This is a genomic window from Proteiniborus ethanoligenes (genome assembly GCF_900107485.1).
GTDB classification, from domain to species: domain Bacteria; phylum Bacillota; class Clostridia; order Tissierellales; family Proteiniboraceae; genus Proteiniborus; species Proteiniborus ethanoligenes.
In genome coordinates, this window is record NZ_FNQE01000013.1 from 1 (window position 1) to 87,661 (window position 87,661).

The 87,661-nt window shown below is 31.7% G+C and carries 80 protein-coding genes, 1 riboswitch and 2 other annotated features; of the genes, 65 read left to right on the top strand and 15 right to left on the bottom strand.

Annotation, left to right across the window (positions count from 1 at the left end):
* The 8 genes from BLV37_RS06560 to BLV37_RS06595 form a co-directional block, all read left to right on the top strand.
* On the top strand, positions 1–297 hold a 297-nt coding region (locus tag BLV37_RS06560; protein ID WP_143031487.1), incomplete at its 5' end, for an IS3 family transposase.
* 454 nt (positions 298–751) lie between these two features.
* A complete protein-coding gene (locus BLV37_RS06565) occupies positions 752–1,729 on the top strand; it encodes an AAA family ATPase (RefSeq protein ID WP_091728971.1) in 978 nt (325 codons plus the stop codon).
* A gap of 217 nt (positions 1,730–1,946) precedes the next feature.
* A complete protein-coding gene (locus BLV37_RS06570) occupies positions 1,947–2,816 on the top strand; it encodes a DUF58 domain-containing protein (protein WP_091728974.1) in 870 nt (289 codons plus the stop codon).
* Positions 2,817–2,820: 4 nt separating this feature from the next.
* The gene (locus tag BLV37_RS06575; RefSeq protein WP_091728976.1) at positions 2,821–4,611 is read left to right on the top strand and encodes a vWA domain-containing protein; all 1,791 of its coding nucleotides are present in this window, start codon (positions 2,821–2,823) and stop codon (positions 4,609–4,611) included.
* Positions 4,601–7,399 (top strand): VWA domain-containing protein, encoded by a 2,799-nt coding sequence (locus tag BLV37_RS06580; RefSeq protein ID WP_091728979.1) that lies wholly within the window; start codon positions 4,601–4,603, stop codon positions 7,397–7,399. The genes BLV37_RS06575 and BLV37_RS06580 overlap by 11 nt, the downstream gene beginning before the upstream one ends.
* Positions 7,400–7,533: 134 nt before the next feature.
* Positions 7,534–8,460 (top strand): DUF2935 domain-containing protein, encoded by a 927-nt coding sequence (locus BLV37_RS06585; protein WP_091728981.1) that lies wholly within the window; start codon positions 7,534–7,536, stop codon positions 8,458–8,460.
* A gap of 133 nt (positions 8,461–8,593) precedes the next feature.
* The gene (locus BLV37_RS06590; RefSeq protein ID WP_091728984.1) at positions 8,594–9,763 is read left to right on the top strand and encodes an iron-containing alcohol dehydrogenase; all 1,170 of its coding nucleotides are present in this window, start codon (positions 8,594–8,596) and stop codon (positions 9,761–9,763) included.
* Between the two features lie 216 nt (positions 9,764–9,979).
* On the top strand, positions 9,980–11,326 hold the full coding sequence (locus BLV37_RS06595) for a metallophosphoesterase (protein ID WP_091728986.1): 1,347 nt from the start codon (positions 9,980–9,982) through the stop codon (positions 11,324–11,326).
* Positions 11,327–11,393: 67 nt separating this feature from the next.
* Here the strand turns inward: BLV37_RS06595 and BLV37_RS06600 are convergent, their stop codons facing one another.
* Both BLV37_RS06600 and BLV37_RS06605 read right to left on the bottom strand, forming a co-directional pair.
* A complete protein-coding gene (locus BLV37_RS06600; RefSeq protein WP_280140120.1) occupies positions 11,394–11,585 on the bottom strand; it encodes a thioredoxin family protein in 192 nt (63 codons plus the stop codon).
* A 202-nt stretch (positions 11,586–11,787) separates the two neighbouring features.
* Complete coding sequence (locus BLV37_RS06605; RefSeq protein WP_091728991.1) at positions 11,788–12,762, bottom strand: MBL fold metallo-hydrolase; 975 nt, start codon at positions 12,760–12,762, stop codon at positions 11,788–11,790.
* A 203-nt stretch (positions 12,763–12,965) separates the two neighbouring features.
* On the opposite strand from BLV37_RS06605, the gene BLV37_RS06610 reads away from it, so the two are divergent.
* From BLV37_RS06610 to ptsP, 9 genes are all read left to right on the top strand, one after another.
* Positions 12,966–13,415, top strand: coding sequence for a GNAT family N-acetyltransferase (locus tag BLV37_RS06610; RefSeq protein WP_091728994.1), 450 nt, complete (start codon positions 12,966–12,968; stop codon positions 13,413–13,415).
* 134 nt (positions 13,416–13,549) lie between these two features.
* Entirely contained in the window at positions 13,550–13,924 is a 375-nt protein-coding gene (locus BLV37_RS06615) for a GntR family transcriptional regulator (RefSeq protein ID WP_091728997.1), read from the top strand.
* Positions 13,924–14,799 (top strand): ABC transporter ATP-binding protein, encoded by an 876-nt coding sequence (locus tag BLV37_RS06620; RefSeq protein WP_091729000.1) that lies wholly within the window; start codon positions 13,924–13,926, stop codon positions 14,797–14,799. The genes BLV37_RS06615 and BLV37_RS06620 overlap by 1 nt, the downstream gene beginning before the upstream one ends.
* The gene (locus BLV37_RS06625) at positions 14,799–15,473 is read left to right on the top strand and encodes an ABC-2 transporter permease (protein WP_091729003.1); all 675 of its coding nucleotides are present in this window, start codon (positions 14,799–14,801) and stop codon (positions 15,471–15,473) included. Before BLV37_RS06620 ends, BLV37_RS06625 begins: the two co-directional genes overlap by 1 nt.
* 166 nt (positions 15,474–15,639) lie before the next feature.
* Complete coding sequence (locus tag BLV37_RS06630) at positions 15,640–16,743, top strand: metallophosphoesterase family protein (RefSeq protein ID WP_091729006.1); 1,104 nt, start codon at positions 15,640–15,642, stop codon at positions 16,741–16,743.
* Positions 16,740–18,917 carry an ATP-binding protein gene (locus tag BLV37_RS06635; protein WP_091729009.1) on the top strand — a complete coding sequence of 726 codons (2,178 nt, stop codon included), beginning with the start codon at positions 16,740–16,742 and terminating at the stop codon, positions 18,915–18,917. Before BLV37_RS06630 ends, BLV37_RS06635 begins: the two co-directional genes overlap by 4 nt.
* Before the next feature lie 150 nt (positions 18,918–19,067).
* Positions 19,068–19,769 carry a metallophosphoesterase gene (locus BLV37_RS06640; RefSeq protein ID WP_091729012.1) on the top strand — a complete coding sequence of 234 codons (702 nt, stop codon included), beginning with the start codon at positions 19,068–19,070 and terminating at the stop codon, positions 19,767–19,769.
* 62 nt (positions 19,770–19,831) lie between these two features.
* Positions 19,832–20,095 (top strand): HPr family phosphocarrier protein, encoded by a 264-nt coding sequence (locus tag BLV37_RS06645; protein WP_091729015.1) that lies wholly within the window; start codon positions 19,832–19,834, stop codon positions 20,093–20,095.
* Positions 20,096–20,105: 10 nt separating this feature from the next.
* Positions 20,106–21,812 (top strand): phosphoenolpyruvate--protein phosphotransferase, encoded by a 1,707-nt coding sequence (ptsP, locus tag BLV37_RS06650; protein ID WP_091729018.1) that lies wholly within the window; start codon positions 20,106–20,108, stop codon positions 21,810–21,812.
* 38 nt (positions 21,813–21,850) lie between these two features.
* Here the strand turns inward: ptsP and BLV37_RS15025 are convergent, their stop codons facing one another.
* The gene (locus BLV37_RS15025; protein ID WP_176967901.1) at positions 21,851–22,012 is read right to left on the bottom strand and encodes a hypothetical protein; all 162 of its coding nucleotides are present in this window, start codon (positions 22,010–22,012) and stop codon (positions 21,851–21,853) included.
* A 68-nt stretch (positions 22,013–22,080) separates the two neighbouring features.
* On the opposite strand from BLV37_RS15025, the gene BLV37_RS06655 reads away from it, so the two are divergent.
* The 4 genes from BLV37_RS06655 (at position 22,081) to BLV37_RS06670 (ending at position 25,350) form a co-directional block, all read left to right on the top strand.
* Positions 22,081–22,632, top strand: a complete 552-nt coding sequence (locus tag BLV37_RS06655; protein ID WP_091729020.1) for a class IV adenylate cyclase — start codon at positions 22,081–22,083, stop codon at positions 22,630–22,632.
* A 107-nt stretch (positions 22,633–22,739) separates the two neighbouring features.
* Positions 22,740–23,417 (top strand): HesA/MoeB/ThiF family protein, encoded by a 678-nt coding sequence (locus BLV37_RS06660; protein ID WP_091729023.1) that lies wholly within the window; start codon positions 22,740–22,742, stop codon positions 23,415–23,417.
* Positions 23,418–23,505: 88 nt separating this feature from the next.
* On the top strand, positions 23,506–24,093 hold the full coding sequence (locus tag BLV37_RS06665; RefSeq protein ID WP_091729026.1) for a hypothetical protein: 588 nt from the start codon (positions 23,506–23,508) through the stop codon (positions 24,091–24,093).
* A 132-nt stretch (positions 24,094–24,225) separates the two neighbouring features.
* A complete protein-coding gene (locus tag BLV37_RS06670; protein ID WP_091729029.1) occupies positions 24,226–25,350 on the top strand; it encodes an aminopeptidase in 1,125 nt (374 codons plus the stop codon).
* 40 nt (positions 25,351–25,390) lie between these two features.
* Here BLV37_RS06670 and BLV37_RS06675 read toward each other — a convergent pair whose 3' ends face one another.
* Positions 25,391–25,591, bottom strand: a complete 201-nt coding sequence (locus tag BLV37_RS06675; protein ID WP_091729032.1) for a DUF378 domain-containing protein — start codon at positions 25,589–25,591, stop codon at positions 25,391–25,393.
* 200 nt (positions 25,592–25,791) lie between these two features.
* Between BLV37_RS06675 and BLV37_RS06680 the strand changes: the two genes are divergently transcribed.
* The 4 genes from BLV37_RS06680 to ppsA all read left to right on the top strand — a co-directional run bounded on the left by BLV37_RS06680 (position 25,792) and on the right by ppsA (position 31,262).
* On the top strand, positions 25,792–25,989 hold the full coding sequence (locus BLV37_RS06680) for a hypothetical protein (RefSeq protein WP_091729034.1): 198 nt from the start codon (positions 25,792–25,794) through the stop codon (positions 25,987–25,989).
* A gap of 165 nt (positions 25,990–26,154) precedes the next feature.
* On the top strand, positions 26,155–27,036 hold the full coding sequence (locus BLV37_RS06685; protein WP_091729037.1) for a YitT family protein: 882 nt from the start codon (positions 26,155–26,157) through the stop codon (positions 27,034–27,036).
* Positions 27,037–27,250: 214 nt separating this feature from the next.
* Positions 27,251–28,654: a L,D-transpeptidase gene (locus tag BLV37_RS06690; protein WP_244270493.1), complete on the top strand. Its 1,404-nt coding sequence runs from the start codon at positions 27,251–27,253 to the stop codon at positions 28,652–28,654.
* A 253-nt stretch (positions 28,655–28,907) separates the two neighbouring features.
* Positions 28,908–31,262, top strand: a complete 2,355-nt coding sequence (gene ppsA / locus BLV37_RS06695) for a phosphoenolpyruvate synthase (protein ID WP_091729042.1) — start codon at positions 28,908–28,910, stop codon at positions 31,260–31,262.
* A 109-nt stretch (positions 31,263–31,371) separates the two neighbouring features.
* On the opposite strand, the gene BLV37_RS06700 is transcribed toward ppsA, so the two are convergent.
* The 3 genes from BLV37_RS06700 to BLV37_RS06710 are packed head-to-tail and all read right to left on the bottom strand — an operon-like array spanning position 31,372 to position 33,848.
* Positions 31,372–32,175: a MetQ/NlpA family ABC transporter substrate-binding protein gene (locus tag BLV37_RS06700; protein ID WP_091729045.1), complete on the bottom strand. Its 804-nt coding sequence runs from the start codon at positions 32,173–32,175 to the stop codon at positions 31,372–31,374.
* 13 nt (positions 32,176–32,188) lie between these two features.
* Positions 32,189–32,842 carry a methionine ABC transporter permease gene (locus tag BLV37_RS06705; protein ID WP_091729049.1) on the bottom strand — a complete coding sequence of 218 codons (654 nt, stop codon included), beginning with the start codon at positions 32,840–32,842 and terminating at the stop codon, positions 32,189–32,191.
* Positions 32,835–33,848, bottom strand: a complete 1,014-nt coding sequence (locus tag BLV37_RS06710; RefSeq protein ID WP_091729052.1) for a methionine ABC transporter ATP-binding protein — start codon at positions 33,846–33,848, stop codon at positions 32,835–32,837. The genes BLV37_RS06705 and BLV37_RS06710 overlap by 8 nt, the downstream gene beginning before the upstream one ends.
* Before the next feature lie 153 nt (positions 33,849–34,001).
* Positions 34,002–34,106, bottom strand: a riboswitch (SAM riboswitch).
* A gap of 158 nt (positions 34,107–34,264) precedes the next feature.
* On the opposite strand from BLV37_RS06710, the gene BLV37_RS06715 reads away from it, so the two are divergent.
* The 9 genes from BLV37_RS06715 to pyrE all read left to right on the top strand — a co-directional run bounded on the left by BLV37_RS06715 (position 34,265) and on the right by pyrE (position 40,538).
* Positions 34,265–34,471, top strand: a complete 207-nt coding sequence (locus BLV37_RS06715) for a hypothetical protein (RefSeq protein WP_091729054.1) — start codon at positions 34,265–34,267, stop codon at positions 34,469–34,471.
* 15 nt (positions 34,472–34,486) lie between these two features.
* Positions 34,487–34,735 carry a spore coat protein gene (locus BLV37_RS06720; protein WP_091729057.1) on the top strand — a complete coding sequence of 83 codons (249 nt, stop codon included), beginning with the start codon at positions 34,487–34,489 and terminating at the stop codon, positions 34,733–34,735.
* A 194-nt stretch (positions 34,736–34,929) separates the two neighbouring features.
* Complete coding sequence (pyrB, locus tag BLV37_RS06725) at positions 34,930–35,871, top strand: aspartate carbamoyltransferase (RefSeq protein WP_091729059.1); 942 nt, start codon at positions 34,930–34,932, stop codon at positions 35,869–35,871.
* Positions 35,855–36,286, top strand: coding sequence for an aspartate carbamoyltransferase regulatory subunit (locus tag BLV37_RS06730; RefSeq protein WP_091729062.1), 432 nt, complete (start codon positions 35,855–35,857; stop codon positions 36,284–36,286). The genes pyrB and BLV37_RS06730 overlap by 17 nt, the downstream gene beginning before the upstream one ends.
* Before the next feature lie 3 nt (positions 36,287–36,289).
* Positions 36,290–37,492, top strand: a complete 1,203-nt coding sequence (locus BLV37_RS06735; RefSeq protein WP_091729065.1) for a dihydroorotase — start codon at positions 36,290–36,292, stop codon at positions 37,490–37,492.
* A complete protein-coding gene (gene pyrF, locus BLV37_RS06740) occupies positions 37,482–38,354 on the top strand; it encodes an orotidine-5'-phosphate decarboxylase (protein ID WP_091729068.1) in 873 nt (290 codons plus the stop codon). Before BLV37_RS06735 ends, pyrF begins: the two co-directional genes overlap by 11 nt.
* Positions 38,329–39,069 (top strand): dihydroorotate dehydrogenase electron transfer subunit, encoded by a 741-nt coding sequence (locus BLV37_RS06745; protein WP_091729071.1) that lies wholly within the window; start codon positions 38,329–38,331, stop codon positions 39,067–39,069. The genes pyrF and BLV37_RS06745 overlap by 26 nt, the downstream gene beginning before the upstream one ends.
* Entirely contained in the window at positions 39,062–39,964 is a 903-nt protein-coding gene (locus tag BLV37_RS06750; RefSeq protein WP_091729073.1) for a dihydroorotate dehydrogenase, read from the top strand. The genes BLV37_RS06745 and BLV37_RS06750 overlap by 8 nt, the downstream gene beginning before the upstream one ends.
* A gap of 4 nt (positions 39,965–39,968) precedes the next feature.
* Positions 39,969–40,538, top strand: coding sequence for an orotate phosphoribosyltransferase (gene pyrE / locus BLV37_RS06755; RefSeq protein WP_091729076.1), 570 nt, complete (start codon positions 39,969–39,971; stop codon positions 40,536–40,538).
* A 109-nt stretch (positions 40,539–40,647) separates the two neighbouring features.
* On the opposite strand, the gene BLV37_RS06760 is transcribed toward pyrE, so the two are convergent.
* Positions 40,648–41,505, bottom strand: coding sequence for a DegV family protein (locus tag BLV37_RS06760; RefSeq protein WP_091729079.1), 858 nt, complete (start codon positions 41,503–41,505; stop codon positions 40,648–40,650).
* 184 nt (positions 41,506–41,689) lie between these two features.
* Positions 41,690–41,898 (top strand) — a binding site (T-box leader).
* Positions 41,899–41,974: 76 nt separating this feature from the next.
* Between BLV37_RS06760 and trpS the strand changes: the two genes are divergently transcribed.
* From trpS to BLV37_RS06800, 8 genes are all read left to right on the top strand, one after another.
* On the top strand, positions 41,975–42,970 hold the full coding sequence (trpS, locus tag BLV37_RS06765) for a tryptophan--tRNA ligase (RefSeq protein WP_091729081.1): 996 nt from the start codon (positions 41,975–41,977) through the stop codon (positions 42,968–42,970).
* A 162-nt stretch (positions 42,971–43,132) separates the two neighbouring features.
* The gene (locus tag BLV37_RS06770) at positions 43,133–43,744 is read left to right on the top strand and encodes a superoxide dismutase (RefSeq protein WP_091729084.1); all 612 of its coding nucleotides are present in this window, start codon (positions 43,133–43,135) and stop codon (positions 43,742–43,744) included.
* 259 nt (positions 43,745–44,003) lie between these two features.
* Positions 44,004–44,387: a metallopeptidase family protein gene (locus tag BLV37_RS06775; RefSeq protein ID WP_091729087.1), complete on the top strand. Its 384-nt coding sequence runs from the start codon at positions 44,004–44,006 to the stop codon at positions 44,385–44,387.
* A gap of 42 nt (positions 44,388–44,429) precedes the next feature.
* Entirely contained in the window at positions 44,430–45,446 is a 1,017-nt protein-coding gene (locus BLV37_RS06780; protein ID WP_091729089.1) for an ABC transporter permease subunit, read from the top strand.
* On the top strand, positions 45,443–47,884 hold the full coding sequence (locus BLV37_RS06785; protein ID WP_091729092.1) for an ABC transporter permease subunit: 2,442 nt from the start codon (positions 45,443–45,445) through the stop codon (positions 47,882–47,884). The genes BLV37_RS06780 and BLV37_RS06785 overlap by 4 nt, the downstream gene beginning before the upstream one ends.
* A gap of 24 nt (positions 47,885–47,908) precedes the next feature.
* Positions 47,909–48,889: an ABC transporter ATP-binding protein gene (locus BLV37_RS06790; protein WP_176967902.1), complete on the top strand. Its 981-nt coding sequence runs from the start codon at positions 47,909–47,911 to the stop codon at positions 48,887–48,889.
* Positions 48,890–49,870 carry an ABC transporter ATP-binding protein gene (locus BLV37_RS06795; RefSeq protein WP_091729098.1) on the top strand — a complete coding sequence of 327 codons (981 nt, stop codon included), beginning with the start codon at positions 48,890–48,892 and terminating at the stop codon, positions 49,868–49,870.
* A 362-nt stretch (positions 49,871–50,232) separates the two neighbouring features.
* A complete protein-coding gene (locus BLV37_RS06800) occupies positions 50,233–51,492 on the top strand; it encodes a uracil-xanthine permease family protein (protein ID WP_091729100.1) in 1,260 nt (419 codons plus the stop codon).
* Positions 51,493–51,711: 219 nt separating this feature from the next.
* Here BLV37_RS06800 and BLV37_RS06805 read toward each other — a convergent pair whose 3' ends face one another.
* Entirely contained in the window at positions 51,712–52,767 is a 1,056-nt protein-coding gene (locus BLV37_RS06805) for a DmpA family aminopeptidase (protein ID WP_091729103.1), read from the bottom strand.
* A 175-nt stretch (positions 52,768–52,942) separates the two neighbouring features.
* Between BLV37_RS06805 and BLV37_RS06810 the strand changes: the two genes are divergently transcribed.
* Positions 52,943–54,403 (top strand): NAD(P)/FAD-dependent oxidoreductase, encoded by a 1,461-nt coding sequence (locus BLV37_RS06810; protein WP_091729105.1) that lies wholly within the window; start codon positions 52,943–52,945, stop codon positions 54,401–54,403.
* A gap of 156 nt (positions 54,404–54,559) precedes the next feature.
* Positions 54,560–55,621: a Glu/Leu/Phe/Val family dehydrogenase gene (locus BLV37_RS06815; protein ID WP_091729124.1), complete on the top strand. Its 1,062-nt coding sequence runs from the start codon at positions 54,560–54,562 to the stop codon at positions 55,619–55,621.
* A gap of 68 nt (positions 55,622–55,689) precedes the next feature.
* On the opposite strand, the gene BLV37_RS15030 is transcribed toward BLV37_RS06815, so the two are convergent.
* Entirely contained in the window at positions 55,690–55,842 is a 153-nt protein-coding gene (locus BLV37_RS15030) for a hypothetical protein (RefSeq protein ID WP_176967903.1), read from the bottom strand.
* Positions 55,843–55,976: 134 nt separating this feature from the next.
* Here BLV37_RS15030 and BLV37_RS06820 point away from each other — a divergent pair, with 134 nt between their 5' ends.
* From BLV37_RS06820 to BLV37_RS06865, 10 genes are all read left to right on the top strand, one after another.
* Positions 55,977–57,191, top strand: a complete 1,215-nt coding sequence (locus tag BLV37_RS06820) for a hypothetical protein (protein ID WP_091729127.1) — start codon at positions 55,977–55,979, stop codon at positions 57,189–57,191.
* Positions 57,192–57,210: 19 nt separating this feature from the next.
* Complete coding sequence (locus tag BLV37_RS06825) at positions 57,211–57,879, top strand: response regulator transcription factor (RefSeq protein ID WP_091729129.1); 669 nt, start codon at positions 57,211–57,213, stop codon at positions 57,877–57,879.
* Positions 57,880–57,883: 4 nt separating this feature from the next.
* On the top strand, positions 57,884–59,317 hold the full coding sequence (locus BLV37_RS06830; RefSeq protein WP_091729132.1) for a HAMP domain-containing sensor histidine kinase: 1,434 nt from the start codon (positions 57,884–57,886) through the stop codon (positions 59,315–59,317).
* A gap of 312 nt (positions 59,318–59,629) precedes the next feature.
* Positions 59,630–61,858: an ABC transporter substrate-binding protein gene (locus BLV37_RS06835; protein WP_091729135.1), complete on the top strand. Its 2,229-nt coding sequence runs from the start codon at positions 59,630–59,632 to the stop codon at positions 61,856–61,858.
* Between the two features lie 210 nt (positions 61,859–62,068).
* Positions 62,069–62,941 (top strand): carbohydrate ABC transporter permease, encoded by an 873-nt coding sequence (locus tag BLV37_RS06840; protein ID WP_091729138.1) that lies wholly within the window; start codon positions 62,069–62,071, stop codon positions 62,939–62,941.
* 10 nt (positions 62,942–62,951) lie between these two features.
* The gene (locus tag BLV37_RS06845; protein ID WP_091729140.1) at positions 62,952–63,815 is read left to right on the top strand and encodes a carbohydrate ABC transporter permease; all 864 of its coding nucleotides are present in this window, start codon (positions 62,952–62,954) and stop codon (positions 63,813–63,815) included.
* Between the two features lie 15 nt (positions 63,816–63,830).
* Positions 63,831–65,111 carry an efflux RND transporter periplasmic adaptor subunit gene (locus BLV37_RS06850; protein ID WP_091729143.1) on the top strand — a complete coding sequence of 427 codons (1,281 nt, stop codon included), beginning with the start codon at positions 63,831–63,833 and terminating at the stop codon, positions 65,109–65,111.
* 18 nt (positions 65,112–65,129) lie between these two features.
* Entirely contained in the window at positions 65,130–66,509 is a 1,380-nt protein-coding gene (locus BLV37_RS06855; protein WP_091729146.1) for an ABC transporter permease, read from the top strand.
* 20 nt (positions 66,510–66,529) lie between these two features.
* Positions 66,530–67,630, top strand: coding sequence for an ABC transporter ATP-binding protein (locus tag BLV37_RS06860; RefSeq protein WP_091729149.1), 1,101 nt, complete (start codon positions 66,530–66,532; stop codon positions 67,628–67,630).
* A gap of 59 nt (positions 67,631–67,689) precedes the next feature.
* A complete protein-coding gene (locus tag BLV37_RS06865; protein WP_091729151.1) occupies positions 67,690–69,915 on the top strand; it encodes an ABC transporter substrate-binding protein in 2,226 nt (741 codons plus the stop codon).
* Positions 69,916–70,161: 246 nt separating this feature from the next.
* Here BLV37_RS06865 and BLV37_RS06870 read toward each other — a convergent pair whose 3' ends face one another.
* Positions 70,162–71,166 (bottom strand): ABC transporter substrate-binding protein, encoded by a 1,005-nt coding sequence (locus tag BLV37_RS06870; RefSeq protein ID WP_091729154.1) that lies wholly within the window; start codon positions 71,164–71,166, stop codon positions 70,162–70,164.
* Positions 71,167–71,457: 291 nt separating this feature from the next.
* Between BLV37_RS06870 and pgsA the strand changes: the two genes are divergently transcribed.
* The 6 genes from pgsA to BLV37_RS06895 all read left to right on the top strand — a co-directional run bounded on the left by pgsA (position 71,458) and on the right by BLV37_RS06895 (position 80,216).
* Entirely contained in the window at positions 71,458–72,003 is a 546-nt protein-coding gene (pgsA, locus tag BLV37_RS06875; protein ID WP_091729157.1) for a CDP-diacylglycerol--glycerol-3-phosphate 3-phosphatidyltransferase, read from the top strand.
* A gap of 47 nt (positions 72,004–72,050) precedes the next feature.
* Positions 72,051–72,271: a binding site (T-box leader), on the top strand.
* A 43-nt stretch (positions 72,272–72,314) separates the two neighbouring features.
* Positions 72,315–72,488, top strand: a complete 174-nt coding sequence (locus BLV37_RS15035; RefSeq protein WP_176967904.1) for a hypothetical protein — start codon at positions 72,315–72,317, stop codon at positions 72,486–72,488.
* A gap of 46 nt (positions 72,489–72,534) precedes the next feature.
* The gene (locus BLV37_RS06880; protein ID WP_091729160.1) at positions 72,535–75,183 is read left to right on the top strand and encodes a valine--tRNA ligase; all 2,649 of its coding nucleotides are present in this window, start codon (positions 72,535–72,537) and stop codon (positions 75,181–75,183) included.
* Between the two features lie 54 nt (positions 75,184–75,237).
* Positions 75,238–76,536 carry a bifunctional folylpolyglutamate synthase/dihydrofolate synthase gene (locus tag BLV37_RS06885; RefSeq protein ID WP_091729163.1) on the top strand — a complete coding sequence of 433 codons (1,299 nt, stop codon included), beginning with the start codon at positions 75,238–75,240 and terminating at the stop codon, positions 76,534–76,536.
* An 87-nt stretch (positions 76,537–76,623) separates the two neighbouring features.
* A complete protein-coding gene (locus BLV37_RS06890; RefSeq protein WP_091729166.1) occupies positions 76,624–77,550 on the top strand; it encodes a YncE family protein in 927 nt (308 codons plus the stop codon).
* Between the two features lie 14 nt (positions 77,551–77,564).
* Positions 77,565–80,216, top strand: coding sequence for a calcium-translocating P-type ATPase, PMCA-type (locus BLV37_RS06895; RefSeq protein WP_091729168.1), 2,652 nt, complete (start codon positions 77,565–77,567; stop codon positions 80,214–80,216).
* Between the two features lie 17 nt (positions 80,217–80,233).
* Here the strand turns inward: BLV37_RS06895 and BLV37_RS06900 are convergent, their stop codons facing one another.
* Both BLV37_RS06900 and BLV37_RS06905 read right to left on the bottom strand, forming a co-directional pair.
* Complete coding sequence (locus BLV37_RS06900) at positions 80,234–80,764, bottom strand: DUF4364 family protein (protein ID WP_091729171.1); 531 nt, start codon at positions 80,762–80,764, stop codon at positions 80,234–80,236.
* 108 nt (positions 80,765–80,872) lie between these two features.
* Positions 80,873–81,076, bottom strand: a complete 204-nt coding sequence (locus BLV37_RS06905; RefSeq protein WP_091729175.1) for an alpha/beta-type small acid-soluble spore protein — start codon at positions 81,074–81,076, stop codon at positions 80,873–80,875.
* A 299-nt stretch (positions 81,077–81,375) separates the two neighbouring features.
* Between BLV37_RS06905 and BLV37_RS06910 the strand changes: the two genes are divergently transcribed.
* Positions 81,376–82,494, top strand: coding sequence for a polysaccharide deacetylase family protein (locus BLV37_RS06910; protein ID WP_176967905.1), 1,119 nt, complete (start codon positions 81,376–81,378; stop codon positions 82,492–82,494).
* A gap of 6 nt (positions 82,495–82,500) precedes the next feature.
* Here BLV37_RS06910 and BLV37_RS06915 read toward each other — a convergent pair whose 3' ends face one another.
* A complete protein-coding gene (locus BLV37_RS06915) occupies positions 82,501–83,454 on the bottom strand; it encodes a Na/Pi cotransporter family protein (protein WP_208975221.1) in 954 nt (317 codons plus the stop codon).
* Between the two features lie 177 nt (positions 83,455–83,631).
* On the opposite strand from BLV37_RS06915, the gene BLV37_RS06920 reads away from it, so the two are divergent.
* A complete protein-coding gene (locus BLV37_RS06920; RefSeq protein ID WP_091729181.1) occupies positions 83,632–84,120 on the top strand; it encodes a pyridoxamine 5'-phosphate oxidase family protein in 489 nt (162 codons plus the stop codon).
* A 91-nt stretch (positions 84,121–84,211) separates the two neighbouring features.
* Positions 84,212–84,982 (top strand): polysaccharide deacetylase family protein, encoded by a 771-nt coding sequence (locus BLV37_RS06925; RefSeq protein ID WP_091729184.1) that lies wholly within the window; start codon positions 84,212–84,214, stop codon positions 84,980–84,982.
* Between the two features lie 70 nt (positions 84,983–85,052).
* Here the strand turns inward: BLV37_RS06925 and BLV37_RS14820 are convergent, their stop codons facing one another.
* The gene (locus tag BLV37_RS14820; RefSeq protein ID WP_143031489.1) at positions 85,053–85,217 is read right to left on the bottom strand and encodes a small, acid-soluble spore protein, alpha/beta type; all 165 of its coding nucleotides are present in this window, start codon (positions 85,215–85,217) and stop codon (positions 85,053–85,055) included.
* A 176-nt stretch (positions 85,218–85,393) separates the two neighbouring features.
* On the opposite strand from BLV37_RS14820, the gene BLV37_RS06930 reads away from it, so the two are divergent.
* Positions 85,394–86,566: a Mur ligase family protein gene (locus tag BLV37_RS06930; protein ID WP_091729186.1), complete on the top strand. Its 1,173-nt coding sequence runs from the start codon at positions 85,394–85,396 to the stop codon at positions 86,564–86,566.
* 306 nt (positions 86,567–86,872) lie between these two features.
* Complete coding sequence (locus tag BLV37_RS06935; RefSeq protein WP_091729189.1) at positions 86,873–87,547, top strand: single-stranded DNA-binding protein; 675 nt, start codon at positions 86,873–86,875, stop codon at positions 87,545–87,547.
* Positions 87,548–87,661 lie beyond the last annotated feature (114 nt).

Genomic DNA, 87,661 nt, shown 5'->3' on the forward strand with positions numbered 1-87,661 from the left:
TTTCATAGCGATAGAGGTTTTCAATATACTAATAATTCCTTTAAAAGTAAGATTAATAAAGCAGGGATGACACAAAGTATGTCTAGAGTTGGTAAATGTATTGATAATGGTCCTATGGAAGGATTTTTTGGGATTTTAAAAGCTGAGATGTTTTATGGAAAAACCTTTAAATCTCTTGAAGATTTAAAAGAAGAAATAATCAAATATATTAAATTCTACAATGAAGAAAGATTTCAAAAAAGATTAGGGTGTATGGCTCCTTTAGAATATAGAAACCACACACCCAAAAGTGCATAAAACTTAATTAAATTAGTTGTCTACTTGACAAGGGTCAGTTCAAGGAGATTATTAGGAAGTATTTTAGCGAGTTAGAATAGTGTAGAATAGTATGGAATTTAGGATAAAATACACGCTCACGGTTAGCAGTCGGGCTAAACAAATTTATTTGTTCGCTACGCTCACATAAATTTGAAGCCCTTTGCATTTGGCCTACCATCGATTCACTTCATGAATCGGGTTAGGTCATAATCGGTCACGAATAATTCTATAGCTCATTTCGGTAAAAAATCCTACAACTTGCAAACTCACTACGCTTAAACAGTACAAGTTGCTTAACGGATTTTTCACCTGCATTCGCTAAGAATTATAGTCGTGACCTGCAAATGTTCGCTTAGTATTTTATCCTAAATTCCTAAAATAGGTATCATGATTTTATTCAAATTTGTATTTTTAAAGAATAGAGGTGTATTAAATGGAAATAGCTGAAAAGGATATAATGGATTTTAGAGAGAAGACGGAAAAAATCAAAGCAGAAATAGGAAAAGCGATAATAGGACAAAAGGATGTTATAGAACAGGTATTGATTGCAATCCTATGTGAAGGCAATGTACTATTAGAAGGTGTACCTGGCCTAGGGAAAACTCAGCTTGTAAAGACAATAGGCAAGGTCCTTGATTTAGAATTTTCAAGAATACAATTTACTCCAGACTTAATGCCTGCAGACGTAGTAGGGACTAATATTATTTCTCAAGATGAAAAGGGTGTCGGCAGATTTACATTTCAAAAAGGACCTATATTTAGCAATATAGTCCTTGCAGATGAGATAAACAGAGCAACACCAAAAACTCAAAGTGCAATGCTAGAGGCAATGCAGGAAAAGACCGTTACAGTAGGTAATCATACTTATACCATGAGTAAGCCTTTTTTCGTATTAGCCACTCAAAACCCTATAGAGATGGAAGGAACATATCCATTGCCTGAAGCTCAAATGGACAGGTTTTTATTTAAGTTAGATGTTAAGTTTCCTAAGCTAGAGGAGCTTAGTCAAATAGTTAGTATTACCACCTCAGTTAATGAAAATGAATTAGAAAAAGTAAGCAATGGAGAAGAGCTTATTAAAATGGCCAATATTGCTAAGGATGTTCCTGTGGCGAAGCCTGTTATGGATTATGCTATGAAGCTTATACTAGGGACACATCCAGAAGAAAGCTTAAGTCCAGAAATAACTAAAAAATATGTAAGATATGGCTCAAGCCCTAGAGGAGCACAGGCAATCATTAAAGCAGCTAGAGTAAAAGCTTTAATGGAAGGAAGATACAATGTAGCCTTTGATGACATTAACTATGCAGCTTATCCAGTACTGAGGCACAGAGTACTACTAAACTTTGAAGCAGTATCAGATAATATTAGCAGTGAAAAAATAATCCAAGAAATAATACTTAGTTCTTAACTTAGTTGTTAGTTGCTAGCTCTTAGTTCTTAGCTAACTACTAATAAAGGATTGAGAAATAATTAAGAATTAAAAATTGATTAGAGATATTTGTTCTGTCATACTGAGCGTAAGCGAAGTATCTCTAAGGGTTTAACAACTGTTCAACTATTGTTCAACAACTGTTTAACCATTGTTCAACTACCGTTCAACTATTGTTCAAAAAAGGATTGATTATATGGAACAAAGACTTATAGATAGTGGTTTATTAAAAAAACTAGAGTCCTTAAAGCTTAATTCTAGTATAATCCTGAATAAAGGCTATGGTGGAGGCAGAAAATCTAAAAGCAAAGGTTCCTCTGTAGAGTTTTCTGATTTTAGAGAATATGCTCCTGGGGATGACTTTAGAAAAATTGACTGGAACGCATATGGAAGATTTCATAAGCTTTTTATTAAACTGTTTATGGAAGAAAGAGAAGCAAATATTAATATTTTTATAGATAACTCTAAGTCAATGGATTTTGGGAATCCTAAAAAATCTACTATAGGAAAGCAATTAGCATTGGCAATAGGATATTTAAGCCTAGTAAATATGGATAGAGTCAATATTTATACTTCTAAAGAAGGCAAGCTAGAAGGCTTAGAGGGACTAAGCGGTAAAAATAACGCTTACAGATTAGCTGGATACCTAGACAGTATAGACTTCCATGAATCAGAGGATGTTTTTTCACTTACGAAAACAAGAGGATATAAAAGAGGAATATCAATAATAATATCTGACTTGTTTTCAGATGGCTTTGAAGAAATAGTTAAGTATTTAGCCTTTATGAATCAAAGCATAGCAGTACTAAATGTGCTTTCAGCTGAGGAAATAAATCCTTTATACTCAGGTGATATAAGGCTAATTGACAGTGAAACAGAGGAAGGAAAGGATATTAGCATAACCCAATCCGTTATCAGTTCATATGAAAAAACATTACAGAAATTTATAAATAGAAACAAGGAAATATGTAGAAAATTTAGCTGTCAATACAGCTTGATTTCAAATCAGCTTTCAATTGAAGCAATTATTTTTGATAATTTAACTAGTGCAGGAATATTGAGGTGAAATAATGAGCTTTTATTCTCCGATTTTCTTTTTGCTTTTTATAGGTTTGGTACCTATTATAATTATGTATTTACTAAAAAAACAGCATACAGAGCTTACCATATCTAGTAATTATTTATGGGAGAAGGCTCTCCGAGATGTGGAAGCAAACAGACCTTGGCAGAAGCTAAAGAAAAATCTTCTGCTTATTTTGCAATTATTAATTTTTTCATTAGCAGTCTTTGCATTAGCACGTCCATTTATTTTTTCAAATGCTATAAGTGGGGGTCATACTATTATAGTCCTAGATACATCCTTGAGTATGCAAGGGAAATCGAAGGACAGTACTAGATTTGACATTGGAAAAAAAGAAGGCGAAAAGCTAATAGAAAATCTTAGACCAGATAGTAGAGTTACTATTATTGCAATGGATGCTACACCTAATATTATATTAAACAGTACAAAAGACCAGAAGCTAGCGAGGAAAAAGCTAGAGGAGCTAAAGCCTTCCAACACTGTAGATAATGTGGAGGAAACCATATCTCTTTTGAAGGCAATGGTCAAGGATGAAGAGGACTATTCCATACTTGTGTTTACAGATAAAGGGATTGAAGCGGATATAGATAATTTATTTGTAAATTACATTGATGGAGAAGAAAAAAATATAGCTATAGATAATATTTCCCACTCTATTGATAAAAATGGTATTACTGCTCTTACAAGAGTTACAAACTATTCAGACGAGGATGTAAAATTTGATTTATCACTGTATGTAGATAATAAACTTAGTGATGTTAAAGAAATTAGCCTTCCTCCAAGAGAAAGCAATAATATTTATTGGCAGGGAATTCATCCTAATGTAGGAATAATAACAGTAGAAGCAGATATAGATGACAGCTTAAAAGAGGATAATATAAGATATCATGTAGTAAATCCTAATCCTATAAAAAAAGCATTATTAATGACTAAGGGAAATGTATTTCTAGAGAAGGCCATTAGCTTAAATAATAATGTAGAATTATATAAGATAAATGAAGCTTCAGAGAATATAGAAGGATATGATTTATATATTTTTGATGGTATGGCTCCAGAAAAGCTTCCTACAGATGGCAATATTATTATGATAAATCTTGAAAACAATGAATTGTTTAAAGCTCCTGTTGTAAAATTTGGTGAGCTAAAGGCATTAAATGATGAATTGTTTAAATATGTGAATCTTGACTTTTCTCTAAGTGAGGCCAGATATATTAAAGACGCTGATTGGATTGAACCAGTGCTTTTAATAGATGATAATACTGTAATTGGAAAGGGACAAAAAGATAATCAAAAGATGATAGTCTTAGGCTTTGACTTTCACCATACAGATTTTCCGCTTAAAATAGACTTTCCTATTTTTGTTCAAAGCATGCTAGATTATACTTTAAACATTGGAATTCAAGAAAAGACTAACATATTAGTAGGGGAAGGCCTGAATCTAAACATTTTACCTAAAACTGAGGAAATAAGTATAATAAAACCAGATGGAAAAAAAGAAATGCTGTCCTTATCTTTAGCATTGTCACCATATACTGCACAGGAGCTAGGTGTATATAAGATAGAACAAAGGATAGGAGAAGAATTGCCTATTAGCTACTTTGCTTCAAATGTAAATACACAGCATGAGTCAATGTACCAATCCATGACAAATGAAGAGAGAGAAGAAATGGCTCAGGAAGGAAAAAAGGTAAAAGGTGAGAGAAGCATTAGCAATATATTGCTGCTTTTAGCAATTCTAATATTAGCAGCTGAATGGGTGGTGTATAGTCGTGGTAATTAAATTTAGCAATCCATTAGCTTTAGTATTAATGCCTTTAATCTTGATTTCCTTTTATTATTTTAGTAGAAGCTTAAAGTCTATGAATAAGGATAAATATAGAATGATATTAGCTATAAGGAGTACAGTAGCGATTTTGTTAATACTAGCTTTAGCAGGGATGAATATTAGAACATATGTAGATAATATAGCTACTGTATTTGCTGTAGATTTATCAGATAGTACAAGAAACCAGCATGAAGAGTATAAAAAGTTTATAGAGGAAGCACTGGAGCATACTACAAAAAAAGACAAGGTAGGGATAATTACCTTTGGACAAAATGGGGAAATAGAATATCCATTAAGAGATGATTTAGAGTCTATAGAATTTCAGACAAAGCCTAATGGAGGCCTTTCTAACATAGAAAAAGGACTTAAAATAGCTCAGACACTACTTCCTGATGATAGTATGAGAAGAATAGTTCTTCTCACTGATGGAGAAGAAAATACGGGAAATAGTAGTCTCGAAGCCTCCTTAATTAAAAATAAAGATATTAGCTTTAAAATATATAGTCCCGAAAAAATTCAGAGAGAAGATGTTCAGTTAAAAGGAATAGATGTTCCTAGCAAGCTTTATGAGAATCAGGAATTTGACATAGTTATAGAGATATTTAGCAATGTAAAAACCAAGGGAAGACTTTCCTTGTATAGAGATAATGAATTGTCAGGTGAAAGAGAAATAAATATTGAAAAAGGTAAAAATAGATTTGTATTTAGTGATGTGGCACAGGGATCGGGTTTTAAAACATATAAAGCAGTCATAACTTCACCTGTAGACAGCCTAACACAGAACAATGAATACTCTACATTTACAGAAATACAAGGTACACCTAGAATATTGTTAATTGAGGGAGAAAGCGGACAGGGAAGAGAAATATATAAGCTACTAGAAGCCTCTAGTATAGAGGTGGATTATATAAAGGATAAGGAGGCACCTATAAGTCTTTCTGAGTTGGTTAAATATAAAACTATAGTTATGAGCGATGTGTCTCTTGAACACATAGAAGGTGGTTTTTTAAATTCATTGAAAAGCTATGTACGAGACTATGGAGGAGGACTACTAGTATCCGGAGGAGAAAATAGCTTTGCACTAGGTGGATACTATAAAACACCTTTAGAGGAAATACTACCTGTAGACATGGAGATGAAGGTAAAGGGAGAGGTGCCTAGTCTAGGCCTTATGCTGGTCATAGATAAGTCAGGCAGTATGGAAGGCGGACAATTTGGTATAAACAAAATGGAAATAGCAAAGGAAGCAGCAATTAAGGCTGTAAACTCTCTTAAGCCAAAGGATAAAATAGGTGTTATAGCCTTTGACGGAACAGCCCAATGGGTAGTGAGGATATCTACAACAGATGATGAGGAAAGCATTAAATCAGCCATTGGAGCTATTAGAGCAGGTGGTGGCACTAGTATTCTCCCTGCATTAGACGAAGCATATTTAGCTTTAAAGGATGCAGATACTAAGCTAAAGCATATAATTCTTCTTACAGATGGACAGGCAGAATCAACAGGCTATGAAGTTTTAATGGATAATATAAAAGAAGAAGGTATCACAGTATCTACAGTAGCTGTTGGTGGTGATTCAGATACTAGACTATTAGAATGGATTGCTGGTACTGGTAACGGCAGATATTATTTTGCAGATGAATTTTCATCAATACCTGAAATATTTACTAAGGAAACATTCTTAGCTTCAAAAGCCTATATAAACAATAGGAGCTTTACACCGGTGATTTCAAATATCCATGATATAATAAGTCCATTTCATGAAGGAATACCTAACTTAGATGGATATATTGGAGCATCTAGCAAGGAAAGAGCAACTACAATACTTATTAGTGATGTAGGAGATCCAATATTAGTTTCATGGCAATATGGCTTAGGTAGGACTGTAGCATGGACATCAGATTTAAATGGAAGCTGGAGTGGGGAATATTTATCTACCCAGGAAGGGATAGATTTTATTAAAAACATGATTGAATGGACCTTCCCAAGAGCATCTAGCGATACAATTGCCTTTGAAACGGTTAATAATGGAGATGAACAAGAAATAATTGTAACAAATATTGATGAATTTCATCAGGATATAAGTACTGTAGCTACTATAATAGCACCAGATTTAAATACTTTTGATATAGAATTAGTACCTTCTAAGCCAGGAGAATATAGAGGAAATTTCCCAGTTTCTAATAAAGGTGTATATATAGTTAAGGTAAACCAATATAAAGATGGAGATATAGTAAATTCTTCAAACAATGTAGTGTTATCAAATTATTCTAAGGAATATGATAATACTTCTAATATGAATATATTAGAAGTATTAAAAAACAGGTCTGGTGGAGAATTTATTACAAACCCAAATGAAGTATTTATAGATGATTTAGATAGAGTATATGGAAGCAGAGAATTGTATCCCTTACTTATTTCAATGGCATTAGTGCTATTCATTTTTGATATTGGAATAAGAAGACTAAATTTAGGATTGATTAGATTTAAACGAAAAAAGGAAAGCATTCAAGAGAATGTTACTAATAATATTAAGAATGCAACTAAAGCAAAAAAAGAAGCTCATATAAGAAGTACTATGTCCCAAAGCTTTAATGACCTAGGAGCTGATGCCCTTAGCTATAAGACAGAAAAAGAAGAAGCAGGTAAAACTAAAGAAGAAAAAAGAGAAAGTGAGAAATCATCAGACCAAAGCCTAGATACTTCTAGACTGTTAAAAGCAAAGGATAAGAAAAGGAGATAAAGAGAATTTACTAACAATATATAAAGAATCAGTATATAAGTTAATAAATTAAACATTAATTGTAACTAGTGTCGTAATGAATCAATATTATATAGCATAAAGAAGCTTCGTAATGAGATAAAAGGAGGAATATTATGCTATCTAGTGTTGAATTTATTAGGCAGTCTTTAGAAACACATCTTTTTTTTGCTAGGATTATGAAGGAACATTCATTCTTTCTAGAAGTAGGCTTTACACCGAGAGACGTGAGTTTTTCTCAACAGGCAGACATGTTTAGAGTAGAATTCGATAGACTTTTGGGAGAGGTTATTTTTCTTTCAAATGGTGTAATTAGCCCTGGTGTAATTCAATCAGGAGAAGTAGTTACTCCATATACCCTAAAAGCTGAAATGGCATCAGCATATCTTACAGGTGTACAGATACAAACACATCTTACACAAGCAGAAGAAGGATTGATGGGTAGAGAACATTTAATGTTTGCTCCTATGCATGAGCAAGCGGTATGTATGATTAACCAAAAAGCGATAGCTTTGTTGACAGCTTTGATTGACTTTAAACAAAATATATTATCTAATGTTTTGTCCTGCAATATGTTTACTGTTAATTATCCACTATTAATTGACCACATAATGAGAGAAGCTAAGTTGTATCTAAGAATAGTTAATAGGCTTCAGATGAGAGAGAAAATCGATATAGACAAAGAGATATATGAACAAGAACTATTCTGGAATAGAATCATGGCAGAGCATTCTAAGTTTATTCGAGGTTTACTTGATCCTACAGAAGAAGATTTGTTCAATTTAGCTAACAATTTTGGTAGAGAATTTGATAAATTAACAGAAGACGTAAAAAAAGCTATTAATAGAACTCTACCGATTTCGAAAGTAACGGAGGAAAGCCTTGAAGCTACAAAAAGAGTTAGAGATTTTAATGCTCAAGGGACACAAGGATTAATTGAATGTAAAATTAAATCAACAATAATTCCACTGTTAGGAGACCATGTTCTCCGAGAGTCTAATCATTTTATACGTTTATTAAAAAAATTCCAGCAATTAGTTTAGTAAAATGTTGAGAGTGTGTAAAAGGAAGTTTTTTTACTTCCTTTTTATTTTTTTTGCCTGTTATAAGCTCAAACCTGGGTATATTAGATTTAAGAGTAAAAAATAATAATATATAAATTAGGGAGATGAAAATATGCTAAACTTTAATTATTCTATACCTACTCAAATTTTCTTTGGTAAAGATCAAATTCAAGTATTAGGTAAGGAAATAAAAAAATATGGAACAAAGGTATTACTTGCTTATGGTGGAGGAAGCATTAAAAAATACGGAGTTTATGATAAGGTAGTCGGCATACTAAAGGAAGAAAATATACCTTTCTGGGAATTGTCAAATATCGAACCTAATCCAAGAATAGAAAGCGTAAGAGAAGGAGTTAGAATCTGTAGAGAAAACCAAATAGATTTTATACTTCCAGTAGGTGGAGGAAGCTCTATAGATTGTGCTAAGGTAATAGCTGCAGGCTTTTATTATGAAGGAGATCCTTGGGATTTAGTTATTAGAAAGGCAAAAATTGAAAAGATTCTTCCAATAGGCTCAGTCCTTACATTATCAGCGACAGGTTCAGAAATGGATGCAGGTGCAGTAATTACAAATCCAGAAACAAAACAAAAGCTAGGCATAGGTCATCCTAACATGGCACCTAAGTTTTCTATATTAGATCCAGTATACACTTATACAGTGCCTGCAAGTCAAACAGCAGCAGGAACTGCGGATATAATGAGCCATGTCTTAGAATCATATTTTAGTAACAATACAGGAGCATATGTGCAAGATAAAATAGCAGAAGGCTTACTAAAAACCTGTATTAAATATGGACCTGTTGCAATAAAAGAGCCTGAAAACTATGAAGCAAGGGCAAATTTAATGTGGGCATCAAGTCTTGCTATAAATGGCCTTATTAGATATGGAAAAGAAGCTATATGGAGTGTTCATCCAATTCAGCATGAGCTAGGTGCATATTATGATATTACCCATGGAGTAGGTCTAGCAATATTAACACCTGTATGGATGAGACATGTACTAGACGATGATACTCTAGATAAGTTTGTAGAGTATGGAATAAATGTTTGGGATATTGATAGCACCAAGGACAAATACCATATAGCAAATGAGGCTATAGATAAAACACAGGAATTCTTTACCTCCTTAGGCATACCAGGAACTCTTGGAGAATTAGGTATAGGAGAAGAAAGTCTAGAAAAAATGGCTAAGGCAGTGACAGAATTTAACGGAGGAAAGGTAGGCTCCTATAAACCTCTCAGCTATGAGGATGTATTAGATATATATATAAAAGCTTTATAAAATAATCGTGAAGAAACCAAGTACAAGTTAAAATTGTATTTGGTTTTTTTCTTTATTAAAGAAAAAATTTCTAAATTATTACACAAATAGATAAATATATGGTATAATAAAAACACATAAACAATATGAACAAAATAGACAATATGAACAAAATTGATATTTTTTTAACACTCTTGTATTTTCTTTTAAGCTTTTATTAGAAAGCGTGGTGTGTTTATGAGTGAGAAGAGGATATTATTAACAGTTCTAATAGCTTTATGCTTAATAAGCTTGACAGGTTGTGTCAAGAAGCCAACCTTCTCTTCACCCTGCTGCAAAATTCCTTCAGGACATGAAGCCACCTTTATGATAGTATCAGATCCACATTATTTGTCACGAAGCACCTATGATGAAAACGAAGCCTTTAATGATTTTTGTTGTACTGCAGATGGTAAATTGATTATATATACTGAAGAAATAATAGATACTCTTATATGGGAAATAGAAAATAAAAAACCAGATTTTTTAATTATAAGTGGCGATTTGACCTGTAATGGTGAAAAAGAAAGCCATTTAGATTTTGCAAAAAAACTTGAGAAAATTGAGATACAAGGCACCTGTGTTTTCGTAATACCTGGAAACCATGATATAGAAAATCCTTGGGCTAGAAATTATTTTGGCAAAGAATCCATAATTACTGAAAGCATTACGGATGAAGAGTTTTATGAAATATACCATTCATTTGGCTATATGGAGGCTATATCAAAGGATGAGCATTCTCTTAGCTATCTACTGACTCCATCAGAAGATGTCTGGCTTCTGATGCTTGATTCTACTAAAAAGAATAAAGGAAAGCCATTAGATATTCCTGAAAAGGGAGGGGCAATACCTTCCAAAACACTGAATTGGATAGAGGAGTGTGCAAAGCTAGCCAAAGAAAACAATGCTAGACTAATAGCTTCCATGCACCATAGTCTATTAGAGCATAATTCGGTTATAAACAAGGATTACGTAATAGATAATAAAGATGAAGTCTTAAAGTTATTCAAAAAACTAGGCATTGAAATTGTACTCACAGGACATATACATTTACAGAGTATTAATAGCTATGAAGAAGGTGATTATAGGCTGTACGACATAGCTACTGGAAGCATCCTAGCATATCCCAATGTATATGGTGAACTAAAGCATATTCCAGGCTATGGCTTTGAATATAACAGCTATAAAATTGACGTAGAAGGTTGGTCTAAAGAAAACAACATAAAAGATGACAATTTGTTAAACTTTAAAATGTATTCAAAAGAATATTTTAAAGAAAAATCCTATGAAAAATATTATAAAGTATTAAAAGAAAAACTAGACTACGATAATGAAGAGAGCTATGAGGCTTTAGCAGATTCTGTGGCCAAAATGAATGTAGAGTACTTCCAAGGACAAAGGAATGATGTATTAAAAAAAGCTATAAAAGCCACAGAATATCAAAGGCTTATGGAATCCTTACCTGATTGCTTAAAAGCCTATATTCTAAGCATGGGAGATTGCCAATTTACAGATAATAATACATTATTAATTCCACAAGATTAAAAGGGAATTTAGCAGGGGGAAAATAAAAAGATTCAGGTCTAATGATTACTTTAAGACCTGAATCTTTTTATTTACTAAAGGCTTTATTTAATATTTCTATCATTTCTAAGAAATTAGGTACTCTACCCTCAAGGACTATTTTACCATTTATCATCATAGCAGGAGTTTTATTAATACCCAGCTCAGATAAAATTTTAGGATTTTCTATTAGCTCATATCTATAGTTCAAATTCATTCTCTTTAATGCCTCATCAACGATGGGGGCTAATTTATTACCGCCTCAGCAAACCTCATTTAAAAGCTTAATATCCATGAAAAACCCTCCAATTTTTTTATTGTTTTTACAATCAATAAAAATAATATATATCTATTATAGAATTATTTACTTAAATATTCAATTCTATATAGAAGAAGGCTATATTTAAATACTAAATAAAACAAATAAGCTTTTTGTAATTATATTATTTTTTAAGCTCATAATAAAGGACTCCATTTTCATTAAATTTCTGGACCTTTCCGGTACTCCATAGATGCTCTAGATGAGATACTGCTTCACCAACTGCAAACCATTTTTGTGGTCTAGGGAAGTCATCCCAGTCCTTAGCTCTTATATCCCAGTGCATATTAGCAGCTATATCTCTAGGAGTCATCTTCTTATTGTTGATAATATTTAGAATTTCATCTAAACGGTGTTCATGATGTTCTAATAACTCATCTATCCTTTTCCTATGATCAGTGATAATATTTCTATGAGAAGTAAATAGATAATCTATATCATATTCATAGACTTTTCTAAGATTACGGAAGTATACAGCTAATATGTCTTGTTCAAATCCCCAAAATGCAATGTTTGGAGTAATCCTATCAAGAATATGGTCTCCACAGAAGAATAGCTTATGATTTTTTTCGTAAAGTCCAATCTGTCCAGGAGTATGTCCTGGAATGTCTACTACTTCAAAGGAGTAATCTCCAACTAAGAACTTATAGCCTTCACCTACTATAATAAAATCCACAGGATTTTCTTGGGTATATCTATATCCAGGATTGTCACTTAACAGCATATTGTCCTGTTCAAGACCAAATAATTTAATATAGCTGTCATAAAATTCCCAAAACTCGTCTTTAATAGAATCATTTATCATTTTTCCATCTATTTTACTAGCATATACTTTTACACCTTCTTTAGCTAAATCATATGCAAGACCAGAGTGATCTGAGTGAAGATGTGTAATAAATAGATTTGTTTTTTTCAAATCTATATTTAATTCCTTAATACCTTGCATCAATGCATCCTTACATTCCTTTAAGTTAAAGCCTGTATCAATAATTAGACTATTATCATCGGAAACGATTATATAACTATTGAGTGCTTTTAAAGGGTTATTAGGTAGTGGAATTTCATTTACATAGATATTTGGATAAACTTTTTTTAGCATGTTAACCTCCTAAGCTTTAGTTTTTTCTATATTAAACGACACAAATAAATAAATTTTAGCATTACTAAATTATAACATATAAAATCTACATAATTCTACAAAAGCACATAAAAGAGTAAAAATTCCTTTAATAAAATAAAAGTGTGTTATATATTAGTATTAAAGCATTATGTTCATACTTTAATTTTGAAGAGGGGACAAAAATGGAGTGGAAAATTAAAAAATTTGAAGACTTAACATTAGGAGAAATATATAATATTTTAAAGGTAAGATGTGAAGTTTTTGTAGTAGAGCAGCAATGCTCTTATCAAGACTGTGATGGTAAAGACAAGGATGCCTATCACTTATTTTTAGAAAATAATGGCAACATTATTGCATATTTAAGAATTTTAGTAAAAGGAGTTTCCTATGAAGAAGTGTCCATAGGAAGATTTTTAGTTGCTAAAGAGTATCGCAAAAAAGGTATTGCCAGAGAAATGCTTGTGAAAGGGATAAAATTCATTGAAGAAAGCCTAAATGAAACTAGTATTAGAATCTCTGGACAAGAATACCTAAAGGATTTTTATGAGAGTCATGGATTTAAAATAGTATCAGACATATATCTAGAAGATAATATTCCTCATGTAGAAATGCTATATAGAAAACATAAATAAACATATACATAATAAAAAAGGAGCTCTCGGTCTGCATTGACTAAGGACTCCTTATTTTTTGTTTTAAAGCTATTGACAAAGCATTCTTTAAAGTATATACTGTGCATATACTATATATACAGAGGGGAGAAAAAATGTTTATAACATTATCTAACACTAACCCAGATCCTTTATATAAACAGGTTAAGGACCAGATAGTTCATGCAATAATCACAGGGGATTTAAAGGAAGATGAATTGTTACCCTCTATAAGAGCTATGGCCAATGAGCTTAACATAAGCGTTATTACAATTAAACGTGCATATGCAGATTTAGAAAATGAGGGCTACATAATAACACGACCTGGATTAGGCTCTTTTGTAAATACGGTTAATAAGGAAAGTTTAAAAAGTGGAAAAATTATAGAATTAAGAGAAAAGCTTAGAGATATAGTAAATGAAGCCTGTAAGTATAATATAAAAACAGATGATATTATTAGAATTATTAATGAGATAAAGGAGGAAAGATAATGGAGAATATTCTTGAAATATCAAATCTAAGGAAAGAGTATGAAGAGTTTACATTAAAAGATGTTTCCTTAACTCTTCCAAGAGGATATATAATGGGACTAGTAGGGCCTAATGGTGCAGGTAAGTCTACAACAATAAAAGCAATTATGAATCTAATAAATTACGATAGCGGAAAAATAAAAATATTTGGTCGTGATTATGAAAACCATGAGGAAGAGATTAAAAACAGAATAGGCTATGTGGGGGAAGAACAGTTTTTTTATGAGGATATGAGTGTTAAATGGATGGAAAAGTTCATATCTCAGCATTACATACAATGGGATAGGGATGAATTTTATAATCTTTTAGAAAGATTTAATGTAAGTAGCACAAAAAAGGTTCAAGAGCTTTCAAAGGGAATGAGAGTAAAGCTTTCATTAGCTCTAGCCCTAGCTCACAATCCAGAGCTATTAATATTAGATGAACCAACCTCAGGCCTTGATCCAGTTATAAGAAGTGAGATACTAAAGATTTTATTAGAGGTAATACAAGATGAAAACAAATCAGTATTATTTTCAACTCATATAACTGAAGACATTGAAAAAATAGCAGATTATGTCACATATATAATAGATGGAGAAATAATACTTTCTGCTCCTAAAGATGATATACTTGGGAAATGGAAAAGTATTCATATTAAAACTGGATACGAAATTCCTGAATTAAATAGTAAGCTAATAGGCATTGAAAAAAACTTTTTTGGCATATCAGGCTTAACAGATCAATATGAGAGTATGAAGAGCATGTTAAAGCCATATCTGGAAAAGGACATAGTAAGAGTTGAAAATACTAGCATAGACCAAATATTAATATCATTTGTAAAGGAGGAAAAATAATGCTCTATATAGTATATAAAGACCTTTATCAATCTAGAAAGACTATTGCATTATATTTCACTATAGGATTAGTTTTTATATTATATAGTTTTTTGAATAATTTAGGTTTAGCTATGTCAGCAGCTTTCACCTTTGTCATGGTATATGGTGTAGTAATAAGAACTGAGTACAATGAAGATAAAAATAAAGGCTATACACTCCTAAGAATTCTTCCCATAAAGCCATACAAAATAGTAATAAGCAAATATATAACTCCTCTTTTACTAGCAACTGCTGGAATTCTGTTTTATGTTATTATTGCAAAACTATCAGGTGGAAGGATGACTATAGACAATGTTGCAATTAGTATAATATTAGCGGGCTCGGGCTTTACCCTTGTATTTACAGGGGCCGTATATGTTCTTATATATAGATATGGTGCTGCAAAGGCAATAAATATTTCGAGGATTATCTTTTTTGCATTGATGTTTTTACCAGGGCTCATATCTTCCCTACTCGTTAAATATATTCCTAAACCAAGCTTTATTCAGTCGGGAAAGCTAGAAAATTTATTAGAAAGGCTTTCTAATAACCCAGTTAACTTTAACTTACTAATTATAGGTTTAGCATTGGCAATATATCTATTAACTATGTTAATCAGTATAAGGCAATTTAATAATAAAAGGATAATGTAGTAAACAAAGACCTGACAAAAATCAGGTCTTTGTTTTTTTTAGTATGTAATTTTTCAACCTTATGAAGGATTTTGAACCTTCAATATCGAATATATGTTCTATATAATTTTATGATTATTTGATGCTTTCTAAGAATATATAGATTTCATTTTTTGGAGGTGTAGTTATGGTGATAAAATGCATCCATACAGGAGATATCCATCTTGGTATGGAGTTTAAAAGCGCAAGCTTTGATAAAAAACAGGCCAACACAAGAAGACTTGAGCTGTGGGAAACCTTTAATAGAATTATAGATAGATGTAAAGAGATAGGAGCACATATTTTACTAGTAGCAGGAGATTTATTTGAAGATGATTATTGCACAATATCAGATATTAAAAGAATAGACTCTATGTTTAGAGAGATAAGTGACACAAAAGTTATTATATCAGCAGGAAATCACGATACTCTTGGTAAAAGGTCCCTATATAAACTGATAAAATGGGGAGATAATGTTCATATTTTTGAGCCTAATACTGTGTCAAAGCTAGAGTTAGGGAGCTTAAATACTGTCGTTTGGGGTCTAAGCTGGGATAAAAAGCTTGAGCGACAAAGACTTATTGATGGTATTAAAGTAGAAGATAATAGTAAAATCAATATTTTACTAGCTCATGGAGATGCTTTAAGCAAAGAATCTAGCTATTTGCCAATAGATAAAAACAGACTAATAAATAGTGGTTTTGACTATATAGCATTAGGGCATATTCATAAGCATCAATTTTTAAGCCCAAATATTTGCTATTGTGGCAGTCCCGAACCTCTAGACTTTGGTGAAACAGGCAGTCATGGAATTATAGAAGGACAAATATCAAAATATAATACTGAAATGGAATTTAAGCCATTTGCTAAAAGAAAATTTATTATTAAAGAAATAACTATAAACGAGAATATAGACTATAATGAAATAATAGATATAATTAAAACTATTGACAACAAAGAAAGCAGAGATATGAATCTCTACAGAGTAGTTCTATCAGGTACAAAGGATAGAGATATTGAAGTCAATACAGAAGACTTAAAAGAATATCTAAAAAATGATTTTTACTATATAGAAATAATAGATAATACTACTCCTGATTATGATTTGGACAAGATATATATGGAGAATTCTAATAATATTCTAGGATTGTTCATAGAAGAAATGAGAAATAAGGGATTAGACAATGAAATAGTAAAAGATGCACTATACTATGGACTTGAAGCATTACTAAGTGAGAAGGTGAAGAAATGATTATAACAGAACTTTTTCTAAATTCCTTTGGAAAGTTCAAGAACAAAACTATTACTCTAAAGGATGGATTTAATATTATATATGGAGATAATGAAGCAGGTAAGACTACAATTCATAAATTTATCGAAGGAATGCTTTTTGGTTTTTTTAAGCCTTATAGCAAAAAAAGAATATATTCTGAGGACTACGATAGATATTTACCTTGGGATTATCCAGAATATAGCGGAATACTTAAATGCATAATAAATGAACATGCTTTTAGAATAGAAAGAAATTTTTTAAAGGGGAGTGATGAAGTAAAAATATTTGATGAAGAAACTGGTGAAGATATAAGCCATATTTCCGAATACGATAATATAACTAGGCTTCATCAGCCAACGACCACCTATATGGGATTAAATAGCACCGTATTCAATAATACAATATCAATTAGTCAGGGGAATAGTAAATCTGAGGAGGCTTTATCAAAAGAGGTAAAGGACAGCTTAATAAATTTAGGAGGCAGCCTAGACGAGGATATTTCCATTAAAAAGGTATTAGAGAAGCTTGATGAAAAAATCAACGATATAGGAACTGAAAAACGAATTAAAACCTCACCTTTAGGTAAAGTTGTTGAAGAAATAGAAAAGCTGGAAAAAGAAAAGGAAAAGGCATTATCCATTTCAATAGAAGTTAAAGACTATCAAGAAAAGGCAAATTCTCTTTTAGAAGAAATAAACCAGTTAAATGTAAAGAAAAATGAAATTGAAAACAAGATAAATCTTTTAGAGATTTACCAAGCTTTTCAAAAATATGAGAAAAGCAAGGAGTTATTAGAGGAAATAAATGAACTAAAAGTACAATTAGATGAATATGAAAATACTAAGGATTTAATCCTGTGTAATTCTAAGGAGAATAATCCTATATTTAATAATAAGAACATAAACGAAAAGCTATATAAATATGAAGAACTAGAGGAAGAAAAAAACAAACTATTATACAATAATGAATATAATAGCCTTATGTTTTTAAATACTAGAGCCGAAGAAAAATTACGCAGTTTGAGAAAAATGAATATGATAAAAATAATTTCTGTTATGGGAATTATAGTAAGCTTTTTACTTGGGCTTAAGATTTCTAAAACCATATACTATATTTCAGTTTTTCCCTTTGTAGTCCTCGTATATTCTTTCTTTTCATCTAAAGAACTAAATAAGTATGTTAGAAATTTAAAGCTTCAAATTGGAGAGATGGAGGGAAAAGACAATAGCAGAAAAAAGACAATAGAAGAGCTAGAAATAGAAATGGAGGATATACTAAAAATATTTAAGTGTAAAACAAAGGCTGATTTAAGAAGGTTGGCTATTGATATAACTGAAAAGGATCTTACTGTCAAAGATGATCTAGAGAAAAAGAAAAGCTATGAAAGGCTGTCACAGCTACTAGAGAGTAAAAAAAGCTTATATAATAATATATTAGATAATTATAGCATAGAATTTTTAAGAAAAAAATCAGAAGGCTTTACAGAAGCAATGGAACAGAGTGTAGAAGTCCTGGATAAACAAACATTATTGGAGGATTTAAGCAGCATAAATGATATAATAATAGAAACAAAGGATGAACTCACAAGGCTTGAAGAAAAAATTAGGTTTTTAAGCAATTTAACAACTGAATTAGTTCAAATTGAAGAAGAAATAATAAGAAAAAAGAATATGCAAAATGAATATGAAAATAGAAGAGAGGCCTTAATCCTTGCAAGAAGCACTATAGACAAAATATCTAAAAACATTCAAAGGGATTTTGCACCTAAATTAAACAGCATGGTTGGAGAGATTATTCAAAGTATAACATCTAATAAATATCATGATGTTAAAATAACTGAAGGCTTAAATATAAAAGTAGTAGATCCTAGAAACAATAAGCTGGTTGATGTAGAAAAGCTAAGCTGTGGAACTATTGATCAGCTATATTTTGGTATGAGGCTTGGAATTATTAATATAATAAAGGGAGAAAACAATCTTCCTCTTATACTAGATGATTCTTTTGTTCAGTATGATTATGATAGATTAGAAAACATACTAAAGCTATTATCTAAAGAAGGCTTGAAAAGACAGATAATATTATTTACTTGTCATGAAAGAGAAAAGGAAATACTTAATAAACAAGGTGTAAATTTTAACCTAGTTAATCTATAAGGATAGTTAATGTATTACATTAACTATCAGAAAACTGTAAAATTGCTGCTTTGATAATTGATGTTGAACAATAACTTTAACATAAGCCTTATGAGATTATTTTTAGATATTAAATTATCGATAGATTAAGCATTAATAGGAGGTGATATTTTGGCTATATATGGGATAGCAGATCTTCATTTAGATTCTGCAGGAGATAAGCCTATGGATATATTTGGTCATAATTGGATAAACCATCAGGAAAAGATATTTAGTAACTGGCAAAATATAATAGGAGAAGAAGACTTAGTATTAGTTGCAGGAGATATTTCCTGGGCTCTAAAACTGTCAGAGGCCTATATTGATTTAAAGAAAATAGATGAACTTCCAGGAAAAAAAATATTTATTAGGGGAAATCACGATTATTGGTGGGGGACAAAGGCAAAGCTAAAGGAGCTAGGGTTAAAGACTATAGATTTTATTCATAATGACAGCTTTTTATACCAATCCATTGCCATATGTGGAACAAGGGGCTGGGCATCTCACGATAGTGGGGAATTTGATCCTCATGATGAGAAAATATTTGAACGTGAACTAAGAAGATTAGAGGCATCTATTTCTTCTGTAAGAGATAATACATTAGAAAAAATAGTAATGCTTCATTACCCACCCTTTAATTTTGAAAATAAAGCGCCTAATGAATTTGTGGAGTTAATGTTAAAGTATAATATAAGCAAATGCGTATATGGTCATCTCCATGGGGAAGGACATAAATTTGCAGTTGAAGGATATATAGAGGGAATAGAGTTTCATTGTATATCTTGCGATTTTATTGATTTCATGCCTAAAAAAATTTGGGGTAACCTACGGTAAAATAAGGATTATGCTATTGATATAAAGGTTTTAAATATGACATTAATTTAGGAGGACTATATATGTATAGCGTAGAAGTAATGCTACAAAATGAATCAGGCCTTCATGCCAGACCAGCAAGTCAATTTGTTTTTATATCATCAAAATATAAATCCACCATTACAGTTGTTAAAGATGGAAAAGAATATAATGGGAAGAGTATACTGGGGATACTTAGTATGGGTGCAATTAAAGGAGTAAAATTAATTATAAAGGCTGAAGGTGAAGATGAAAAAGAGGCTGTAGAAGCTTTAGTGTCAATAATCAATAGCAATTTTGGAGAATAGGGGGGGTGCTATGATTGGCATTGGCGTATCGCCTGGAATAGGAATAGGAAAGGCTATTATAAAAAAGGATACAAAAATAGACCTAGTAAAAAAGCATATAGCCGAAACAGAGGAGGAAATTCAAAAGCTAAATACTGCAAGAGAAAAAGCTAAGAACCAAATAGAAGAATTGTATGAGCATGCTTTCAATACTATTGGTAAAAAAGAAGCAGGTATATTTAGGGCCCATAGAATGATATTAGAGGATCCAGATTTTTTTGGACAAATCGAAGCTAAAATTAGAGAAGAGAAAGTAAATTCAGAATGGGCAGTTTGGGAGGTAGCAAATATATTCATAAATATGTTTCAGGCAATGGAAGACGACTATATGAAGGAAAGAGCCTCCGATATAAAGGATGTAACAGGAAGACTTATTAGAATAATACTTAATGTTAAAGAGATGAAATTAAGTACGCTATCTCAAGAGGTTATTATAGTAGCTGAGGATTTAACTCCTTCAGATACAGCACAAATGGACAAGAATAAGGTTATTGGCTTTATTACTGAAACAGGTGGCAAAAATTCACACTCCGCAATAATGGCTAGAACTTTAGAGATACCTGCTGTTGTAGGTGTAGAAAAAGCTAGAACTTTTATTTCAGATGGAGACTATATTATTTTAGATGGAGACACAGGAGAAATAGTATTAAATCCTAATAAGGATGCATTAGAAGCATATAAGCAAAAAAAAGAAGCCTACATTGAATCTACTAAAAAGCTCCAAATGGTAAGAGGCAAAAAGAGCATCACTAAAGATGGATTTGTTGTAAAAATTGCTGCAAACATAGGAACACCAAAGGATGTTGAAGGAGTAATTGACAATGATGGTGAAGGCGTAGGTCTTTATAGAACTGAGTTCTTGTATATGGATAGAGACAAACTGCCTACAGAGGAGGAACAATTTGAAGCCTATAAAGAAGTTGCTATTAGACTAGAAGGTAAACCAGTAGTTATTAGAACCTTAGACATAGGTGGAGATAAGGATTTATCTTATCTTAAGCTTCCAGAGGAAATGAATCCTTTTTTAGGCTATAGAGCTATAAGGCTGTGCCTAGACAGGACAGATATTTTCAAAACTCAGCTTAGAGCATTACTTAGAGCTAGTGTATACGGAGATATTAAAATAATGTTTCCTATGATATCTGCTATAGAGGAATTAAGACAAGCAAAGGGTATTTTAGAAGGTGTGAAAGAGGAATTAAGAGCTGAAAATATAAAATTTAATAATAATATAGAAATAGGAATTATGATAGAGATACCTTCAGCAGCAGTTATGTCTGATTTGTTTGCAAAGGAAGTAGACTTCTTTAGTATAGGCACTAATGACTTGATCCAATATACGACTGCTGTAGACAGAGGCAATAGAAAGGTATCCTATTTGTATAATGAGTTTCATCCAGCACTCTTAAGGCTAATAAAAACTATAATAGATAATGGACACAAAGAAGGTATAAAAGTAAAAATGTGCGGAGAGGTTGCAGGCAACCCGAAGCTCATACCTATATTAATTGGAATGGGATTAGATGAATTTAGTATGAGTGCATCCTCTATGCTCAGAGCTAGATGGATAGTTAATAATATACTAAAAAAAGATATGGAAGGCTTAGTTGAAGAAATTCTAAAGCTACCAACTGCTCAGGAAGTAAAAGAATTTATCCAAAAAAATATACATATTTGAAACATAATATATAATAATCAAGACAGATAATAAAAAAACTATCTGTCTTCTTCTTTATCTTTAACTAATGTGGATTTTAAATCCATATAACTTATACTATTCAGAAAACATCTTAATCTATCAATTTCTCTTTTTCGTATTTTAATTATTACAAAAAACATATAAAATAGAAATACTAAAGAGATTAGTATATATTTCATACAGAATACCTCCTTAATTTGAGGATTGACATTTTTTATTAGAATAATACATAGTGGAAGGTGATAAAATGGCAAAGGAACTAGAAGTAAAGGTTTTAAACATAGACAAAGGAGCTATCGAAGAAAAGCTGCAAAATATAGGGGCTAGGTTAATAAGTAAGGAGTATCAAATCAACACTTTATATGACTCAGAAAACAAGACAATTGAGAACTTAGGTGATGGGTATTTAAGAATAAGAGAAACAAGAAATCTATTGACAGATGAAGTTGAAATCCTTTTTACATTAAAAAAGAACATATCAAGTGAAATAGCAAGAGAAAATATGGAGATAGAGACAAGGGTTTGGGATAAAGCTGCATTAAATACTATACTAAAGCATCTAAACCTTAATGTAATACATGAAGGGACTAAGGAGAGAATTTCTTATGTATTTGAAGATATAAGATTTGATATAGATACTTGGGATGTAAACACATATCCATATCCATATTTAGAGATAGAAGTATTAAAAAAAGAAGATATCCAAAAGGCTGTAGAGCTTTTAAAAATAGAGGCTAGAAATGTTACTACAAAATCATTAAGAGAGCTTAGAGCAGAGCTAAATCTAGACAAAATATAGACTCTTAAAACACATGATAGTATAGAGGCAGCTAAAGCATTTTACGAAAAATATACTAAAAGCTAGGGTCATGTTTTACAAATACTTGCTTAGATGGAGGGGTAATAGTGAAGAGATATTCTAGAAACATGAACATGCTAACAACGGAAGAAAATAATAGCTTAAGCAGCTTTAAAGTTTGTGTTATTGGCTGTGGAGGACTAGGTGGATATATAATAGAAATGCTTTCAAGATTGGGTATAGGACAGATTACAGCTGTAGATTATGATGTGTTTGAAGAAACAAATTTAAATAGACAAATTTTATCCAGTATGAGCTCTTTAGGAAAATCAAAAGCCATAGTAGCAAAAGAAAGAATAAGCAATATCAATCCATTAGTAAAAATAGATCCTATTATTGAAAAACTAACGGAAGAAAACGCAGTGGAAATATTAAAAGGGCATGATGTAATAGTAGATGCATTAGACAATGTAAAAACTCGCTTGGTTGTAGAAAAGCATGCTGAAAAACTCAACATTCCACTTGTCCATGGAGCAATAGCAGGCTGGTATGGACAGGTAACTACTGTTTTTCCTGGAGAAAAGACTCTTAGTATATTATATGGAGATAAAGATACTAAGGGACTTGAATCAGAGCTAGGTAATCCTTCCTTTACTCCAGCATTGGTAGCTTCTATAGAAGTAAGTGAAGTACTTAAAATATTGATTAAAAGAGGGGCTCTTTTACGGAAAAAGCTCCTTATGATAAATACTTTATCACAGGAGTATGAAGTAATAGAGCTATAGTAGCTAATAATTAATCACCTTTATAATACTAATACATAAAATAAAATAATGAGATATTATGGACTTAGAGTATAAGGTGGTTATTAATATGGACAATAATACATTCAAAAACCTCAAAAACATAGCTATAGTAGCACTGCCTCTTTTAATGCTTTCTCTTCTAAAAAAAGATGAAGGATTTAAATTGAATATGAACCTTAGTAATAACTATGAAGACAAGGCTAAGATGCTAAGGGAAATAAAACCCTATTTTCTTCAAGAAGACCAGCATATCCTAGGCAAGGTACAGGATATTTTCGAAATACTTAATATGATTAAAAGAATAATTGAAAATGATTATAATGATAAGGTTAAATCCTCAAATCTAAACCTATCTATTATAGATAGAAAGGGAAAGATACTATCTGAAATGGTAAATTATCTGGGGGACAATAACAAAACAATGGCTGAAAGCATTGTAAATACCAAAAACAATATACTTAAAGCAAAAGAAAATCTTAAAGGGTATTCTCAATTAGCTTCAACTCAAAACTTAGATAGACTCACATCTATGGTTAAGCTTGCAAACTGCATAGAACCAATTCTTCCTGATAAAGGGAAGGTGCAATCTAGAAAGCTACAGCAGATTGTAAATATAATGAAAGCCTCTGACGAGAGCTTTAGGCCTTTATATTAATAAGGGCTTTTTAATTTCTCTTTGTTACCTTTTATTGCCTTTTGTTAAAAAACTGTAATTTTTAAAGGGATTATAATAGGGATATAGAATACTAATATTTGATATAATTATAATTTTTGAGGAGGGAAAATGATGAGAGACATTAGATTACAAAAGTTAGCACATTTGATAATCAACTATTCATTAAATATCAAGAAAGGCGAATATTTGCAAATACGTGGAAGTGTAGTTACTGAGCCTTTGCTAAAGGAATTATATAGGGAGGCACTAAAGGTAGGTGCATATCCTGAAATAACAACTTATTTAGAAGGTGTTGGAGAAATTCTATTAAAAGAGGGAAATGACGAGCAACTTAACTTTGTATCTCCAGTTAGTAGAACTTTCGCAGAAAAATATGATGCTACGATACACTTGCTAGGTGGAGTAAATACAAAGGAATTAGCTGGCGTTGATCCGCAAAGAATCGTTGCAAGAAGAAGGGCAATGAAAGAAATCATAGATATTCAGCAAAAACGTGAAGCTAAAGGTGAATATAGATGGTGCTTAACTCAATTTCCTACACATTCTGATGCTCAAGAAGGTAATATGTCTCTTGATGAGTATGCAGACTTTGTCTTTAAAGCAGGTCTAATTGATAAAGAAGACCCTACAGCAGAATGGAAGAAGATTTCTGAACAGCAAGAAAAGGTTGTAAAATATTTAGACCAAAAGAAGGAGATCCATATAATATCAAAGGATACTGACTTAAAAATGAGAACAGAAGGTAGAAAATGGATTAACTGTGATGGTAAAGTGAACTTCCCTGATGGAGAAGTATTTACAGGACCAGTAGAGGATTCTGTAGAAGGGTACATAAGGTTTAGCTTCCCTGGAATATACGCAGGAAAGGAAATAGAAGATATTAGACTTACTTTTGAAAAAGGAAAAGTAGTTAAGGCTGAAGCAGCAAAGGGAGAAGAACTTTTACTTGCTATACTAGACACAGACCAAGGCTCTAGAACTCTAGGCGAAATAGCCATAGGTACAAACTATGGAATTCAACAATTTACAAGGAACATGCTTTTTGATGAGAAAATAGGTGGAACAGTACACGCCGCAGTAGGGTCTGCTTACCCAAGTACAAATGCGAAAAATGAATCTAGTATTCACTGGGATATGCTATGTGACATGAGAGATGGAGGCAAGATATATGCTGACGGCGAGCTATTCTATGAAAATGGAGAGTTTTTATTTGATGTAATAGAAAAAGGAATATAAATAGGTAAAAAGAAAAAGTCGGATACCCGACTTTTTCTTTTTACCTATCAACTCTTTCTCTATCTCTAAATAATAAGGTTATACAGTACAATCCAGCCAATCCTACAAGCCCATATACTATTCTGCTTAAAATAGTAGCAGGACCTCCAAAAAGAGTAGCCACAAGGTCAAATCTAAATAGAGAAATAAGTCCCCAGTTCAGTGCCCCAATAATAACAAGCACTAGTGCTACTGTATCCATAGAATCCCTCCTTAAATTATTATAGATTCATAAATTATTATTTCATTTTTTTGCCTAATTATACCTATTCGATTAGAGATTAACAATTACTTGTATAAAAAGTAACATTTTTCTCTTAGGAGAATAAGATATAGTATGAAACTTTAGCTTACATAGCTTTGAGTTCACTAATAAATTATATATTTGAAGGGGAGGATAGTATGTCACAGGAAATCAGTAGTAACATTCCAGTTGAAAGAGAATCATTTTTTGGGGAAAACAACGAAAGCTTATTATTTTTCTTCTTAATACTAGTTATTATCTTTTGCAATTGTGGTTTATTTGATGAAATGAACGAAAGTTTACTTTTCTTCTTTTTACTGTTAATCATAATATTTTGTAAATGCTTTGATTTCTAAACAGTAGTTTTTGAGCCCCCAAAATACAGATTTCAATCCTATTGAGATCTGTATTTTTGTTTAGATATTAACACTATTATGTGCTATAATGTAAAAGTAATAAATGTATAATTTAGAACAATAAAGCAGCAAGAAAACAGCAAGACTAAGGAGAATAAAGTAAAGATGAGAGATGAATATACTAAAGGCACAAATACAAAAATGTCAAAAACTATTTTCAAAAAAATATTCTTTATTATCTTGGGTAATTTATTATGTGCTATAGCCTTTAATGTGTTTTTTATACCAAACAAGCTTCTAAGTGGAGGTATAGGTGGTATTGGAATTATGATACAATATTTAACCGATATACCATCAGGAATATCTGTCTTAGCTATGAATTTACCGATTTTTATCATGGGAGTACGTTTAGTAGATAAGGAATTTGTAACCTATGCATTTATTTCTATGCTTATTTTTTCTTTTTTACTAACTGTGACTAATGGCCTTGGAGAGTATATTGTAATTGACGATAGATTGCTAGGCTCAGTTTTTGGAGCAGTATTGAACGGAACTGGTATGGGACTTATGTTCAGACATAGAACCTGTCAAGGAGGCCTTGACATAATAGCTGCAATTCTTAAGAAAAAATATAATGTAAATATAGGAACAGGGCTTATGATGGTAAACACTGTAGTTATGCTTATCGCATCCTTATTATTTGGCTATAAATCAGCAATGTATACATTAATAGCAATGTATATAGGATATCAAATATTAGATAAGGTACAGATAGGATTTAATATGAAAAAGAATATATTAATAGTATCGGATAAGTCAGAAGAGTTGGCAAAAGCAATAATTGAAGAACTTCATAGGGGAGTAACTTTTCTAGAGGGCATGGGTGGATATAAAAAGGAAAACAAAAAAGTTATATATTGTATAGTAACATCTAGCGAGGTAGTTAAGCTAAAGAATATTGTTGAATTAATAGACCCAAAGGCTTTTTTAACAATAAATGATATAGTAGAAGTAAAAGGAAGTAGTTTTCAATCTGTAGGAATGTAATATAGATTAATTAATTGGACTATTAAAGCTTATAAATGTATTATTATAAGATGAAAATTGGATTAATTAACTTATCAAAGAAGTATAAAAAGCTTAAATCTTTTTATACTTCTTTTTATATTTAATATTCCTTAATTTACCAATGCATAGTATAAGCCTTTTTTAATTTTTTGGTTAAACTAAATACACTGGGAGGTGTATTTAATTGAAAAAAGTGATTTTGACTATATGTGTTTTAGCTTTGATACTTACATCATGTAGCATTGATGGATTAAGAGTACCAGAAAAGCCTAATAAGAACATTCAAAAAAGTGGACCAGATATTGACACTAGTGAAGGAGGAACTGGGGGAGAAAGCATTACCTATAGAGATGATTTAGAGAATAACATAAACTATATAGACGTAAATGTGGATATGGGATTGACAAAAGATTTTATTAGTGAAGCTAATGGCAAGAAAGACATATTGTTTCAAAATAATATGGCAAATAAGGATGTAAATAGACCTAACACAGATAGACTTACTAATAGTATAAATGTCGCTGGCAATGCACAAATGTATGTAACTCTAATACCTGATGACATAGATGTGGATTTACTATACAAAGAATACAATATACCTCTAGATTATCTTTTAATTACATCAGAAGACACAAATATTTACTCAGAACCAAATCTAGATTCAGATGCTTTAGGAAAGGCTGAACAGCTTTCTAAGGTAAAGCTTGAGGGCAAAGCAACCTTCAACTATTTAAATCAGACAAATGAATGGTATTTACTGTCTTGGATAGAAAATGGGAATACAACCTATGGATATGTTACAGTAGACAAAGGAGTTCCTAGAAAATTTAGATTTGACAAAATGTCTGAAGAAATAAAGAGTTTAGAATTTGAATTAGAAAAATATCAATATGGATATATATCAAATTATAAGGATAGAAATGGTTCTCCTCCCCTTATCAATGGTAAAGCTGTAGATAGTTTTGGAATTCAAGCATATCAAAGTGCTCCTGCTTATTATAGCCTTGAAAACAAAAATGAATTTAGATATTTTCCAGATGGAATGCTCGTGTCTATATTAGATGAGGATAAGGGGCATTTTAAAGTCAAAAATTTAGCTTATGAAGGAGAATATTGGATACCTAAGCAGTTCATATCCTTTGATGATAATTTAGATAATTTAAATAAGGTTATAGTAGTAGATAAGACAAACCAAAATGAAGCTTTATTTGAAAACAGAAATGGAAGATGGACTATGATTTCATACACATTAGCTACTACTGGGATGTCAGAAGAAAACAAATATGAAACACCTACTGGTAGCTTTAAGGTGCTTCAAAAGAGAGATAAATTCTATTACTTAAACCATAGAACTAATCAAATAGCAGGCTATGCACCCTATGGCACAAGATTTTCTGCTGGAGCTTATGTTCATGGCATCCCAGTAGAATATAAAGTTGTAGATGGAGAAAAAATAGACCCTGGAATGAAAGAATATTTAGTAACCATAGGCACTACTCCTAGATCTGCAAAATGTGTAAGAAACTATACCAGCCATGCAAAGTTCGTATATGATTGGGCAGATATGAACGATACAGCTGTAATTATAATGGATTAAAAATGCAGAGATTTAATATGAAGATATAGCTGAGAGATTAAAATATGATTTAAATTTAAACAATATTTTGTAATGCTTTTAGAGGACGCCATCAGGCGTCCTTTAAAAAGGCTAAATGTGACACGCTAAATATATTTTTATGCTTTGAATATAAAAAAACATGTAAATACATAATAAAAACACAAAAAAAGTATGTCACATTTAACTATATGTGATATAATATATAAAGAAATATAAGAAAGGAGCAAAACAAATGGGGAAATACAATTATATAGTGTGGTTTAATGAAACAAATAAGGAAGACATACCAATAGTAGGAGGAAAGGGTGCAAACTTAGGGGAGTTAACTATTAAGGGAGTAAACGTGCCACCTGGATTTTGTGTAACAGCTTCTGCCTATACAGATTTTATTAGTAAATCAAAATTAGAAAAGGAAATAGTAAAGATATTAGAGGATTTAGACGTTGAAGATTCTTCAGAATTGCAATTAAGAAGCGCAGGCATAAGGAGCTTAATCATTAAAGCTGGTATACCCATTGAAATAGAGAAAGAAATAATCAAGGCATATAAGGAGTTTAGTAAAAGAATAAACATGGACAATCCTCAGGTAGCTATTAGAAGTTCAGCTACAGCAGAAGATTTACCAGAGGCTTCTTTTGCTGGACAACAAGATACATATCTTCATATAAGTGGAATAGAAGAAATACTAAGGCATATAAAAAGGTGCTGGGCATCCCTTTGGACTTCAAGGGCTATTTATTACAGACATCATCAAGGCTTCAAGCATCAAGATGTAGCATTAAGTGTTGTAGTTCAAAAAATGGTAAATAGTAAAATATCTGGAGTTATGTTTACAGCAAATCCTGTGAATAGCGACTTAAATCAAATTATGATTAATGCAAGTTGGGGGCTTGGAGAAGCTGTAGTTTCAGGAATAGTAACACCAGATGAATTTATCCTTGATAAAAAAACCTTAGATATTGTTGAGAAGAATATTGCTGAAAAAAATCTGATGGTAATTAAAAATTCAAATGATGTAGGAACTCTTGAGGTAAAAGTTGAGGAATATTTAGGATATGACAAAGTAAACAAGCCTTGTTTAAATGATTTAGAAGTATCAAATTTAGGTAGAAATGGACTTATAATTGAAGATATTTATAAATCGGCTCAGGATATAGAATGGGCATTAGATGCTGATACGGAAGAATTATATATTTTACAAGCAAGACCTATTACTACTTTGAAAAAGGAGAGTGCAGATATGAATATTGAACAAAATAATGAATTAGTAACCTTAGTAAGAGGTTTACCTGCATCCCCAGGAATAAGTAGCGGTAAAGTAAGGAACATTAAAGATATTACTGAAATTGATAGAGTAGAGGATGGAGATATACTAGTAACAGTAATGACAAATCCAGATATGGTTCCAGCCATGAGAAGAGCAGCTGCAGTAGTTACTGATGAGGGCGGAAGAACATGTCATGCAGCTATTGTTTCAAGAGAGCTAGGTATACCATGTATAGTAGGTGCAAAAAAAGCAAGCGAAGAGCTTACAGAGGGAATGGAAATAACTGTAGATGCTACTAGAGGAGTAGTATATAAAGGAACAGTACTTCAAGAAAAGCAAAAAAAAGAAGAAAAAGTGACTACAACAGTAGGTATAAATGAAGAATTAATACATCAATTAGCACCAATTACAGCAACAAAGATATACATGAACTTAGGCGAGCCAGAAATGATACAAAGATATAAAAGCCTTCCTTTTGATGGTATAGGCTTAATGAGAACAGAGTTCATTTTCACAAATCTAGTAGGAGCACATCCTATGTATCTATTAAAAACTGGTCAAGGGCAACTACTTATAGATAAAATGTCAGAAGGAATTACAAAAGTAGCTCAAGAAATATACCCAAGACCTATAGTAGTTAGACTAAGTGATTTTAGAACAAACGAATTTAGAGGATTAAAGGGTGGAGATGAAGTAGAGCCAATAGAAGCTAATCCAATGATAGGTTGGAGAGGTGTATCTAGATATATTTCACCAGAATACGAAGAAGGCTTTAGGCTTGAATGTAGAGCTATAAGAAAAGTAAGAGAAGAATATGGACTTACAAATGTATACGTAATGCTTCCATTTGTGAGAACCACATGGGAATTAAAAAAGGTTAAGGAAATAATGGCTGAAGAGGGGCTAGAACAAGGCAGAAACTTTAAGCTATGGATAATGGCAGAGGTACCATCTGTAGTATTTGAAGCAGAAGAATTTGCACAAATGGTAGATGGATTTAGTATAGGAAGTAATGACTTAACTCAGCTTACAATGGGGGCTGATAGAGACTCAGGTATCCTAAACAACATGGGATATTTTGATGAAAGAAATGAAGCAGTTAAAAGAGCGATATCCATATTAATAAAAGCTGCTCATAAATATGGAAAGACTATATCCATATGCGGACAAGGCCCATCCCAATACCCAGAATTTGCAGAGTTTCTAGTTCAAGAGGGAATAGACAGCATGAGTGTAAATCCAGACACGGTTTCCTACACAAGAAGACTTGTAGCATCAGTTGAACAAAAAATTATGTTAAATAAGTTGAGAAGCTTATAAAGTATATAAAAGAGAGACTCTTCATTCAGAATGCAAATGGAGAATCTCTCTTTTTTGTTTTTAGTTGAGTAAACTAAGGGGTGAATCTAGTTAAAACCTTGAGTCTATATTAAAATGATGGTATAACTCCGCCTTCATATTTTTCTTGGATGAATGCTTTAATCTTTTCAGATTGAAGAGCTTTTAATAGAGCTTTAAGCTTAGGACTACTTTCTTCTCCTTTTCTTACTGCAACTATATTAGCAAAAGGTGAATCAGATCTTTCCAGAAGAATAGCATCTTTGGCAGCAGATAAATTAGCTTGTATAGCATAGTTTCCGTTGATTAAAGCAGCATCTACTTCATCTAGTGTTCTAGGTAGAAGTGCAGCTTCAAGAGGTTTGATTATAAGGTTTTTAGGATTTTCAACTATATCATTTTCAGTAGCATTTAGTCCTACGCCTTCTTTTAACTTAATAAAGCCTTTATCCTCAAGAAGATTAAGAGCCCTTCCACCGTTAACTGTATCGTTTGGAATAGCTATTGTTGCTCCATCCTTTAATTCATTTATATCACTAAATTTATTTGAATATAGTCCCATAGGTTCTATGTGAACATTCCCCAATGAAACTAAATCAAGCTTATTTTTTTCATTAAATTCAAGTAAGTATGGTAAATGTTGAAAGAAGTTTGCATCTAGTTCTTTTTGAGCCACAGCAAAGTTTGGCTTTACATAGTCAGTAAATTCAATTATTTGAAGTTCATAGCCTTCTTTTTCTAAATCTTCTTTTATTAGATTTAGCATTTCACCATGGGGTTCTGGAGTAGCACCTACTATTATAACCTTATCATTACCTGTCTTAGGCTGACAGCCTGTGATTATTACCGATGTTAATAAGACAATTACTAATAAAACATTCAAATATTTTTTCATTTATTATTCCTCCTTATTTTCTTTTGTCAATTGAATACGAAATCTTATTACCTAATAGCTGTATTAATTGAACTAATACTATAATAACTATTACAGAAGCTATCATTACATCTGTTTGATATCTATGATATCCATAACGTATGGCTAAATCTCCTAGTCCACCTCCTCCTATAGCACCTGCCATGGCAGAATATCCAATTAAATTTATTATGGTCATAGTAATTCCTAGTACTAATGAAGGCATAGCTTCTGGAATCAATACTTTTGTAATAATTTCAAATGTAGAGGCACCCATTGATGAAACTGCTTCAATTATTCCTTTATCAACTTCTTTAAATGCACTTTCCACAATCCTAGCTACGAAAGGAGCTGCTGCAATAGATAGTGGTACAACAGTGGCAAGGGTTCCTATGGTTTTACCAACTATTAATTTTGTAAGTGGCATTATAAAAATCATTAATATAATAAATGGGAAAGAACGAAATATATTTACTATTCCATTAAGAATAGAATTTAAGGTTATTCTTTCCCATATTCCATCCTTTTCTGTAATGACTAATAAAATACCCAGAGGGAATCCAAGTATCAATGAAAATATTGTAGATATTGCAACCATTATAATAGTCTCCCATAAGGAAGGAAGTAAAAGAAGGATAATATTACCCATTCCATATCACCTCTAGGTCTATATTTTGACTTCTAAGCCAATCAAATGCTTTTTCTTTTTCCTTGTTTTCACCAGTTATTTGAACTAAAAGATTACCTACGCTAGTCGTCTGAAGCTCATCTATATCTCCTGACAATATATTTATGTCTATTTCAAATTTTCTAATTAGATTAGATATAATTGGTTTTTTAGCAGAATCTCCTAGATAGCTTAATTTAATTACTGTAGAGCCAGAAATCTTAGGATATATATTCTCTGACTGACTGCTTCTTTGAATATGCGAGATAAAAGCTTTGGCAGTGCTGGTCTTAGGCTTTGCAAATATTTCTTCTACAGTATTTAGTTCTATGATTTTACCATCTTCTATTATGGCAACCCTATTACATATCTCTTTAATAACCTCCATTTGATGAGTTATAAGCACTACTGTTAAGTTAAACTCCTGTTGAATTTTTTTCAATAGATTAAGTATTGCTTTAGTAGTTTTTGGATCAAGTGCTGATGTAGCTTCGTCACATAAAAGTATCTTTGGATTATTTGCTAATGCACGAGCTATAGCTACTCTTTGTTTTTGACCACCACTTAGCTGAGATGGATAGGCATCTTTTTTATCAGCCAATTCTACAACTTCAAGCAGCTCATTTACTCTTTTTTCTATAGAACTTTTATCGTACCCACTTATCTCCAAAGGGAATGCAATGTTTTCAAAAACTGTTCTTGAATTTAGAAGGTTAAAATGTTGAAATATCATTCCAATTTCTTTTCTTGTACTTCTTAGTTTCTTTTTATCTAGTTTTATAATGTCAGTGTCCTCGATAAATATTGTACCTTCTGTTGGTTCTTCAAGCCTATTAATAGTCCGAATAAGTGTAGATTTTCCAGCACCACTAAGACCTATGATTCCAAAAATTTCGCCTTTATATATTATTAGGTTGATATCCTTTAAAGCTTCTACATTAGAAGTTTTGCCTTTAAAGCTCTTGCTTAAATTCTTAATTTCAATCATTGCTTTACCTCCATAATGAATTACTGTAATAAAACTCATTGCTAAACGAGTGCATGAACATAAATAATAAACCTGTATTTATTTTAAGAACTCAATATAACTGAAAAGCCTCTTTCAAATGAAAGAGGCTAAATTGCATACACTATCTATCCTTTCTCATCTATCAGCATATTATGCTGCTGGAATTAGCACCTCGTGTTACACAACACCGGTTGCTGGGCTTCATTGGGCCAGTCCCTCCGCCTCTCTTGATAAGAGTTTATTATTATTTAATTTTTAAGGTTATTATATTTACTTATTTTAAGGCTAATGAGCAACATTGTCAATAGTTTTTTTAAAAGTTTTTTATAAATATTAATAATTTTTAATCAATTGAGACAAAATACTAAATGATTAAATATGAAAGGAGAGGTTAAATGGCTTTACAAAACCCAATAAATTTAAACCAAATTAACCAATTAGAGCTTCAAAATTTAAGAGAGATAGTTAGTAGTCACAAGCTTATGAATACTAAGCTCAATGAGTATGCTAGCATGTGTCAGGACACTCAACTAAAGCAAATGTTTAGTCAAGGAGCTCAAGACGCTAATACTACAGCACAAAACTTAATTCAATCTATATAAGAGGAGGTTTGCAAATTGCAAGAAAGAGATATAGTAAATGATGTATTATCAATGACAAAGGCTAGTATGCAATGTTATGGCACTGCTATAAGTGAATGTTCAAATCAACAGCTTAGAAGCGCTTTACAAAAGCTAAGGGACGAAGCAGAGCAATTTCAATATCAATTGTATCAAATAGCAGAGCAAAAAGGTTATTATACGCCTGCACAAAATGCTAACCAACAAGATATATCTCAAGTAAAAAATCAGCTTAATCAAGGATAGAATAGGGACTCATTTTGAGTCCTATTTTTCCATAAATTTTTATTGATTTTTAGAAACTATAGTGATAACATACATAAGGAAATAAAAAACTTAATTAACTAGTGAAGTTTGGAGGGGGGATATTAAAAAACAACCACTTTATGTTGACATTTTAAAGCCTTAAGCTAGCCGGCAATACTAAGAGGAGGAATAATATGCTAAAAGGAAGACATTTAATTGACCCCATGGATTTTGCGATTGAAGAACTAGAAGAAATATTTGAATTGGCAGACGAAATAATAAAAAATCCAGAGAAATATTGTCATTTATGCCATGGGAAAATACTGGCCACAATGTTTTTTGAACCAAGTACTAGAACTAGATTGAGTTTTGAAGCCGCCATGCTAAGACTTGGTGGAAGGGTGCTAGGGTTTTCAGAGCCTAACTCAAGTTCAGTTGCAAAAGGAGAAAGTATTGCAGACACCATCAGAACAGTTGGTTGCTATACTGATATAGCAGTTATAAGGCATCCAAAAGAAGGAGCACCAAAACTTGCATCAATGTATTCTAACATTCCATTAATCAATGCAGGTGATGGAGGACACCATCATCCCACTCAAACATTAACAGATCTTTTAACCATCAGAAGCGTTAAAAAAAGTCTTTCAAATTTAACCATAGGCCTATGTGGAGATCTTAAATTTGGTAGGACAGTCCATTCTTTGATAAAAGCAATGTCTAGATACGAAAACAATAAGTTCATTTTGATTTCCCCACAAGAATTACGCATACCAGAATATATAAGAAAAGAAATCCTACAAAAAAACAAAATCCCTTTTATAGAAACAGAAAAAATTGAAGAGCATATGTCGGGACTGGATATACTCTATATGACAAGAGTACAGAAAGAGCGATTTTTTAATGAAGAAGACTATGTGAGACTAAAAGATAGCTACATTTTAGATGTGGAGAAAATGAAGCTAGCAAAGTCAAACATGGTTGTTTTGCATCCTCTTCCAAGAGTTAATGAAATCTCCCATGAGATTGATAAGGATCCTAGAGCTTTCTATTTTAATCAAGCAAAGTACGGTATGTATGTAAGGATGGCTTTAATATTAAAACTATTGGGGGTGGTAGATAATGGTTATGATAAATAATATTAAAAAAGGAATAGTAATTGATCACATTGAAGCAGGTCAAGGAATAAAGATATTTAACTATTTAGGTTTAGATAAGGCAGACTATACAGTAGCTTTTATAAAAAATGCACCTAGTAAAAAATTTGGGAAGAAGGATATGATCAAGATAGAGAATGTAATTGACTTCGATTTAACAGTGCTTGGTTTTATTGACTCTAATATTACAATAAATATTATTGAAAATGAAGTTATTATAGAAAAGTTAAAACCAAAACTTCCTCTTAAAGTAGAAGATGTAATGAAATGCAAAAACCCTAGATGTGTAACTTCAATAGAGAGAAATATAGTTCATTCATTTATACTAGTAGACGAAAAGAATGGACACTATAGATGCGAATATTGTGATGAGATATATCATTTTCTAGAGGTGTAAAATATGGAGCTATTAATAAAAGGTGCTAGAATAATAGATTGGCGCCAAGATATTACATCAGATGTGTATATAAAAAACGGTACTATTCAAGATATAGGCAATAATATACAGGTGGATTGTAAAATTATTGAGGCTAAGGGTTTGGCCCTTCTCCCTTCCTTTGTAGATATGCATTGCCATTTTAGAGAACCAGGTTTTGAGTATAAGGAGGATTTACTGTCAGGAAACCTTGCTGCAGTTAGAGGCGGATACACAGCAGTTAATCTTATGGCAAATACAAATCCAGTATGTAGTAATATGGAAGTAGTTAACTATGTACTAAATAGAGCTAAAGAAATTGGATTAATTGATGTACATCAATCTGTTTCTATAACTAATGGATTTGATGGACATAGTATTTATCATCTTGACAATATAGATGAGTCAGTAAAAATCATATCTGACGATGGAAATGGAGTAGAAAACAATAGAGTAATGCTTCAAGCCATGTTAAAGGCAGTGGAAAAAAACCTTATTATAATGTCACATGCAGAGGATAGAGAATTAAGCCTATATGATACTGCATTATCAGAAAACATATCTACGATTAGAGATATTGAGCTAGCAAATTATACTAAAGCCAGACTTCATATGGCTCATGTAAGTACAAAAGAGGCTTTACAATATATTATTGACGGAAAAAGGAAAGGAATAAATATAACCTGTGAAGTTGCTCCCCATCATATTGCTCTAGATAATAGTACAGAGTATAAAGTTAATCCTCCCTTAAGAAATAAAGAGGATGTAAATTTTCTAATAGAAGGTATAAAGCAGGGGTGGGTAGATGTAATAGCCACAGATCATGCACCTCATAGTGCTTTAGATAAGGAAAAAGGCTTACCAGGGATATCAGGACTAGAAACTGCTTTTTCAGTATGTTTTACCAAGCTTGTAAAAGAAAAACATATTTCACTTAATAAGCTGTCAGAGCTAATGTCTAAAAATCCTGCTAATATAATGAGATTAAACAAAGGTCAAATAAAAAAAGGTTATGATGGAGATTTAGTAATAGTAGACTTAGAAAAAATGTACCATATAGATATATCTAAATTTGCATCTAAGGGTAAAAATACCCCTTTTGACAAAAGTAAAGTTTGGGGTAGTATAGAAGCTACTATAAAAGCAGGGGAAATTATATATTCAAGGGAGGGATTATATGATAGTTGATAAATTATATGAATCAGTAAGGAAAAAAAGTGTTGTATGTGTAGGATTAGACACAGCAATTGAATATGTACCAAAAAGTTTTCAGGAGAAGTATTTCGCAATATCAGATACAATATTTGAATTTAATAGAAGAATTATAGATGCTACCTATGATATAGCAGCTTGCTTTAAGCTACAAATCGCATATTACGAAGCTTTAGGAATAGAGGGACTTATAGCTTATAAAAGGACAATTCAATATATTAGGGAGAAAAAATGTATTGTGGTAGCAGATATAAAAAGAGGAGATATTTCAAAAACGGCTGAAATGTATGCAAAGGCTCATTTTGAAGGAGACTTTGAAAGTGACTTTATTACACTAAATCCTTATATGGGAATGGATAGCATAACACCTTATTTAAGCTATGTTAGAGAAAAAGAGAAAGGATTATTTATACTTATTAGAACCTCTAACGAAGGAGCTCATGATATTCAATATATTAAAGATTCAAATGATAAACCTGTATACAAACTTGTAGGAGATAAAATAGAAAACCTAGCAAATGATTACATTGGTAAATGTGGATATAGCTCTGTAGGTGGAGTTGCAGGGTGTACCCATGTAGATGAAGCTAAGGATATTAGGAAAGATTTAAGTAATATGTTTTTCCTTATTCCTGGATATGGTGCACAAGGAGGAAAGGCTAAGGATGTTGCTAGATATTTGAAAAATGGGAATGGAGGAATAGTTAATTCATCAAGAGGTATTCTGCTCGCTTATAAAAAACATGATAATGATGATAATTTTGATGTCTATGCTAGAGAAGAAGTATTATTCATGAGGGAGGACATTAATAATGCAGTCAAAGCATATGAAGGCTAAAATTCTTGAAAACAAAGAAATAGCACAAAGTATTTTTAAGCTAATAATTAAAGGTAAGTTTGAGGGAAAGTCAGGACAATTTTATATGTTGCGTAGTTGGAATAGAGAACCTTTATTATCTAGACCTATTAGTATTCATAACATAGATGAAAATAAGATAGAATTTCTTTATGAAATAAGGGGAAAAGGAACAGAAATATTTAGTAATTTAGAGAAAGATGATTATATTGAGCTTTTAGGGCCTTTAGGTAATGGGTTTGATATAGATAATATTAAAGGCAGAGTAGCTATCGTTACTGGCGGGATTGGCATAGCTCCAATGTATTATGTAGCAAAATCCCTCAATGGTTGCGTAATTGACTTCTATGCAGGCTTTAGAGACATAGCGTATCTAATTGATGATATTAATAAAATAGCAAATAGAGTATATATATCTACAGATACAGGAAGCTATGGTTATAAAGGATTTATTACAGAAATATTTGATTCAATTAATTATGATATTATACTTTGTTGTGGTCCTAACATTATGATGGATAAGGTTGTGAAGACTTGTTTAGATAACAATAAAAAAATATATATTTCTAAGGAAAATTACATGGCCTGTGGAATAGGAGCATGCTTAGGCTGTACATGTAGTACAAGCAATGGAATGAAAACAGTGTGTAAAGATGGACCAGTTTTTAGCGGTGAGGAAGTGATGAACTATGCTTAGTGTGAACATATGTGATGTGGAATTAAAGAATCCTGTTATAGCAGCATCTGGTACTTTTGGATTTGGGAAGGAATATTCCGGATTTTTTGATGTCTCTAAGCTAGGTGGTATATGTACTAAGGGCTTAACAATACATAAAAAAGAAGGCAATAAAGGTATTAGGCTTTATGAAACAACTGGCGGTTTAATAAATAGTATAGGGCTTCAAAATCCAGGCATAGATAATTTTATATCTAATGAACTACCTTTTATGAATGAGCTTGATACAGGTATTATTGCTAATCTTGGCGGAGGAAGTATAGAAGAATACATTGAAGGGATATATAAACTAAATGAAACTAATGTAGATTTTATAGAGCTAAATATATCTTGTCCTAATGTAAAAGCAGGGGGAATGGCTTTTGGTATAAAATCTAGTGTTGCATATAAAGTTGTGTTAGAAGTATGTAAACTTTCTAAAAAGCCTATTATTGTAAAACTTTCCCCAAATGCAGAAGATATTGTAGACATGGCCATAAAATGCTGTGAAGCAGGAGCAGGGGCAATATCATTAGTAAATACTTTTAAGGCCATGGCTATAGATATATACAACAAAAAACCAGTATTTGATAATGTGTTTGCTGGATTATCTGGTCCAGCTATAAAACCTATAGCACTAAGAATGGTTTATGAAGTATCAAATGCAGTAGAGGTTCCTGTAATTGGGATTGGTGGAATAATGGATTGGAAAGATGCTATAGAATTTATAATGGCAGGTGCAGCTGCTGTTCAAGTAGGTACTGCAAATTTTATTAAGCCTGATATATCCTTAGACATTATTCAAGGAATAGAAGCTTTTTTAAAAGCAGAGGGAATCAAATCAATAAATGAAATAAAAGGAATAGCAAGGAGGTAGGGTTGTGGTTTTAGATATACTTAGAAAAACTGAAGCTTTATTAGAGGGACACTTTTTATTATCATCAGGTAAGCACAGCAATAAATATATTCAGTGTGCTAAGGTTCTTCAATATCCAGAGGAATCAGAAAAAATATTAAGCAAAGTTGCTAATCAATTGACTGATTTAGAAATAGACATAGTTTTAGGTCCTGCTATGGGTGGAGTAATAGTGGCTTATGAACTAGGAAGACAATTAGGCAAAAAAGCAATATTTACAGAACGAGAAAAGGAAAATGATACTGTAGTTTTAAGAAGAGGATTTGAGATAAAGAAAGGAGAAAAGGTTTTAATATCTGAAGATGTAATAACCACTGGAAAATCTGCTTTAGAAGCTATAGAATTAGTTGAAAATATGGGAGGAGAAGTAGTTGGTATAGCTTGTATAGCTGATAGAAGTAAAGGGAAATTAAGGTATCCTGTATATAGTGCTGTAGAATTAGATATAGACAGCTATGAAAGTGACCAGTGTCCACTTTGTAAAAAAGGAATACCTTATGTAAAGCCTGGTAGCAGGAAAAAATTTAAGGGTTAATAATAGATGTAATTATTTAATATAGGTCAAACAATGCAAAATGGAGTTACATGAGGAATTAAAATATCTGTAACTCCATTAAGTTTAATAGAGAGTATCTGTTTTGGTTTTATATCTTTTCATTTAATATGTATAATATTCCAACGGTATTAGGACCGCAATGGCTAGAGATGACACAGCCTGCGTCAGTAATGATGACTTCTTCTACATCTAATTCCTTTTCAAGCTGTTCCTTTAAAAAGTTAGCATCTTCAAGGCCTTCAGTATGAGTTACAAATACTCTTTTCTTATCCATGCTATCCTTGTCTTTTAGAGCATTTTCTAGCATAGTTTCAAGAATCTTTTCTCTTTTTCCCCTTGCTTTCTGTCCTACAATCATACCACCATCTACTACTTTAATTATAGGCCTAATTTTCAAAACACTTCCCATTAATGCTTGAGTAGCAGAACATCGTCCACCCTTATAGAGGTAATCTAAAGTATCTGGTACAAAGGCAGTTTCCACATTAGGAGCCAATTCTCTTAATTTGGCTGCAATATCTTCTACACCCATACCTTCATTGGCAAAATCTACAGCTTTCATTACAAGTAATCCTATGCCAGTAGACAAGTTAAAGGAGTCTACTATTTCTATTTTTGCATTAGGAAACTCGCTTGCAGCGATCTTTGCATTTTGTAGTGTAGATGATAGCTTTGATGAAATACCTATATAAAGTATATCTCTTCCTTCTTCAACAAATGGTTTAAAAGCATTAACAAAGTCTAAGGGTGATGGGGCAGAGGTTTTAGGAAGCTTATCGTATTCAGCTACCTTAGTATATAGATCTTTGGTTGTTATCTGGACTCCATCCTTATAGGACTCGTCATCAAACCCTACATAAAGAGGAACTATAGAAATTTGATTGTTTTCTATAAGATTCTTGCTTAAATCGGAAGTGCTATCAGCAAATATTTTAATTTTACTCATAGATGTAAATCCCCCTTTCTACGCCTATAAAAATATTATACTATTAATCGTGACAATATAACAATAATAATTATCTATAATAAAATTGATTTAAAAACAATACCCAAATATAGGATAATAATATAAAAAATAATAAAAGTGTTTACATTTATATATAATTATATATAATAGTTATAATAACATATTTAAATCAATGAATGAGAGTAGTAGACATTTTTTCTAGCCAAAGCGATTCAGGGATGGTGCAAGCCTGAAGCTTAGATATTTGTTGAATGGACTCATGAGTTTAAGCTTGAAATAGCAGTAAAGCTTAACGGGAATCTACCGTTATAGATAGAGGGAGTCATTTGACTAACTAGAGTGGTACCGCGGAATCAGCCTTTCGTCTCTTATTGAGATGAGAGGCTTTTATTTTTTATTTATAATATGTATAAAAATAGACTATTTAAAATAATAGGAGGTAATAAGTATGAGTGAAAAGAAGGTAATATTTAGTGGAGTTAAGCCTACAGGAGAACCTACCTTAGGCAATTACTTGGGAGCACTAAAAAACTGGGTAGAGCTTCAGGATGACTATGATTGTTATTATTGTATAGTAGACCTACATGCTATTACTGTACCTCAAGAGCCTAAAGATTTAAGAAGACGCTCATTAGAAATATTAGCTCAATATATAGCAACAGGTATAGAGCCTGAAAAAAACACATTGTTTTTTCAATCTCATGTAAGTGCACATGCTGAGCTATCTTGGGTGCTAAACTGTATTTCATATATGGGGCAATTAGGTAGAATGACCCAATATAAAGAAAAGTCACAAAAAGGTGAAGAAAATCTAAATGCGGGATTGTTTACTTATCCTGTTTTAATGGCGGCTGATATATTATTATATGGAGCTGACCTAGTACCAGTAGGAGAAGATCAAAAGCAGCATTTAGAGCTCGCTAGAGATTTAGCTATTAGGTTCAATAATAGATACAGCGAAACCTTTAAGATTCCTGATGTTTACATGTCGAAGTTTGGAAACAGAATAATGGGTCTACAAGATCCTTTAAGCAAAATGTCAAAATCAGGTGATGACGAAAATGATTATATATTAATAATTGAGGATGCAGATGTAACAGCAAGGAAAATAAAAAGAGCAGTTACGGATTCTATAGGCATAGTTAAATATTCGGATGAGCAGCCAGGAATAAAAAATCTAATTACAATATATTCTAAGTTTTCAGGAGAAAGCATAGCTGATATTGAAAACAAGTATGAAAATCAAGGCTATGGCAAGTTTAAAGGAGATTTAGCTGAAATAGTAGTTGAAGGACTAAGACCAATTAGAAAGAAATATTCTGACCTTATGAATAACAAAGACTATTTACAAACAATATATACAGAGGGAGCAAGAAAAGCAGAATATGTAGCTAATAAGACTTTAAGAAAGGTATATAAGAAGGTTGGATTTATACCAAGATAGTGTAAAAGATTATATCAAAAAAATCTATTGCTTAAGAAAATCTATAGCAATAGATTTTTTTAGTTTTTCCAAATGATAATGTTTATCATTTGGAAAAGTGGATATATATATAATACATTGCAAATAAACAAATTAACATATATAAAGTAGAGGAGAGATATTATGAAATTTGTATTACCTAAATTAAATTATTCCTTTGATGCATTAGAGCCGCATATAGATAAATTAACCATGGAAACACATTATTCTAAGCATCATCAAGCCTATGTAGATAACTTGAACAAAGCCTTAGAGGGACATGAGAAGTTTGCTGATATGGATATTGAAGACATATTAAAAGGTCTAGAAGGCTTACCAGAAAGCATTAGAAAAGCTGTAAGAAACAATGGTGGAGGACATTATAATCATACACTGTTTTGGGATATAATGTCATCTGAAGGTGGCGGAAGCCCAGAAGGAGAGTTAGCTTCAAAAATTGATGAAGATTTAGGTGGATTCAATAAATTTAAAGAAGAATTTAAAAAAGCAGCCTTAGGACAGTTTGGAAGTGGCTGGGCTTGGTTAGTCATAGATACTGATGGGAAGCTGGCTATTGAAGCTACTCCAAACCAAGATAACCCAATTTCAAATGGCAAAAAACCAATCCTTGGTATAGATGTATGGGAGCACGCATATTATCTAAAATATATGAACAGAAGAGGAGACTATATTGATTCTTGGTGGAATGTACTAGATTGGAAAAAGGTAGCTGAAAGATTTGAAAAATTAAAATAAGAGTAATATTTAGGGCCCTGTAGAAGTTCAATGCAGGGTCTATTTTTTTGCTATAAATTATAGTGAAACCAAATTTAGAGGAATATGCATGTATGTTGTAGAATAGATTATTTAAATTTTTTTATATACTATACTCAGGCAACTGGATTAGTTAATGCTCATATTACAAGATGCTTTAGATATGAAGGCTGACTGTTATAAGAGAAAGAAATTAGTTTCTAGTATTTTAAATAAAATCTGATAAGAAAGGATGTTACATATGAATAGTTTTCCAACCATAGAAGAGGTTCACGCAATACTTGATGAAATAGCTGAGGAGTTGCCTCAAGAATTATTTGAAAAATTAAATGAAGGAATTATTCTCCTACCAGAATATAAAATGCACCCAGAAAGCAGAGCAACAGATATACTTTACATCATGGGAGAGTATTCTCATGGTATAACTGGAAGACGTATAACAATATATTATGGTTCTTTTAAGAAAATTTATAGCGGTACATCTCTTATAGCTTTGCGAGAAAAATTAAAAGGTACACTATTACACGAGTTTACTCATCATTTAGAGTCCTTAGCAGGTGATAAAGATCTTGAGATAGAGGATGCTGAAAATTTAGCAAGATACAAAGAAAATAAGCTAAAATGATAAAGCCTATACCTAGCTTTACAATTCTTGGGGGGGATATGTTTGAAAAGGATAATTAAATTGCTAATTAAATCTATTTCATGGCTTTTGATTGCATTTATTATTTTGACCCTAGTTATAGCTATAACTAAACTATCTAAGCCTAGACAGATAGACATAGATATTAGTTCCTTAAGTGATATTCAAAGGGAAATATTCTTAAGAAGATATGGTGGAAGCACTACCATAACTACGAGCACTTCCTTTGAAACCTTAAAGGATGATGTTATTAGCTATTATAAACTGCTATTGAAAGGTGATCTTGGCTGGACATATAAGATAGTTAGAAAAGTAGATTCTATGGGCAATCGCGTATCTTATCGAGAGAACCTAGAGCCAATAAATGAAATCTTAAAAACAGGATTTTTTAGATCTATGAAGCTATTAGTTAGTTCTTTAGGCTTAGCTTTAGTCTTAGGAATCCTTAAAGGCGTATTTGATAGTAAAAAACATAAAAAAAACAACTCAACCTTTAAATTATTTACTACAGTAATTGGACTATCAATTCCAGTTATTTTCTTAGCTCCTTTATTTCAATTCTTAGGCATATGGCTTAGAAATAAATATGGATTCAATATAGATGTTGTAGGATATGAAAAATTGAAGCATATGGTATTACCTATGATAGTTCTTTCTATTCTTCCAACCATGTATATTGCTAGGCTAATTGCAGTTGCCATGGACAAGGCTTATGAAAATGAATATGTTAGAACAGCAATAAGTAAGGGGAGTTCAAGGCTTAGAGTAATGTGGGTACATGTTTTTAGAAATGCTATTGTAGAAGTAGCAGGCTCACTTCCTGCAGTTTTGACTATAATTATTTCAGATCTTGCAATTGTTGAATATTTATTTGAGTATAAAGGCCTGACATATATGATGATTGATTTTTATGATAAGGGTCAACCAGATGCAGTAACTGGCTTGGCTTTAGTGCTATGTGCAATATATTTATCCTTTTATTCCCTATTTAAGCTTCTGAAATTTGTTTTAGATCCCAAAAGAGGGAGGGCTGTCATATGAGAAAGATTAATATTCCACTAATAGTAGGACTTATAATAGTTTTAGGTGTATTAGTTTTAATTTTCTTCGGTGAGTATTTTGCGCCTTATGACGCTAGCTATGGTGAAACCTCGGGATGGTTTATGAATGATAAAGGTGAAAAAGTTTTTAGAAGAGCACCATTTCCACCAGATAAAAATCATATTTTTGGAACTGATAATGGGGGTAGAGATGTTCTCAGTGTAATAATGGCGGGAGCAAAAAACACGTTTATGATTGTTTTTATAGCTACATTTTTGAGATTTTTAATTGCTACACCTATTGCTTTCTTTGCTGCTTTTGGAGAAGGGATTTCTAAACGCCTAATAACTATATTTTCTTCTACCTTTAGTGCAGTACCTAGCTTGTTAATATGTATAATGATTTTAAAAATAGATGCAATAAAAAATCTAGAGCTAATACCTTCTATTATAGCTTTTATAATAGTTTTTACTATTGTAGGCTGGGGGAGATTGGCTAGTACTATTGAAGACAAAATAAAGGATATATTAAATCAAGACTTTATTCAAGGTGCTATTGCAGCAGGAAAAAGTAAGTTTGCCATTGCAACACAAAATGTTTCTGTGCATATTATGCCTTCAATGATTATTTATTTATTTCTTGAAATTGCATTAGTACTATTATTACTTGCCCAGTTAGGGATATTTGAAGTATTTGTTGGTAATAAGCAAGTATTCGTTGTAAAAACTGTAGGTAGCATAAGCAGGTCAAATTTTAATTATTTCCCAGAATGGGGTGCTATGCTTGCATCAACTAAAAGATCTGTAACAGGAAATATGTTTTGGATTTCTGCCTTTCCCTTATTAGTTTTTTCAGTTAGTATAATTGGATTTAATCTATTAGGTGAAGGATTAAATTTTGAGCTTAATAAGAGAAATTCAAGATTTATTTCATATGTGAATAAATTTTGGTTCCATTTATCACCCTTAACCTACATAAGTGAATTAATGCATTTTAAAGAAAAACGAAAAAATGTTATAGTAAAAACATTGACAATTGTTGTAATAGTATTATTGATAGTTGTTCCAGTGTTAAATGCATTGCTAATATTGGATAATGGGGTAATGGGCCATGTTATGGAAGTTGATAATGATATATACCAGGGTAGACTAATTGGTTCCATAGGCCATGAAGAATTTGGGAATTATATCATAGATAAACTAAAGAGCTACAATATTAAGCCTTTATTTAATGGAGATTATATTAGTGAATTTACAATAAATCCAACTATAAATATTATTAATGATTCTAAATTCACTATATTAAATGAAAAAGACGAGATAATAGATGATTTAAAATACAAGGTAGATTATTACTTAGAAAGCTGGTATTCTAATTCAATAGATAGATTAGAGGGAGAAATTATTACGGTAGATACTTATCTCTCAAAGGAATACACTCCATCAAAAAACTATATTCTTTTGTTAAATCCTAATGGAAGTCAAAATGCTATTTATGACAAATTAGTTAATGAAAGAAAGGAACACAAGCATATAAAGGGAGTTATAGTTCCAGATATTAAGTACTCAACATTTATTCAAAAGAGAAATGATTTAGATGAGAAGGGATTAACTAGAGTATTAGACAATGTACAGGCTTATAATGAAACTGCGCCTCCTATTAAGATTAATGTAGGGAAGATTGCTGCTATGAAGCTGTGGAAGCTGGAGGGGAGTAAGGTATTAATAAATAGTTTTATAGACAATCAAGAAGGACTTGTAGGTAAAAACATTGGTGGTATTATACAAGGAAAAAATCAAGAAAATCCTATTATAATAGCTACTACCTATGATTATTTAGGCTTTCACGATTTAGGGGCAACCACTGGTGTAGAAGATTTTACTAAATACAAAGGACTTTACGAAAATGGTACATCTATAGCAGGTAGTTTGGAAATAGCCAAGAATTTAGGAAATATTAAGCAAACCCCTGAAAGGTCAATTATTTTCATGTTTATAGATGGATCTAAAATAACTATTGAAGGCTTCTTAGATATTGAAAAACAAGGCATACTTGATGAACAACCACTATTAATTCTTTTAAGGTTTATGGGAATTAACAAATGGGGTAGAACGGAGGACAGTCTTTATTATAATACAATTGTAAATTCAAATATTGGACTAGAACAGGATTTTCATAAATGGCTTAGAAGAAATTCCTCAAAGGATTATTTTATCATAGGAGATAATCAAATTAGCGAAAGAAATTTGCTGGTATTATCAGATAAGGACATGGTAGGTATTGTATTGCAAGGTATTAAGGAAAAGGAAAGAGGCTTGCATTATGGTATGGTTCAATCAAACGTAGAAGAAATAGATACTGATAGATTGACTGCACATATTCAATATCTTTTAGATAGTATTATAGATATGGTTTATGGGAAGATATGGCTTAAATAGACTCTATAAGCTGAATGGAGGAGGGTGCAAATGAGGTTATTAGAGGTTAAGGATTTAAGGACTTATTTTAAGCTTGAAGATAAAACTATTTATGCAGTAAGTGGAGTAAGCTTTACTATAGATGAGAAAGAAGTAGTAGCATTAATAGGTGAGTCAGGAAGTGGTAAAAGTGTTACAGCCTTATCTATTATGGGATTAGTTCCTCAACCACCAGGTATTATAGAATCTGGAATTATAGAATTTCAAGGTGAGGATTTATTAAAGAAAAAAGAAAAAGAAATGAGAAGCATAAGAGGAAATAAACTAGCTATGGTATATCAAGAGCCTATGAATTCACTTAATCCTTCACTTACAGTTGGATATCAAATAAAGGAATGTTTGACTATACATAAAAAAGCAAAAGGAGAAGAAGCAAAAAAAATGGCCATAGAAATGCTTAGAAAAGTAGAAATGGCAGATCCAGAATCCATATATGATTCTTATCCTCATAAGCTTAGTGGAGGCATGAGACAAAGAATAATGATAGCTATGGCTCTGATATGCAATCCCAAGCTATTAATAGCAGATGAACCTACTACTGCTTTAGATGTAACTATACAGGCGGAAATACTTGATTTAATCAAAAGATTAAAGGATGAAATTGGCACATCAGTGTTATTGATAACTCATGATTTAGGTGTAGTTACAGAGATGGCAGATAAAATAATTGTAATGTATGGTGGTAAAATCATGGAGATAGCTTCAACAAATGCTTTATATAGCAACCCATCACATCCGTATACAATAGGCTTGATGAAATGTATACCAAGAATGAATAAAACGAAGGAGAAGCTTTACACCATAGAGGGGGCAGTTCCAGATATGTCTTTCCTGGCAGCAGGCTGTGAGTTTTATGATAGATGTGAGAAAAAAACTCAAATATGTAAAGAAAATACGCCAGAATTATTAGAAATAGAAGAAAACCATTTCGTAAGGTGCTTTTTATACACTCAGGGGGTGAAATAAATGGAAGGGAAAACACCCTTGATAGAAGTAAGAAATTTAACTAAACACTTTCCTGTAAATCTAGGTATTATAACTGACAAGCCTAAGACTATAAAAGCAGTAGATGGAGTATCTTTTAAAATCCATAAGGGAGAGACCTTCGGACTTGTAGGAGAATCAGGATGTGGCAAAAGTACTACAGGAAATCTTATTCTTAGGCTACTACCAGCAACTTCAGGTGAAGTATTATTAAATGGTGTTAACATTCAAAATTATAGGGAAAAAGAATTTAGAAAGCTAAGGAAGGATTTACAGATAATATTTCAAAACTCCTCCTGTGCTTTAGATCCTAAAATGACCATAGAAGATATATTGTCTGAACCCTTGCTAATTCATAAAATAGTTCCAAGAATGGAAATATCAAAAGAAGTAAATAGGCTACTCCAGCTAGTTGGACTGTCGAGCTTAGCAGCAAAAAAATTCCCTCATGAGTTTAGCGGAGGTCAAAAACAAAGGATTGGCATAGCCAAAGCATTATCAACAAGGCCTAAATTCATATTATGTGATGAGCCGGTTTCATCATTAGATGTATCTATTCAATCTCAAATATTAAACTTAATGGGTGATTTGCAAAAAGAATATAGCTTAACATATTTATTCATAGCACATGGGCTAAATGTAGTGAGACATGTTTCAAGTAGGGTAGGAGTTATGTATTTAGGGAAAATAGTAGAGATAGGTGATGTTGAGCAAATATACAACAATCCTAGACATCCATATACACAGGCATTAATATCGGCATTTTTGGAGCCAGATCTGGAGTATAAAAGAGACAGGGTTATACTTAAAGGGGAGATACCAAGTCCAATTAATAGACCTAAGGGTTGTGCTTTTCATCCTAGATGTCATAAAGCAATGGATATTTGTAAGGAAAAAGAGCCTTTATTAGCAGAAATTGAAGAAGGTTATTCGGTTTCTTGCTTTTTAAATGAATGTAATTAACACAAATACTATATTATTAATTTGAGCATAGGTGTTCATAAAACTACCTATGCTTTATTTATCTTATGCTGTGTTTTCTAGAATAATTAGGGTATGTATATTGTAAGTTAACGGCACACAAATACCCTTCGTTAACTATCAACAAATTAATCCCAGAAAGATGAAAATTTTTGTAATAAAAGCTTAGTAGAGATAGGGTACAATTAAGAGCAGATACATGTTGGGGATTAGCTGTAAAAGGAGACATTATCACCCAACTAGAATCAAAGCATAGAAAAGAGGAGGTGAACACTAAGCAATCGTTTTCAATATTAAAAGGAATTATAATTAAATTACTAATGCCAAACTAAAAGGAGGAAAACATGAGTAAACAGAAGAAACAAGTTCAATATCCAATTACTGACATTAGTGTTTTGGGACCTGGAAGAGGAATAGCTCTTGGGCTACAGCACGTATTCACATTATTTGCTTCAACAGTATTAGTTCCCATACTAACTGGACTTGATGTAGGAGTAGCTCTAATTACATCAGGAATAGGAACATTACTATTTCACTTTATTACCCAAGGCAAGGTTCCTGCTTATCTAGGATCGTCTTTCTCATTTATTGCACCTGTAATAATGGCAGGAGAGTTATATGGTCTTGAATATGCACGTGGTGGTATTATTGTTGCAGGTATAATATATCTTATATTTGCATGGTTAATATCTGTTTTTGGTGTTGAAAAAATAGTAAGATTTTTCCCGCCTATCGTAACAGGACCAATAATTATTGTTATTAGTATGACTCTTGCACCTAATGCTATAAATATGGCATCGCAGGATTGGCTTTTATCTATGGTAACACTAGCTACCATTATTGGAGTTGCAATGTTTGCAAAAGGATTCTTTAAAATAGTACCAGTTATCATTGGACTAGGAGTAGGCTATATATTAGCCGCTGTATTGGGCAGAATAGATTATACACCTATTGTTCAAGCAGCTTGGATAGGAGTTCCAAACTTCTCGCTACCTAAATTCAATATAGGAGCAATAATGATTGTAGCACCTATAGCACTAACTACAATAGTAGAACATATAGGTGACGTTTTGGCAATGAGTGGAGTAGTTAAAAGAGATCTTGCTAAAGATCCTGGATTAAGCAGGACTCTTATGGGAGACGGTGTAGCTACATCATTTGCTGCTTTAATTGGTGGACCAGCTAACACAACTTATTCTCAAAACACTGGTGTTGTTGCTCTTACTCAGGTATGGGATCCAAAGGTTATGAGAATAGCTGCTGTAATGACTATAATGATAGGGCTTATTCCTAAGCTAAATGCATTTACAAGTACTATACCAAAGCCTGTAATTGGTGGGGCGGTAATAGTATTATTTGGTATGATAGCTTCCATAGGAGCTAGAACACTTGTAGATAATAGAGTGAACTTCTCAGTAACTAGAAACATGATAATAGCTGCAGTTATATTAGTATTTGGTCTAGGTGGAGCTGTAATTCCTATAAAAATAGGACTTGTAGAAATTAAACTTGTAGGAATGGCTCTAGCCGCGATTGTAGGTATTATTTTAAATATAATATTACCTCATGACAAAGAAGAGGAAGCTGAAAAATCAGCAGCTTAGTATTTCTCTTTATATGTATCATGACTTGAAACTATATTAAAATTATATTAAGGCATAGGAAGGAGGATATTGCTCTAAACAAAGCAATATCCTCCTTTTGCATAAAACTTCTTTATCGATAAAGCTTATGATGATATACTAAAATAGTAAAAGCTAATAAGGAGCTTGATGTGAATATGATTTATTGGGTTACTGATATGATAATACCTAATCTAATACTCATTGTTTTTTAACAATATCAATAAAATCCACAAGGGAATAGACCTTCTTATTATCTCTACCAACCGTAGTGTTAGAGCAAATTAAAGAATTTATGATAGCTTCTTCTGTAGCTTCTACAGTGGCTCTAAAAACCTTATTGATTTTATTTTCGTTTATAACACTTATATTTATTATGCTCTCAGTCTCATAATGACTGATTATATTTGCAGTTGAAAAGCCTATACATACTTCACCACTACTACTGCCTGTATAGCTACCAGTTCTAGATATGCCTGGATGCATTCTTTTTATAACTCTTTTTATTTGCCTGGAGGATAAAGGCAAGTCTGTGGCTAAGATACATATAATTGAACCCTTGTCCTCAGACTCTTCGCATTTATCTATTAATTTTTTTATCTTTGGGCCAATATGCTCCTTGTTGAGAGTAAAATCCTCTAAGGAGCCAAAGTTAGATAACACTAATACACCAATAATATATTTTTTATCATCTAGCTCTATTACTCTGGAGGAAGAGCCAATCCCTCCCTTTAAGCCATAGCATATCATACCAGTACCGGCTCCTACATTTCCTTCGAGAAAATCTTCATTGCAATCATTTAATGCTTCAAATATATATGAAGGCTTTATATGTAGACCTCTAATATCATTTAGTTCACCATCATTACATTCACAAACAATTGGATTAACTGTACTAGTTGATACTCCAATATCTTCGTTGGATTCTAACATATACCTGACTATGGCCTCATATCCAGTGCCTACGCTTAAAGTATTCGTAAGTATTATTGGGGTTTCTATTGTACCTAACTCTTCAATTTGTATAAGACCAGTAGATTTTCCAAAGCCATTTATTACATGGCAAGCAGCTACTAGCTTATCTTTAAACAGATTACCGCTATGAGGCATAATTGCTGTTACACCTGTTTTTATGGCGCCATTATCTAAAGTATAATGTCCTATCTTTACTCCAGGAACATCGGTAATAGAATTTTTATTACCTACAGGAATAGAACCAATGATAATACCGTATTCTCTAATTTTTTTATTATACATACTGCACCCCCTAAAAATATTTTAACAAAATAATATTTACTTGACTACAATTCATGTTCATTCTAAAATAGCTTAGAAATTAATATTTTTATGTTTTCAAACATATTGATGTATTTATTCTAATTCTTTCTATTTATAATATACTTTAGCAAAGAATTTATGAGGAGGGGATAAAGTGTATGATGTCATTATAATTGGGGCAGGCATAATAGGAACTAGTATAGGTAGAGAGCTGTCTAGGTATAAGGTTAAGGTATTGATTCTTGAAAAAAACATGGATGTATCTATGGGAGCCACAAAGGCTAATAGTGCAATTGTACATGGGGGCTATGCAGAAAAAAGTACAACATTAAAGGGAAGACTCTGCTATGAAGGAAGATTACAATTTAAGAAACTAAACGAGGAGTTGAATTTTGGATTTGAAGAAAGGGGCTCCTTAGTAATTACTAAGGAAGATGACAAAGAGCCGCTGGAAAGGTTAATGGAAAATGGAATTAAAAATGGACTCTCTGATTTAAGTATTATTGGTCCAGATGAAACAAGGAAAATAGAACCAATATTAACTCATGATGTTAAATGGGCATTATACTGTAAAGGTGCAGGGATTTGTTCTCCATATGAAATGGCTATAGCTATGGCAGAAAATGCAATAAAAAATGGCGCTACATTAGAGCTCGAAAAAGAGGTTATAGATGTAAAAAGGGTAGAAAATGGGTTCAGAGTAATAACAAATGTAGGAGAATATTATGGTAAATATGTAGTCAATGCTGCAGGATTATATTCAGATAAGATTTCTAAAATGGTAGGAATAGATGATTTTGAAATACTTCCAAGAAGCGGAGAATATATCTTATTTACAAGAGGTACTGGTGAGCCAATCAATACAGTTGTTTTCCAACTTCCAACTAAGCTTGGTAAGGGTGTTTTAGTTGCATCTACCTATTATGGAAATCTTTTAATCGGACCAGATGCAAATGATAATACTGATAAGGAAGATACATCAACACATTTGGAAAGAATAGCGAAAATATATAATCAAACTAAAGCTTTATATAACAAAATAGATCCTAGACAATTTATAAGAAGCTTTACTGGGATCAGGGCTAGAAGCTCAACAGATGATTTCATTATCGAAGAAACAAGAGTTAAAGGCTTTATTAATGTGGCGGGCATACAATCTCCAGGCTTAACATCATCACCAGCTATTGCAAAAATGGTTATAGGAATTCTAGCTGATGGAGGACTAAAACTAGAAATTAATCCAAATTTTGATCCATATAGAAAACCAATTATAACTAAAAAGCCCCTAAGACCAATTAAGGAAATAAAGGATTTAATAGAGCTTCCTTTAGGCTCTAAAGGAAGGATAGTATGCAGGTGTGAACAGGTATTAGAAGAGGAAATTGTAGATGCATTACATAGGGAAATAAAAGTCAAGACTGTAGATGGTGTAAAGAGAAGGACTAGGGCAACTATGGGATGGTGCCAAGGTGAATTTTGTAAGCCAAGGGTTATAGAAATCATGGAGAGAGAATATGGTGAAAAAATAGATCCCTCATATGACATAGAACATAGTGGAGTAAATAGAGTTCAAAAGTCGGAGCTGTTAGATTATCTGAAAAGCCTTAAAGAATAATAATAAATTTGGGCTATTTTTTTCAGCTTTATTAAGGAAAATTAATAGTTATTAACAATTGTTGAAAACGTTATCATTTAGGTTTATAATTTAAAAGGACAGATTATATTTTTTACACAAAGCATTATAAAAAATATAAATATAGGGGGAAGCATTATGAAAATATTTGATTACTTAGAAAAATATGATTATGAACAGTTAGTTTTTTGTCAAGATCGTAATACTGGATTAAAAGCGATTATAGGAATTCATGACACTACTTTGGGACCTGCTTTAGGGGGAACAAGATTTTGGAACTATGAAAGCGAAGAGGACGCAATCATAGATGTTCTAAGATTAGCAAGAGGTATGACTTATAAGAGTGCAGCAGCGGGTTTAAACCTAGGGGGAGGAAAGGCAGTAATTATAGGAGACCCAGAAAAGCTAAAAAGTGAAGAGTTACTAAGAACATTTGGAAGATACGTAGAAGGCTTAGCTGGCAGATACATTACTGCAGAAGATATGAATATTGGAACTCAAGACGTGGCATACATAAATGATGAAACTGATTATGTTGTAGGCCTAGAAGGTAAAAGCGGGAATCCATCTCCAGTAACAGCGTTTGGAGTATTTAGAGGAATATTAGCAGCTGCTAATGAAGTTTTCGGGAGCGATGATTTAACAGGAAAGGTAGTTGCAGTTCAAGGAGTAGGTTCAGTGGGATATCATGTATGTAAGCATCTACATGAATCCGGGGCAATACTATATGTTACAGATATTAAAAAAGCTAATATTGAAAGAGTAGTAAATGATTTTGGTGCTACAGCAGTTGCTCCAGATGAAATTCATAAAATCCAATGTGATATTTATGCTCCATGTGCAATGGGTGCAGTAATAAACGATTTCACAGTTGATCAACTTAAATGTAAAATAGTTGCAGGTGCTGCAAATAATCAATTAGCTGAAGAAAAACATGGGGATATGCTAAAAGAAAAAGGCATCCTTTACATTCCTGACTACGTAATTAATGCTGGCGGTGTAATTAATGTATATGAAGAATTACAAGGATACAATAGAGAAAGAGCTATGAATAGAGCTGCTAATATTTATAATGTTGTGAAGAAAGTAATAGAAATATCTAAGAGAGATAATATATCAACCAGTAAAGCAGCTGATAGAATGGCTGAAGAAAGAATAGAAAAGATTGGGAGAACTAAAACTCTTTATTTGAATAAATAATTATTTGTATATTTACTGGTCTTTTTGATTTGCTTAAATTAAGCCTCTGCAGTCTGCAGAGGCTTAATTTATTTTATATTTTTCATAGCATTTTCAGCAAATATTGTAGTCACAATATTCTCATAATCAGCCCTTTTATCTAATTGTCCAGCCATTTCCATAATGTCCATCATGTGATTTTGACCATCCTCAAAAAAAGCTATATAAATTTTAAAAAGCATAATCTTCTTAATTAATATATAAGGGTTTTGTTTTGGACAAATCCTGCCTTTTTTGTTAAAATAAATAATAGGATTAAAAAATTAACAAAAATTTTGACAAATAAATTTTAAGATAAGTATTTGGAGATTAAACTATGAAAAAACGAATAATTTTGTTAGTATTCATTTTTAGTATAATTTTTCTACTAAGTTGTGAAAAACAAGGCTATAAAAGAATAATAGTAGAAGAAGATGTTGGATTAGAAAGGGAATCCCCTATAGATCCTTCTATTTTTGGACAAGTATATCTGGATATAGATAGAATTGATTATTTTTACCCAGCCTTCTATCATAGGGGGGAAGTATATGGATATCTAAAAAAAGGCCATGGCAACGACTCCATTGGTAGAAGATATTTATATAAATTAGATATAAATAATAAATTAACGGAAACATTGAAGGAAAGCATAGACTTCAAGCAAGGGTCTAACAAGGTTGGATTTATGGAAGATCAAGTTTACACCATCGATTACATCGCGGGAAATAAAGCTACTCCACTACCAAAATTATCTAAAATAATTAATGAACTAAGAGAAGATGAAAAGGGAAACCAATATGAAATATCCTATGTGTCTGGAAGTAATAGATACTTAGTTATAAATGAAATATCCCCCAATGGGGAAATAGCAAATATTTTCTTATATGATTTAGCTCAACAAATGTTCTATAAAAATTATAACAATAGATATGGTGATATATGCTATGTTTTTGAGTTAGGATCATTGATATGGATAGATCAAAAAGATTTTAAGATTTATAAAATCCAACTTACAAATAATTATTACACTTTAGAAGAATATATTGATTTAGGAACAGATGAAGATATAAGTAGAGTAAGGGGAATTATGAAAAATGGTTATGAGTTAATCCTTTTACATGATGTAAGATTAGGAAATAAAGACGATTGGAATTTAATGGGGACATCTGCTGTTACAAGTTATAATTTTGAAACTAATGGATATGTTAATTTATTTAATAAATCTATTGATGAAAACTTGTACATTGAATATTTAGGACATGGAATCTTTATATCAGAAAGCTTTGATATATTTAGAGACTATATTGAAATAACTGAGAGAAGAATCTACTATCATAATTATACTGAACTTGTACTAGTTTACAATGAAGAGCTTCAAGAAAAATCACAACAAATTTATCCAGAAATAAATGTGATAGTTAATGTGGCCGAGAATGAGATATTTTCCACTAAGGAAATAAAGAAAATGATTGACGGTATTCCTGTTACTAAAAGCGTCATTTACCAGAGAATTAATATATTTCGCCCAAATAGGAGCTTGAAACCAAACTAGAGAAATAGGGGGGACAGAAATGACCAAAAAGATATTAGTAATTGAAGATGAATACTCAATTAATGATATATTGACATTAACCTTAATAAATGAAGGATATGAGGTAGAAAGTTTTTTTGATGGAAAAACAGCATTGGAAAGGATAGAAGTATTTAAACCAGATTTGGTACTTTTAGATTTAATGCTTCCTGATATAGATGGTTTTGAAATCTGTAAGAAAATATCTAAAGACCTTTTAGTTATTATGATTACGGCTAGGGATAGTATTTTTGATAAAATTATAGGATTAGAGCTAGGAGCAGATGATTACATAATTAAACCATTTGAAATTAAGGAAGTAATAGCTAGAGTAAAAGCATTATTTAGAAGTATTGAAAAAGAAAAACAAATTTTATCAGAAGAGTTTATTGAACTAGGGGGAAGTATAAAAGTAGATTTACTTGGTGAACGAGTATTTAAAAATGGCGAGGAAATTCAATTAAAGAGACAAGAATCTGACTTGTTTTTCTTTCTATTAAAAAACAGAAATAGAGTATTTACTAGAGCTGAGCTCTTAGATAGTGTCTGGGGATATGATTATTACGGAGGCTCTAGAACAGTTGACGTTCATATTAGAAGAATTAGAGATAAGCTAGAAACATCCACCATTATAGAAACTGTATTTGGGAAAGGCTATGTAATGAGGTAGAACAATGTTAAATACTATTAGAGGCAAGATAACCACTGGAATTATTTTAATCAGTTTCATAATCCTAATAATAATAAACCTTACCATATGGAAGATATTTGAGGATAATTTGCAAACTTCCATATTAAATGACATGAGGAGAATTATGTCAATAATACATTATGGACTTGAAAGACAAGTAATAAATCCACAGGGAAACATAAATTTATATAATAGAAGTAACTTATGGTCAGTTATGAATAAAGAAAATCTCCAATATGATATATATTTGTCAATAAAGTATGATAGTGATGATTATATCCAGTTTGCAGGTGATATCATTGATAAAAAGAGCACAGAAAAAATTATGGAAGATAGTGATAAGAAATCATCACTACTATATATTCACAATGAGGGTACAAGATATTTTGCTACCTATTCATATCCAGTATATTTAAAGGATAAATATATAGGTATATTCGTATTTCAAAAGGATTATTTAGCTCAATATAATAATAATAAATATTTGATGACAAGAATATTAGTTATTCAATTTATTTTGTTTATAATAATGATACTAGTAAATTTTATTTGGCTAAAAAAGTCAACTAACTCCCTAAACACATTGTTAAAAGGAATAAGGTTTATAGGTGAAGGGGAATTCTCCAATAGATTAGAAGCAAAAAGTAATGACGAAGTGGCTATAATCATTCACCATTTCAATAAAATGCAGGATCAAATATCAACACAAATGGAATATTTGCAACAGGAGAAAATTAAAAGCGAGAAACTGGAGAAAGCCTCTAGGAATTTTTTCAACTATGCAACCCATGAGATGAAGACTCCAATTACTTCAATTACAGGATACGCACAATTATTAAGTCAGAGTAAGATAGATGATAAAACAAAGGATAGAGCATATGAAAGGATAATAACAGAAGCTGATAGAATGAATAAAATGGTTCAAAACATGTTAATTGTAGCTAAAGGTAAAGAAATAGAAAAGGAACATTACGAATACTTTGACTTAAATGAACTGATGAGCAAAATAATTAAAGAATATGAAGTAATATATAATAGAGGAAAGATAGAACTTAATTTAGAAAATGAAAGTATTATTATCCTTAGCAGTGAAGAAGAAATCCGGGCAGTTATTTTAAATCTTATTGATAACGCTATAAAATATAGTGTAGATGGACAAATAAAAATAAGATCATATTTAGATAACTATGCATATATAACACTAGAAAACAAAACATTACCTATACCTGAGGGAATAAAAAATACCCTATTTGAGCCATTTGTTAAATATAATCATGGCAATCAAAAACAAGCTAGCTCTGGACTAGGACTCTATATATGTAGAGAATTAATTGAGAAAAATAACGGTAAATTAAATTATAATTTATATGGAGATATAATTAGTTTTACAATTAAGCTACCCATAGTTACCAATTAAAATAGATGCGGATTTACAAGTCCCCATCTATTTTTTTTATGACCTAACCCGATTGTTTCGGATGCCTTTCCGAAAGAATCGTAGGTAGGTCAAACGCAACGAGCACCAAATCTGTACGACCGTAGGGAGTAAACAGATTTGTGTAGCGAGACTGCGGAAAATGCCTAACCCGATTGTTTCGGATGCTTTTCCGAAATATATTTAACAACTTGGAAACATCTGGGTCATATTTGGCAAAAACTTGTTGATATAATTTTTCTTAAGATATCTTTATATTTGGCACTATACAAATTGTAAGAAGGAGGATACAAAATGTCATACAAAAAAGTATTAATTATTTTACTAACATTTTCACTCATGTTTGTATTCTATGGGTGTACTAAAGATAGAGGGACCACAGACGTAGCTAAGAATATCACAACATATAAAGAAATTATTTTAAATGATGTATTAGAAGCGAAGAATATATTAAGCGTGGGCTTAGATATTAATAACCAGCCAGTGTTATTTATTCTTGGCAAGGATAGTAGAAAGTATATAGTTTTAGATGAAAATGGAGCAGTTAAAAAGGAGATAAACACTGACTTTAGTGGAAGACCAAATGTTTTCACTTTTGATAAAAACAATAATATGTACATACTAGCAGATAAACCAGAGTTAAATGAGAATAGAGAAATAACGTCAATAAGTAAAAAGCTTCTTTTTTATGATAATGAGTCTGATTCTATTACTGAAAATAATGTAATAGGACAATTAAATGATACTACAGCAAGGTCAATAGAAGATACTACGAGAAAAATAAAAGTAGATAGTAAAGGTAACATATATGCTCTAAAGCTAGGCGGAAGCATAGAAGTATTTGACAGTAACTTAAATATAAAAAAAGTATTAGATTCAACACCATATTGGGACATAGAAATGGATGAGGAAGACAATATTTTAGCACTGAAGTATGGTAGAGATGATAATATTCTAGACAAAATAGACACAAACAACTATAAAACAATATGGAGCAAAGAGTATAGCTACACAGATGGACCAAATAAAATCTACTATAACAAAAACACTAAGAATCTGTATGGAATAAATGCAGGATGGGTAGCAAGATATGATTCAAAAGGAAATCTAACAAGTAGAATTTTAAACACTGGAGAATTATCAGAAATAGATATGATACTTGATTTTATGGTGGATAATAGTGAAGAAATATATTTATTAGCAGATTGTCAAGATAGTTATAAGCTAATCAAATATATAGAATCAAAATCTGAAACAATGGCAAATACAGGAACAGAAGAAGAAAAGACAGAAATAACTGTTGAATTAACTAGAGACTATGACAATCTATTTACTAAGGCAGCAAGGAAATTTGAGGAAATTAATCCTGATATAAAGGTTACAGTTAATTTATATCCTGACCTTGATGAATATCAATATAGTGATAAGCTAAATACAGAGATAATGGCAGGTAAGGGACCAGATATCTTATATCTACGTCCATGGGACTATATAAGAACATATATAGAAAAAGGTATACTAGTTAACCTAGATGAGGTCATAGAAAAGGATAGTGAATTTATTATCAAAGATTACAACACCCATATAATTGACAATGCAAGGTATAAGGATGAATTATATACTATGCCTATAAACTACTACCAATTTTATACCTTTGTACTAAATGAAAAACTACTAGATGAAAAAGGAATAAATTTAGATAATAATCTAAATTGGAAGGATGTATATGCCCTTTCAAAAAAACTAAATGAAAATAGTCTAGAACAAATATATGTTTTACCTAAAATTGATGATTGGACCTTATATGAACTTATACTATTACAGGATATAGATTATTACTTGAACTGGAATAAAAAAGAGGCTAAGTTTAATAGCAAAGAATTTATTGAAACCTTAGAACTAATGAGGTCCATAAAAGAAGACAATATACTACATCCAGATTTATTATGGTATGAGATAATGAATGCAACTAACTATGGCGAAATAAAAGATTTAAGCAATATAGCAATATATCTAGGGCAAACCCATTCGTATGGCTATATACAGGGCCTAGGGTCTTTCTATGATGGCTTTACTGCCGTATCGGCACCTAAGGGAGAGTATACAGGAAATAGGTTATACTATAGCGATTTTTTAGCTATAAATTCTAATTCTCAGCATAAAGAAGAGGTATGGGAATTTATAAAATTTATAATAACAGAGGAAGCTCAAACTTTTGATGAGAGGATAATACAAGGAACTTTCCGTATTAATAATAATGCAAGCCAAAAACAAATTGATAGGATGTTCGAGTATCAAGAAAAAAACAAATCGTACATGGAAAAAAATAAAAGCTATTTTGCAAATGAAGAAGATATAGAGAAACTTAACAGGGTAATAGGCAATCTAAACAAGCCTAAAACGTCAGAACCTTTATATGATGTAATAAAAGAAGAAGTTGATCGATTCTTAAATGGTGAAAAATCAGCAGAGGAAGTAGCTGAACGACTGCAAAATAAGGCTGATATATATTTAAATGAATAGGATGAAGCACATCTATAGAGATCCTTCACTACGTTCAGGATGACTGGGATCTTGTTAGGATGACAGAGAGTTTGTTATTAGGTGAAGAAACTAAGCGATGAACACAAAGCCAAAAACATGGCTTTGGTTCCCTGCTTATCTGAGGCGCAGTCGAAGAATCTTGCTTTTCAATTGTGAACTGTGAATTGTAGTAGAAAGGGGGAATGTACTATGCTTTCTAGGTTCAGCATAAAAGATAAGTTTATAGCTGTACTATTCATTGCTCCAAGTGTAATTGGTATATCAGTATTTTATATCATTCCATTTATATGGATGGTAATTTATTCCTTCTTTGATAAGCCTGTAAATGGAAGTTTTGTAGGATTCAAAAATTATATTGATTTAATCAATAATGGGATATATAGGAAAGCACTGTCCAATACTGCCATATTTACAGGAATCAGCGTCCCATTGATTATAATATTATCTTTAATATTAGCAATCTTATTAAATCAAAAGATACATTTCAAACACACACTAAGAACTTCTTTTATAGTTCCATTAGTTGTACCAGTGGCTTCAGTTATTTTATTCTTTGAGTACATATTTGATTATCATGGGCTTGTAAACAAAATTTTTTCAATGCTTAATATAAACGCTACAGATTGGCTAAATTCACCTCATGCTATGCTTGTAGTGATTATAATATATGTATGGAAAAACCTCGGATATAACATGATATTATTTTTAGCAGGACTTCAAGGTATACCTAAAGAATACTATGAAGCTGCAGATATAGATGGAGCTGGAGCTCTAACTAAATTTTTCAATATAACATCAATTTATCTAATGCCTACTACTTTTTTCGTAATAATCATATCTATAATCAGCTCTTTCAAGGTATTTAAGGAAGTATATCTTTTATCAGGCAGCTACCCACATGAAAGCATATATATGCTCCAACATTATCTCAATAATATGTTTAGTAAACTTGATTATCACAAGCTGGTCACATCAGCTGTCCTGATGGCTGTCGTATTATATTTAATCATATTTATATTATTCAAGATTCAAAAAAAAGTAGAAAGATATATTGAAGGCTAGGGGGATAAGCATGAGGAAAAACAAAAAACTAGCAGTTACTATATTCTTAATTACATTTGCTTTATTGATACTTTTGCCTCTTATAGTGACAGTTACCAATTCCTTTATGGGAAACCCTGAAATTATGGAAAGCCATGGAGTCTTTACAAGAGAAGCTACAGAGAGAGAAAAAGAAAAATTTAGAAGCGTTAAATTGATTCCAGATAGTATTGTGTTTGAACAGTACTATGAAGTTTTAGTAGGAAAATCAAAGTTTTTAAGGATGTTTTGGAACTCGGTTTTTCTAGTACTTCCTATAGTAATATTTCAAACAATAATATCTTCATCAGCTGCATTTGTATTTGCTAAAATGAAGTTTAAAGGAAGAGATACGCTCTTTTTCATATATATTATAATTATGATGATGCCATTTCAGGTTACTCTCGTACCAAACTATTTAGTATTAGACAAGCTAGGCATTTTAGACAATTACATGTCCATAATACTTCCCGGAATCTTCGGGGCATTTGGAGTCTTTCTTTTGAGACAGTTTATGATTTCAATTCCAAATGAATATATTGAGGCAGCAATGGTTGATGGATGTTCATTGGCACAGATTTTCTTTAAGGTCATTCTTCCACAGTCAAAAGGAGGAGTAGCTTCGCTAGCCATATTATCATTTATAGATAATTGGAATATGGTTGAACAGCCATTGATATTTTTAAAGGATACAAATAAACACCCGTTGTCCATATATCTTTCTGTAATAAATAATTCTGAACTAGGTATTGCCTTTGCGGCCAGTGTTATATATATGATACCTGCTCTTTTGGTATTCTTATACGGACAGAATTATCTAATCGAGGGCATATCTAATTCTACAATTAAAAAATAAGGGGGGCTAATTATAGTGGAAGATACTAAAAAAACCGATATGAGAAAGAAAAAAATACTTAAAGCAGGTCAAATTTTTCTTATAACAATTATAATACTCACATTTACTTCAAAAAGCATTCGCAATTTAACCCTTCCAAAGGTTAGCACTATGGATGCAAAGTCAGGAAGTTTAATTGTAGAAATAGCCACAGATGGTATAGTAAATGCTGTAAAAAGGATAGAGCATTATATTGATTTTTCGGCAACGGTTAAAGAAGTAAAAGCTTCTTTGGGTGATATGGTGGTCTCGGGAGACACTATACTAGTTTTAGATAAAGAGCCTTTAGAGCTTGACCTAGTAAAAAAAGAAATTGCCCTTAAAAGATTAAAACTTCAATACGACAAGGCTATGGCAGGAAATGTAGAAGACGTACTATACACATATGAACAAAAAATAAAAGAAGCAGAAACTGAACTTTCAAAAATAGAAGAAGAAGTTAAAATAAAAGATCAATTATATAATGAAGGGGCTATCGCTAAAAAAGAACTAGATAACGCCATTAGACAACTTGACCTAGCAAAACTGAAGTATGAAAACGCTAATAATGACTTAGAAAAACAATTAGAGAAGTCAGACAAAGAAAAAGAAAATAGGGAAAGAGAAATAGAGCTTATGAAGCTTGATATATCAAGTGCTGAGATAGAAATCGAAGAGCTTAAAAAGATGATTAAAAACTGTACTGTAATCGCCACAAGTTATGGAACAATTAAAGAAATCAACTTTAAAGAGGGAATGGTCGCAAATAATTCAAAGCCACTATACATTTTAGACAGCCCAGATAAAGGGTTTGAAGCCATCGTTACAGTAAACAATGAGGAGAGTCAATACTTAGAGACTGGAGATAGTGTTCAAGTATTTTTGAAAAGTGGAAACAGCGGTGCATTAAATGGGGAAATAAAATCTATAAAAGATGCTGAAAATACGGGCAAAAAACTAGTGACAGTAGGACTTGAAGACGATAACCTCAAGGGCGGAGAAATAGTTGAGTTTTATATGAAAAAGCCTATAGGCTCATACAAATACCTTGTACCTAGGCAGGCTTTAAGAACAGATGAAAAGGGGAAATTTGTTTTTACTCTTGAAGAAAGGCAAGGACCATTAGGAAAAGAGTATTATGTTGTTAGAAATGGCGTCACAGAGGGTGATTCTGACAATAACAATGTAGGTATTTTTTCGGGACTAATGGGTGGTGAACGTATAATTGTAAGAAGCAGCAAACCTATATCTGAGGGCAGTCTAGTTACAATAGAATAATATAGGGAGGAAGGTGATATGAGATTTAGATTTGAGAAGAGGCATATATTAATATTTTTATTCATCTTTTCATTATTTTTAAGCCAATCAATATATTTATATATACAAGACTTAAATAGCAGCGTAGGCTATGAAAAGCTGGCAATCAGATTAAAAGAGAAGTTACCTGCTGAAAGGGGATTTAATATTGACCAAATAAGTAAGCTAAATAGAATTGTATCACCAGACATGGCTACATACTATGCATTCAAAGATTCAGCAGTGTCTGGAGCTAGACAGGTTCAAGTATATGGAGTATTAGGAAATTTTAATGAGTTTAACAGAGTTAAGTTAGTAGAGGGCTCTTTTATAGATGAAAACGACAATAGACTAAAAAGAAATGTTGTAGTAATTGAAGATACAGTAGCAGAAAGCTTATTTGGCAGTGGAGAGGTCTTAGGATTAGAGATTGAGGTATATAATAAAAAATTTGAGATAATTGGAATAATCTCTACAGAGAGAGCAGCAATAGAAAAACTGATTGATATAGGGAGCTCACGTATTTATATACCACTAAATACTATGAATAACTTAACTGAAGCCTACATAGGGAATGTTGAGTATAAGAATGAAAGAAGTAACTTAGACATTGACGTTATAAAAGACAAAATAGCTTTGATAGGGAATGTTAATAATGATTTTTTAATTGAAGATTTTAATATAGTAGGCAGTCAGCAAAGACAGAAGCACGATATTTTATTATTTGTATTAGGAGTATATTGCTTATATGTGCTTATTAGATTGATTGTAGATATTATTAAACATATTGTGTCTTATTCTAAGGACAGTTTAGAGGATAACTACTTTTTTGAGATGATAAAGAATGGGAAAAGGGTGTATATAAAAGGGATTTTAGCTATAGCTGGAATATTAGTTTTAGGTTTTTTTATCTGGAAAAAGGTCTCATTTAAGTTTTATGTAACGTCAGATAAGATTCCTGATAATCCTGCTAGTATCATACAAATTTTAAGTATGGTGACAAAGTATATAACTGAATTTGTTAATTATAATTATACTCACCCAGTTTATGAAATTAAAGTGTATGGTTTTTTGCAGAAGCTTAACACTACAGTATTTTGGGTAGGTTTAATATTTGAAATATTGTACTTAGCATCTATAAAAGGAAAGAAATCAGGCAAAATCAAAGAGAACATAAATGTATTGCTTAGTAAGGGAATTTGTTTGATAGCTTCAGTTTGGATATCTGTTATGTTTATATACTTACTGGGATTACCAGTTATGATTTCAATGGTAGATGTATTGCTTATATGGATTAGCTTTATCATTGTATATTTTTATTATCAAGGAGAGTACTTAAGGTGGTTTTTTGGCGAGGCGGGGAAAGTACAGGAGGTATAGAGAACTAAGGGGGGAAGGTTTTGGCATCTATTACATTTAAAAACATATGTAAAATATATGATAAAGAAGTAGTTGCAGTAAAGGACTTCAATCTAGAGATACAGGATAAAGAATTTATAGTTTTAGTAGGGCCTTCTGGCTGTGGCAAAACCACTACTTTGAGAATGGTGGCAGGATTAGAGGAAATAAGCTCAGGGGAACTGTATATTGATGAAAAGAAAGTCAATACTGCATTGCCAAAGGACAGAGATATTGCAATGGTGTTTCAAAACTATGCATTATATCCTCATATGACGGTTTATGACAATATGGCATTTGGACTGAAAATAAGAAAGATGAAAAAAACTGAAATCAAAGAAAGAGTAATAAATGCAGCAAAAATATTAGATATAGAAGAGCTTTTACAAAGAAAACCCCGTGCATTATCGGGTGGACAGAAGCAAAGAGTTGCTATAGGTAGAGCAATAGTGAGAAATCCTAAAGTGTTCCTAATGGATGAGCCGCTCTCAAATCTAGACGCTAAGCTTAGAAATGAAATGAGAGCAGAAATAATTAAATTACATAAAAAATTACAGACAACATTTATATATGTAACCCATGACCAGACTGAAGCCATGACATTAGGAGACAGAATAGTAATTATGAAGGACGGATTTGTCCAACAAATAGCTTCACCTCAAGAAGTATATAATAACCCTGCTAACGAATTTGTTGCAACATTCGTAGGTATACCGCAAATGAATCTATTTGATGCGGAGCTAATTATGGAAGATGATGAATATATACTTGCCTTAAATGGGCATAAAATAAATATATCAGACAAGCATAAGAAAATACTAAAGTTTAAAGATATAAAGCCTCAATCTGTTAGGGTGGGAATTAGACCTGAAAATATAATGATATCAGAAAAGACACCAGAAAGCTTTGAAATAAATGTGGATATGTCTGAGCTTATGGGACATGAAATGCTAATTCACAGCAAGCTATATAATAGCCATATTATTATAAAGGCTCAATCTCGCTTAAATATTAAGGCTGATGACAAAATAAATATATCCTTCATGACAGATGAACTGCATTTATTTGAAAAGGAGACAGGTCATAACTTACTGCAAAAATAGAAGGAAGGGGAAGTAATAAGCAAGGAAAAGTCTCAAATAATATTTTAAGGAGGGGAAAAATGAAACCCAAAAAAGTAATAATTATTTTATTAGTGCTTTTACTAATAGTTACACTTTATGGGTGTACTACAGAGAATAAGACAGCAGGTGTAAATAAGAATACCGAAGTAACATATAGAGAAATCATATTAAATGATGTATTAGAAGCAGAGCATATAACAAACATAGGTCTAAATAAAAATAATGAGCTAATAGCATACATTGCAGGGGATAGTAGAAAGTATGTAGTTCTAGATGAAAATACAGAAGCAAAAAAAGAGGTAAATATTGATTTTGATGGAAGGGCAAGTATTTTTACTCTTGACAACAGCAATAATATGTACATACTATCAGAAATACCAGAGACAAATGAGAATAAAGACATAGTAAAGATAAGTAAAAAGCTCTTTTCCTATAATAATGGGTCTAATTCAATTACTGAAAATAATGTAATAGGTGAGCTAACTGACACTACAGCAAGGTCGACGGAAGAAATCACAAAAAAGATAAGAATAGACAGCAAGGGAAATATTTATGCCCTAAAGCTAGGTGGAAAGATAGAAGTATTTGACAGTAAATTTAATTCTAAAAAAATTCTTGATTCAACACTATACACAGATATAGATATAGACGAAGAAGATAACCTATTAGCAATACGCAGAAATATAGAGGAAAGAGTTCTAGATAAGATAGACACAAGTAATTACAAGATAATATTAAGCAAAGAATACGACTACAATGATCTACCACGAAGCATATACTACAACAAAAATACTAAGAGTCTATATGGAATAAGCACAGGATGGATAGTGAAGTATGATTCAAATGGAAATATGGTAAAAAGATTGTTAAATACAGGCGAATTGTCAGACATAGAATTCATATTTGATTTTGTAGTGGATGATAGTGAAGAAATATACATAACAGCAGATGCAGAGGGGAGCTACAAACTAATTAAATATACAACATCATCTTCTGAAACAGAAATAGGGACCGAGAAACATGACAGAAGGATCGAAATAACCATTGAATTGACTCAAGACTATGGTAATAAAATAACTAAAGCAGCGAAGAAATTTGGGGAAAAAAATCCTGATGTAAAGGTTACAGTTAATTTATATCCCGACCTTGATTGGGGGCAATACAATGATAAGCTAAATGCAGAGCTAATAGCAGGCAAGGGTCCAGATATACTATATCTACGAGGAGGGGAGCCAATAAGAACATATATGGAAAAAGGCATGCTAGTAAACCTTGATGAGATGATAGAAAATGATAGTGAATTTAATATAGAAGATTATAATACACATATAATTGACAACTCAAGGTATAAGGATAAATTATATACTATGCCCATAGACTACTACTATTTTTATTGCTTTGTACTAAACCAGGAATTACTAGATGAAAAGGGAGTAGATGTAGGTGAGGATCTAATTTGGAAGGATATATATGCTCTTTCAAAAAAACTAAATGAAAATAGCACAGAACAGATATATGTTTTGCCTAAAATTGATGATTATATGCTATTTAATTGGATGGTACTTAGTGATTTGGATTATTATATAGACTGGGATAAAAAAGAGGCTAAATTTAATAGCGAAGAGTTTATCGAAGCCTTAAAACTGTTTAAGGCAATAAAAGAAGATAATGTAATGCATCCAAACTTAGAGTGGATTGATATAGCAAATGACATGCATAATGATGAAGATTTAAAAAACATAGCAATGTATACGGGGCAAACCCATGCGTATCATTATATAAGAAGCATTGGTTCTGTATTTAATGGTTTTAATGCAATATCAGTGCCTAAAGGAGAGTACACAGGTAACAGAGAATATGGTAGCGAGTTTTTAGCTATAAATGCTAATTCTAAACATAAAGAGCTAGTTTGGGAATTTATCAAGTTCATGATGACAGAAGAGATGCAAACTATTGATAGCTATATATTCCAAGTACATTTTCATATTAATAACAATGCAAGTAAAAGACAAATAGATGAATTGGTGTTTGAAGAACAAGAAAAAAATAAAGAGTACCTTGAAAAACAGGGCAAATATTTTGCGACAGAAGGAGATGTTGAAAGACTTAACAAGATAATAGGCAATTTAAATAAACCTTCAATGTCAGAGCCTTTTGAGACGATAATATATGAAGAAGCTCAGCCATTTTTCAATGGTGAAAAAACAGCAGAAGAATTAGCCAAACAGCTGCAAAACAAGGCGGAGATATATTTGAACGAATAGTGAAAAGTAAATAGCTTTAAAACCAGTTAATTGTATACCCATTCAATATAAAAGATTCCAGTAGTGAAGAAGTATTTTAGATATAAGAAAAGTAAATTTACTATTAATATTGCAAACAAAACTTTTAAGGATTTTTATTTAAGACTCTATGTTTTATTAACCCAAAACAATTACGGAATCCAAGATACCTAACCATTATAATTTGATTTACATAAATTAAGCCTCTGCAGTCTGCAGAGGCCTAATCTATTTTATATTTTTCATAGCATTTTCAGCAAAATTTGTAGTCACAATATTCTCATAATCAGCCCTTTTATCTAATTGTCCAGCCATTTCCATAATGTCCATCATGTGATTTAGACCATCCTCAGTTAATACAGGATCAGGCTTCCAGGTGTCTTGCTCCTTATATCTTTCAACTAGCTTTATCAATATTTCTCTGTCTGTTTCTATAAAGTGAGGCTGTAGAGCATCTGCAATTTCCTCTGTTGAATGAGAGTGAACCCAAAGCATACCTTTATATATAGCATTTGTGAAGCTTTGGATTATCTTAGGATTTTTCTCTATATAGCTTTTTTTGGCACTATAGCAGGTATAAGGAATATATCCGCCCTCTTTACCTATAGATGCAACTATATAGCCCTTCCCCTCCTTTTCAAGCTCAGAAGCTACTGGCTCAAATAGTGTTACATAATCACCTTCACCACCAGTAAATGCTCCTGCCATCATTGCAAATTGAATGTCAGTACGGACTTCTACGTCTACACCAGGCTGTAGACCGTATTTTTTTAGTACAAACTCTAATGTCATCTCAGGCATTCCACCAATTCGTCCACCTATTATTGATTTTCCTTGGAGTTTATCAAAAGTAAAATTAGGATCCTTTTCTCTTCCTACTAAAAAAGAGCCGTCCTTTTGTGTTAACTGAGCAAAATTCACAGCATAATCCTCTTTACCTTGATTATAAACGTATATAGAGGCCTCAGGTCCCATAAACCCAATATCAGCCTCACCACTTAGTATTGCAGTCATACATTTGTCTGCGCCCTGTCCATTGATTAATTCTACCTTTAAGCCTTCTTCCTCAAAGAAGCCCTTAGAAATTGCCACATATTGAGGTGCATAAAATACTGAGTGAGTTACTTCAACTAATTTAATAGTCTTGAGTTCATCTTTTTTGCAGCCTACCAATAAGGCAGATAGTAGAATTATTATAAGTAAAATAGCTGAAACTAGTTTGATTTTTGACATATAATCCCTCCTATATAAATAGTAGTTTATTTTATAATATTCGATTAAATTAGAAAGGTTACAAAATGATTTAGCCATTGGGCAAAATTAAACATGTAATGCATTAAAAAAACTACTAAATATAGAAGGAATTATAAATAATGATATAGAATAATAAAAAGAACTAGCTTAACCAAGTATTTAGATAAATTATCCCCAAATCCTATTATCATTGACTCTAAATTAAAATATAATGTAATATAAAGAAAAATTTAGTGAATAATATTTTTAAATATCTCTAAGAGGTGACATATGAACATACCTAATGTTTTGACGACTATAAGATTCCTTCTTGTTCCTATTTTTGTATTTATCTTTTATTCATCAATAGAGAACAATATATTGTATGCCACTATTGTATTTGCCATTGCAGGGGTCACAGATGTACTAGATGGATATATAGCTAGAACTTACAATATGGTTACTAAATGGGGAGTAGCAATGGACCCATTAGCAGATAAGCTGATGCAGTTAACGGTCCTCATTTGCTTTACAAGTAAGGCTTATTTGCCTATATGGGTGATAATTGTAGTAGGTTTAAAAGAGATACTTATGGTAATAGGTGCTTTATTTCTCTATTACTCTTTTGAGAAAACTGTTATACCAGCCAATAGATATGGGAAAATTGCAACAATTGCATTTTATATAGCTATATTATCAATAGCCTTTAATTTTCCTGAGACATTGAGCTTTATTTTAGTTTTATTAGCTGTAATGCTTACCTTGTTAGCTTTTATTAATTATTTCTTGGGCTTTAAGGAGGTTAGAAAGGATAATAAAAATATTAAATCCTATTGACAAATGTAATTTTGTTATATATCATGAAAATAATTAAGTCATATATTGCTATTGCAATGAAGAAGAAGATTAGGTAGATAACCTATAAAGAGAGTAAGGTTCATGGGCTGAAAGACTTTACTAGGCAATATTTACTGAAGGTAGCTTCTGAGCTTTCAATCCGAAATAATAGTAGGATTGAACGGTTAAAACCGTTATATTTTTGAGTGCCAGGTATTTTTTATCTGGAATTAAGGTGGTACCGCGAGTTTTACCCTTCGTCCTTATTTTTGTGACGAAGGGTTTTATTATTTTTATAGGATGTGATGGGTATGATTTTCAAACTTGGGATAATATCTTTTATTGCCGGAACCATATTTATATTTGGTTCAGACAGACTATATAAAAAAGGGAAAATAACTACAGTTAATATGTTGTTATCATCCAAGCTAATTGGATTAGGTTTAACCATATTGGCAACTATACTAATGATTTTTGGAAAATAGCTAATGAATTAAATCTTATTTAAGATATTATAGGAGGTTATAAAGTATGAATGAAGGCTTAGCTAAAACTTACAATCCAAAGGACTTTGAAGAGAGAATTTATGAATTTTGGAATGAAAATGGATATTTTAGGGCAGATGTTAACAAGGAGAAAAAACCATTTACAATAATGATGCCTCCTCCAAATGTTACGGGTAATCTGCATATGGGTCATGCACTAAATGGTACAATCCAAGATATACTTATTAGATGGAAGAGGATGGAGGGCTACGAGGCTCTTTGGCTTCCAGGTACAGACCATGCTAGTATATCTACAGAGGCGAGAGTAGTTGCTAAAATAGAATCTGAAGGTAAAAGCAAACAGGAATTAGGAAGAGAAAAATTCTTAGAAGAAGCTTGGGACTGGACAGAAAAATATGGTGGTAATATTAGAAATCAGCTTAGAAAGCTAGGTGTTTCTTGTGATTGGTCAAAGGAAAGATTTACTTTAGATGAAGGATTAAGTAAAGCTGTTGAAGAAGCTTTTATTAGACTCTATGAAAAAGGACTTATATATAGAGGTGACAGAATAATCAACTGGTGTCCTAGCTGTGGAACTGCACTTTCAGATGCAGAGGTTGAACACGAGGAGTCACAAGGAAAGCTTTGGCACATAAAGTATCCTGCTAAGGATAGTAATGAGTATATAGTCATAGCTACAACCAGACCAGAGACTATGCTAGGAGACTTGGCGGTAGCAGTGCATCCAGAGGATGAAAGATATAGTAATTTAATAGGAAAAACATTAATACTTCCATTAGTTAATAGGGAGATTCCAATAATAGCTGATGAATATGTTGAAAGAGAGTTTGGAACAGGAGCAGTTAAAATAACACCATCACATGACCCAAATGACTTTGAGGTTGGAGCAAGACATAATCTAGGTCAGCTTAGAGTAATGAATGATGATGGAAGCATTAATGAGCATGGTGGTAAATACTGTGGCTTAGACAGATATGAAGCAAGAAAAGAAATAGTAAAAGATTTAGAAGAACTAGGATATTTAGTAGAGATAAAAGATCATGCTAATAGTGTAGGACATTGTGAGAGATGTAGTACTATAGTAGAGCCAATAATATCAAAGCAATGGTTTGTTAAAATGCAGCCCCTAACTGAACCTGCAATTAGTGCATACAAAGAAGGAAAGCTTAAATTTATTCCTGAAAGATTCGGGAAGATTTATCTAAATTGGTTAGAGAATTTAAGAGACTGGTGTATTTCACGACAATTGTGGTGGGGACACAGATTACCAGTGTATTATTGCCAGGATTGTAATGAAGTTATAGTATCTAGAGAAAATCCTGAAAAATGTAGCTGTGGAAGTACAAATTTTGTTCAGGATCCAGATACTCTTGATACCTGGTTTTCATCTGCATTGTGGCCTTTCTCAACACTTGGATGGCCAGAAAAAACTCAGGAGCTAGACTATTTCTATCCTACGGATGTATTGGTAACAGGATATGATATAATCTTTTTCTGGGTTGTAAGAATGGTATTCTCAGGCCTAGAGTACGTTGGAGATATGCCTTTTGAAAATGTGTTTTTTACAGGACTTGTTAGAGATTCTCAAGGAAGAAAAATGAGTAAGTCTCTTGGAAACGGAATAGATCCTCTTGACTTAATAGAACAATATGGGGCAGATGCATTAAGGTTTTCACTGGTTACTGGTAATACCCCAGGCAATGATATGAGGTTTTATATTGAAAGAGTTGAAGCAAGCAGGAATTTTGCAAATAAACTATGGAATGCTTCTAGGTTTGTTCTGATGCATTTAGATGAAAATGCTGTTGATGAAAATCAAGCTATTTCTAATCTTTCACAGGAAGACAAGTGGATAATATCTAGGATTAATACTGTTATTAAAGAAGTGACAGAGAACTTAAGAAAATACGAGCTAGGTATAGCAGCACAAAAAATATATGATTTTACATGGAATGAGTATTGTGATTGGTATATAGAAATGGTTAAACCAAGACTATTTAGTGATGATAATAAGGACAAAGATACAGCAAAATATGTATTGCTAATAGTTCTAAGAGATATATTAAAGCTTCTACATCCATTTATTCCATATATAACTGAAGAAATATGGACCTATTTGCCAGGCAAGGATAAGGAGTTAATTATTGAGCAGTGGCCTTTATATAATGAAGAAAGAAGCTATAAAGATGCTGAAAAGTCTATAGATTTTATAATGGAATCTGTTAAGAGTATTAGAAACATTAGAGCAGAGATGAATGTAGTTCCTTCAAAAAAGGCGAAAGCTATTTTTGTTACATCTGATGCAGACTTGAATAGAATATTGAGCACATCAGAAAGATTCTTTAAGACCTTAGCCTCAGCATCAGAAATCCAAGTAACAGAAAGCAAGGATAATATTGGAGAAGATGCCATGTCTACTGTAGTAGGGAATTGTACTATTTTCCTTCCATTAGAAGAGCTAGTGGATATGGAAAAGGAGATTGAAAGGCTCCAAAAAGAAAAAGAAAAGCTAGAAGGCGAAATTAAAAGAGTTAAGAGCAAGCTTTCTAATGAAGGCTTCGTTAGTAAAGCTCCTAAGCAAGTAATAGACCAAGAAAGAGAAAAAGAAATCAAATATCAACAAATGATGGAAAAGGTCTTGGAAAGATTAGATAGTTTAAGAAATAATAGGTAGGCAAGTAGTATTTATGTAAATAATATGGTAGACATACTTAACAGGAGTGAGAAAATGAACTATAGAGAAGCTTTAGACTATATACATGGAACTAAAAAATTTGGTAGCAAACTAGGTCTTGATAATATAAGAGCGTTGCTAGGCCTGCTTGAAAATCCACAACAGGATCTAAAATTTATCCATGTGGCAGGTACTAATGGTAAAGGCTCTACATCATCCTTTATAGCAAACACATTAATAGAAGCAGGGTATAGGGTAGGTCTGTTTACATCGCCTTATTTAGAAGTTTTTAACGAAAGAATGAGAATAAATAATACGGATATTAGTGATGATAGCTTAGCACAGATAACTTTAAATGTAAAAGAAAAAGTCGAAGTTATGCTAAGTAGGGGCATGAATCATCCAACTGAATTTGAAATAGTAACAGCTATTGCCATGGAGTATTTTAAGAAAGAAAATGTAGATTTTGTTGTTCTTGAGGTGGGGCTTGGAGGTAGATATGATTCTACAAATGTTATTGAAGACTCTTTAGCATCCGTAATAACAACTATATCTATGGACCATACAGATATTCTAGGAGATACTATTGGAAAGATTGCTTATGAAAAAGCAGGAATAATAAAGGATAATGGGCTTGTAATTAGCTATCCACAGGATAAAGAAGCCCAGGAAGTTATAATAGATGTAGCACAAAAGAAAAATAGCGAATTAATAATTGTGCCTACTGAGAAGATAGAAGTCATAGAAACTACTGCGTTTGGAAGCAGATTTAACTTTGAATATAAGGATATTAAAATGTTAGATTTAGAAATCGGGCTAATTGGAGTTCATCAAATATATAATGCTTCAACTGCTTTAACTACAATACTATCCCTAAAAGAAAGGGGATGTATTTCAATATCTGATGAAGCCATTAGAAAAGGTCTATCAAACACTAAATGGAGCGGAAGGCTTGAAGTGTTAAAAAGAAATCCTACTTTCTTAATAGATGGAGCACACAACATTCAGGGAATACATGCTCTTAAAAAGACTTTAAAGGATGTATTTAAATACAATAAGCTTATTCTTGGAGTAGCCATACTTGCAGATAAAGATGTAGATCATATGATAGAAGAATTAGTCCCAATAGCTGATAAAATAATAGTGACTGAAGCTAATATATTTAGAGCAATGAAGGCAGAAGAGCTAGCTGAAAAAATTAAAAAATATAACAATAATGTTATAATAGAAAGTAATATTGAAAAGGCTGTTGAAGAATCCTTCCAGATAGCTACTGAAAATGATCTTATAGTATTTTCAGGCTCCCTCTATTTAATTGGAGACGTAAGGACAATAGTGAAGAAAAGATGCTGATTGCATCTTTTTTTTTGTTCCCGCTTATGTCACCAAAATATATAAGGTGCATAAACTGGTATATAAGCAGGTCAGGAGGTGACTAAGGTGGGATTATGTGAGAACAAACTTATAGTAGCTAACACAGGCAGTGACTCCTTATCAATTATAGATACAAGAACTCATGAATTAATCGATACAATTTTTCTTTGGGAGTCAGTTAAAGCAAATAAGAAAAGCACATCAAACGGACCTTATGTAGGGCCTCATCATATTTTTTTTGATGAAAAAGATATAATTTATTCTGCTAATTCCTATAATAATACTGTATATAAGATAAATATTGAATTAAAAGAAATTGTGGATATGGTTTATGTGGGAAGTTTTCCAAGTCATTTAGTTGTACATAATGGATATATATATGTATCAAATAGTGATTCTAATTCAATATCAGTTATAGAAGAAAAGGGCTTTAATATAATTGAAAATATTCCTGTTGGAGAGAGACCCCATGATATTAAGCTAGACAAGAAAAATAACAGATTATATATTTCAAATAATAATGGGTATAGTATAGATATAGTTGATTTGAATAATAATGTTCAAAAAAGATTAAAATTAAGATACAACCCAGTTCATATTTCCATAGAGGATAATATTATACTTGTGCTATCGCCACCTTCTAATGGAATGCTCAATAGTAAGCTTTTAATATATAGCATAAATGACGAATGTATAGTTAAGGAAATTGATGTTCAAGGTGTAATTGTAGATTTAATAGCTGTAGAAAACAAAAAAATAGCCTATGTGACTAATGTAGAAGATGGAAATCTTTATGAAATAGACTTAGTAGATTATAAGATTAATTCAAAATACTTAATTGGTGGAATGCCTAATAATATAACAAGAAAAAATGAAGAGCTATATATTTCGGATGCATTTTATAATAGAGTTGTTATCTTTAATTATAAAAAGGGTAAAATATTGTATAGCATAGATGTAGGATTAGAACCAAATGGAATAATATTAATTTAACCAGGAGGACATTGATGGGAGAAAAACAATGGTATAAGAAAAATCTTGAAGAACTAATGAATGAACTAAATGTTCAAACTAAAATTGGGCTAGACAGTGAAGAAGTTTTAAAGAGAAGAAATGAATATGGGGATAACAGTATAAAAACAGCAGGTAAGAAATCTGTTGTTTTGATGTTTTTTAATCAGTTTAAGGATTTTATGGTAATTATATTGATACTTGCTTCTTTAATATCAGGTTTTTTAGGAGAGATAAGTGATACTATTATCATCCTATTAGTAGTCTTATTAAATGCAATACTAGGGGTCATTCAAGAAAACAAAGCTGAAAAATCCTTAGAAGCATTGAAAAATCTATCAACACCAAATGCTAAGGTTATTAGAGAAGGAAATATTTTAGAAATTAAGTCTATAGATGTGGTTCCAGGTGATGTAGTGATTATAGAAGCGGGAGACTTTGTTCCTGCTGATGGTGTTATTATTGAGAGCGCTAGTCTCATGATAGAAGAATCAGCCCTTACGGGAGAATCAGTACCTGTAGAAAAAAATACTAATACCCTTGAAGGGGACAATATCCCTTTAGGAGATAGAAAAAATTTTGCATACACTTCTAGTTTAGTGACTAATGGCAGAGGAAAGTTTATTGCAACAGGCACTGGAATGAATACAGAAATAGGTAAAATCGCACAAATGATTCAAAGTCAAGAGGATACAAAGACCCCTCTACAGGTTAAACTAGATGAATTAGGAAAATTATTAGGTATAGGTGCCATAGTTGTATGTGGCATAATATTTTTTATTGGTTTCTTGCAAAACAGACCTGTTCTAGACATGTTTATGACCTCTGTATCTCTTGCGGTAGCAGCTATACCAGAAGGACTTCCTGCTATTGTCACCATAGTATTGTCTATAGGTGTTCAAAATATGATAGATAACAATGCTATTATAAGAAAGCTGCCTGCTGTAGAAACCCTAGGAACAGCTTCTGTTATTTGTTCAGATAAAACTGGTACACTTACACAAAATAAAATGACTGTTACAAAGCTGTATACATATGACAAATTAATAGATATAGATCAGGCAAATATGGAAAATCCAACTGAATTAACTGCAATTATGACAGGATTATTGTGTAATGATGCTTCTTTAGATTCAGATAAGGGAGAAAAAAAGGCAATAGGAGATCCGACAGAAGTAGCACTTATAGTTGCAGCAGAACGTTTTGGATTGCTTAGAAAACAACAGGAAAGCTATTATGAAAGAGTTGGAGAGCTTCCCTTTGATTCTGAAAGAAAGCTAATGACTACAATTAATACCTTTAATAATGGATATAGAGTATTTACAAAGGGTGCATTGGATGTTTTGATAGGAAGATGCAACAAAATAATGATTGGAAAAGATGAAGTAGAATTAACAGAAGATATTATAGAAAAAATCAAAGGGACAAATGAAGAGCTTTCCTCAAAAGCATTAAGAGTTTTAGCCTTAGCCTATAAAGATATTCCTAGTATACCTGATAATCTCAATTCAGAAACCCTAGAGAAGGATTTAGTTTTTGTAGGGATGCAAGGAATGATAGATCCTCCGAGAGAAGAGGCTAAGCTAGCAGTACAGAAAAGCAAGGAAGCTGGCATAAGACCTATTATGATTACTGGAGACCACAAGATAACTGCTATGGCAATAGCAAAGGAATTAGGCATATTAGAAGAAGGTCAGGAAGCCATAGAAGGAATAGCACTTGAAAAGCTTACTGACGAGGAGCTTTATAACAGTATTGAGAAATACTCTGTTTATGCAAGAGTTTCTCCAGAACACAAAGTTCGAATAGTAGAAGGCTGGCAGAAGAAAGGAAAAATTGTTGCTATGACAGGAGATGGAGTCAATGATGCTCCTGCCCTTAAAAGAGCAGATATAGGCTGTGCCATGGGAATAACAGGAACAGATGTATCGAAAGAAGCAGCTGATATGGTCCTTACTGACGATAACTTTGCAACTATTGTAGCTGCAGTAGAAGAGGGAAGGACTATATTCGATAATATAAAAAAATCTATACACTTTCTATTGTCATGTAATATTGGAGAAGTTGTAGCACTTTTTATTTCAATAGTATTAAAGCTACCTATTCCATTATTGCCTATACATATTCTTTGGATTAACTTGATAACTGATAGTCTACCGGCCTTAGCACTAGGAGTAGATCCAGCTGAGAAAGATATAATGAAAAGAAAGCCAAGAAATCCTAAAAAGAGTATCTTTAGTGATGGATTAGGCTTGATGCTGGCTGTAGAAGGAACTATCATAGGTATACTCACATTAGCTGCCTTCAATATTGGAAGTAATGAGAGCTTAACTATTGGTAGAACAATGGCCTTTACTACATTATCTTTGTCACAGCTAGTTCATACCTTCAATACAAGATCTATAGACAAATCTATATTTAAAATAGGATTTACTACTAATAAGAAATTATTAGGAGCTATACTTATTTCTTTGTTATTGATGCTAGGGATAATATTTATTCCTGCCCTAAGAGAAATATTTAAGCTAGGCTTTTTAAGTCCTTTGCAATGGGGAATAGTACTGGGACTTTCTCTTATAATACTTGTAGCAGTAGAGCTAATAAAAGCATTGACAAACCTAACAAAAAATCAAAAAGAGCTGGCTTAAAGTCCAGCTTTTTGATTTTATTCTGTTATAAGTAAATCAATAATTTTTTTATAGATTTCATGAGGTTTTTCTTTCCAATTGTTGCATATCATTTTTGCTTGTTTATTTGAAACTACGTTTAAAGACATGTTAAATAAGGTTATATCCTTTTCAACCACCTTTAAATTTACAATGTATTCGGAATCGTTTTTTTTGAAATAATTTCCTACGATTTGACTATCCTTTATCATTTCTTCTTCTTTCTTTTGATACTTTTTATTTACTTCATCTTTAAGCTTTTGAGGTATTCTATCATTAAAAAAGCTTAGAGTATCCTTCCCTGCCTTTGACAAATGATAATACTCCTGACCATCTTCAATGGAAAATTCAATAAACTTAGAATTCACAAGCTCACTAATAAATTGCTGGGCTAGAAAATAATTCATATAATTATTTTCTAGTAAAAATTGAGTGATTTCTGAATTGTTCATAGGGATATGAGTATTATCTAATATGTATAAAATGAGAAGCTTGTATTGTGCTAATTCTTTACTATTATCAACAAACATATTACTCACCTTCTAAGTTTAATAATGTATTATTTACTATATAATTATGATTATAACATAAAAAAAAGAGAAGCGGTATTATATCCACTTCTCTTTTTTTATTATTACTTATTTACCTGCTAAACTTCTTTGTGCTTGCTCGACTAACCTTTTAGTCATGTAACCGCCAACGTATCCATTTTGTCTGGAGCTTAGGTTTCCTTTATCTATACCTTCATAATTAGTTAGCCCAAGTTCGCTAGCGATTTCAGTTTTCATTTGGTTTAATGCCATTCTAGCTTCAGGCACTACTATTCTATTTGATCTTGCCATGTTTTTCCCTCCAAATAGATTTTTTAATACTGCAACATCATTTTGATGTTGTAGTATTAATATAACCTGCAAACTTAATCTATATGCTAGTAATAAATACTAAGTAAGCACAATAAATAGCAACAATGTAGAAGATTGATGAATTAGGAAAAAAATGATTGTAAAAAAATTCAATTAATTTATCCTTATTATTTGTAGATTATAGCTATAATATGAAATATAATATTAGTATAGCTATATTAGCTTATTAATAAATAAGATATTAAACTATGTCTTTATTACAAGAGAGGAGAGTAAAATTGAAAAGAACTTTTAGCCTAATTTTAATTGTATTATTTGTACTAGCATTTTTTGTTGGATGCTCTAAGGATTTAAAAGCAGATGACAATGTAGTAATTGAGGAACCAAATCAAAATAATGAGGACAAGCTAATAGAAGATGAAAAAGCCCCAGACACTGAAGCTATACCAGAGGAAACTCAAGATATTGACCCAAAGGAAAAGATAGATTTATCCTTAAAGCCTAATGAAGCAGGGCAAATAATGGTACTAATGTATCATAATATAGGAGAAGAAGAATCAGAATGGGTACGAACAGCTGAAAACTTTAAAAAAGACTTAAGGGTATTATATGAAAAAGGATATAGACCTATTAGCTTAAAAGACTTTGTTAATAACAATATAAATGTAGAGGCAGGATATACACCTGTTGTTATTACTTTTGATGATGGGAATCAGAACAACTTTAACATAATTGAAAAAGATGGGGAAAAAATAGTTGATCCTAATTGTGCAGTAGGAATTTTAGAAGAGTTTAATAGAGAGCATCCTGATTTTCCATTAAAGGCTACATTTTTTGTGTTTGGCTCAAATCCTTTTAGACAAAGGGATTTATTAGAATACAAGCTTAACTATTTAATAGAAAAGGGCTTTGATATAGGAAACCATACATTAGATCATAATGACATGTCAAAGGCTAATGAGCCTGATAAAATACAAAAATATATAGGAGAGCAGGCGGCATTTATAGAAGGTATCATACCAGGCTATAAGGTTAACACATATGCTCTTTGCTATGGAGGTAGACCTAAGGATAAAGAATTATACTCTTATCTTGAAAAAGGAGAATATGAAGGTAATACTTATAAAAATATTGCTATATTAAATGTAGGATGGGATCCATCTGTATCGCCTATAGATAAAGCCTTCAATCCACTTGCCATACATAGAATAAGGGCAAGTGAAACTAAGGTAGATGGTGTTGGAATGTATGATTGGCTTTCTGTATTTGACAAGCATCCAGAACGAAGGTTCATAAGTGATGGCAATCCAGATATAGTCACTGTTCCAAAAAAACTTGAAGATAAAGTAGATATAGAAAAGCTAAAAGGAAAAGAACTGTATATTTACGAGGAGTAGAATTTTCTACTCCTTTATTATTTTTTGAGCAATACTCAATATTATTGAAGAAAAAGGGAGAAGGATAATGGTTGTTATTATATTGAAAAGAGAATGAGCATTGGCAATTTGCCTTGATGGATTTGAGGGAGACAATTTAATTACAAAAAAATATAGATAATCTGTAAAAAAATAAAAGATAATTACTCCGAGTACATTAAAGAGCACATGAACTAATGCCGCCTGTTTACCAGCACGATTAGTAGCAAAACTACCTATCACAGTATCTACACAGGTACCTATATTTTGTCCCAATACAATAGGAATTGCAGTAGATAAGCTTATGATTTTACTTGAAGCCATGATTTGCAAAATAGTAATTCCTGTGGTACTGCTTTGTATCACTGCAGTAAGTATTAAGCCTGCAAATAAAGACATGATTTTACTCTTGCTCAAATATTTAATAAGCTCAAAAAACACCTTAGTTGATTTAATGTGACCTATAGAGTAGCTTATTGCATCCATTCCTGCAAATATTAAAGATAAGCCAAGCAACACTTTTATAATAGTATTATATTTACTTTTTCTCAATATAGGAAATAATAATACTCCTACAAGAAAAAGATAAATGTAGATATTATCTATTTTGAAAGCCACTAGCTGAGCTGTAAATGTAGTGCCTATATTTGAGCCCATAATAATAGGTATAGCATTATAAATACTTAATAGATTTCCATGAACTAAGCTAATAACTATAATTGTAGCTGCACTGCTGCTATGAAGCAGAGAAGTCATTATTATACCTATGAATACACCATTTAACTTATTTGAGGTAATTTTATTTACTTTAGCTTTTACCTTATAGGATAAAACTTTTTCAAAGGATGTAGACATTAGCTTTATCCCAGTTAAAAACAATGTAAGACCACCAATAATACCTAGGAGTGAAAAAATATATATATTATTTAATAATAAGCTCACAGCAACTTCCTCCTAATTTTTAGATAAATAAACTTATACTTAATGTATATGTTCATTTATCTTTACTAACACAAAAGTTGAGCTTGCAAATAAAAAAACCAAGTTATACAAAAAGATTATTTTTTTTATAATTACAAATAATAATTGTGATAATAAAAAATATAAAGAGGTGGAAAAATGGAAAAGAGGCTTAGTACAACAGAATTAAAACAAAATATTAAAAGCTTTTTAAATGAGAATAATTTAGCTTCATTAGCTACATGTGGAAATAATATACCTAGATGTAGTCCTGTTCAATATTTTACAGGAAATGACCTAGACATATATGTAATATCAGCTGGGGGAGATAAATTTAATAATATTCAGGATAATCCTAATGTATGCTTATTAGTGAATACAGAATATTTAGATTATAAAAAAATCAAGGGCGTACAAATCTTTGGCCAGGCACATACTAGCTTAAAGCATTCAGACCTTATAGATGAAGCTAAAAGATATGCTCCTCATAAACAGTTGTTGGCTATACAAAAAGACTGGATTAATATTATCAAAATAGTTCCTGAGGAAATAGTATATTTAGATGCATTAAATGGAGACAGAACTAAGCAAATACTAAAAAACGATCAAGTTATAGAAAAACAAGATAAGATATTATCTATTCACTAAGCTGTGGACACACAGCTTTTTTTCTTTATAAGGTAATAATACTAGAAGAGTGGAATAAATTATATTAACACTGTTTTAGAGGAGGGGGATAATGAAGATTTATATACTGGATAAAAAAATAGTTGCTAAGATAATTTCAGTTATGCTGCTTGTTATTGTCTCGGTCATATTTACAGGAATTATTGATGATAATGGAATAATGAGCGTTTTTTCAACTAGCAAAGAACTACCAATATACTATGTAGATACTCAAGAGAAAAAGATTGCAATAAGCTTTGATGCTGCTTGGGGGACAGAGTTCACAGACGATATATTGGATACATTAGACAAATACAATGTAAAAACCACTTTTTTTCTCGTGGATTTTTGGGTAAAAAAATATCCAGATGTAGTAAAGGAAATAGATAGAAGAGGTCATGAGATAGGTAATCATTCAACAAACCATCCATACATGTCTAAGCTAGATGAAAATCAAATAATTCAAGAACTCAAAACTACTGAGGAAAGAATTAAAAATATAACTGGGAAAAGAACAACACTCTTCAGACCTCCATTTGGTGATTACAATGATAGATTAATAAGAGTTTGTAGAGATAATGGATACTATGTAATACAGTGGGATGTAGACTCATTAGACTGGAAGGAATATGGAGTGCAGCCAGTAGTAGATAGGGTTACTAGAAATGTTAAAAACGGCTCAATAGTTCTTTTCCATAACAATGCCAAATATGTATCTGAATACCTACCAATTATTTTAGAAAGACTACAGAGAGATGGATATAAAATAGTTCCCGTTTCAGAACTCATATATAAAGATAATTTTTATATAGACAATAGCGGGAAGCAAATTAAAAAGCAGTAAAGTAAGGCTATAATAGTCTTACTTTACTGTTTTTTATTATAAATAGGCAAGTTCTACTTTTGTGTTTTTATTAAGATCTTCCTAAATGATTTAGTTCATTTACCTTGTTCCAATCGACCATTTTAGTTATATGGTCATCTCTGTCTCTTAGCTCAATCTCCATGTCTTTTGCCATTTCTTCTTTAAAGCTCTGAAAAGCCTCTCTTGCTTTTGGAGATACTTTATTATTTTTCATTATATCACCTCTCTTTAGATTATTCTTTGATTAATTCTAATAAATATTATTGGAATATAATGGGCTCAGGGCTCAAAATATCTTAAATACATAAAAAACCTATATAAGTAAACCATAACTATATATAGTTATGGTTTACTCTATTATAAATAAGTTTTTCAAAGGAGATTAAGGCAATGAAAACAAATGGAGTAACTGTTATCGGAATAACTGGTACGAATGGTAAAACTACTACCTCTTACATATTAAAGCATGTATTAAAGAATGCAGGAATACGAACAGAAGTTTTCTCTTCATCAGAGATGAATTTCTACGAAAAAAATAGAGATAAGAGCTTACCCAAGGAAACAATTCAAAATGCCTTAAAGAAAATAGAAAATAAAAAAATAGATGTCTGTATTATTGAGATATCACCTAAGCTGATTGAGACAGGAGAAATAAGCCATATTAACTTTGATATAATAATTCACATAAATATAGAACTAGAATCTGTTACTCCTATAGAAAGAGATAATTATGTAAGGTTTAAAAAGACAATTTTTAAATTACTTAAAACAAATGGTATATCAATAATCAATATAGATGATAGGGAGGGCTTGAAGCTTATTGAAGATAACTACAATACTATTGTTCTTACCTATGGACTAGGCTCAAAGTCTAGCATTACTGCTTCTAGCCTGAAACTGTCACATGACATAAGCTTTAATTTGTGCATTCAAAGAGGACTAACTGCAATTAACCGCTTAGAAATAGAGCCTATGGAAATACCTTTAAAAATAAAATTAATGGGCAGACATAATATATATAATTCCTTAGCTGCAATTTGTGGTGCATTGTGCTTAGGAGTTAATCCATATAATATTAATAGATATTTAAGCGACTTTATAGGCATAGACAGAAGACTTGAAGTAATATATGAAAAAGAATATATGATAATAGATAATTATAGTCATAATCCTTCAGCCTACGAGGCGGTTTTTGAAACTATACAATCATTAGACTTTAGCAAATTAATTATCATTGATGCAATAAAAATAAAGGGCAATACAGAAATGAACAAATATAATGCAAAAGCAATAGCCTCTTGGTATAGCACTTTTGAAAACATAAAATTAATCATATCACTTAGCAGAGATACTACAGAGGAAAAAGAGAAAGCTTTAGATGATGCGATAAAAGGATACAAATTAGTATTAGATGAACTGAGTATAGATTATTTGATTTTTGATACATTAGAGGAAGCCATAATAAAAGCTTTAGAAATAGTTGATAAAAAAGACTTAATATTATTACTAGGAGCAGAAGAAATGAATAAAGGAAAGGATATTCTATTTAAGAAAATCCAATAAAAAACCTGTTCTAATTGAGAACAGGTTTTTTGTTTTTATATTCAAAATAATATTTTAAACAGTTTAGAAGGATTTTTCGTTTTAATGTCAAATAAAACAAAAGGGGAAACGCTTTCATGATTCAGGTAATTTTTGTTTAAACCAGTTTAATTCAAGCTATCTAAATAAAAATGTATAAAGCAGAACTTTCTTATTGTCATAAAAAATTATTACTAAGGATAAAAAACAATTCATATTATTAAACAATAGAGAATAAACATATTTTAGATTAAAAAAACATAAGAGTAGGAAGGGGAGTGGGGTTCAATGTCTGACAAGGTGATTGATACGAATTCAATAACCGTAGTAGGCAAGATAATCAGCGACAAAGAGTTTAGTCACGAGATGTATGGTGAAGGCTTTTACACCTTTGACTTAGAAGTACCTAGATTAAGTGACTATTCTGACGTGTTACCAATTACTATATCTGAAAGGCTATTAGTTAATATGGATTTAACGCCAGGGAAAAGCCTAGTGGTAGAAGGACAACTAAGGTCATACAACAGATATATTGATGGTACTAACAAATTAGTACTAACAATTTTTGCAAGAGATGCATATGTTCCTGAGACAGAAGAAGAAATTAATGAGTTATTAAAAAGACCAAATGAAATTTATCTTGATGGTTACATATGCAAGGTTCCCATTTATAGAACAACTCCATTTGGGAGGGAAATAACAGACCTTCTAGTAGCCGTAAATAGACCTTATAATAAATCTGACTACATACCCTGCATTGCTTGGGGGAGAAATGCAAGGTTTTGTGAAAAGCTTCAGGTTGGCGACCATATAAGATTATGGGGCAGAATTCAAAGTAGGGATTATCAAAAGAAAACCATTGAAGGAGAAGTCATAAATAAGGTAGCCTTTGAGGTTTCAATATCAAAACTAGAATTTGTAAGAGAAGATAATAATAGAGAAGGGAAAAAACAAGATCTGTAAAAGGTCTTGTTTTTTGATATAATAGAGATGAGCATAATTAATAAAATTTGACTAGAGAAACTTTAAAATTAAATATCAAATATATACTCATCTAGAACAGACATAAAATAATAG

Coding starts and splice junctions, on each gene's coding strand:
- BLV37_RS06665 (WP_091729026.1), top strand. CDS start 23,506: ATGGACAATAATACATTCAAAAACCTCAAAAACATAGCTATAGTAGCA.
- BLV37_RS06590 (WP_091728984.1), top strand. CDS start 8,594: ATGCTAAACTTTAATTATTCTATACCTACTCAAATTTTCTTTGGTAAA.
- BLV37_RS06800 (WP_091729100.1), top strand. CDS start 50,233: ATGAGTAAACAGAAGAAACAAGTTCAATATCCAATTACTGACATTAGT.
- BLV37_RS06935 (WP_091729189.1), top strand. CDS start 86,873: ATGTCTGACAAGGTGATTGATACGAATTCAATAACCGTAGTAGGCAAG.
- BLV37_RS06685 (WP_091729037.1), top strand. CDS start 26,155: ATGAGAGATGAATATACTAAAGGCACAAATACAAAAATGTCAAAAACT.
- BLV37_RS06745 (WP_091729071.1), top strand. CDS start 38,329: ATGCAGTCAAAGCATATGAAGGCTAAAATTCTTGAAAACAAAGAAATA.
- BLV37_RS15035 (WP_176967904.1), top strand. CDS start 72,315: ATGATTTTCAAACTTGGGATAATATCTTTTATTGCCGGAACCATATTT.
- BLV37_RS06900 (WP_091729171.1), bottom strand. CDS start 80,764: ATGTTTGTTGATAATAGTAAAGAATTAGCACAATACAAGCTTCTCATT.
- BLV37_RS06815 (WP_091729124.1), top strand. CDS start 54,560: ATGAAAATATTTGATTACTTAGAAAAATATGATTATGAACAGTTAGTT.
- BLV37_RS06675 (WP_091729032.1), bottom strand. CDS start 25,591: ATGGATACAGTAGCACTAGTGCTTGTTATTATTGGGGCACTGAACTGG.
- BLV37_RS06925 (WP_091729184.1), top strand. CDS start 84,212: ATGAAGATTTATATACTGGATAAAAAAATAGTTGCTAAGATAATTTCA.
- BLV37_RS06715 (WP_091729054.1), top strand. CDS start 34,265: ATGGCTTTACAAAACCCAATAAATTTAAACCAAATTAACCAATTAGAG.
- BLV37_RS06670 (WP_091729029.1), top strand. CDS start 24,226: ATGAGAGACATTAGATTACAAAAGTTAGCACATTTGATAATCAACTAT.
- BLV37_RS06750 (WP_091729073.1), top strand. CDS start 39,062: ATGCTTAGTGTGAACATATGTGATGTGGAATTAAAGAATCCTGTTATA.
- BLV37_RS06595 (WP_091728986.1), top strand. CDS start 9,980: ATGAGTGAGAAGAGGATATTATTAACAGTTCTAATAGCTTTATGCTTA.
- BLV37_RS06735 (WP_091729065.1), top strand. CDS start 36,290: ATGGAGCTATTAATAAAAGGTGCTAGAATAATAGATTGGCGCCAAGAT.
- trpS (WP_091729081.1), top strand. CDS start 41,975: ATGAGTGAAAAGAAGGTAATATTTAGTGGAGTTAAGCCTACAGGAGAA.
- BLV37_RS06570 (WP_091728974.1), top strand. CDS start 1,947: ATGGAACAAAGACTTATAGATAGTGGTTTATTAAAAAAACTAGAGTCC.
- BLV37_RS06865 (WP_091729151.1), top strand. CDS start 67,690: ATGAAACCCAAAAAAGTAATAATTATTTTATTAGTGCTTTTACTAATA.
- BLV37_RS06770 (WP_091729084.1), top strand. CDS start 43,133: ATGAAATTTGTATTACCTAAATTAAATTATTCCTTTGATGCATTAGAG.
- BLV37_RS06710 (WP_091729052.1), bottom strand. CDS start 33,848: ATGATTGAAATTAAGAATTTAAGCAAGAGCTTTAAAGGCAAAACTTCT.
- BLV37_RS06905 (WP_091729175.1), bottom strand. CDS start 81,076: ATGGCAAGATCAAATAGAATAGTAGTGCCTGAAGCTAGAATGGCATTA.
- BLV37_RS06835 (WP_091729135.1), top strand. CDS start 59,630: ATGTCATACAAAAAAGTATTAATTATTTTACTAACATTTTCACTCATG.
- BLV37_RS06630 (WP_091729006.1), top strand. CDS start 15,640: ATGGTGATAAAATGCATCCATACAGGAGATATCCATCTTGGTATGGAG.
- BLV37_RS06680 (WP_091729034.1), top strand. CDS start 25,792: ATGTCACAGGAAATCAGTAGTAACATTCCAGTTGAAAGAGAATCATTT.
- BLV37_RS06825 (WP_091729129.1), top strand. CDS start 57,211: ATGACCAAAAAGATATTAGTAATTGAAGATGAATACTCAATTAATGAT.
- BLV37_RS06895 (WP_091729168.1), top strand. CDS start 77,565: ATGGGAGAAAAACAATGGTATAAGAAAAATCTTGAAGAACTAATGAAT.
- BLV37_RS06605 (WP_091728991.1), bottom strand. CDS start 12,762: ATGCTAAAAAAAGTTTATCCAAATATCTATGTAAATGAAATTCCACTA.
- BLV37_RS06610 (WP_091728994.1), top strand. CDS start 12,966: ATGGAGTGGAAAATTAAAAAATTTGAAGACTTAACATTAGGAGAAATA.
- BLV37_RS15030 (WP_176967903.1), bottom strand. CDS start 55,842: ATGCTTTTTAAAATTTATATAGCTTTTTTTGAGGATGGTCAAAATCAC.
- BLV37_RS06870 (WP_091729154.1), bottom strand. CDS start 71,166: ATGTCAAAAATCAAACTAGTTTCAGCTATTTTACTTATAATAATTCTA.
- BLV37_RS06820 (WP_091729127.1), top strand. CDS start 55,977: ATGAAAAAACGAATAATTTTGTTAGTATTCATTTTTAGTATAATTTTT.
- BLV37_RS06655 (WP_091729020.1), top strand. CDS start 22,081: ATGGCAAAGGAACTAGAAGTAAAGGTTTTAAACATAGACAAAGGAGCT.
- pyrF (WP_091729068.1), top strand. CDS start 37,482: ATGATAGTTGATAAATTATATGAATCAGTAAGGAAAAAAAGTGTTGTA.
- BLV37_RS06880 (WP_091729160.1), top strand. CDS start 72,535: ATGAATGAAGGCTTAGCTAAAACTTACAATCCAAAGGACTTTGAAGAG.
- pyrB (WP_091729059.1), top strand. CDS start 34,930: ATGCTAAAAGGAAGACATTTAATTGACCCCATGGATTTTGCGATTGAA.
- BLV37_RS06795 (WP_091729098.1), top strand. CDS start 48,890: ATGGAAGGGAAAACACCCTTGATAGAAGTAAGAAATTTAACTAAACAC.
- BLV37_RS06620 (WP_091729000.1), top strand. CDS start 13,924: ATGGAGAATATTCTTGAAATATCAAATCTAAGGAAAGAGTATGAAGAG.
- BLV37_RS06930 (WP_091729186.1), top strand. CDS start 85,394: ATGAAAACAAATGGAGTAACTGTTATCGGAATAACTGGTACGAATGGT.
- BLV37_RS06705 (WP_091729049.1), bottom strand. CDS start 32,842: ATGGGTAATATTATCCTTCTTTTACTTCCTTCCTTATGGGAGACTATT.
- BLV37_RS06615 (WP_091728997.1), top strand. CDS start 13,550: ATGTTTATAACATTATCTAACACTAACCCAGATCCTTTATATAAACAG.
- BLV37_RS06855 (WP_091729146.1), top strand. CDS start 65,130: ATGAGATTTAGATTTGAGAAGAGGCATATATTAATATTTTTATTCATC.
- BLV37_RS06775 (WP_091729087.1), top strand. CDS start 44,004: ATGAATAGTTTTCCAACCATAGAAGAGGTTCACGCAATACTTGATGAA.
- BLV37_RS06575 (WP_091728976.1), top strand. CDS start 2,821: ATGAGCTTTTATTCTCCGATTTTCTTTTTGCTTTTTATAGGTTTGGTA.
- BLV37_RS06625 (WP_091729003.1), top strand. CDS start 14,799: ATGCTCTATATAGTATATAAAGACCTTTATCAATCTAGAAAGACTATT.
- BLV37_RS06730 (WP_091729062.1), top strand. CDS start 35,855: ATGGTTATGATAAATAATATTAAAAAAGGAATAGTAATTGATCACATT.
- pgsA (WP_091729157.1), top strand. CDS start 71,458: ATGAACATACCTAATGTTTTGACGACTATAAGATTCCTTCTTGTTCCT.
- BLV37_RS06840 (WP_091729138.1), top strand. CDS start 62,069: ATGCTTTCTAGGTTCAGCATAAAAGATAAGTTTATAGCTGTACTATTC.
- BLV37_RS15025 (WP_176967901.1), bottom strand. CDS start 22,012: ATGAAATATATACTAATCTCTTTAGTATTTCTATTTTATATGTTTTTT.
- BLV37_RS06700 (WP_091729045.1), bottom strand. CDS start 32,175: ATGAAAAAATATTTGAATGTTTTATTAGTAATTGTCTTATTAACATCG.
- BLV37_RS06645 (WP_091729015.1), top strand. CDS start 19,832: ATGTATAGCGTAGAAGTAATGCTACAAAATGAATCAGGCCTTCATGCC.
- ppsA (WP_091729042.1), top strand. CDS start 28,908: ATGGGGAAATACAATTATATAGTGTGGTTTAATGAAACAAATAAGGAA.
- BLV37_RS06920 (WP_091729181.1), top strand. CDS start 83,632: ATGGAAAAGAGGCTTAGTACAACAGAATTAAAACAAAATATTAAAAGC.
- BLV37_RS06760 (WP_091729079.1), bottom strand. CDS start 41,505: ATGAGTAAAATTAAAATATTTGCTGATAGCACTTCCGATTTAAGCAAG.
- BLV37_RS06830 (WP_091729132.1), top strand. CDS start 57,884: ATGTTAAATACTATTAGAGGCAAGATAACCACTGGAATTATTTTAATC.
- BLV37_RS06885 (WP_091729163.1), top strand. CDS start 75,238: ATGAACTATAGAGAAGCTTTAGACTATATACATGGAACTAAAAAATTT.
- BLV37_RS06805 (WP_091729103.1), bottom strand. CDS start 52,767: ATGTATAATAAAAAAATTAGAGAATACGGTATTATCATTGGTTCTATT.
- BLV37_RS06785 (WP_091729092.1), top strand. CDS start 45,443: ATGAGAAAGATTAATATTCCACTAATAGTAGGACTTATAATAGTTTTA.
- ptsP (WP_091729018.1), top strand. CDS start 20,106: ATGATTGGCATTGGCGTATCGCCTGGAATAGGAATAGGAAAGGCTATT.
- BLV37_RS06565 (WP_091728971.1), top strand. CDS start 752: ATGGAAATAGCTGAAAAGGATATAATGGATTTTAGAGAGAAGACGGAA.
- BLV37_RS06845 (WP_091729140.1), top strand. CDS start 62,952: ATGAGGAAAAACAAAAAACTAGCAGTTACTATATTCTTAATTACATTT.
- BLV37_RS14820 (WP_143031489.1), bottom strand. CDS start 85,217: ATGAAAAATAATAAAGTATCTCCAAAAGCAAGAGAGGCTTTTCAGAGC.
- BLV37_RS06585 (WP_091728981.1), top strand. CDS start 7,534: ATGCTATCTAGTGTTGAATTTATTAGGCAGTCTTTAGAAACACATCTT.
- BLV37_RS06635 (WP_091729009.1), top strand. CDS start 16,740: ATGATTATAACAGAACTTTTTCTAAATTCCTTTGGAAAGTTCAAGAAC.